Origin of the sequence: Streptomyces sp. NPDC005566 (assembly GCF_040605575.1) — a bacterium.
Lineage (GTDB): Bacteria > Actinomycetota > Actinomycetes > Streptomycetales > Streptomycetaceae > Streptomyces.
Window position 1 is genome coordinate 1 of sequence record NZ_JBEXDB010000007.1, and the last position, 110,980, is coordinate 110,980.

Consider the following 110,980-nt stretch of genomic DNA (forward strand, 5'->3'; position numbering starts at 1 on the left):
GGGCCGGCCAGGCGAAGAACAAGAAGGTCTGCAAGGGCGGCAGCGCCAAGTCGACCGACGAGAAGGCCAAGGCCGACGCGTCCAGCCCGCGGGTGCAACGGCCCTTCGGCGTACGTCAGAAGCCCGGGCTCACGGTGCCCCGGCGTACCGAGTACGCGACGAATCCCGCTCCGGCACACAGGAAGGCCGTACCGCCGATCAGGTACGGGGTGGTGTCGACCCCGGCCCCGGTGTCGGCGAGCGTCTCCTGCGTGGTGATCTCTCCCGCACCGGACGCCTGTTGGCCGGGAGCGGAGGAGCCGGCGGAACCGCTCCGCGGGCCTGCCCCGTCCGTCGCGTTGGCGGAGGGGACGAACCAGAGAGCGCAGAGCAGGGTGCCTGCCGCGGTGGTGGTCAGCAGCGTGCGACGAGCGATGGACACAGAATCGATCCCCTTGCGACAACCATCAGTTAGCCCCGTGGACCGATGCTAAGCAAAGCAGCGGGTCGGAGGAAAGTCGCGGGCCCCAGGAGCCTTACGCTCCGGCGTATGAGCACTTCAGAGACAACCGCATTTGTTCGGCTTCGCGTGGAGATGGTGCTGGAGATCACCGACGCGGACGCGCTGACCGGCACCGCACTCGAGAGCATCGCCGCCGACTACGCGGCGTCCGGCGCCGCCGCCGAGGACTCCGGCGAAGAACGTATGCATGCGGAGGCGACGGTCAGGGAAGACGATGCTGAGGCGCTCGCGTCACTCATCGACCCGTTCGACCTGGTCAGCCAGGTACCCGGGGTCGAGCTCGCGCAGGCCTCGTGGAGCAGCGAGACCATCGACTACGACCCCGGCGCCGACGACTGGACCGCCGGCGGGGACGACGAGGACGAGGGCCACTACGGGATCGAGGACAATGAGACGGACGACGAAGAGGGTGGCGGGACGGAACGCTGACTCCGCTCGGCACGCCGGCCGGGCAGCGGGAACCGCCGTTGCCCCCGGTGCGTCGATGAGTGGTGTTCCCCACATCTTCGGCTGATGAGGAACGGAAGACCCGGTCAGGGTGTTCTTGGAGCATTGACGGGTGTGCGCCCTCAGGCGGCCCCGTCGGGGATTTTGGGGAATCGGCAACGATGGAGAAGCGTGTGATGACGGACAGCAAGCGGCGCAGGGGCCTCATGGCCGCGTCCGCACTGCTCGGCGGCGTGCTGGTGCTTTCGGCCTGTAGCGACGACGGCGGTGGCAAGGGCGGCAGCGCCGAGAGCTCGAAGACGTCGCAGGCCGAGGTGGACGAGGCGGCGGCCAAGGACGCCTCCGAGGCGCAGATAACGATCGCGCCGAAGAACGGTGCCACCAACGCGAGCATCAACAGTGCCGCCCTGGTCACCGTCGCCAAGGGCAAGCTCACCGAAGTCACCATGACCACGTCCGCCGGAGAGGCCGTCGAGGGCACGCTCGCCTCCGACGGCTCCAGCTGGAAGCCGACGGGTCAGCTCGAACGCTCGACCACGTACAAGATCAGCGCGACGGCCACCGACTCCAAGGACCGCGAGGCGCACGCCAACAGCTCCTTCACCACCGTTTCACCCGAGAACAGCTTCATCGGGAACTTCACCCCCGAGGACGGCTCCACCGTCGGCGTCGGCATGCCCGTCTCGATCAACTTCAACAAGGCGATCACGAACAAGAAGGCCGTCCAGGACGGCATCACCGTGACGTCGAGCAGCGGCCAGGAAGTCGTCGGCCACTGGTTCAACGAGAAGCGTCTGGACCTGCGCCCCGAGAACTACTGGCAGGGCAACTCCACCGTCACACTGAAGCTGGCGCTCGACGGCGTCGAGGGTGCCGACGGCGTCGTGGGTGTGCAGCAGAAGACGGTCACCTTCAAGGTCGGCCGCAACCAGGTCTCCACCGTGGACGCCAAGGCGCACACCATGACCGTCACCCGGGACGGCCAGACGGTCAAGACCATCCCGATCTCCGCCGGTTCCTCGGAGAACCCGACGTACAACGGCCAGATGGTGATCTCCGAGAAGTTCAAGGAGACCCGCATGGACGGTTCGACGGTCGGCTTCACCGACGACGACGGCAAGGGCGAGTACGACATCAAGGACGTGCCGCACGCCATGCGGCTGTCCACGTCGGGCACCTTCATCCACGGCAACTACTGGGGCGCCAAGTCGATCTTCGGCAGCGTCAACACCAGCCACGGCTGCGTCGGCCTGTCCGACACGAAGGGCGCTGGCGACCCCAACGTGCCGGCCGCCTGGTTCTACGACAACTCCATGATCGGTGACGTGGTCGTCGTCAAGAACTCCCCGGACAAGACCATCGCCCCCGACAACGGGCTCAACGGCTGGAACATGAGCTGGGCGGAGTGGACGGCGGCCCCCGCCGCCTGATCCTCCCACCGCGCTCCTCCCCCGTACGAAGGCGGCGGCACCCCGGATTCCCCGGGTGCCGCCGCCTTCGGCGTGTGCGGCCCGCAGGCGTTCTCATCCGGCTCTCATCGCAGCCTTAACTCCTCATCACACCCGCTCCGTAGCTTCGCGCCATGTTCTTCACCTACCTCCGGCGCGAGCTGCGCCGTCGCAGAAAGGCGGCGCTCGTCGTCGCCTCGGGGCTCGCCCTCGGCATTGCGCTGGTCATCATCGTCAGCTCGGTCTCCTCGGGCATGAGCAAGGCCCAGGACAAGGTCCTCCAATCGCTGTACGGCCTCGGTACGGACATGACGGTGACCAAAGCCGCCGCCGCTCCGGGTTCCGGCACCGAACGGCCCCGGTTCGAGTTCGACGCCAAGGACGACGACGACGCGACCCAGAGCACCGACCGCGTCATGGTCCAGGGCTTCCAGACACTGGCCTCCACCACCGTCGACAAGGTCGGCGAGCAGAACGGCGTCGCGGACGCCGTCGGCGGGCTGAGCCTGACCGTCATGAAGGTCGACGGCCAGTTCAAGCGCGGTGAGTTCAAGCAGTCCACCGAGGGCGACGGAGCGACCCAGGGCGGCCCCCGCGCCGGCGGCAGCGGTCAGCCGCAGGGTGAGGTCCAGGGCGGCGGCGCCTCCTTCGACGTCAACTCCTTCACCGTGTACGGCACCGACGTCACCCAGCAGGACCTCGGCCCGCTGACCTCCTCCAAGATCACCAAGGGTCGTACGTTCAAGGCCACCGAGACCGACGCGAAGGTCGCGGTCGTCGACGCCGCGTACGCCAAGGAGAAGGAGCTCACGGTCGACAAGACCGTCACGATCTCCGGCACGAAGTACACGATCGTCGGAGTCTCGACGGCGGACAGCGGCGACGCGGCCGCCAACGTCTACGTCCCGCTGAAGCAGGCGCAGACGCTCGCCGACTCCAAGGACAAGGTCACCACGGTCTACGTCAAGGCCGCCGACTCGCAGGCGATCGACACCGTCAAGGCCGCCATCCAGAAGAACATCTCCGGTACGACGGTCACCACGTCCGCCGACCTCGCCGACACGGTCTCCGGTTCCCTCTCCACCGCCTCCGACCTCGCCTCCAGCGTCGGCAAGTGGCTCTCCATCGCCGTCCTGGCCGCCGCCTTCCTCGTCGCCGGCCTGCTCACGTCCTCGGCGGTCAGCCGCCGCGTACGGGAGTTCGGCACCCTCAAGGCGCTCGGCTGGAAGAGCGGACGCGTCACCCGCCAGGTCGTCGGCGAGGCCCTCGTCAACGGCCTCATGGGCGGTGTCCTCGGCATCGCCGTCGGGCTCGCCGGCGCGTACGCCGTGACCGCCATCAGCCCCACCCTCACCGCCCAGCTCGGCTCCTCGGGCGGCGGAGGCGGCATGGGAGGCGGCGGCCCGATGGGGGGCGGCGGTCCCGGCCGCCAGACCGCGGCCAAGACCCTCGACATCGCGCTGACCGCCCCCGTCTCCCTCACGACGATCCTGACCGCCGTCGCGCTGGCGGTGGCGGGAGGCCTCATCGCGGGTGCCTTCGGCGGCTGGCGGGCCTCCAGGCTGCGCCCGGCCGACGCCCTGCGCCGCGTCGCGTAACGCCGCCCCGCCCCTCCCCTCCGTACGTACAGCAGGAGTCCACACGTGTACCAGCTCAAGGGCGTCACCAAGCGCTACATGCGCGGCAAGAACCCCGTCGACGCGCTCGCGGGCGTCGACCTGACCATCGAGGACGGCGGCAGGCTCGTCATCCAGGGTCCGACCGGCGGAGGCAAGTCCACGCTCCTCCAGATGCTCGGCGGGCTGGACAGACCCACAGCCGGCTCCATCGAACTCGACGGCGTCGACCTGGCGAAGCTGCCCGAGTCCCGGCTCACCAAGGTCCGGGCCGAGTCCATCGGCTTCGTCTTCCAGAGCTTCAACCTGATTCCGACGCTCACCGCCCAGGAGAACGTCGAAACCGCGCTCGTCCCGCTCGGCCTCGGCGCGAGGACCCGTCGGGAACGGGCCGCGGAGGCCCTCGACTCCGTCGGCCTCGGCGACCGTCCCACCCATCTGCCGGGCGAGATGTCCGGCGGCCAGCAGCAGCGCGTCGCGATCGCCAGGGCGCTCGTGAAGCGGCCCAAGGTGCTGCTCGCCGACGAACCCACGGGCAACCTCGACGAGTCCATGCGCGACGAGATCATGGAACTGCTCGACGGGTTGTGGAAGGAGCACGGGCTGACCTTCGTGATGGTCACCCACGACAGTTCCCTCGCCCGCAAGGCGCCGCGGGTGGCGACCATCCGCAAGGGCAGGGTGACGGTCACGGAGAATGCGGCGGCCTGAAGCCGGCGGGTGCGCGGCGCTCCCCGGCCGACGGGCGGGAGGCGCCGCGTCACACCGATGCGTACGCGGCGACGGACCTGCGGTAGGTCCGCAGGTCCCCGCGCCTCACCTGGCGCAGCCCCGTCAGTTCGTCGTCGGCCATGCTGCCCGGCGGTGAGCCCTCGGGCTGCGGGACCCGTGACTGTGCGATCCCGGGCTGCCCGCCCGCGGGCCGTGGGGCGCCGGGCCGTCGGACGCCGGTCCGGGCGGGGCGCGGGCGCAGCCGGTACCGGAGCTGCAGCGGAAGCCGGACCAGCCCGTACAGCCAGCGCCTGACCAGCTGTCCCAGCCCCGGCCGGCCGGCGTCGGGCAGTCCGATCACCCGTACCCCCATGATCAGTTTGCCCGCGCTGGCCCGGAGGGCCGCCGTCAGCAGCACCTGGTTGACGAAGGAGAGCGCGAGGGCGGGCAGGGCGGTCAGGACCACGGCCCGGCCCGTCTCGGCCGCGTGCACGTACGGCCGGGTCAGTAACCCGGCCGCCAGCAGGCAGAGATAGCAGTCGAGGGCGATCGCGAGGTATCGCCGCATGCCGTCGGCGCCGGACGGAAGGGAGGGCGGCGGCCGGAGCAGTCCGTACGGGGGAGGGGGCACCGCCCCGTCGCGCGAGCGGGGCACGTGCCCCAACACCCCTGGTCTATAAGGAAGTTGCCTTCCGGTAGCGTTCCGGGGCCCCCGTGTCGATGTCATGACGGCATCATGACCGATCGTCAGCCGGCGGGAGCTTCTCGTGCACCCCCGACTTACCGCGGATGTCCGTCGCGCGTGTGCGGGAGCACGGTCAGCAGCCGCCACCGGGCCACCGGTAGCCGGAATCCAGCCGGTACACGCCGGCCCGGGGCACCGTCAGCCGCGTCCAGGCGCCGTCCCGTCCCACGCACGCCCCGCCGTTCGCCCGCAGCCAGGGCGAGTACGCGATCCGTACCCGCACCGACCCCGCCGACGGCATCCGCACCACCAGCGACGCCGCGTCCCCGCGCACCACCTCGCCCGGCGCCGACACCGGCCCTGCCGCCCCGCGGACCCGGTAGACCCGCCACCACGTGTCCTGCCACACCGGTTCCAGCCAGTCCGCGCCGCGCCGGACGAGGGCAGCCTCCGCCTCGGCCGGACCGTCCGGCGTGCCACTGTGCAGCACCACCAGGCCGACGGCCCACCGGTCGAGCCAGCCGCGGTACGCCGCCGGTGCCGGCGTCCTCCCGTAGAACAGCCGGCCGCGCTCCACGTCCAGTTGGCGGTTCCAGCCGCGCGCCATCGCGACGTGCCCGGCGAGCAGGGCCGCCTCCCGGTGGTTGCGGGCCGGGACGACCTCCACCCGGGTGCGGTTGGCGCCGAGTGCGTGCAGCGCGGCGACGACACCGTCGGTGTGCACGGCCCAGGCAGGCACCGTGGTGGAGACCTCCAGATCGTCGTCGGTCTTGTTCACCACCCAGCCGGTGTTGACCACGAGGACCCCCGCGAGCACCGCGGTCCCCACCCGCCGTACCGCCCCTGCCCGGCCCCGGGCGCCCGCGAGCAGCGCCGCGAGGAGCACGGGCGGCCCGGCGAGCCCCACCAGCCGCTCCACGTTCGTGCCGACCGGCGAGGCGACACAGAAGGTCAGGACGACCCCGGTCGCGTACACCGCGGCTCCGAACCTGACCACCCGCCAGCCGGCCGTGCGCGGCGCGGCGAGCACCACGGCCGCGCACGTTCCGAGCGGCATCCACAACACATCCGCGCGCATGGGCTGCTCGCCCGTGAACGGAAACAGCACCGTCGTCGCCGTGACCACCGTGACCGGCGCGGCCAGCAGCGCGAGCGCCCTGCGCACCTGCCCGTCCAGTCCGTACGCCGCACCCGCCACCACGAGGAACAGCCCCGCCACCGGACTTGCCGCCGTCGCCAGGGCGGCGCACCCCGCGGCGGCGGCGGGGCGCCCCGTCACGCACACCAGCGCGGCCAGCCCGATCGCCGCGCCCAGCGCGAACGTCGTACGCCCGGATGCGACGTTGCACCAGATCCCGAACGACCCCAGCACCGCGACCGCCACCGGCCACCGCATCCCGCTGCGCGCGCACAGCCGTCCCAGCGCCCACGACCCGCCCAGTCCTGCTGCCACGGAGACCGTCCGCACGCCGAGCACGGCCATCAGGTGCGGGGTGAGCACGCTGTAGCTGGCGGTGTGCATCCCGCCGTACCAGGAGAGGTTGTACGCCGACCAGGGGTGCCGCCCCGCGAAGTCCGCCCACGCCAGCTGCGCCGCGAGGTCCCCGCCACCGGTGGACAGGACCGCGGCCCACACCACGTACAACGGCACGACCGCCAGCGTCGCCACGAGCGGCACCCGCCACGCCGGACGCCGGTCGACCGCCATGCCCGGGCTCGAACTGCTGCGCGGCCGCGGGATCTTCGCGGACGGACGGCCGGGAGCTTGCGTATGCGTACGAACACGTTCAGTGATCCCCACTCCGCACACCCTACGGCGGGGCGGGGCGCCCCCAGGACCCTCACGCTCCTGCCCGGGAGGCTGTGAGGTTCGCCACCGTACGGGTCGTCATACGGACGATCGTGGTCAGTATGGAGGCGGCTCCGGGCTTCTCCGGGGCCACGCTGGGACAATCGCCCGGTGCGACGGTCCTCCCCCGACCGGTGGCGCTTCCAGGGACAGGAAGCGCCGTTGTGCACGAGCCCACCCATGGAAGGTCTTGATCAGATGCCCGCCACCTCCGGCTCCGTAAGCCCGCACACCGCCGCCACCCGCGTCATCGAACCGCTCTACGCGGAGGTCCTGCGACGCAACCAGGGTGAGAAGGAGTTCCACCAGGCGGTACGCGAGGTCCTCGAAACCCTGGGTCCGGTGCTGGCGCGGCGGCCGGAGCTGGTCGACGCCCGGATCATCGAGCGGATCTGCGAGCCCGAGCGCCAGCTCATCTTCCGGGTGCCGTGGTCGGACGACTCAGGCGACATCCACGTCAACCGCGGTTTCCGCGTGGAGTTCTCCAGTTCCCTCGGCCCGTACAAGGGCGGACTGCGCTTCCACCCCTCGGTCAACCTGGGCATCGTGAAGTTCCTCGGCTTCGAGCAGATCTTCAAGAACGCCCTCACCGGCATGCCGATCGGTGGCGGCAAGGGCGGTGCGGACTTCGACCCCAAGGGCCGCTCCGACGCCGAGATCATGCGGTTCTGCCAGTCCTTCATGACGGAACTCCACCGCCACCTCGGCGAGTACACCGACGTACCCGCCGGAGACATCGGCGTGGGCGGCCGCGAGATCGGCTACCTCTTCGGCCAGTACAAGCGGATCACCAACCGCTACGAGTCCGGTGTGCTCACCGGAAAGGGCCTCGGCTGGGGCGGCGCCCAGGCCCGCACCGAGGCGACCGGCTACGGCTGTGTCCTGTTCACCGCCGAAATGCTCCGCAGTCGCGGCGAATCCCTCGACGGCCAGCGCATCGCCGTCTCGGGTTCGGGGAACGTGGCCATCTACGCGATCGAGAAGGCCCAGCAGTTCGGCGCGACCGTCGTGACCTGCTCCGACTCGGGCGGCTACGTGGTGGACGAGAAGGGCATCGACCTCGACCTCCTCAAGGAGGTCAAGGAAGCAGGGCGCGGCAGGGTCTCCGACTACGCGGAGCGCCGCGGCGAGCATGCGCGCTACGTGCCGGGTACGGGTGTCTGGAACGTCCCCGTGGACGTCGCCCTGCCCTGCGCCACCCAGAACGAACTCGACGAGACCGACGCGCTCGCCCTCGTACGCCACGGCGTGAAGGCGGTCGCGGAGGGCGCCAACATGCCCACCACGCCCGAGGCCGTCCGCATCCTCCAGGACGCGGGTGTCGCCTTCGCCCCCGGCAAGGCGGCCAACGCGGGCGGCGTGGCCACCAGCGCGCTGGAGATGCAGCAGAACGCCTCCCGCGACTCCTGGACCTTCGCCCACACGGAGGAGCGCCTCGCCGAGATCATGCGCCACATCCACGACGCCTGCTACACGACAGCCGAGCGCTACGGCAGCCCCGGCAACTACGTGGTGGGCGCGAACATCGCGGGCTTCGAGCTCGTGGCCGACGCGATGCTGGCACAGGGCCTTATCTGACGCGCCCGGCTCGGGACGGAACACGTCCCGAGCCCGAGTGCGGGTTTCGTGATCATCCTGTGCTCGCGCATACGTACCCGCTCCGAGAAGAATGCCTGGTCGGAGCAGGTACAAGGGGTGGGGAACGTGGAGACTGCAAGACGCTGGAGGGCCGTGCTCGCGCTGACTTCGGCGCTCGTCGGCACAGCCGCATGCGGCGCAAGTGACGACGCGGAACCAGGGGAGTCCGTCTACGGCCGGCCCCTGGCCGAGCAGTTCCACGCGGCGACGGAAGCGACGCGGAAGGCCGGCACGGCCACCTTCGTCTCGACCCTCACGTACGGGACGACGACCGGCGACGCCGAACAGCGCACCGAGGGAAGCCTGGACTACACCAGAGGGACCTCGCTCGCCACCGTCGGCCTCACCGTGGACCGGCGCTTCCACCGGACCGCCGCCCAGTTCGTCGGGGAGCCGGGGACGACCGTCGAACAGACCCTGGCCACCGACGGCGACGACGTCTACGTCCGGCGCGGCACCTCCGCCTGGCTGCGCTACACCCCCGAGGCGATCACGGGACTGGGCGAGTCGACCCGGGCGGTGGCCGCTCACGCCGCGGGCGACGTGGCACCGTACAGCGGCACCCTCGCCGACCTCGTCCCCCGTACGATCCCCCGCCAGGAACCCGAGCGGCAGAAGGACGGCAGCCGCGTCTACCGGGTGACCGTACTCGCCGAGATCGCGTCGGACATACTGCCCCCGGAACTCCGGACCGCCGGGGGCGACCAGGTGGAACTGACGGTGCGGCTCGATTCCGAGGGCAGGCTCACCAAGGTGACCGCCGACCTCGGGCCCGTACTCGTCGGCCTGCACGAGGAGAACGCTCCCACCGGAAGCATCCGGACCCTGCGGGCGACCTACGAACTGAGCGAGTTCGGCAAGCCGGTCCGGCACGAGAAGCCGGGCAAGGGCGTCGAGGACGCACTGAAGGCGCTGGCACCCGTGGGCGGACTGAAGGCGGGCCAGTGCGCCGCCACGGACACGGGACTCGGCAGCAACGGGGTCGTCCGTCCGGTTGACTGCGCGGCGAGCCACGACATGCGTGTAATCGCCCAGACCGAGGTGGACCGGACCTTCCCCGGGGAACGTGCGGAGAAGAGCGGGGACGAGTACGCGGATCAGCAGTGCAGACGCGCGTACGAGACGGCCCCGGCCGCATGGCGGCGCGACGCCGTTCACAAGGGCGGATTCTCGTACATCGGCTCCTCCGACACCACGGTCTCGGTGGGCGGGGGAGGGACCGAGACGACGGTGGACGGCGCCTACACCTGTTACGTCGTCACGTCCTGACCGGCGCCGCGCCGGAAGTACTCCGCGCAGCCCGTGTTCACCGCCATCACCACCGCGAGGACCACGGCCGCCACCGGATGCCCCGTCCCGAACACCGCTGCCGCCGCACCGCCGAGCACCAGCGTCTTCACCGCGAGGACGCCCGGGAGCGGCAGCCGGATCCGGGCGCGGGGTGCCGCGAAGAGCCCCCACAGGGCAACGGCCGCCGCAGGGGTGCCCAGCCCCAGCAGCAGCGTTGTCGCCCAGCCGTCCACGGCGGTGAAGCCCCACCGGGCCAGAGCGCCGATCGCCACCAGTTCGAGGACGAAGGCGAGCACCTCGTTCGCGGCGAACCACGGGCGGCCGTGCATCGCGGCACGAGGGTCTCGGCCGTCGTTCACCGTCATGTGTCCCGCCCGCCCCTTCGGTCGTCGATCTTCCGTGCGGAAGCGTAGCGAGACCTGTCCGGTGTACGCCGGGAAACCACCCTCAGCCCGCCGCGACCATGCGCGCCCGGGTACCTGCCCGTCAGGGGCGAGGAACACGGTCCGGGGCAGCGCGGCGTCGGTGGTGCGGGGCGACTCTGCGGTGGACGGGTCGGTCGTGGTGAACACCGCAGCCGGACACGCCGCACGACACCCGGCTTAGCCAACAGCAGATTCGCCCGGCGCGGAACGCTTCCACCTCCCGCGCCGGGCGCAGCGCTCCTAGGCTGGGGCGATGAGCAGCCACACGCAGAACCGAGCCCGCGTCATCCCCCTGCGTCCCGTCCCCGCGAGGCCGGGTCCCGCCCCCGCCGCCAGAGAGCCGCTCTGGCGGGACGTCGTCGGGGATGTCCTGCGCCGCGAGCGGCTCGCCCAGGGCCGGACGCTCAAGGACGTGGCCGAGGACGCCCGGATCTCGATGCCGTACCTCTCCGAGATCGAGCGCGGCCGCAAGGAGGCCTCGTCGGAGGTCCTCGGGGCGGCGGCCCGTTCGCTCGGACTCGGACTGGCCGATGTGCTGTCCCTGGCCCAGGGAGAGCTCGCGCGCCGGAGCACGGCCTCCAGGATGTCCCCGGCCCGCGCCTCCATGGGCGAGGTGCGACTGGCCGCCTGATGCCGCCTCAGGCGGAGGCCAGGAGCCGGCGGCTGAGGACCTCGTCCGCGAGGCCGTAGGCCACCGCCTCCTGCGCGGTGAAGATCCTGTCCCTGTCGGTGTCGGCCCGCAGGGTCGCGAGGTCGTGGGGGGTGTGGCGGGCCAGGACCTCCTCGACCTGTGAGCGGATCCGCAGCATCTCCTCGGCGTGCAGCCGCAGGTCGGAGACCGTCCCCTGCTGCCCACCGCTGGCCGGCTGCCCCAGCAGCACCCGGGAGTGCTCCAGGACGAACCGGCGGCCCGGGTCGCCGCCGGCCAGGAGCACGGCCGCGGTCGAGGCGGCCTGGCCCACGCAGAACGTCGCGATGGGGGCCGAGACGAAGCTCATCGTGTCGTAGATCGCCATGAGCGAAGTGAAGGAGCCACCCGGCGAGTTGAGGTAGATCGCGATCTCGGTCCCGGGGCTCGACGACTCCAGGTGGAGCAGCTGGGCGATGACGACGTTGGCGACCCCGTCGTCGATCTCCGTACCGATGAAGATGATCCGCTCGGACAGGAGCCTGCTGAAGACGTCGTAGGACCGTTCCCCCTGCGGGGTGCGCTCGACGACGTTCGGAATCGTGTACTGGCTCATGATCAGAGTCCCATCCGTCGCCGCGAACCGGACGGGCGTACGTCGTCGAGCGACTCGACGACGTGATCGACCATCCCGTACGCCTTCGCCTGCCCGGCCGTGAACCACCGGTCCCGGTCGCCGTCCCGGGAGATCGTCTCCGCGGACTGCCCGGTGTGCGCCGCCGTGATCCGCTCGACGGCCTGCTTCGTGAATTCTAGGTTCTCGGCCTGGATCGCGATGTCGGAGGCCGTGCCGCCGATGCCGGCCGACGGCTGGTGCATCATGATCCGCGCGTTCGGCAGGGCGAACCGCTTGCCCTCGGTCCCGACGGTGAGCAGGAACTGCCCCATCGATGCCGCGAAGCCCATGGCGAGGGTGGAGACGTCGTTCGGGATGAGCTGCATCGTGTCGTAGATGGCCAGCCCGGCCGTCACGGACCCGCCGGGACTGTTGATGTAGAGGCTGATGTCGGTGCGCGGGTCCTCGGCGGACAGGAGCAGCAGCTGCGCGCAGACCCGGTTGGCGGAGACCTCGTCCACCTGGGTCCCCAGGAAGACGATCCGCTGGGCGAGGAGCTGCGCCGCGAGGTGGTCGTCGAACCGCGTCGGCGGTGTGTCCTCGTCGGCGGCGCGTGGACGGGCAGCGAAGTGGAGTGACATCGGACCTCCCGGTGGTGGGGGCGGCCGGAACGGCCGCGCTCCCTCCACTCTTGGCCCGGAGGGGCGTCCACATCACGGATCTCGGCCCTCGGCAGATTCGCCGCGGGCAGATCCGCCGCTACGGTGACCGCACGATCCGCCGCTACGGTGACCGCATGGAAAGCAGCGGAGTCTGGATCGGCCTCGAACTGCTCGACCCGGACAGCGAGTCGAGCACGCGGTGCACCTGGCACGGGGACAGGACCAACCCCTGCCGGAAGGAGCCGGTGACGGGCGTGCTCGACCGGCGGGGCTACCGCTGGTCGGCGTGCGCCGAGGCCGCTGCGGCCGTGGCCGCCGACAGAGGGGTTCCCCTGCCGCCCGGCCCGGCCTGAGCCTGCCCGCTACGTCACTCGCCGGTGGTGGGAGCGGGGGCGATACCCGTCGGGCAGGCGCGGCCCCAGTTCGTCTCGGAGGGGGATTCCAGCGTGGCGCCCGTACCGCCGATACCGCAGTAGCCGTCAGGGTTCTTGTCCAGGTACTGCTGGTGGTACGGCTCCGCCGGCCACAGCGTGCGGCCCTCGGCGGGCAGGATCTCCGTGGTGATCTCGCCGAAGCCCGCACCGGTGAGGACCCGCTGGTACGCCTCGCGGGACGCTGCCGCGCCCTCCGCCTGCTCCGCGGTGTGGGTGTAGACCGCCGAGCGGTACTGCGTACCCACGTCGTTGCCCTGGCGGAAGCCCTGGGTCGGGTTGTGGGACTCCCAGAAGAGCTTCAGCAGCTCCGCGTAGCCCACGACGGTCGGGTCGAAGACCACACGGACCGCTTCCGTGTGGCCCGTCAGGCCCGAGCAGACCTCTTCGTACGCCGGGTTCTCCGTAGAGCCGCCCTGGTAGCCGACCAGGGTCGTCCACACGCCCTCGGTCTGCCAGAACTTGCGCTCGGCACCCCAGAAACAGCCCAGCGCGAAGTCCGCGACCTCCAGACCCTCCGGGTACGGGCCGGTCAGCGGGTTGCCGAGGACCGTGTGGCGGGACGGGACCGCGAATTCGGGGACGGGGCGGCCGCGCAGGGCCTCCTCGGGGGTGGGGAGCTGCGGGGTGCGGTGGTTCAGGAACATGCGGGGGCTCCTCCGGGGTCGGTGTTCAGTGCGTACAACGCCACGGGGGCGCCGTGGATTCCGCCGCCCCCTGCCCGTCGCCGGCTACTGCGGCAGCGTCGCCGGGCTGCCGCCGTTCGCCTCGTACCCGGCGACGGCCAGCGCCCGGTACACCGTGTACTCGGCGGCCGGATCGGAGTCCTGGATCCAGGGCAGCGCGCCCACGTGGCCGTCGATGTGGACGAGCTGGTGCATCGCCTCCGACCAGCGCTCCATGCGGACGAGGAAGAAGACCAGCAGGTGCCGGACATGGGCGAGTACCGGATCATCGGCTCGCGCGGCGTGCACCGCGAACATCGCGCCCCCGACCGCCTTCGTCGCGACGGCACCCCGGTAGAAGCCCTGCACGAGATTGACCTCCGGCAGGTTCTCGTACAGCGCGAACAGCGGCAACGCGGCCAGCAGTGAGCCCTGCGGGGCGCGGGCGGCGGCGGCCGTGGCGAAGCGGTCGACGAGCTCGGCCGAACCGTGCCACTTCTCGCACCAGAAGTGCAGGGCGGCGATGTGCGCACCCATGTGGGCGGGGGCACGGTCGATGACCTTCGCCCACAGCTGGTCGAACTGCTCGTGGGAGTAGCCCAGTCCGCGGGCGACGGCCAGTTCCACGATGTACGGGACGGGGTCGCCCGGTGCCAGCAGGGCCGCCTCGCCGCAGACCGTACGGGCCTCCTCCAGGATGATCCGGAAGTCGTCGGAGCCCACCGCGGCGGTGCGCCACGCCTGCTGCACCAGGAATTCGGCGTGCACCGCCGCGCCGCCCGCGTCCTTCGGGGCCTCGGCCCGCCACTTCCGCAGCCACGCCCCGCCCTCACCGGGCCGCTGCGCCAGCTCCAGCGAGGCCGCACCGGCGAAGGCCTGCACCCGCTGCCAGCGGATCTCGCTCTCCTTGGGCGTGCCCGCGAGCAGCTGGGAGGCGGCCCGCCACTCCTGGGTGCCCTGCACGACGGCCAGGACGTCGAGAAGGTCCTGGTCGGGGCCCGGCATCCGGATGTCCAGTTCCTCCTGCCGCACGAACCCGTAGTTCTCCGGGTCGGCAGCGTCCGGGGAACCGGGCGCGACCTGCCGGATACCGCCACGGCGGCGCAGCATGATCGGGCCGACGACCACGGCGAGCATGCACAGGGCGAGCAGGAACCACAGAATCTCCATGGCTCCATTGTCCCTTGACGGCGCAGCGGCCGGTAAGTGCCCTCTTGACGAACTACGCTCGGTCCTCATGAGCGACCAGCACAGCTTCGAGACCCTTGCGATCCACGCCGGCAACACGGCGGATCCCCTCACCGGCGCCGTGGTCCCGCCGATCTACCAGGTGTCCACGTACAAGCAGGACGGCGTCGGCGGGCTGCGCGGCGGCTACGAGTACAGCCGCAGCGCCAACCCCACCCGTACCGCCCTGGAGGAGAACCTGGCGGCCCTGGAGGGAGGCAGGCGCGGGCTCGCCTTCGCCTCGGGCCTCGCCGCGGAGGACTGCCTCCTGCGCACGCTGCTCACGCCCGGCGACCACGTGATCATCCCGAACGACGCCTACGGCGGCACGTTCCGGCTGTTCGCGAAGGTGGCCTCGCGCTGGGGCGTGGAGTTCTCGGTGGCCGACACCTCCGACGTGTCGGCGGTCCGGGCGGCCATCACCGCCCGCACCAAGGCGATCTGGGTGGAGACCCCGTCCAACCCGCTGCTCGGCATCACGGACATCGCGGCCGTCGCCGGTGTGGCCCGGCAGGCGGGCGTGCGGCTGGTCGTCGACAACACCTTCGCCAGCCCCTATCTCCAGCAGCCGCTCGCGCTCGGCGCGGACGTCGTCGTGCACTCGACGACCAAGTACATGGGTGGGCACTCGGACGTCGTCGGTGGTGCGCTCGTCGTCGGCGACCCCGAACTGGCCGAGGAGCTCGCGTACCACCAGAACGCGATGGGCGCCGTGGCCGGGCCGTTCGACGCCTGGCTGGTGCTCCGCGGCATCAAGACCCTCGCGGTCCGCATGGACCGCCACGACGAGAACGCCACCAAGGTCGCCGACCTGCTGACCCGCCACCCCAAGGTGACCGAGGTCCTGTACCCGGGGCTGCCGGAGCACCCGGGGCACGAGATCGCCGCCAAGCAGATGAAGGCGTTCGGCGGGATGGTGTCCTTCCGCGTCGCGGGCGGCGAGGAAGCGGCGGTCGAGGTCTGCAACCGCGCCAAGCTGTTCACGCTCGGTGAGTCGCTCGGTGGTGTCGAGTCGCTGCTGGAGCACCCGGGCCGTATGACGCACGCGTCGGCCGCGGGGTCCCCGCTGGAGGTGCCCGCCGACCTGGTGCGGCTGTCCGTCGGCATCGAGAACGCCGACGACCTGCTGGCCGACCTCACGCAGGCGCTCGGCTAGGACCTCTCGTCCGGATCAGGCCGGGTTCGTGGCCTGATCCGCAGAGAGGACCCCGAAAAACGTGTCCGCCCGGCGGCCGTGACGTACACGGCCGCCGGACGGATCCGCTGTCAGACAGCGACCTTCTCGTCCTCCAACGAGGCCCGGATCTCCTCGCGCAGCTCGGGGCTGTCCGTGTGCTCGTGGACCGAGACGGCGTGTTCGGCGGCTGCCCGCACGACTTCGTCCTCCTCGCCGGTGATGGCGAGTGAGCAGTTCGACACGCTCGGGTACTTACGGCAGTCGGCGATCTTCCGTGTCATGAGAGCCTCCTCGGCTCGTACCTGGCGACTCCTCCAGGATAGATCCGGGCGAAAGGGATGCCCAGCGGCCGTCACCGGCCGTCCTGCGGGTGTCGTCGGCCCGGGAAGCGCGGGAACCGGTGCGCCGCCGGTCAGTTGTCCTGTACCGGGTGGTGCGCGGCCTGCCGCGCGGCCAGTGAGGCGTTGAACCGGGTCAGCAGGGCGCAGAAGGTGTCGCGTTCCTCCTCGCTCCAGTCGCCGGTCACCTGGGACATCAGCTCGCGTCGCGAGGCCCGGACCTCGTCGAGCCGCGCCTGGCCGCGCGGTGACAGCTGCAGCACGACCGCCCGGCCGTCCTCCGGGTGCGAGGTGCGCTTGACCAGCCCGGTGTCGACGAGCGGGGCCACCTGCCGGGTCACGGTCGAGGAGTCGATCCCCATGCCCGCGGCCAGCGCCTTGACGCCCATCGGGCCTTCCCGGTCGAGCCTGTTGAGCAGCAGGTAGGCGGCGCGGTCCATGGAGTTGCGGACCTGGCCGACACCGCCGAGGCGGGTCTGTTCGGCACGGCGGGCGAAGACGGCCACCTGGTGCTGGAGAGCATCGAGGAGGGGGTCGGTGCCCGGGTGGTTGGGGGCGGCGCCCCCGGAAGGAGACGCAGCAGTCGTCATGTCCTGAGGGGGCATGGCCGGGGGCTCTCTTCGTGCGGTGTCGGATGGAGTGGGGGACAGAGTACGCGGCCACGGGGCAACGTGTACCAGCGCTGCACAAACCTGTGGACACCACCGCAGGCCACCATGAGATGCGAGGGCCGCGACCGCTCCGAGCTGCAAGACTTGCTGTCATGACCTACCGGACGCCAGGCCCCTTTCCTCCGCTGATCCTCGACGACGTCCGCGGGGCGCAGAAGATGCTGTCCGGGGTGGCCAGAACCACCGGGATGGAGGGCAGCCGCCATCTGACGGCACTGGTCGGCGCGCCTGTCCACCTCAAGTGCGAGAACCTGCAGCGCACCGGCTCGTTCAAACTGCGCGGCGCATACGTACGGATCGCGGGCCTCAGCCCGGTGGAACGGGCGGCCGGAGTCGTGGCCGCGAGTGCCGGAAACCATGCGCAGGGTGTCGCACTGGCATCCTCGCTGCTCGGCGTACGGTCGACGGTCTTCATGCCGCTCGGCGCTCCCCTGCCGAAGGTGGCGGCAACACGCGAGTACGGGGCGGAGGTTCACCTCCACGGACATGTCGTCGACGAGACGCTCGCCGCCGCCGAGGAGTACGCGGAACGGACCGGGGCCGTCTTCATCCACCCCTTCGACCACCCGGACATCATCGCGGGCCAGGGCACCGTCGGCCTGGAGATCCTCGAGCAGTGCCCCGAGGTCCGCACGATCGTCGTCGGCATCGGCGGCGGCGGTCTCGCCGCGGGCATCGCCGTCGCCGTGAAGGCGCTCCGCCCCGACGTCAGGATCGTGGGCGTGCAGGCCGCGGGCGCGGCCGGCTACCCGCCGTCGCTGGCTGCCGGGCACCCGGTGGCGCTCGACTCGGTGCAGACCATGGCCGACGGCATCAAGGTGGGCCGCCCCGGCGACATCCCGTTCGGTCTCGTCCAGGAACTGGTCGACGAGGTCCGTACGGTCTCCGAGGACGAGCTCTCCAGCGCCCTGCTGCTGTGCCTCGAACGGGCCAAGATGGTCGTCGAGCCCGCCGGGGCGAGCCCGGTGGCCGCGCTGCTGAGCGACCCGAAGGCGTTCCGCGGGCCGGTGGTCGCCGTTCTGTCGGGCGGCAACGTCGACCCGCTGCTGATGCAGCGCATCCTGACGCACGGCATGGCGGCGGCAGGCCGCTATCTCAGCCTCCGGCTGCGGCTGACGGACCGGCCGGGGGCGCTGGCCGCGTTGCTCGGCACGCTGTCCGTGGCCGACGCCAACGTGCTCGACGTCAGCCACGTGCGGACCGATCCGAGACTGGGGCTCACCGAGGCGGAAGTGGAACTGCACCTGGAGACGAAGGGCCGGGAGCACTGCGAGGAGGTCGCGGCCGCCCTTCGGGAGGCCGGCTATCTCGTGATGGGCTGAGCGCCGGGCAGGGTGCCGGGCCCGACGACGGGCGAAAACCTGTTGTGACTCACGATGTATCGCGATAACGTGCGGCGCCGAACAGTCCGTGGCCCGGACACCGGGCCACCGACAAATCTAGGATCTGTTTCAGGAAGTCACCGAAGCAACTGGGGGAGTCCCACATGCCAGGCGCCATTTACGCCGAAGGCCTGGTGAAGACCTTCGGCGAAGTACGAGCACTGGACGGCGTCGACCTCGACGTACCGGAAGGCACCGTCCTGGGGCTCCTGGGTCCCAACGGCGCCGGCAAGACCACCGCCGTACGCGTACTGACCACCCTGCTCCAGCCCGACAGCGGCAAGGCTGTCGTGGCGGGCATCGACGTACTGAAGAATCCCAACGAGGTACGCCACTCGATCGGGCTGTCCGGCCAGTTCGCCGCAGTCGACGAGTACCTCACCGGGCGCGAGAACCTGCAGATGGTCGGACAGCTCTACCAGATGAGCTCACGCGACGCGAAGAAGCGGGCGGTGCAGCTCCTGGAGAAGTTCAACCTCTCCGACGCTGCCGACCGCCCCGCGAAGACGTACTCCGGAGGCATGCGCCGCCGGCTCGACCTGGCGGCCGCGCTCGTCGTCTCCCCGCCCGTGATGTTCATGGACGAGCCCACCACCGGCCTCGACCCCCGCAACCGGCAGCAGCTCTGGGAGGTCATCCAGGAGCTCGTCGCAGGCGGTACGACGCTGCTGCTGACCACGCAGTACCTGGAGGAGGCCGATCACCTCGCCCATGACATCTGCGTCATCGACCACGGCAAGGTCATCGCCCGTGGAACCTCCGACCAGCTGAAGGCCCGCACCGGCGGGGAGCGCGTCGAGGTCATCGTGCATCAGCGGGACCAGATCGAGCGTGCCCGCTCGGTGCTCGCCACCTACGGCAAGGGCGAGATCGCCTTCGCCGAACACACCCGCAAGCTGACCGTCCCGGTCACCGGCGGAGCCAAACTGCTCGCCGAAGTCATCCGCGACCTCGACGCCAACGGCGTGGAGATCGACGACATCGGCTTGCGCCGGCCCACCCTCGACGACGTCTTCATCTCGCTCACCGGCCACGCCGCCGAGCTGGAGAAGAACGAGGAGAGCGGATCGACACGCGCCGCGAAGAGCGGCAAGGAGGACGGGCAGTGACTGCCACCACGGACACCCCCGAACTTGCGCCGATCAACCCGCGCGGCGGCATCAGCCAGTCGGTCGCCGACTCCCTCGTCGTCGCCAAACGCAACCTCATCCGCATGGCCCGCATCCCGGAGATGGTCATCTTCGGGCTGATCCAGCCGATCATGTTCGTGGTGCTGTTCACCTACGTGTTCGGCGGCTCCATCAAGGTCGGCAGCACCATCTCGTCGACGGACTACAAAGAGTTCCTGATGGCCGGGATCTTCGCCCAGACCGTCACCTTCGCCACCGCCGGGGCCGGCGCGGGCATCGCGGACGACATGCACAAAGGGCTGATCGACCGCTTCAGGTCGCTGCCGATGGCCCGGGGAGCCGTCCTCACCGGACGTACCCTCGCCGACCTCGTGCAGACCGCGCTCACCCTCGTCGTGCTCGCCGGTGTCGCACTGATCATCGGCTGGCGGACCCACGAGAACCTCGGCAAGGTGCTGCTCGGCTTCCTGCTGCTGCTCCTGCTCGGGTACGCGTTCTCCTGGATCGGCGCGCTGATCGGCCTCGTCGTCCGCACGCCGGAGGCCGCCACGTCCGGCGGACTGATCTGGCTGTTCCCGCTGACGTTCATCTCGAACGCCTTCGTGGACGCCAACCAGATGCCGACCGTCCTGCGACACATCGCGGAGTGGAACCCCTTCAGCGCCACGGTGCAGGCCTGCCGCGAGCTGTTCGGCAACCTGCCGCCGGGCTTCGTCACCCCGGACGCCTGGCCGATGCAGCACCCGATCCTCGCCTCGGTGCTCTGGTCGGTCCTGATCGTCGCGGTCTTCCGCACCCTGGCGGTCCGCAGGTACCGCTCGGCGACTGCCTGACCCGCACCACCACGGAGCCCCGGCCGCACATGCGGCCGGGGCTCCGTCATGACGGCTGCGGATCAGCCCGTGTACGGCTTCGCTGCGATGATCTTCACCGAGGCCCTCTTGCCGTTCGGCAGCTCGTAGTCCGCGTCGTCGCCGATCCTCTTGCCGTTCACCCCTGTGCCGAGCGGCGACTGGGGGGAGTACGTCTCGATGTCCGCGCTCGCGTACTCACGCGAGGCGAGCAGGAAGGTGACGGTGTCGTCGGGGTCGCCGTCGAAGGCGATCGTCACGACCATGCCGGGCTCGACCACACCGTCGTCGGCAGGTGCCTCGCCGACCTTCGCGTGCTCGAGGAGCTGGGTGAGCTGGCGCACCCGGAGCTCCATCTTGCCCTGCTCCTCCTTGGCGGCGTGGTATCCGCCGTTCTCCTTGAGGTCACCCTCCTCACGTGCTGCCGCGATCTTGACGGCGATCTCCGCGCGCGCGGGACCAGTGAGGCGCGCCAGCTCGGCCTTCAGCTGGTTGTGCGCCTCCTGCGTGAGCCAGGTGACGTTATCGCTGGTCTGGGTCATCACAGGGTGCTCCTCGTCGGTACTGGGAATACAAAGCATCGCCCTACCCCAAGCATGTGCTGCCACGGGTGGGCGAAACCACGAGCCTAACAATTCCCCGCGAAAAGGGGGAGAAGGTAAACGGTCACACGCGTATCCGTGCAGGTGAGCGCCGGGGCGTGCGGATCAGGCGCGCCGCGCGCCCGGTACTGCGATCAGCTGCCGGCGGTGCACGCCACCAGTTCCACCGCGGTCGCCCTGGACGTCGTCCGCAGCGAGACGACCTCGTCGATCCGCTCGGAGCGCTCGTCGAAACGGAAGTCCTTGCGGGCCACCTCGCCGCTGTCCTCGTTCAGCGCGCGGACCGTGCAGTACCCGTCGGTGTCCCGGTCCTTGCGCACCTCGAGGTGCGCCTCCGCCCGGTCGTCCGAGACGATGTCGGACTTGATGAGCTCCGCGCTGATGTCCTGGCCCGCGACGTAGTCGTAGCCGAACCAGCCGATCATGCCGAGGAAGGCCACACCGAGCACAGCGCCGACGATCTTGAGCTTGCGGTCCGCACGCTGATCCTCGGACCGGCCGTAGCGACCGTCGGGCAAGCCCTCGCGCACCGCTGCCATGATCGTTCCTCCCGTACAGGGGATCGCGGAATTTTCCGCCTCCCCGGTCAGTCACTATAGAAGCCGACCATCGCGACCAATCACTGAGGACCGAGTCTTGACCGAGCAGCTGAGACTGATGGCCGTTCACGCCCACCCCGACGACGAGTCGAGCAAGGGCGCGGCCACCATGGCCAAGTACGTGTCCGAGGGGGTGGACGTCCTGGTCGTCACCTGCACAGGGGGCGAGCGGGGATCCATTCTCAACCCGAAGCTCCAGGGGGATGCGTACATCGAGGCGAACATCCACGAGGTGCGCCAGAAGGAGATGGACGAGGCCCGCGAGATCCTGGGCATCGACCAGCAGTGGCTCGGCTTCGTCGACTCGGGCCTGCCCGAGGGCGACCCGCTGCCGCCTCTGCCGGAGGGCTGCTTCGCACTGGAGGACGACGAGACGGCCGCGGGCCGCCTGGTCGCGAAGATCCGTGCGTTCCGGCCGCAGGTCATCACCACGTACGACGAGAACGGCGGGTACCCGCACCCCGACCACATCAAGACCCACACCATCTCGATGATCGCCTTCGAGGGTGCCGCGGACGCCGAGAGGTTCCCCGAGGCGGAGTTCGGGCCCGTCTGGAAGCCGCTGAAGCTTTATTACAACCAGGGCTTCAACCGGCCGCGCACGGTCGCCCTCCACGAGGCGCTGCTCGCGCGCGGGCTGGAGTCCCCGTACGGCGACTGGCTGGAGCGCTGGAAGGAGTTCCAGCGCGAGGAGCGCACGCTGACCACGCACGTTCCGTGCGACGAGTTCTTCGAGATCCGCGACAAGGCGCTGATCGCGCACGCGACGCAGATCGACCCGGACGGCGGCTGGTTCCGGGTCCCGATGGACATCCAGCGGGAGGTCTGGCCGACGGAGGAGTACGAGCTGGCCAAGTCTCTCGTCGATACCTCCCTCCCCGAGAGCGACCTCTTCGCGGGCATCCGCGACAATGCCTGATATGTACGCGACCCAGGCACTGAACCAGCTCGTCCCTCTGGCCAAGGAGGTCGACGACAACAAGGTGACGCCCGGCGTCCTCGGCTTCCTCGTCTTCGCGGCACTCGCCGTGGGCGTGTGGCTGCTGATGAAGTCGATGAACCGCCACATGGGCAAGATCGACTTCGAGGAGGCGCCGGACCCGGCCGTATCCGAGAAGGCGCCGACGCCGGCGGCGGCCCCCGCCAAGAAGTAGGCGCGCCCCCCGGCCCGGGGCGCGGGTCCGTCCTCGATCGCCGGACGGTCCCGAGGCGGCCCGGTCCGTGGGGTACGCCCTGCGCCGTGTGGTGGCTCGGGGACTCTCCCGCACGGCCTCGGACCGGCCGTCCCGCGCGCCTGCGACCACCGGGTGGCAGGCGCTTGTGAGACATGGGTGGGGCCGTGCAGGAGGGTCCCCGCAGGGACTGGCGTAGGACCGGGGCCGACACCGCGTACCCGGGTGACACGCCAGTCCTGAGGAGACACTCCGGAGGGCTCCGCCCGCCACCCAGGCACGGAGCGCACCCCCGCTCGCCGGGCCCGCACGAACAAGCCCGCCCGGCGATTGAGGGCAAAGCCCCCGGCCACCTACGGCCGCACCCCCGCGGACCGGGCCCACGATGAAGCCCGCCCGGCGATTGAGGGCAGAAGCCCGAGCCACTTACGGCCGCACCCCCACCGGCACCCCCATGACCTCCCGCGCATGCCGGGACGGGGTCAGCCCGAGGCGCCACGCCTGCCAGCCGTCGTCCAGGTCCACGCCACGGTTCAGGACGACCCTGAACGCCTCCGCGCAGTCCTCCAGCTTGCCGTCCCGCAGTGGATGGGCGGCCCCGAGGAGGTCCGCGAGCTCCTGCTGGGCCACCGCGGTACCCACCTCGCTGCCCCCCGGCGACGCGTACGGCAGCAGCGTGCACCGCAGGAACGCGGCCCAGTCGCCACCCCTGATGTCTCCGTACGAGGCGAACAGGCCGATTGCCTCGTCGCACAGCTCCAGGGCCTGCGCCGTTCGGTTGTTGCCGCCGTCGATCAGGGCCAGTTCCAGGCACGTCCAGGCCTCACCGTGGGCCACCCCGATCCGCCGGAAGTCGGCCCGCGCGTCCACGAGGAGCTGCCGGGCGAAACCGGAGTTGCGCAGGTTGCCCGTCTGCGCGGCCCGCTGGTCGCGGGTGACGCGCCCCGAGTGGTGCCGGGCGCACGCCAGGCCGTAGACGTCCCGCATCCGGGAGAACATCGTGCGGGACCGCTCCAGCTCCCGTACCGCCTGATCGGTGTCCCCGTCCTCCTCCAGGGCCTGACCCAGGTAGTACCGCGTCCACGCCTCGCCCCGCGCGTCCTCGTTGTCCCGGTGACGGGCCAGGGCGCCGCGCAGCTGCTCCACCGCGGGGGCTGTGCTGCTGACGTCCCCATCCATCAGCCGGGCGCGGGCCAGCTGGGTCAGGGCCCAGGCCTCCCCGCGCTCGTCCCGGGTGCGGCCGTACAGGTCCAGTGCGGTGGTCAGCTCCTCCTCGGCCCGCGCCACCTCGCCCATGCGCAGGCAGACCTGGCCGAGCTGGAAGTGCGACCAGGCCTCACCGTGCAGCGACTCGCCCTCCCGGTGCAGGGCGAGCGCGGTGTCGAGCAGGGTCAGGGCCTCCGCCAGATTGGCCCGGTCGCGCTCGACGGCCGCCAGGGCGTGCAGGGACCAGGCCCGGTCCTCGGCCTGCTCCGGGGGCGCCTGCAGTGCGAGCGCCTCCCGCAGCCGCGCCGACGCCTCCGTCAGGTTGCCCTGGTGGTGCAGGGTGATGCCGAGCGAGCAGAGTGCCAGCGCCGCACCCGCGTCGTTCTGCGCCTCGCGGTACAGGCCGACGACGGAGGACAGCGTGGTGCGGGCCTTGTCGAGCTCGCCGAGCTGGCGGGCCGCGATGCCCGTACGCCACTGGACCGACCGCTCCAGCAGCCCTTGGTCGACGGCCTGCGTCAGTTCGCTGATCTCGCCGAGCCGGTAGAGGTCGCCGCGCAGCAGGCAGTAGTCGCACAGGGCGCCCAGCAGATGGAGCACGGCCCCCTGGTCGACTCCCTCGGTGTGCCGCAGCGCCGAGGTGATGAAGCTCGACTCGTCGTCCAGCCAGCGCAGGGCGGCGTCCAGCGAGCTGAAGCCGTGCGAGCCGAACTGCCCGGCGCGGGTGGACATCTTGCCGTCCACCATGCGGATCACCGCGTCGGCCAGCTCCGCGTAGTTCTGGATGAGACGTTCCTGCGCGGCGGTACGGTCCGCCGCCTCCTCCTCGTCGAGCAGCCGGGCCAGGGCGAAGTCCCGTACGAGGTCGTGCAGCCGGTAGCGCGAGCCGCGTACATGGGTGAGGAGTCCGGCCCGGCACAGGGTCTCCAGCAGCCGTGCGGCCTCCTGCTCCTCGGCGGAGAGCAGGGACGCGGCAGCCGCCGCGCCGAGGCTGGCGCGCCCCGCGAGGGCGAGGCGCCGCAAAAGCCGTCTGGCCTGCTCGGGCTGGTCGGTGTAGCGCAGCCACAGGGCCCGTTCGACGGGTGCGACCGGACCGTACGCGCCGAGGTCGGCCGCGAGGGCACCGCGGGTCCGCGCGCCGAGCGAGGAGCCCGCGACCCGCAGGGCGAGCGGCAGCCCGCCGCACAGTTCGACGACGGCGTCGGTGGACGGGTAGTCGTACGGCCCGTCCTCCTCGTCCTCGGCCGACTCCCGCAGCAGTTCCTCGGCGCCCGCCGCGTCCAGACCGCCGACGGGCAGCTGGTGCACCCAGGCCGGGATGCCGGCGGGCAGTTCGAGCGGTTCGCGTGCGGTGACGAGCACGAGGCTGTCGGAGCGCTCCGGCAGCAGCGTGCGGACCTGGGCGGCGTCGGTGGCGTCGTCGAGGACGATCGTGACGGGAGTGCCGGTGAGGTGCTGGTGGTAGAGCTCGCTCAGGCGTCGCACGTGCTGCTCGGCGGAGGACCTCTCCCGGAAGAGGAGCTGTTCGCGCGGTGCGCCGAGCCGGTTGAGCAGGTGCAGCAGGGCGTCCCTGGTCGGCAGCGGGGCCTCCCCGGACACATCGCCGCGGAGATCGACCACGCACGCCCCCCGGAACTGGTCCTTGAGCGCGTGAGCGGCCCGCACGGCGAGGGTGGTGCGCCCCGAACCGGGGGTGCCGTGCAGGACGACGACGGTCGGCCTGGTCTCCGTGGAGGCGCGGGCGGCGTGCACCCACTGGGCGATCTGCGCCAGTTCGCCGCGTCGGCCCGCGAACGGGCCGTCGGCTGCGGGCAGATGACCGAAGGACTGTTCGAGAAGTGACCGGGTGCGGGCGGCTGCGCTGCGGTCCCCGCCGCGCAGCTGCGGCACCACGGAGGCAGCCGCCTTCTTCGGAGTGCGGGAGGAGGCGGTCAGCATGCGCTGCTGGTCGAGGAACGGGCGGATGCCCCGTACCTCCAGCGCCGTGAGCCACTGCAGGCGCAGCTGTTCGGGGCCGCCGGGCTGACTCAGCGCGCCCGCCCTGCGATGCGCGGCCGGCCAGTGCGACGTGGTGACCCGGGCGACGGTCGCGGTCGCCCCCGCGACGGCGACGACGGCGCCCGCCCCGAGGGCGAGACCGGCCGGGGTGCCGAGCGCGAGGTCCGCGCCGAAGGCGGCGACGGAGGCAACCCCCGCCACCACCAGGGGTGTTCCCAGCGCGGCTCTGCTGAACCGCTCCGACAGCGGCTTCTGCCCGGCCTCCGCGGCGTCGAGCGCGAGTGTGTAGGCGGCGTACTCCTCGGCCGCGCCGGCGGCCATCGTGTCGAGCGCGCCCCGCGCACGCGCCATGAGCGCGCCCGAGTCCGTGCGTCCTCCGGTCCGCCGCGCTTCGTCCTCCACGGCGCGTACCAACAGGCGTTCTGCTTCCGCCCGATGGCTGTCCCGCATGCGTCCCCCTAGGTTCCAGCGACTGCCCGTCAACCAGCTGTCATGGTCACCCAGTGTCCTGCGTACGGCGCGTCAGCGCGAGAGAGCGAGGCGATCAACCGGCAGGGGAGCCGGGTACGCAAGGATTGGGTCATGGCCAACCGACTTGCGCAGACAACCTCCCCGTACCTCCTCCAGCACGCCGACCATCCCGTCGACCGGTGGCCGTGGTCGCCCGCGGCTTTCGAGGAGGCCCGCAGGCGAGGTGTTCCGGTGCTGCTCAGCGTCGGTGACGCCGCCTGCCGCTGGTGCCAGTGAACTCGCGAACCCAGTAGTCCGCGGTCCTCGCGTCTGTCTGAGGCGCGGGCGACACACTCAGGAGGCGCCGGCTACCTGGAGGCGGTAAGGCTGAGCCCGAGCGGACTGCACGTTGACGGGTGTGGCAAGGCATCCGACACCAGCCACATCAAGGGGGCGGAGCTGGTGCTGGCCGCAGGGGATGTCGACCGTGCCCTTTCCAAGAGGCCCAAAGGTTGGGCCAGGCCGCGGCCTGGTGAAGGCTGATCGGCCGGCTGCCCTTCCTGGAGCTCGGGCCCACAGCCGCGCGGAGCACCTCAGACGCCCACGGGGAGGATGGTTGTGTGGACGCTGACTGCCTCGCCAGATGGCTGGAACTCCGAGGCAGACGTCGGGCATCTTCGCAGGTCGACGCCTACTCCCCGGAGAAGCGTGCGTATCTTGTCGACGGCCAGGAGGCCGCAGTCAAATTTCGCGGGCTGCTGCCTGATCCGGCCGACCGGCCGGACTCCGTCGGCGGTGTCAGCGGCGTCACTGGGCTCATTCGGGAAGGCCTGGACGAGACGCCGCGGACGAGGTCTACCGCGAAGCACCGTGAGGCAGGCGCGGACGCTCAAGCGTCGATAGCGGGGCGGCTTCTCGGCATCTTACAAGAGCCCGAGATCGACCGTGATGGAGAAAGGTGCGGTGGCCTTTACCGTGCCGGTGAACATCTCGCCGTCCCGGTAGGCCTTGGTCGCGGGGTCGAGGACGTAGGTGTAGACGATCGGAACCCCGGTGGCGGCCTGCTCGACCCGCCAGTAGAACGGGATGCCTGCCCTGGCGTACTGGTCCACCTTCACGATCCGGTCCGTGGTTTCCGAGCCGGGCGCCACGACCTCGACGACCAAGAGCACGTGCTCGGGTCGAGTAGGCGTGAGGTCGATGGTTTCTGCCCGGTAGACGATGACGTCAGGACGGCGGTTGGTGAGGGGAACATCCTGCAGGCGGACGTCGAAGTCCGTGTCGGCGTTCCAGTCCGGGCCCGCGGCGGCGTCCAGGGCATTGGCCAGGATGCGGGCCAGCCGGTTGTGGCGCTTGGAAGCGCTCGGGCTCACGACGACCATCCCGTCCACGATCTCGATGCCGGCGCACTGCTCCTCGGACCAGGAGTTGTACTGTTCCGCGCTGATCTGCGTATGCATCCACGCGGGCGCCACCATCTCGGCGGTCATGGTGTACCTCCTTCGAGGAGCCTCAGCAGTTCCGGTGCTGCTGGAGCCAGCCTACTGTCCGTCCTTGCCGGGCCGCCCGGTATTCGCAGTGCCCACCCGCCCCACCTGCCCCTTCCCACCCCGCCCCGTGGCGCAGCCGCGTCGTGGGGGCGGGTACGCAAGGATTGGGTCATGGCCAACCGACTTGCGCAGACAACCTCCCCGTACCTCCTCCAGCACGCCGACAATCCCGTCGACTGGTGGCCGTGGTCGCCCGCGGCTTTCGAGGAGGCCCGCAGGCGAGGTGTTCCGGTGCTGCTCAGCGTCGGTTACGCCGCCTGCCACTGGTGCCACGTGATGGCGCACGAGTCCTTCGAGGACGCTGCGGTGGCGGAATACCTGAACGCCCACTTCGTGCCGGTGAAGGTCGACCGCGAGGAACGCCCCGACGTGGACGCCGTGTACATGGAGGCGGTGCAGGCCGCGACCGGCCAGGGCGGCTGGCCCATGACCGTGTTCCTGACCGACGACGCCGAACCCTTCTACTTCGGCACGTACTTCCCGCCGGAGCCCCGCCACGGCAGCCCGTCCTTCCAGCAGGTGCTCGAAGGTGTCGTGGCCGCGTGGACCGACCGCCGCGAGGAGGTCGCGGAGGTCGCCGGGCGCATCGTCCGGGACCTCGCCGGCCGCTCGCTGTCGCACGGCGGGGAGGGCGTGCCCGGTGAGCCGGAGCTGGCCCAGGCCCTGCTCGGGCTCACCCGGGACTACGACGGGAAGCATGCGGGCTTCGGCGGCGCGCCCAAGTTCCCGCCGTCCATGGCCGTCGAGTTCCTGCTGCGCCATCACGCCCGTACCGGGGCCGAGGGCGCCCTGCAGATGGCCGAGGACACCTGCGTGGCCATGGCGCGCGGCGGGATCTACGACCAGCTCGGCGGCGGCTTCGCCCGCTACTCGGTGGACCGGGAGTGGGTCGTTCCGCACTTCGAGAAGATGCTGTACGACAACGCGCTGCTGTGCCGTGTGTACGCCCACCTGTGGCGCGTCACAGGGTCGGAGCTGGCCCGCCGGGTGGCCCTGGAGACCGCCGACTTCATGGTGCGCGAGCTGCGGACCGCCCAGGGCGGTTTCGCCTCGGCGCTGGACGCCGACAGCGAGGACGCGCACGGGCGGCATGTCGAGGGCGCGTTCTACGTCTGGACGCCCGCGCAACTGCGCGAGGTGCTGGGCGAACAGGACGCCGCTTTCGCCGCCGAGCACTTCGGGGTGACCGAGAAGGGCACCTTCGAGGAGGGGGCCTCCGTCCTGCAGCTGCCCGCGACCGTGGCACCGGAGGACGGCGCGCGGGTCGCCGATGTACGGGCCCGGCTGCTGGCGGCGCGGGAACTGCGGGTGCGGCCGGAACGGGACGACAAGATCGTCGCCGCCTGGAACGGCCTGGCGATCGCGGCGCTCGCCGAGACCGGCGCGTACTTCGGCCGGCCGGATCTGATCGAACGCGCCACGGAGGCCGCCGACCTGCTCGTACGGGTCCACATGGGCCCCGTGGCCCGCCTCTGCCGTACGTCGAAGGACGGTCGCGCGGGCGACAACGCAGGGGTCCTGGAGGACTACGGCGATGTCGCGGAGGGCTTCCTGGCGCTCGCCTCCGTCACGGGCGAAGGCGTCTGGCTGGAGTTCGCGGGCTTCCTGCTGGACATCGTCCTGGAGCGGTTCAAGGGCGAGGGCGGGCAGCTGTACGACACCGCGGACGACGCCGAGCAGCTGATCCGCCGCCCGCAGGACCCCACCGACAGTGCGACCCCGGCCGGCTGGACAGCGGCCGCGGGAGCGCTGCTCTCGTACGCGGCGCACACCGGTTCCGAGGCGCACCGCACGGCGGCCGAGGGCGCGCTCGGGGTGGTGAGGGCGCTCGGACCCAAGGCCCCCCGGTTCATCGGCTGGGGGCTCGCCGTCGCCGAGGCGTGGCTGGACGGGCCCCGCGAGGTGGCGGTCGCCGGGCCGGTCGGCGGGGAGCTCCACCGGACCGCGCTGCTGGGCAGGGCGCCGGGCGCGGTGGTCGCGGCGGGCGAGGTCGCCGACGCCGGTACGGAGTTCCCGCTGCTGGTGGACCGGCCGCTGGTGGGCGGGGTGCCGACCGCGTACGTGTGCCGGCACTTCGTCTGCGACGCGCCGACGACGGACGCGGCGGAGCTGGCCGGGAAGCTGGGCGGCTGACCGGCGGGACCGCTCAGCCGTGCTGGTAGGCGACGAGGGAGATACCGACGTAGTGGACGATGAAAGCGGCCAGCGTCAGTGAGTGGAACACCTCGTGGAAGCCGAACCAGCGCGGGGAGGGGTTCGGGCGCTTGATGCCGTAGATGACGCCGCCCGCGCTGTAGAGCAGCCCGCCGACGACGACGAGGACGAGGACCGCGATGCCACCGGTGCGCATGAAGTCGGGCAGGAAGAACACCGCGGCCCAGCCCATGGCGATGTAGCAGGGGGTGTAGAGCCAGCGCGGCGCGCCGACCCAGAACACCCGGAAGGCGATGCCGGCCGCCGCGGCCCCCCACACCGCCCACAGGAGCGGCCGCCCGGTGGACTCGGGCAGCAGGAGCAGGGTCAGCGGGGTGTAGGTGCCCGCGATGATCAGGAAGATGTTGGCGTGGTCGAGCCTGCGCAGCACGGCTTCGCCGACCGGGCCCCAGGTGCCGCGGTGGTAGACCGCGCTCACGCCGAACAGCAGGCAGGCGCTCGCGATGTAGATCGCGCAGGCGACCCGGGCGCGTGTGCTGTCGGCCAGGGCGACCAGGGTGATCCCTGCGATGACCACCGCGGGAAACATTCCGGCGTGCAGCCAGCCGCGCATCCGCGGCTTCTCGGGAACGGGGTCATCGAGGACGACGGGTCCGGACGCGGCGGCGGCAGAAGTCATGACCGCATGCTACCTACGCAACCGTAGGTAACGAATTCGAGTGGCGATGCTCACGTGGGCGGCCCTCTGGACATATGGGCGCGATGGTCGGATGATCAAATGAGTGCGGTCGGCACCGGATGAGCGCCAGGGGAAAACGAAGGGGTCAGCATCCGGGTCGCAGCCCCCACGGGGCACCTACAACAGACACCCTCGACAAGGAGCGATCGTGGCGCGCGACATCGCGGCTCCCCTCACTGTTCCCACCCAGCACCAGGAGCTCGTCTCCTGGGTAGACGAGATCGCAGCCCTCACCGAACCGGACCGTGTGGTCTGGTGCGACGGCTCCGAGAGCGAGTACGAGCGCCTGTGCGAGGAGCTCGTCGCCAAGGGCACCTTCACGAAACTCGACCCGGTCAAGCGTCCGAACTCGTACTACGCCGCGTCCGACCCGAGCGATGTCGCCCGCGTCGAGACCCGGACGTTCATCTGCTCCGAGAAGGAGAAGGACGCCGGTCCGACGAACCACTGGAAGGACCCCGCCGAGATGCGGGAGATCTTCGTGGGGGAGAAGGGTGTCTTCCGCGGCTCCATGCGCGGCCGCACGATGTACGTCGTCCCGTTCTGCATGGGCCCCGTCGGCTCGCCGCTCTCCGCGATCGGCGTCGAGATCACCGACTCCGCCTACGTCGCCGTCTCCATGCGCACCATGACGCGCATGGGCAAGGCCGTCCTCGACGAGCTCGGCACCGACGGCTTCTTCGTCAAGGCCGTCCACACGCTGGGCGCTCCGCTGGAGGAGGGCCAGGAGGACGTTCCGTGGCCGTGCAACTCCACCAAGTACATCTCGCACTTCCCCGAGGACCGCGAGATCTGGTCCTACGGCTCCGGCTACGGCGGCAACGCCCTGCTGGGCAAGAAGTGCTACGCGCTGCGCATCGCGTCCGTCATGGCACGTGACGAGGGCTGGCTCGCCGAGCACATGCTGATCCTGAAACTCACGCCGCCGCAGGGTGAGTCGAAGTACGTCGCCGCCGCGTTCCCGAGCGCCTGCGGCAAGACCAACCTCGCCATGCTGGAGCCCACGATCTCCGGCTGGACCGTCGAGACCATCGGCGACGACATCGCCTGGATGCGGTTCGGCGAGGACGGCCAGCTGTACGCGATCAACCCCGAAGCCGGTTTCTTCGGTGTCGCGCCCGGCACCGGCGAGCACACCAACGCCAACGCCATGAAGACCATGTGGGGCAACTCCGTCTTCACCAACGTCGCGCTCACCGACGACGGCGACGTGTGGTGGGAGGGCATGACCGAGGACCTTCCCGCGCACCTCACGGACTGGAAGGGCAACGACTGGACCCCCGAGTCCGGTACGCCCGCCGCGCACCCCAACGCCCGCTTCACGGTGCCGGCCGGGCAGTGCCCGATCATCGCGCCCGAGTGGGAGGACCCGAAGGGCGTGCCGATCTCGGCCATCCTCTTCGGCGGCCGCCGCGCCTCCGCCGTCCCGCTGGTCACCGAGTCCTTCAACTGGCAGCACGGTGTCTTCCTCGGAGCCAACGTGGCCTCCGAGAAGACCGCCGCCGCCGAGGGCAAGGTCGGCGAACTGCGCCGCGACCCGTTCGCCATGCTGCCGTTCTGCGGCTACAACATGGGCGACTACATGAAGCACTGGGTCGAGGTGGGCGCCGACCAGGCGGACCAGTCGAAGCTCCCGAAGATCTACTACGTGAACTGGTTCCGCAAGAACGAGGCGGGCAAGTTCGTGTGGCCCGGCTTCGGTGAGAACAGCCGCGTCCTGAAGTGGATCGTCGAGCGCCTGGAGGGCAAGGCCGAGGGCGTCGAGACCCCGATCGGCATCCTGCCGGCCAAGGGCTCCCTGGACACCGACGGGCTGGACCTCTCCGAGTCCGACCTGGACTTCCTGCTCGACGTCGACAAGGAGGTCTGGCGCGAGGAGGCCGCGCTGATCCCCGAGCACCTCAACACCTTCGGCGACCACACGCCGACGGAACTGTGGGACGAGTACCGGGCGCTGGTGCAGCGCCTGGGCTGACGCCCCTTCGATCTCCGTGGCCGGGCATCCCGACATCCGCCCTGACCTGTGGGGGTCAACTGCCCGCCGCGGTAGGGACGTGCACGAACACGCCCCTGGCCCCCGGAGCCCCTCACGGCTTCGGGGGCTGTCCCTTTTCAGCAGGAGCGCCTGTGTCACACCGACAACTTGCGCAGGCGGCTGGAGCTCGACGGGCCCGCCCCGGACGAGCCGGTGAAGGTCTCGGCCGTGCGCCACGACGCAAACGGTGACCGCAGGCCCGCGGCCGTGGAGGTGGGCGCGGACGGCTCGTTCACGGCCTGGACGTCCCCTCACCGGTCGGGCGACGCCACGTACACGCCATCGTCGACGGGAGAACCACCCCGGCCGAGGACGTCACTCCTGCCGTCGCGGTGGACAGGGCGCCGACGGCGATCGTGCTCACCGCCCCGGCGGAGGGGACGAGGAACCGGAGCCTGGAGAGCGCGGGCACCCTCACGGGACAGGGCCGGGCGCGGGATCCTGCGGGGGGCTCACGGTTGTGGCACCCGGTCCACGGGTCTTCGCGACCCGTGGACCGGGGCCGTCAGAGGGCGCCGACCAGCTCGGGCGGCGCGGTGGAGTCCGGTGCGGTGGCCGCGGGCATCGCGGCCGTGTGCGCGTCCATGCGCTCGGCCGAGAGGATCGCCACAGCCGTGTCGGCGCGGGACGCCGCCACCACCAGGGCCCGGCCCGCGAGGGCGTGGGCGCGGCGGTGGAGAGCGGCCGCGGGTGCGTCGCTCGGGCCGGCGTGCCGGGTGGGCGGTGTTCCGCGGAGCCGGGCCACCTGCTCGGCGATGCGGTCGCCCGCGGTGCCGAGTCCCAGTTCGTCGGTGACCGCGAGGAGGGCGGCCAGATGGCCGGCGAGCTGGATGTCCAGCTCCTCCTCACGGGTGCGGTGCGGGAAATCGGCGTCGTCGGCCGGTGTGTGGACCGATTTGGTGCGGATCGGCTCGTACATGGATGGCCTCCTGGTGTTGCTGTAAGGCCATCCTAGCTTGGATTCAGTCTAAAGTTACGGTCGATCCGGGGGATGGGCGGTCCGGAGGGCGGCCGATCCGGGTCAAGGGCGGACCGTCGGAGCCGGAATCCCTGCCTCAGGGTTGGCTGTATCCGTCCAGGAAGTTCCCGATCCGGGTCATGGCGTCGGTCAGATCCTTGGTGGACGGCAGGGTGACGACCCGGAAGTGGTCGGGTTCCGGCCAGTTGAAGCCCGTGCCCTGCACCACCATGATCTTCTCGGCCCGCAGCAGGTCGAGCACCATCTGCCGGTCGTCCTTGATCTTGAAGACCTTGGGGTCGAGCTTCGGGAAGAGGTACAGGGCCCCCTTCGGCTTCACGCACGTCACGCCGGGAATCTGCGTCAGCAGGTCGTACGCCGTGTCCCGCTGCTCCAGGATCCGCCCGCCCGGGAGCACCAGATCGTTGATCGACTGCCGTCCGCCGAGCGCGGTGGCCACGGCGTGCTGGGCCGGCATGTTGGCGCACAGCCGCATATTGGCCAGGATCGTGAGCCCTTCGATGTACGAGGTGGCGTGCGCCTTCGGGCCGCAGACCGCCATCCAGCCGGAGCGGTATCCGGCGATCCGGTAGTTCTTCGAGAGCCCGTTGAAGGTGAGCACCATCAGATCGGGGGCGATGGCGGCGGTCGGGGTGTGGGTCGCGCCGTCGTACAGGATCCGGTCGTAGATCTCGTCGGAGCAGACGACGAGGTTGTGGCGCCGGGCGATCTCGGTCAGCCCGCGCAGCATCTCGTCGCCGTAGACCGCACCCGTCGGATTGTTCGGGTTGATGATCACCATGGCCTTGGTGCGGTCGGTGATCTTCCGCTCGATGTCGGCGAGGTCGGGCATCCAGTCGGCCTGCTCGTCGCACCGGTAGTGCACGGCCGTGCCGCCGGCCAGGGAGACCGAGGCCGTCCACAGCGGGTAGTCGGGAGCGGGGACGAGCACCTCGTCGCCGTCGTCCAGCAGGGCCTGCATCGACATCTGGATCAGCTCGGACACGCCGTTGCCCAGGTAGACGTCCTCGACGTCGAGGTCGATCCCCTTGGTCTGGTAGTGCTGCATCACCGCGCGGCGCGCGGACAGCAGGCCCTTCGCGTCGCCGTAGCCGTGCGCCCCCGCGAGGTTGCGCAGTATGTCCTCGAGGATCTCCGGCGGGCACTCGAAGCCGAACGCGGCAGGGTTGCCGGTGTTGAGCTTGAGGATGCGGTGACCTGCTGCTTCGAGCCGCATGGCCTCTTCGAGCACGGGGCCGCGGATCTCGTAACAGACGCCTGAGAGCTTCGTGGACTGGATGACCTGCATGTCTGTGAGCCTACGACCGTGTTTCGCCCGGTGCGCGGAGTGCGGCCCCGCGTTGCTCCCTCAGGGGCCTTGTGCCGGTCCGTCCCGTCTTCCATCGGCATGCCGCCCACGGCCGCCCACCGTGGGATGGGCCGGTCGGGGCGGCGGTGGGGCTTGGAATGCGGGCGTGACGCACGGAGCCGGGTGAGATGCGCCACACGACCGGTCTCACCCGGGCAGGACGGTCCCCCCGGGGAGCCGTACACCGAAGTCGTCGGCCAGGACGCGCAGCACCTCGGCCGCGTCGCCCAGCTCCCGTTCCGCGACGGTGCCGTCGTCGGCGGTCTCGACGAGGGTGCGGCCGGACAGTGCCCGGTGGAGGCCGGGCAGGGTGCGCTGGGCGTACACCGCCTGCTGGAAGGGTGAGCGCGGATTGGTCGCGACGTGCCAGTTGATGACTTCGAAGTCAGGAGCCTCGAACGGTTCCAGGGTGAACTCGTACTGCGGCTCCCAGACCCCGCCCTTGTCCGCCTGCAGTTCCCACAGCTCCAGCGGCCCGTCGTGCGGGGCGTGCACGAGCCGGTGGTGGCGCGGGGTGTCGTGCAGTTCGGTGTCGACGATCAGCGGGATGGGCTCCAGCAGGGCGCCGTTCGAGCCGAAGCCGGCGTCGGCCAGGAAGACGGTGGGGGCTGTGGGGTCGGCGGGGTCGTTCTCCGTCTCCACCTTCACCAGCATGTGTGTACGGGGCCTGATGTCGCCGGGGGCGGCGCCCAGCACCACCCGGGCGGCCAGCAGCGTCACCCGGAAGCCGAGCTGCGTCAGGGCCGCGGCGAGGAGGGTGTTGTGCTCGTAGCAGTACCCGCCGCGTTCGCTGCGGACGAGTTTCGCCTCCACGTCGGGAAGCGCCAGGGAGGGCGCACTGCCGAGGACGGGTTCCAGATTCTCGAACGGGATGCCCAGCATGTGGGCGCGGTGCACGGACCGCAGCACCTCCCGTGTGGGGCGGCGCTCCCCGGACCAGCCGATGCGGGCGAAGTAGGCGTCGAGGTCGAGTGTCATGCACCGACCCTACAAAGCCGCCCTCGGGGCGCTCCCGGTCCTGCGTGCGTCGCAGTGGGCGGGGCGGGGCGGGTCCTCCCGGGGTATCAGGTGCCGGACGGCGGCTCGATGCGTGCCAGCCAGGCGGTGAGGAGCGTTTCGAGCTGTGCGGCTTCCTCGGGGGACAGGGTGTCCAGCAGCCCGCGTTCGTTGCGCATGTGCGCGCCGAACGCCTGGTCGATGACGTTCCGCCCCGCCGGGGTGAGCGCGACGACGCGGCCCCGGCCGTCGGCCGCCGAGCGGCGGCGGCTGACGAGGCCGTCGCGTTCCAGGCGGTCGATCCGCTTGGTCATGGCGCCGGTCGTGACCATGGTGTGCGCCGCCAGCTCCCCGGGGGCGCGCTCGAAGGGCTCACCGGCACGCCGGAGAGCGGCGAGCACGTCGAACTCGCCCTCGCTCAGGCCGTGGTGCCGGTAGACGGTGCAGAGCTGCTCGGTGAGCAGCGCGCCCAGCCGGTGCAGCCGTCCGATCACGGCCTGTGGCCGCACGTCGAGGTCGGGGCGTTCGCGGGCCCACTCGGCCTGGATGCGGGCTACGTGGTCGAGCGGCGCTTCGGAGTCTTCCTGCATGACTTCACTATAGCTTCCATGGAAGGCATAATAGTTTCCATGGAAGCCAGTGTGCGATGGACGCTGGTCACGGCGATCGCTCCCGTGGCCTGGGGTACGACGTACTTCGTCACCCACCAGTACCTGCCTGCCGGTGATCCGCTGTACGGCGCCGCGATCAGGGCACTGCCCGCGGGGCTGCTGCTCCTCGCCGTGCGCAGGGAACTGCCGCGTGGGTCGTGGTGGTGGCGCAGCGCCGTTCTGGGGTTCCTCAACACGGGCGTCTTCTTCGCCCTGGTGTACGTCGCCGCCCAGGTGCTCCCGACCAGCCTGGCCTCGACGATCATGGCGACATCGCCGATGGTCATGATGATGATCGCCTGGGGGCTGGTCGCGGAACGCCCGCACGCACGGCACCTGGCCGGTGCGGGTGTCGGCGCCGGGGGAGTGGCGCTCATGCTCCTGACGGGTGCGGCCTCGGTCGCGCCGCTGGGTGTGATCGCTTCCGTCGCGGCCATGCTCCTGTCGTCCCTGGGGTACATCCTCGCCAAGCGGTGGGGCGGCGAGGTGGATGTCCTCGCCTCCACGTCCTGGCAGTTGATCGCCGGCGGGCTCCTGCTGCTGCCGTTCGCGGTCGTCGTCGAGGGTGCGCCGCCGGACCTGGACGGGCCCGCCCTGCTCGGTTTCGGCTATGTCTCCGTGGTGGCGACGGCGGTGGCCTTCGCCGCCTGGTTCGCCGGCCTGCGTCATCTGCCCGCCGCGACGGTGGGCCTGGTCGGCCTGCTCAATCCCGTGACCGGCGTCCTGCTGGGCACGGTGATCGCCGGTGAGGCGCTCTCGGTGCGACAGCTCTGCGGACTGGTCCTGGTGCTGGCCGGAGTCCTCCTCGGCAGGCCCGTCGTCAGGAAGGTGAGGGCGGTGCGGGCGGTGAGCTCCGTGCGCTGATCCGCTCAGCGGCTTGAATTCGCCCCTTGTGGGGTCCGTCTCCGTACGCAAACATGCGCATGTCAAAAACCGGAAGAACTCCGGTCACAGGCATATACGGAGGGGACCCCCACATGAACAAGCCTCTCATCGGCGCACTTTTTGCTGTCCTGTTCCTCGGCGCGGGCATCGCACCCGCAACCGCGGCCACCGGCCCCGACGCCACCGAAGTCCGGGTGAAGGCGGTCGACCTCGCCGGGACGGTCGCGCTCAGCAACTGTTCCGGCTCGGTCGTCCGGGCACCGTCCTCGCAGCCCGGCGACCCGGCCCTCGTGATGTCCAACGGGCACTGCTTGGAAAGCGGCTTCCCCGGCCCGGGCGAGGTCGTGCTCAACAAGGCCTCGACCCGCAGCTTCACGCTGCTGAACGGGACGGGCAGAGGACTCGGCACCCTGCGCGCGAGCAAGGTCGCCTACGGGACGATGACCGACACGGACGTCTCGCTCTACCAGCTCACCAGCACGTACGCCCAGATAAAGACCAAGTACGGCATCGAGGCCCTGGAACTCGACGCCGCGCGCCCGGTCCAGGGCTCCGCCATCACGGTGGCCTCGGGCTACTGGAAGCGCACCTACAGCTGCAACGTCGACGGGTTCGCCTACCGCCTGAAGGAAGGCGCCTGGACCTGGAAGGACTCGATCCGCTACACCTCCGCCTGCCAGACCATCGGCGGCACGTCCGGCTCCCCGGTGATCGACGACGCGACCCGCAAGGTCGTCGCCGTCAACAACACCGGTAACGAGGACGGGCAGCAGTGCACGGACAACAACCCGTGCGAGGTCGACGAGAACGGCACCGTCACCGTCCGCGAGGGCATCAACTACGCCCAGCAGACCTACGGCATCGTGCCGTGCATCGGAAGCGGCAACCAGATCGACCTCAACCGTGCGGGCTGCGCGCTGCCCAAGCCGTAGGGGAAGCGGTCGTCGCGGCCGGGGTCGCCACCCCGGCCGCGACGACCCCTTCCGCCGGAGGTTCACCTGCGGGCGTGCAGGATCCTGCCCCGAGGTTGGCAGGAGGCTGCCCCGCAGGGCCGTCCTGCGCGGGTGTCCCGGCTGCCAGACTGACGGCTGTTCAACCGTGACGCCCCAGCTGAACGGGGACTGGGGTGCCGGGCGGGGGGCGGGGAATCAGATGCGCACAATCTTCGGCGGTACTCGTGGAGCGATTGCGGGAGCGGCTCTCGTGGCCCTCACGCTGACCGGGGCGACCTGGGTGGTGTCCGGGCCGGGTGGGCAGGCGGGCGGCGCGGAGAGGGAGGTACGGCACCTGGCCGTCGATCCTCCTCTGAGCGATCCGTGCCGTGACCCGATCAACGGCTGGCAGGGAAAGCCGCCCGCCATCTGCGCGCACGGCTGAGGGCGAACCGGCGCCGAGGCCGGAGGTCGTGGCCCCCCGGCACGCCCGGGGGAGCCGCGGCCGTCCTCAGATCCAGCTGCGCTCGCGGGCGAGCAGCGCCGCGTGGGCGCGGTTCTCCGCTCCCAGGAGCTGCATCAGATCCGAGATGTGGCGACGGTAGGTGCGCAGGGCGATGCCCGCCTCGCGTGCGCCGATCTCGTCCTTGCCGACCGTGCACATCAGGTGCAGCACCTTCGTCTGGATCTCGGTGAGTTCCGGGCCGCGCAGGCTTTCACCACGTTGTTCCACCAGGGCCGTGAAGTCGTCCGCCCCTGCCCAGAGCCGCTCGAAGTTGTTGACGACGGTCGTCACGATGCCCTCCTCCTGCGAACACAGAGCCCCCTTGGCCGTGTTGCTGGGGTCGAGCGGCACCAGAGCGGTGTGACGGTCGTAGACGAGCATCAGTTCGTCCAGCTCGTCCAGGACCCTGATCCGCGCACCCGCGGCGGTGAGTTCCTGGAGGTAGGCGCGGGTGGGTCCGTCCTCCAGCGCTGTCCGGCGGATCAGGCTGCGGCAGCTGACGCCGCGGCGCAGGCAGCGCATGTCCAGGGGCCGGGAACTCTCGATGTTCTCGGGGGTGAGCGCGTCGTATGGCTCGGCGGCGAGCACCTCGTCACGGGCAAAGAACGCCAGCTCGTCCAGACGTGTGCGGATCGCTTCCAGGCCGGTGATCCGCTCGACGGTTCTCAGGTCCTCGCCCAGCTCCGGCTCCGGGACCTCGCGGCCCAGCGAGTCCACGAGGGGGCGCAGATGGGTGAGCGAACGGATGCCGTCGTAGAGCTCCTCGAGCCGCTGTTCGGCGAGGCGTGCCACCACGAGTTCGGGCTCGCAGGCCCGGGCCAGGCCGTCGACCTCCTGGATGATCTTCAACTCCCGCAGCCTCTGTACGGACCGGCGGGTCGGCTCGGCCTCGTGGCGGAGCAGGACATGGATGTCCTCGACCTCGATCCCCGGGTTGCGGAGCAGATGCCGGTAGACGTCTTCCTCGATGTTCGACAGCCCGAGTACGAGCATTTCGTGCTCAGCCAATGGGGACACTCCGTGGTCAACCGGTCGGCTCGGCGCGCGACCGAGTGACCTGCAGCGTTTCGACGGAGTGTAGGAGTGGCGCGACTGCCCGGTAAAGCTTCCGCGGGGAGCGGTGGGAGGACAGGTACCGGATGCGAACAGATCGCGGACATAAGCGAGTTGATGCGGTGTGGCGCACTTCGGCCCGCCGGGGAACGAGCCGGCGGGCCGAAGCGGGTCAGGTGCGCGCGAGGGGCGGTGCCTTCACGGGCAAGGGAGCGGTCAGACCGCCCACTTGCTGCAGCTGGAGGCGGCGGACCAGGCGTGGCTGCTGATGGAGTTGTTCGCCGAGACGCCGGTGGTGTAGGTGTCGTCGGAGAGGGTGGAGGCCCAGCCCTCGGACCGGCTGAGGCAGATGTGCCCGCCGCTGCCGCCGGTGCCGTTGTAGAACGCGACCTCGGAGTTGTTGCCGTTGTTCAGGATCGACGACGCCTTGTTCGTGTCGCCGCCCTGGAAGCTCAGCGCGGAGTCCCCCCAGTTCGAGTCGTTGCCTGACGCGTGACCGAGGTGGCCGTTGCAGTTGGTGCTGTCGTACGCGTACATGTAGCCGGAGAGGGCGCCGGCCATGGCGTCGGAGCAGTTCGCCGCCTGGGCGGAGGTGGCGGGGACGAGGGCGCCGAGGGAGGCCACGGCGACGGTCGTCAGGACTGCGAAAGTCTTGCGCATGAGGTAGTGCTCCTTCATGTGTCGGTCTTCGGATCCATCCGCGGCTGCTGTGCCGCGGAAATCTGATGGGGTGCCCAGAGTTCCGGTGACAGGGTTCACCGGATTTCGAGATCCCGGGCCCGGGAGAGCGCGGTCAGTCTCATACGCTGGTAGGCGGTGTTCTCCTTGCCGTATTTCTTCAGCATCACGGACAGGTATTCACGCTCAAGGTCGCGCGAGATCTTCCCGAGCGACGTCTTCGTGGCACATGTGGCCTCGTTCACCGCCAATTCGACCTCGAATTCCTGAGCATCTCGGGAACTCATCTGTGCGGTCAGCGTGATCCGCTTCTCGCGGAGGTCATCCGGAGAGGAGAAAGCCCGGTCGGCCTCTCCCATGCACTGGGACCAGGCTGTGATCGCCTTTTTCAGCCGCTCGTCCGCGAGAATGTCCGGCACATAGAGCGGTGTCAGGCTCGTGACGGTCTTCTTGGCCTTGAACCAGTCCTCGAGGTCGCCGTAGAGCCGGGTCCGTGCCCCGGCCCAGCAACCCTCCCGAGGGGTCTCGATCGTGCCGCCGGCGGGCAGGTCCACGCGCAGTACGTTGTCGTAGTCGCCGTTGAGAGCCGTGTTGTAGCGGATGCGGTCCTTCCGCGGGAGGGCGTTGGGGAACCGGACGTTGGGATGCTCACGGCGGTCCTTCTCGGCCGCTTCGTCGAAGGGCCGGCCGTAGCCGTACTTCCTCGCCCACGCGATGTCGTCGTTCACGTAGCGGCCCGCTTTTCGGGCGTCGGCGCTCGCCACCGGCCCCGCCCAGTATTCGAATCCCTTGTTCTCCATGCACTCCTTGACAAGCGCGTACTCGGCGTACTCGATTTCCATCTCCTCGGGGACGGTCAGGTCCCGGAGTTCGCTGTTCGAAATCACGACCGAGCCGCTCTTCGGCTGCTCGGCCGGGGCTGTCGATTCCCTTGCCCCGGCCCCGCATCCGGCCACGGTGCAGGCAGCCGTCGCGACGGCAACGGTGATGGACAACTTCCGCCTCATGTGCGCCCGCTCCCTACGGCGATGCGGCGTCCGAGCCGCGTTCAATTGCCCTGGAAGTATCTCGGCCGCGAGTATGCGGACACAGAGTTTTTCGTTCTGCTTAAAAACCGCAGGAAAACCGGGGGACGCGAATGCTGCGCATACATTTCACCGACGCGGATCTGGTCAGGGTCCGGGTGGCGGCATCACCCGACCCGCTGTGGGAGGTCTGCCTGAGCCTCCACCGGCTGCGGGCCCGTCAGGGCCGCCGGGCCTACGCGCCCTGGTACCGCGCGGCCCGGGCCCGGCTGCACGAGGGCGGCCTCGCAGGATCCGTGCGCAGCCTGCTGCTGCCGTTGGTCCCGCAGGCCGGGTACTTCCCCGACTTCCTCACCCCCGCCGAGTCCGCCGAAGGCCTCGGTGCCGGGCTGAAGGAGATCCTGGCGACGGAGCCCGACCGGGTGCGGGCCGAGTTGGGAGTGCCGGCCCGCACCGGCGTCGGTCTTTCGTGGGGCGCACACCTGGCCGAGAAGGACGGACGGACCCGTCTGACCCGGACGATCCGCGCCTACCACGACGCGGTCATCGCCCCGCACGGCAACGAGATCCAGGGCCGGTTCGAGGCCGAACGGTCCGCCCGGGCCAGGACGTTGCTCGACCACGGGATCGACGGGCTGCTGCGGAGCACGGGCACAGGCACGGAGTGGAGACCGCCGGTGCTGCACGTCGGTTATCCGGTCGACCGCGATCTGTATCTGGAGGGGCGAGGGCTCCGGCTGATCCCCTCGTACTTCTGCTGGGGCAATCCGGTGGCCCTCGTCGACCCTGGTCTCGAGCCCGTCCTGGTGTACCCGCTGGTGCACGAACCGCCTCGGCAGCCTCTGCCCGAAGGACTGGGACCCGGCGAGCCCCTCGCGGCCCTGCTGGGCCGCACGCGCGCCGCCGTCCTGCGCGCCGCAGCTTCCGGGACCGGCGCCACAACGGGCGAACTCGCCCGTGTGACAGGGGCCTCCGCCTCCTCCGCCAGCCAGCACGCCACGGCCCTGCGCAACGCGGGTCTGCTGGTCAGCCACCGCCACGCCGCCCTGGTCCTGCACACGTTGACCCCGCTGGGCGTCTCGCTGCTGGCGGCGGACCGGCCCCCGGGCCGCGTCCCGGGCCGGATGGGAGCGACGACGGGTTAGGAGGCGGCGAGGATGCCGGGAGACACCAGGAGGCGCCCCGGCATCAGGCCACGCTGTCCGCCTCCGAGGCGACGTACTCCCCGAAGCGCGCCCACCCCTCCGCACAGGCTCGTGCGACCAGCCGCAGCGACTCCCGCGTGTGCCCCGCCGTCGATCCGGCGATCGTCTCGGCCTGCTCGGTGAACGCCAGCGTCGCGGACGCGAGCCGCAGCAGCGCCCGCCCCTGGCTGCTGTACTTCAGCGACGGGTCCCGCACCAGGTGTGCCAGCTGCTCCCCGGCCGTCTCCGGGCGGGCGGGCCCAGGGAGAGCCGGAGGAACGGCCACCGGCGCGGGGGCCGCCACCCGGACCGGCTCGGGCACCGCCGTGCCGTCCTCCTCGGCGAGGCGCCGCCGCACGTCCAGTGCCGTCCCCACCGAGATGCCGGCCTGCTGGGCGACCGCCCGCAGACTGGACTGCGGGTGACGCCGCATGATTTCCGCCGCGATCCGGCGTCCGGCCTCCGCCGAGAGGGGACGGCGTCGTCCGTCACGGCCGGTCCTCATCTCGGACCGCACGTCCGACCGCTGCCGGTCACCGGTTGGACGACGGCGCAACGCGGCCACCGTGCGCGGAGCGACCCCGCACACCGACGCTATCCAGCGGTCCGACCAGTCGGGATGCGAGACCAGAATGCGTGCGGCGGCCGTCGCGCGCTCGCGCCCGGCCAAGGGCAGTCCCTGACCGGTGTTGAGGCGCACGGCCGTCACGAAGGCGTCCGCGTCGGAGCCCTCGAACCAGCGCACCGGGAGCAGTTCCGCCCCGTTCAGCCTGGCGGCCGCGAGGCGGTGCGTGCCGTCCACGATCCGCATCGTCGACCGCTGGACCAGGAGGGGCGGGAGGTCGTCGAAGTTCTCGGCGAGCAACTGGACATGCGCGAGGTCCAGCCCCCGCAGCCGTGGCGAGTCCCCTGCACCGAGGGCCGTGACCGCAACCATGACGGCCCCGTCTGTCTGTGCCATCGTGGGCTCCTCCGAACCGTGCGCGGGTGCGTGAGTCGGACGACACGACGATTCCACCCCGCGAGACGCACGGACCGCTGCCGCCCTGGCATCTTCCGGTCCGGCCCTGGCAGGATCCGGCCTCCCTCAGCCCCGCGCCCGCCCCGTTCCCCGTACCGCACGTCCGGCCAGGGTGGTGGTCCGCCTGCCGTCCTCGATGACGAAGCGGCCGTCGATCAGGACGTGCGGGATGCCCACCGGCAGGGTGCGCGGCTCCTCGAAGGTGGAGCCCGCCGCCACCGTGGCCGGGTCGAAGAGGACCAGGTCGGCGCGGTAACCCTCGCGGACGAGGCCGCGGTCCGGCAGGCGCAGGCGGGCGGCCGGGCGGGAGGTGAGGTGGGCGACGCACTCCTCCAGGGTCAGGATGCCCAACTCCCTTACGTACCGGCCGAGGTACTGGGGAAAGGTGCCGTAGGCGCGCGGGTGGGGCTTGTCGCCCTGGAGGATGCCGTCGCTGCCTCCGGTGTGCACCCGGTGGCGCATGATCTGCTGGACGTTCTCCTCGTGGCCGACGTGCTGGAGGATCGTCGTGCCGAGCCGGTCCTCGGTGAGCAGCCGGCGGGCGGTCACCCAGGGGGCCTCGCCGCGCAGCCGGGCGGATTCGGCCACCGTTCGGCCGACGTATCCGGACAGGTCCGGTGCGCCGACGCCCGAGATCTCGATCGTGTCCCACTCGATCGGGACACCGTGGCAGCCGTCCGAGCCGACGACCTCCAGGTGATGGCGTATGCGCTCCGCCGTCGCATCGTCCGCGAGCCGGGTCAGGACCGACTCGGGACCGCCCTCGCCCGCCCAGCTCGGCAGCATCGCGACGAGCGTCGTGCAGCCCGGGGTGTACGGGTAGGTGTCCAGGGAGATGTCCGCGCCGGACGCGAGGGCGTCGTCCAGGAGTGAGAGAAGGTCCGGTGCCTTCCCCTTGTTGACGCCGAAGTTCATGGTGGCGTGGGCGAGATGGAGGGCGCAGCCGGCGCTACGGGTGAGCTGCACCATCTCCTCGTACGCGGCGAGCGCCCCGGCACCGTACGAGCGGTGGTGCGGACAGTAGTAGCCGCCGTGCTCGGCCACCACCCGGCACAGTTCGGTGAGTTCGGCGTCGTTCGCGTACATGCCCGGGGTGTACGTCAGGCCGGAGGACATGCCGACCGCGCCCTCGGCCATGCCCTGCGCGACGAGTTCCTTCATCCGTATCAGTTCGGCGCCGGTGGCCGGCCGGTCCTCCCAGCCGACCGCGAGCATCCGTACGGTGCCCTGCGGGATCAGGTAGGCGGCGTTGACGGCGATGCCCCGGCCGTCGAAGTTGCGGTCGAGGCGGTCCAGGTACTCGCCGACGGTGCGCCAGTCGAAGTCGATGTCCGAGCCGTCGCCGTTCCAGCCGGTGATGGAGCGGCGTACCTCGGCGAGCGTGCGGTCGTCGGCGGGGGCGTAGGACAGCCCGTCCTGGCCGAGGACTTCGAGGGTGACGCCCTGGGCGGCCTTCGCACTGTGGTCGGGGTCGCGCAGCAGGGCCAGGTCGCTGTGGGCGTGCATGTCGACGAAGCCCGGGGAGAGCGCGAGGCCGTCGGCGTCCAGGGTGCGGGCGGCGGTGGGGCGCGGGCCGTCGCCCTCGCCCCGGATCTCGACGATCCGGCCGTCGTCGATGCCGACGTCGGCTCGGTGGGCGGGGGCGCCGGAGCCGTCGATGACGGTCGCGTCGCGGATGACCAGGTCCATGGTGTGGCTCGCCTTTCAGGGGCGTCTGCCTCCCGGCCCGGCCCGGGGGCGGACCCCCGGGGCACGGGAAGGGGCGGGCGGGGAGGCGCGTCCCGCAGGGGTCAGAAGAAGGTGCGGATGTAGTCCGTGACCGTGCCGTCCGCCTGCACCAGCGGGATCAGCTGCCACTTGTCGAAGCTCGTGCACGGGTGGGACAGCCCCATCCCGACCCAGTCGCCCACCTCCAGCTCGGCGCCCTCCTCCGTACCGACCCAGGTGTGCTGGTCGGACAGTCCGGTGACCGTGATGCCGGTGGCGGCCCGCACCGAGCCGTCGCGCCCGGACCGTACGACCTGCGCCTGCGGGAGATCGAGGTCGTACGCCGCGTCCCGCTTGCCCGCGTTGAGGAACGCCTGCTCGCCGGAGGGGCGCGAGACCACCTGGGCCCAGAGGCGGAAGGCGGGCTGCAGGGCGCCCTCCTCCGGGACCCGGTTGAACGGGGTGATGCGCAGGTAGTGGCCGTCGTCGTGCGAGACGTACGCCCCGGAGCGCAGCAGCTTGCAGACGGGACGGGAGAGTTCGGGAATCCCCGCGAAGACGTCGGCGACCGCGTCGAACCAGGCGCTGCCACCCGCGCTGATCAGGATCTCGTCGGCCGGGGCGAGCTTCGCGAAGCGGCCTGCCGCGTCGAAACCGGCGGCCAGTGCGACGAGGCGGCGCAGCCACTCCCGTACGCGCTCGGGGGAGGCGTCCGGGACCTCGCCCTCGTACCCGGCGACGCCCACCAGGCGCAGCGTGGCCGTGGCGGCCACCGCGTCGGCGACGGCCGCGCAGTCGGCCTCCGTACGGGCGCCGGTGCGTGCGCCGTGCCCCGCGCCCAGCTCCACGACGACGTCGACGGGGCGGACGGCGCCCGCGGCGCGCAGGGCCTCGTCCATCAGCTCGACGCCGCGTACGGAGTCGACGTAGCTGGCGAACGTGAACTCCGGGTCGCCGTCGAGCTCGGCGGCGAGCCAGCGCAGTGCCACCGCGTCGACGACCTCGTTGGCCAGGAAGATCCGCCGGATGCCGTGCGCCCGGTAGACGCGTGCCTGGTGGGGGACGGCGGCCGTGATGCCCCAGGCGCCGTACTCCAGCTGGCGGGCGAAGAGCTGCGGGGACATCGACGTCTTGCCGTGCGGAGCGAAGGCCAGGCCGTGCCGCTCGGCGTACGTCTCGAGCAGCGCGAGGTTCGCCTCGACCGACTCCGCGGACAGAGCCAGCACCGGTGTGGTGAACCCGCCGGTGAAGAGGTTCCGGCGTTCGGCGGCCAGGGCGCCGACGCTCAGCCCTTCCGCGTCCGGCGGGAGCGCCTTGAAGCGGTGGTCGACCCGTTCGTCGTTGAGTGCCGTGACGGACTGCTCGGCAGCCAAGGGAGCCTCCTCGAAAGTGATCGTTGCATCATGTGCAACAGCCATTGCGCATATCGCTTGACGGTGTCTAACATCCGAGCCGATGCCGGGTCAATGGTGAGCACCGGCGCCGACAGCCGACCACGAGGAGCCCAGAGTGTCCGGATCCGCAGCCGGGACAAGCACCGCAGACGCGGACGTCGTCTGTCTCGGTGAGTCCATGGTGACGTTCCTGCCCTCGCGGCCCGGCCGTCTCGCCGACGTACCCACCTTCGGCCGCGGCATCGGCGGCGCCGAGTCCAACGTCGCCTGCGCGCTCGCCGCCGCCGGCCACCGGACCAGGTGGGTCAGCCGGGTCGGCGCCGACGGCTTCGGCGACCACCTCGTCGCCGCCGTCGCCGGATACGGCGTGGACACCTCCGCCGTGCGACGCGACCCGGACCGCCCCACCGGCATCTACTTCCGCACGGCGACCGACCGGGCCACCGACACCCACGAGGTCGCCTACTACCGGGCGGGATCCGCCGCCTCCGCGATGTCCCCGCACAACGTGCCGTACGAGGACCTCCTGGCCGGCCGCATCCTGCACCTGTCCGGCATCACGGCCGCACTCTCCGCGGACTGCCTGGCGCTGCTCCACGACCTGACCGCCCCGCGGGACGGCCGCCCGCTGGTCTCCTTCGACGTCAACCACCGCCCCGGCCTGTGGCGGAACGGCGCCGCGGGACCGGACGTACTGCTCGACCTCGCCCGCCGCTGCGACCTCGTCTTCGTCGGCGAGGACGAGGCCGAGGAGGCGTGGGGGGTACGCGGGACAGCCGAGATCCGCGAAGCACTGCCGGAGCCCGCCGTCCTGGTCGTCAAGCGGGGGAGCGACGGCGCGACGGTGTTCTCGCGCGGCGCCGGAAGCACCGACACCGCCACCACCGTCCCCGCCCTCCACGTCGACGTCGTCGCCCCCGTGGGCGCCGGCGACGCCTTCGCCGCCGGATTCCTCTCCGCCACCCTGCGCGAACTGCCCGTACGGCACCGGATCCGGCACGGCCACCTCATGGCCGCCGCCGTCCTCACCGTCCCCGGCGACCTCACCGCCCCCCCGGCCCGCGCGCACGCGGACCGTCTCGCGGACCTCGACGACGACGCCTGGGGGAGACTTCGTCTCGGCCCCGGGCGGACGGGGGACGATCCGGAGGTACGTACGCCGTGAACGAGCGCAGCGAGAGCACAGACAAGAGGGGCGTCCCGGGCGAGGACCGGGCCGAAGGCAGCGAGGCACGCGGATGAGCCAGACCGTCGACCGCGCGCTGAGCATCCTGCCGCTGCTCGCCCAGGGCCCCGCCGACCTCGGCCAGGTCGCCGAGCGGCTCGGCGTCCACAAGTCCACGGCGCTGCGCCTGCTGCGTACGCTCCACGAGCACGGGCTCGTCTACCGCCAGCAGGACCAGCGCTACCGCCTCGGCGCCCGGCTCTTCGCCCTCGCGCAGGAAGCCGTCGAGAACCTGGACGTGCGTGAGATCGCGCACACCCACCTCGTCGAGCTCAACGAGCAGTGCGGGCACACCGTCCATCTCGCCGTGTACGAGGAGAACGAGGTCCTCTACATCGACAAGGTCGAGAGCCGCTACCCGGTGCGGATGTACTCGCGGATCGGCAAACCCGTCGCGATCACCGTCGCCGCCGTCGCCAAGCTGCTCCTGGCCGACCTGACCGAGCCGGAGCGGCGCGCGATCGCCGAACGGCTCGACTACCCCATGTACACGTCCCGTTCGATCCCGAACGCCGGCGCGTTCCTCAAGGAACTCGCCGCCGTGCGCGAACAGGGCTGGGCCACCGACCTCGGCGGCCACGAGGAGTCCATCAACTGCATCGGCGCCCCCATCCGGGGCGCGGACGGGCGGGTCGTCGCCGCGATGTCGGTGTCCGCACCGAACGTGGTCGTCACGGCCGAGGAACTCCTCACCCTGCTCCCCCTGGTGCGCCGCACCGCCGACACCATCAGCCGGGAGTACTCCGGCGCCACCCCCACCAAGAAAGCCTGAACCGTCATGACCGAGAAGACCGCGCTCACCCCCAGCACCCACACCGCCCCGCCCGCGAAGTTCTCGCACGGCGTGAAGAAGGGGAACATCCTCCAGGTCGCCGGACAGGTCGGCTTCCTGCCCGCCGTCGAGGGCCAGGCACCGACCCCGGCCGGCCCGACGCTGCGCGAGCAGACCCTGCAGACCTTCGCCAACGTCAAGGCCATCCTTGAGGAGGGCGGCGCGAGCTGGGACGACGTGATGATGATGCGCGTCTACCTCACGGACGTCGACCACTTCGCCGAGATGAACGCCATCTACAACGCGTACTTCGAGGAGCAAGGGCTAAAGGCCCCCGCCTCCGCCCGTACGACGGTCTACGTCGGCCTCCCCGCGGGACTCCTCATCGAGATCGACGCCCTCGCCGTCCTCGGCTGACCCGCTTCCCCCACCGCCCCACCCGCATCACGGCCCGGCGCCCCGTCCCCTTCCGCGGAGCGCCGTGCCGCGCTCCCCCCTGCCCCGAAGGACCCCCCTGCACCCCCGGAGTTGACCGAACATGCTGCTCGCTGCCCCACCGGCGCCGGCCGAGATACCACCGCACACCGGTGGACTGCTGCTCCTGATCGACGGCACCGCCGGACTCCTGACCGTCGCCGCCCTCGGAATCGCGCTCCTGCTCCTCCTGATCATCAAGGTCAGGCTGCAGCCGTTCGTCGCGCTGCTCGCGGTCTCCATAGCCGTCGGCCTGGGTGCCGGTCTCTCCGTCACCGAACTCTTCGGCACTGTCCAGAAGTCCGCGGCCGTCTCCGTCATCGAAGCCGGTATGGGCGGCATCCTCGGCCATGTCGCGATCATCATCGGCCTCGGCACGATGCTCGGCGCGATCCTCGAGGTCTCCGGTGGCGCCGAGGTCCTGAGCACCCGGCTGCTCAACCTCTTCGGCGAGAAGCGCGCCCCGCTCGCCATGGGCCTGACCGGGCTGATCTTCGGAATCCCGGTCTTCTTCGACGTCGGCATCTTCGTCCTGGCGCCGATCGTCTACGCCGCGGCCAAGCGCTCCGGCAAATCGATTCTGCTGTACGCGATGCCGCTGCTGGCCGGCCTCTCCATGACCCACGCGTTCCTGCCGCCGCACCCCGGACCGGTCGCCGCGGCCGGACTCTTCGACGTCTCCCTCGGCTGGGTCATCCTCATGGGCGCCGTCGTCGGCATCCCGTCCGTCCTCGCCGCCTGGGTCTACGCCGCCTGGATCGGCAAGCGCATCTTCGTCGAGGTCCCGCAGGACATGGTGGAGGCCGCCGAGGAGGCCAAGGCCGCCGTCGCCGCCGAACAGCGCGCCGACGGGGTGACCCCCCGCGAGAAGCCCGTGGCGCTCGGCACCGTACTCGCGATCATCGGCGCCCCGCTGGTGCTGATCCTCGCCGCGACGTTCTCCTCCATCGCGCTGGACCCCTCCACCCTGCGCTCCGTCATCGAGTTCTTCGGCAGCCCGTTCGTCGCGCTGACCATCGCGCTGTTCCTCGCGTACTACCTGCTGGGCATCCGGCGCGGCTGGTCCCGCAAGTCCCTCGAATCGGTCTCCACGTCCTCGCTGAAGCCGGTCGGCAACATCCTGCTGGTCGTCGGCGCGGGCGGGATCTTCGGCGCCGTGCTCAAGGCCAGCGGTATCGCGGACGCGCTCGCCGACACCTTCAACGACGTCGGCCTCCCGGTCATCCTGCTCGCCTGGCTGATCTCCGTCGTGCTGCGGGTCGCCCAGGGCTCCGCCACGGTCGCGATCGTCACCACTGCGGGCATCGTCGTCCCGCTGGTCGAGGGCCAGGACATGTCGCAGGCGCACCTCGCGCTGATCATCATGGCGATCTCCGCAGGTTCCATCTTCGCCTCGCACGTCAACGACGGCGGGTTCTGGATGGTCTCGAAGTACTTCGGCATCTCGGAGCGCGACACCCTGAAGTCCTGGACGGTCCTGGAGACGGTCCTGTCGGTCGCGGGCTTCGTGGTCGCGGCGCTGCTCAGCCTGGTGATCTAGGGCCTCTCGTCCGGATCGTGCCGGACCCCGCGCCCTGATCCGGCCTGATCCAGACGATGACCCCAGATCCCTCGACGTCGGATCGCCCGGCGGGCGTACGGAGCCATTGAGCGGCCGCGCGCACCCGCCGGGCCGTTCAGACGGTCATGACCGGGACGTCGTACTGCGGGATCCACTTGTCGCGGGTCACGACGGTCATCCCTTCGATCTGCGCCTGGGCGACCAGTATCCGGTCGAAGGGGTCACGGTGCAGGGGAGGCAGCTTGCCCGCCCGCACGCCGTGTCCCGCCGTGATCGGCAGCGCGGTGAACTGGCTGTCGCGCACACGCTCCGCCAGGTCGTCCGGCCCGTCCAGCTTCCCCAGGGACTGCTTGATCGAGATCTCCCATGCGGAGACCGCGCTGAGGTGGACGGAGGGTTCCGTGTCGAGGAGGTCCTTGACCTGGTCGGAGAGCTCGTCGGAATCCCCGAGCCACCAGAGGATCACATGGGTGTCGAGCAGCAGGCGCATCAGCGCATCCCGAAGGCGTCGGCGATGTCGTCGGGCAACTCGTCGAAGTCGTCAGCGATGCGGATGCGCCCCGCCAGCGACCCACGCCCGGTCCTCCTGACCTTCGGACGCAGAGGCACCACCTTGGCGACCGGCTCGCCGGCCTTGCTGATGACGACCTCCTCGCCGGTGGCGACCTGCTCCAGGATCCGGGAGAAGTGCGTCTTGGCCTCGTGCACGTTGTATTGACGGGCTGCTTCCACTGCTGCCTCACCAGAGGAGAAAGGGTGGACTAAGTGATGGACTAAGCCTACCTCAGGCTACCTGGGGCTACCTCACGGTGATCCTCCCGCTCACCGATTCCGTGCACGCCCCCTTGTGCCGCCCCGCCGATTGCGCTTCCTTGATCGGCATGGCGGAGACAAGTGCAACCACAGGGACAGGGGAGCCGGCCTCCCACCTACGTAAATCCAGTTGGAAGTACATCGGACCCGGCATCGTCGTCGCGGCCACCGGCGTCGGCGCCGGGGACCTCGTCGCGACGCTCATCGCGGGGAGCAAGTTCGGCTACACCCTCATGTGGGCGGCCGTCATCGGCTGCCTCGTCAAGATCTCCCTGGCCGAGGCGGTGGGCCGCTGGCATCTCGCGACGGGCCGCACCCTCTTCGACGGCTGGCGCAGCATAGGCGGATGGACCACGGTCTACTTCTCGATCTACGTCGTCGTCTGGGGCTTCGTGTACGGCGCGACGGCCATGTCCTCCAGCGCCCTGCCCATCGTGGCGCTGTTCCCCGACGGGCCGGGGCTGAAGACCTGGGCGATCATCACCGGACTGGTCGGCCTGGTCTTCGTCTGGTTCAACCAGTACGCCGTCTTCGAGAAGGTCATGACGGTCCTGATCGGCGTCATGTTCGTCGTCGTGGTCTACGTCGCGATCCGGGTGGTGCCGGACGTGGGCGCCTCCTTCGCGGGACTCCTGCCCGTGCTCCCCGACGGCTCGCTGATCTACACGCTCGGACTGATCGGCGGGGTCGGCGGCACCATCACCATGGCGGCGTACGGCTACTGGGTGAACGCCAAGGGCTGGAGCAACTCCTCCTGGATGAAGGTGATGCGGCTCGACAACCGAGCCGCCTACCTCACCACCGGCGTCTTCGTCGTCGCCATGCTGATCGTCGGCGCCGAACTGCTGCACTCCTCGCAGATCGCCCTGACGAAGGGCGACCGGGGGCTGATCGACCTCGGCCGGATCCTGGAGGACCGCTTCGGGGCGACCACCGCGAAGCTGTTCCTCGTCGGCTTCTTCGCCACCTCGTTCTCGTCGCTCATCGGCGTCTGGCACGGCGTGAGCCTGATGTTCGCCGACTTCGTCGAGAGGATGCGGGCCGGTCGCCGCGGCGGGGAAGCGGAGAGGGCGGGCAGCGAGACGATCGGCCGCCAGGAGCGGTCCGTGCCCTTCCGCGTGTACCTGCTATGGCTGACCTTCCCGCCGATGTCCCTGCTCTGGCTGGACGAGCCGTTCGGCCTGGTCATCGGTTACGGAGTGCTCGGCGCCTTCTTCATGCCGTTCCTGGCCCTGACCCTGCTGATGCTGCTCAACTCCTCCCGTACGCCCAGGGAATGGCGCAACGGCCGGCTCAGCAACGGGATGCTGGCCGCGGCCGGGCTGCTGTTCGTCGTGCTGTGCGTCCAGCAGGTGCGCGACCTGCCCTGGTGACAGCGCGGGTCACGTGTCCGCGGGAACGCAGCAGCGCCGCCGGGGGAGCGGCGGCGCTGCTGGCTCGGAGGTCCGATCCGGTTACGGAAGCCCGTGGACGTGCGGGCCGACCGCGTTCGACCAGGCGTTGCCCGCCGTGGCGTCCCAGTTCGTGGACCAGGTCATCGCACCGCGCAGGTCCGGGTAGGTCCTGGACGGCTTGAACGAACCGCAGTTCGTTCCCTTGGCGAGGCAGTCCAGGGCCGCGTTCACGATGGACGGGGCGACGTAGCCGCTGCCCGCACCGCGGGTGGACGCCGGGACGCCGAGGCCGACCTGCGACGGGGCGAGGCCGCCCTCCAGCTGGATGCAGGCGAGCGCGGTGAGGAAGTCCACCGAGCCCTGCGAGTACACCTTGCCGTCGCAGCCCAGCATCGAACCGCTGTTGTAGTACTGCATGTTGACGACGGTCAGGATGTCCTTGATGTTGAGCGCCGTCTTGAAGTACTCACCGGACGTCGACTGCATGTCGATGGTCTGCGGCGCCATCGTGATGACGAGACCGGAGCCCGCCTTCGACGACAGGGAGCGCAGCGCCTTCGTCATGTACGTCGAGTTGAGGCCGTTCTCGAGGTCGATGTCGACCCCGTTGAAGCCGTACTCCTGGATGAGCGCGTACACCGAGTCGGCGAACGCGGTGGCGGAGGCGTCGCTGTTGACCGCGATCGTCCCCTTCTCACCGCCGATGGAGATGATGACGTTCTTGCCCGCGGCCTGCTTGGCCTTGATGTCGGCCTTGAACTGGGCGACGGTGTAGCCGTTCAGGCCCGCCGAGTCCAGGTTGAAGGTGACGGCACCGGGTGTGGCCGTGGCGTCCGCGAAGGAGACGGCGATGATGTCGTAGTTCGCGGGTACGTCGCTGAGCTTCTGGACGGTCGCGCCGTTGTTGAAGTTCTGCCAGTAGCCGGTCACCGCGTGCTTGGGCACGGAGGTCACGGGGCCGGGGCCGGGGTCGTCGGCCTTGGCCGTACGGCCGCTGACCGCCGCCGACTTGACCGACTCACCGGCGGAGTTGGTGGCACTCACGGAGAACTGGTACGCGGTGTCCGCGGCCAGCCCGGTCACGGTCGCCGAGGTGCCGGTGGAGGTGGTCGCCTTCGTGCCGCCCCGGTAGACGGTGTACCCGGTGGCGCCGGACACCGCGTTCCAGGACAGGGACACGGAGGAGGACGTCGTCGTACCGACGGTCAGGCCGGCGGGGGTGCCGGGGATCGCCGGTTCGGGGTCCGTACCGCCGCCGCCGTCGGGACCGGTCACCGCGACGTCGTCCACGATGTAGGGCGTCTGGCCGTACCAGCCGTGGGTGTAGACGGTCACCGACGTGGTGGAGGCGCCGGTCGTGAAGCTGGTCCTGAGCTGCGTCCAGGAACTCGACCCGGGGGACCAGGTGGAGACGTCCGTCGTCCCGGTACCGCTCGCGCCGATGTAGGCGTATCCGCCCTGCGTCCAGGAGCTGAGCGCGTACGTGGAGTTGGGCTTCACCGCCACGGTCTGGGTGCACTTGGCGTGGTCCTGACCGGCCGGGGTGCCCTTGAGGGCGGACGCACCGCCGTGGACGGGCGAGGAGACGGTGCTCCCGCTCCCGGCGGAACAGGTCCAGTTGGAGAGCCCGGACTCGAATCCGGCGTTCTTGGCGACGTTGACGTCGGCCGCCTGCGCGCTGCTGACGAGCCCGGTGACGGTCAGGGCGCCGGCCGCGAGGACGGCGACCGCCCCGCCGAGGAGGGCCCGGGAACGGCCTCTTCTGTGTCTGCTGCCTGCGGAGCGTTCCACTTGCTGCCTCCGGTGGGGGAGTTGGGGGTGCTGGCGCGAAACGGTGGCCACCGCTGGCCATAAACTGGTCCAGACCAATCAAGTTGTCAAGACCTCTGGCGGCAGCTCGTCCCAACCCGCACAATGAACGGAGGCGTTCAGGCGTCGTCCTGCAGCCGTGCCACCATGTATCCGCTCACGCACCCCACAGCCAGGACGGCGTTCGACATGAACAGCCCCTCCGCGGCCATCTCCTCCCACTGCACCGCCATGTTCAGCAGCTGCGCCACGATGGGCACGGCGATCGCCGCGGTCACGTGCTGCGGCAGCGAGTCGCGGAAGGGCTCGCGGTGCACCCGGGCCGCCGCCCATGCGGCCAGGGCGAGACAGATCGCGTTGGGTATGTGGATCAGCAGGAGACGGCCGCCGAAGGTCTCCATCCGTTCCGGGGTGGCCACGTGCTCGTACACGACCGTGGCCTGCACGTACTCGGTGACGACGAGCACGACGATGCCGGCAGCCCAGGCGCGGGCCAGCGCGAAGACGGCTGCCCCGCGTCCGTCGTCCCGGTGGGTGGGGGTCCCGGGGTAGCTGTAGCGAGTCATGCGGGTGTGCCTCCGTCTCGGCCGGTGAACAGCATCGATCGACCTACTTCACCGTGATGCTCTCGATGATCCGGTCCAGGTCGGATGCGGCCAGCGTGCCCTTGGCGGCATCGATACGGACCGCGTACGTCTTCTTCTCCGAGTCCAGGCCCGTGATGATCACGCCCTTGACGCGGGTGCCCTTCGCGGGGGTCCCGTCCTCGCCGCCGGAGGTGAACTCGAACTCGACGCGCTTGGCCTCCCGCACCTCCTCCGGGCCCTTGACGGAGACGTCCGACTGCTTCTTGAGCGTCGCCCCGAGCGCGATACCGGCCTCGGCGCCGATCGCCGCCTCCTCCACCGAATCGGCATTGGTGAAGTCCAACTGCACGGTGATCGTGCCGACCGTCCTGCCTTCCTGTGTCAGCCGGGCCCCGGCGGCGTTGAACTTGCTGCGCTCGGCATCGCTCTGCGCCTTGAAGTCGGCCGGGTGCGCCACCGAGACGGCAGGGGTGGTGAGCTTGCCCCACCCCTGCGGTGTCCTGCCGGTGGCGGCGTCGTCGCCGCATCCGACGGCGAACACGCCCAGGGCGAGGACCAGACCCCCGGCGACCAGTCCGCGCCCGGTACGTCCGCCGCGAGGTGCCCTGTCCTGCTTGATTCCGCTGCTGTTCATGGCTGGCTGCTCCTGTCGGCCGTGATCAGTTCGCACAGTAGCTGTACGGCACATAGCTCCGGCTGCCTCCGTTGGGTGCCCCGAGGAACTCGGCATCGTTGAGCATCTCCTCCTTCTTCTCGGTGGACACCGAGAAGCCGACACTGAGGCCGAGGTTCAGCTCGAAGCCGTACTCCGCGGCCTCCGTCTGGCCGGTGTACGTCGTCCGGCTCGAGAGCCCGTTGTCGAAGAGCAACTGCCCGAACGGGTCGTCGGCGCCCGGTCGCGACGTCGGCGCGTGGTCGCTGAACATGTAGCTGAAGGGCATGCCGTACTTGCCGTTCCCGTCCAGCCAGTTCTGCGCGATCGCCCGGTCGGCGTCACCCTCCGGGCCCGGCTTCAGCACCACCGAGTTGGTGACCACCTCGATGCCGGTCTCGGAGTCACCGCCCTTGACGCTTCCGCTCCCGCCGCGCTTGTCGTCGCCGGACTTCCCGTTGTCGCCGCCGACCTTGACGCCGTCCTTGACACTGCCCTTCTCCACCGTGCGGGTCATGTCGATGCGCAGGAGCTCACCGGTCTCCTTGTCATGGGTGACGGTGATGGAACCGGTCTGCGTGGTGGAGGCGCCGGCTTCCCCGCTGATCGGCCCGGCCTCGTACGAGGCCTTGGTGCCGTACTCGATCGCCGCGGAGTACGTGTACGCCTTGGTGCCCTTGAAGTTGTTGTCCGTCCAGGTCACCTCGGGCGAGAACTTGAAGTTGCCGCCCAGCGCCGCGCTCAGCTTCTTGTCGTCGCCCGCACCGATCTTGATACCCGCGGCGGCGCTGGCTTCGAAGCCGACCTTGCCGTAGCTGATGTGGCGGTCGCCCAGCTTCTCGTCGATGCTGTTGCGGAGCTTCTCCTCCTCGGCCATGGGGCCCTTGCCGAAGAGGTAGAGGATGCCGTTGCCGAGCCCCGCCCCCTGGGAGTTGGCGTGCCGGTTGGTCAGCTCGTACGTTTTGAGCAGCTCGATGTCGTCGCGGAAGGACTTGGCCTCCTCCTCGCTCTTGAAGACCCAGGTGTCACCGTTGGTGACCTTGAGGCCGGCCCCGAGCTCCACCTTGTCCGAACCGAATTTGCCGACCTTTGCACCCGGCTTCCAGTCCTTCTTGGCGGCGATGGAAGCGGCGTCGGTGAAGGTCATGGTGACCTGCTGGTCGTTCTCGTCGACCTTGCCGTCACCGTTCATGTCGGTCTTCGACTGGAAGGTCTGCTGCTGGAAGCCGTACTCCTCGCCCCATTCGATGAACAGGACCTTGGCCTTGGCCCCGGCCTTGTCGGAGATGGACGAGAGCTGGCAGAGCGGAGGCTCGTAGTCGGCGTCGGTCTTGGGGGCCGCCTCGTTCTCACCGCCGCTGCCGCATTCCCCGAAGGTGACGGCGCACTTGAACCGCTCGGCGATGCGTCCGCCGACCTGGGTCGCGGTGAGCGCGCCGATGATCGAGGTCACGACCACGACCATGCCCACGTACTCCGTCGCGGTGGCGCCGCGGTCGTCGAGCGGCAGGCCGTACCAGCTCCTGTTGCCCCGCCGCCCGGAAAGCGACGGTATTCGCCCGATCTGATCCATTCGAGGAGCTCCCTTCGCACCCGGCAGCCACCGCCGGCAGGAACCGGAGACTACGGAGGGAAGCTGGTGAGGGGCGTGGGTCCTGGGGCCCCAATCCGGGCCCATAGTCCGAGCTGGGCCCGGATTCCGCGTCCCGTGACGGAACGGTCGGCGCTCTCACCATTGCTGACGTGCCACAACAGCGAGTGGATCACGCCTCATCGTGAAGTACGCGATTAAACCTTCTGCTGGTACGGAATTTAACGACCGGTCACATCTCCCGATTTGGGTACGAGGGCCCTGTGTGGAACTCCTGTGGAGTGACTTACTGGGTGCTGAAAGGTGTTCTCTGCATCCGGGTACGTGGATAAAGTGCTGGATCAGGAGCACGGAGCAGGGAGCGATTGCGGCCGGCGGTACGCGGCGGCCGGAGCCGAACGGGGAACAGCGTGCCGACCGCAATAGCAGTGACCAGTGCCGACCTGGTCCTACCGCCCACCGACCAGCAGACGCCGCCCGCGGCGCTCCTGCAGGCGCCCGGTGACCAGGCGTTGGACCAGGCGCTGGTGGACATGCAGGTGCTGCTCGATCAGCACGGCTACGTCATCGCCGTCTATCCGGCCAACATCGCGACCGCCCACGAGCGGCGGCTGCACACCATCCGCAACATGCTCGAGAGCGACCGGATCGCCCTGCTCAAGGTGGATCTTCCGCCCCTCGGACTCGCCGTCCTGGTGCGGCAGCTGCGGCAGTTGTCCATCTGCGACTTCAGCGCCGGAGTGGTGGCATCCGCCGCCAGGCTGCTCGCCCACTACATCCACGCGGGCGCCCTCCTCAACTCGGTCACCAAGCTCGACCGGGTCCCCGTCAGCCTGAAGGCCCACGCCAAGTCCTGGGTGCCCGGATCGCAGTTCGGGGTGCTCGCCAACCCGAACCCCCAGCTGATCAAGATCGGTACGGGAGAGCTGGCCGGCCCCGAGTTCGGGACGCACCTGCTGGTCGCCAAGGGGCAGCTGCAGTCGGACTGGGTGACTGGCACGATCGCGCCGGCCTGGCAGGTCCAGGCCGTGCACGAAGTCGCGCTGCCCTCGGATTCGCCGGGCTGGTGGGGCACGTCGAAGATGATCGAATTCGCTGCTTTCCTGCCTGATATCTCGGTCATCTACCAGCTGGTTTCTTCGGTCCGCAGGGAGGTCTGCACCTGGTGCGGAAATGAACTCATCGGCGACCGCTGTGGGTTGTGCTCGGCGCCACTGAAGCCGCAGGAGAACCAAACGCGCGCTTCCGGTGTCCTGAACCAAGGAACACCCATGCGCCAAGGGTCGTAGAACACCGCACGCACCGTGCGTCCCCGCCGTGCTTGTCGTCAACCGGACAGGTCAACCCGACGGGACAGCCGGACGGGACAGCCGGACCGAGAGGCTCCGGAGTCCCCGCGCCCGTCCGGAACGACCCCGCTCCTCCCCGCTCCGCCTCATGATCCGAAACGGCACGAAACCGCTCCGCCCCTCTGCCCGCTCATCGGCCCACGTCTCCCAACGAGGTTGCTCCGCTCATGAACTCACGGCAACGCCGCGGCGTCATCCTTCTGCTCCTGTCGGTCCTCTGTGCCTTCGGCGCCTTCGCCGGTGTGCTCTCGGTGATCAGCGACGTCAACTCGAAGGTCGGTCCGGAGGTGACTGCCTACCAGGTGAAAACGGACGTGGCCCCGTACACGGCACTTGAACCGGGGCAGTTCGAGAAGGTCGAGATGCCCAAGCGCTGGCTGTCCGAGAACGCGGTCACCGACCTCGCGATCATCAACGGCAAGATCGCCGTCACCCAGCTGCGCAAGGGCTCCCTCCTCCAGGACGACATGCTCGTCAAGCGCCCCCGGGTGGAGAACGGCGAGCAGGAGATAGCCATCATGATCGACGCCGCGACCGGTGTCGCAGGCAAGATCCGCCCCGGCAACCTCGTCAACATCTTCGCGACCTTCGCCGCCGAGAACGAGGGCGACAAGGCCACCTCGCGCGTCATCGTGCCCAACGCCAAGGTCATCGACGTGGGCGAGCTGACCGCCCTGGACCCGAAGCGGGACGACCGCAACAGCGGCCCGTCCGAGGCGGTGCCGATCACCTTCGCCCTCAACACCACGGACGCCCAGCGCGTCGCCTACGCCGAGTCCTTCGCCGAGCACGTACGTCTCGCACTTCTCCCGGAGAACAGTCCGACCACGCTCCGTCCGGGCGAGGGCAGCTACAACCTCGACGAAGACAAGAACAAGTGAGGGCCGGATGAGCACAAGAATCCTCCCGGCCGTCGGTGATGCCGACGCCGCCCGATCCATCACCACACTGCTCAGCCAGCTCCCCGACGCGGAGCCGGCCGGGCCTCTGGGTGACTCGACCTCGTTGCTCGACACCCTGGCACGGCTGGCCGGCGAGTCCCTCGACGAGCTGCCCGAGGTCGTGCTGGTACATGAGCGGATCGGTCCGGTTCCAGCCCTCGAGCTGATCCGGGAGGTGGCCCTCCGCTTCCCGGCGGTCGGGGTCGTGCTGGTCACCACCGACGCGAGCCCGGGGCTCTACTCGGCCGCCATGGACTCCGGTGCACGAGGCCTGGTCGGCCTGCCGATCTCGTACGAGGAACTGGCCCAGCGAGTACAGGCCGCCGCGGCCTGGTCCGTGGGCGTCCGCCGGCACCTGGGCCAGGGAGCGGACGTCTTCACCGGCCCGGGCGGCACGGTCGTCACCGTCAGCGGAGCCAAGGGCGGCGTCGGTACGACGGTCACCGCCGTCCAGCTCGCCCTCGCGGCCAAGGCATCCGGGCACACCGTCGCACTCGCCGACCTGGACCTGCAGTCCGGCGACGTCGCCTCGTACCTCGACGTCCAGTTCCGCAGGTCGATCGTCGACCTCTCCACCATCCAGGACATCTCGCCCCGCGTGCTCCAGGATGCCCTGTTCAACCACGACACCGGAATCGGGCTCCTGCTCGCTCCGGGAGACGGCGAGCGGGGCGAGGACGTCAGCGACCGGGTCGTACGCCAGACCATCAGCGCACTGAGGCACCGCTTCGAAATCGTGATCATCGACTGCGGTACGCACATGAACACCGCCAACGCCGCCGCGATCGAGATGGCGGACCGGACCCTGCTCGTCACCACACCGGACGTGGTGACGGTCCGCGCCGCAAAGCGCATGGTCCGGCTCTGGGACCGGCTGCAGATCCGCAAGGCGGAGGAGACGATCACGGTCGTCAACCGCTACACCCGCAACACGGAGATCCAGCCGCCCCTGATCGAGAAGATCACGGCCACGAAGGTGGCCCGGATCGTCATCCCCGCGAACTTCAAGGAACTGCAGGCGGTCGTGGACGCGGGCCGAATGCAGGATTTGGAGGCCAAGTCCACGGTGAAACAGGCACTGTGGGGACTCGCGGGAGATCTGGGACTGGTCAAGAACGCCGAAAACCCGGACAAGCAAGGCAAGTTCAAGGGTGACCGAGGTGCCATCGGTGGCCGGCGCGGACGTGTGAAGTGACGAGCGAAACGATGCGACCGAGGGGGACAGTTGAACCATGAGACTTCCAGGAACGGGACCTGTCACGGGCCCAGGAGGCGCGGCCGAACACCTCATACCCGGCGCACTCGAGCCGCCGGATGACGGGGTCCTGCGCGCCGCGCCGGGCCGCCGGGGCGGACTCCGGGGTGACCGGGGCCAGGCGGCCATCGAGTTCACCGGCACCCTCCCACTGATTCTGATCACGCTGGCTCTGCTCTGGCAGGCGGCCGTGGTCGGATACACCTTCATGCTCGCGGGCAACGCGGCCGACAAGGCGGTCACCGCGGCCACGACGGCCAACGGCAGCGTGCTGCTGGCGTGCAGGCAGGCCGGGCGGGAAGACCTGCCCAGCGCTTGGGACGCGAACATCAACTGCCACCCCTCGGGTGACCTGATGACGTCCCGGGTGGACGTCAAGGTGCCGCTGCTCTTCCCCGGAGGGTTCAACACACCGATGACGCTGACGGGCGAGGCTTCGGCAAACCTGGAGAGGGGCTGGGGATGGTGACCCGCGCACCGCACATCCCAATGCGCGGCCGCCGGACGCGTAGCGCTTCCGAGAAGGGCCAGGCCGCCATCGAGTACGTAGGCGTCCTCACCCTCCTCCTGGTCGTCGCCATGGCGGTGGTCCAGCTCGGCATCGCGGTGTACGCGGCCCAGCAGGCAGGCACGGCCTCCCGGTCGGGTGCCCGAGTCGGCTCGTACGACCGCGCCTCCATGCCTGCGCAGCAGGCAGCGCTCGCCTCCATGAGCGGTTGGCTGACCGACGACGCCGACGTCGACGTACGGCACGGCTTCGACGAGGTGACCGTGACCGTGGAGATCGACATCCCCGCCGTGATCCCGATGTTCGACTTCGGGTCCGTCACCAAGAGCGCCACCATGCCGCGCGGTTGATCTCCGTGCCACAGCACCATCAGAGGGAGTTGAGAGCATGAGTCTGCGGGCGCGCATCACCAGTCCCGAGCCGACGAACGGGCTGAGCGAGGAGAGCCAGCTGGTCGGGGTCTACCGCGCCAAGCTTCTGGAGGAGATCGACCTCGCCGAGATGTCCGCCCTCGCGGCGGCCGAGCGCAGGGCGCGCCTGGAGCGCGTACTGGGCCACATCATCAGCCGTGAGGGACCCGTCCTCTCCTCCACGGAGCGCTCGCAGCTCATCCGCCGGGTCGTCGACGAAGCTCTCGGCCTCGGCATCCTGGAGCCGTTGCTGGAGGACGCGTCCATCAGCGAGATCATGGTCAACGGGCCGGAGCAGGTGTACGTGGAGCGAGGCGGCCGACTCGAACTCCTCCCCATGCGCTTCTCGTCCAACGACCAGTTGATGCAGACCATCGAGCGCATCGTCTCCACGGTCAACCGCCGTGTGGACGAGGCGAACCCCATGGTGGACGCCCGGCTGCCCTCCGGTGAGCGTGTCAACGTGATCATCCCGCCGCTCTCCCTCAAGGGCCCGATCCTCACCATCCGCCGGTTCCCCCGGGCGTTCACGCTTCAGGAGATGATCGGCCTCGGCTCGCTCGACGAGCACATGCTCGTCCTGCTCGCCGGACTCGTCCGCGCGAAGTTCAACGTGATCGTCTCCGGAGCCACCGGTACCGGAAAGACCACCCTGCTCAACGCACTCTCCGGCTTGATCCCGAACGGCGAGCGCATCGTCACCATCGAGGACTCCGCCGAACTCCAGCTCCAGCAGTCCCACGTGATCACGCTGGAGAGCCGCCCCTCGAACGTGGAGGGCAAGGGCCAGATCACGATCCGCGACCTGGTACGGAACTCCCTGCGTATGCGCCCCGACCGCATCATCGTCGGTGAGGTCCGTGGCGGGGAGACCCTCGACATGCTCCAGGCCATGTCCACCGGTCACGACGGCTCGCTCGCCACCGTCCACGCGAACAACGCCGAGGACGCGCTGATGCGTCTGCAGACCCTGAGCTCCATGTCCGAGGTCGAGATCCCGTTCGTGGCGATCCACGACCAGATCAACAGTGCCGTCGACGTGATCGTGCAGCTGACCCGTCACGCCGACGGTTCCCGCCGCATCACCGAGATCGCCGTCGTCGACTCCCACGGCCGCGAGGACTACCGCATCGTCTCGGTCTGCCGCTTCGCCGCCCAGCCGATCGGCGCCGACGGACGCGTCGTCGGCAAGTTCGAGTACTACCCGCTGCCGCGGCGGGTCGCCGAGCGCTTCTACATGACCAGCGAGGCCGTCCCGGCCGCGTTCGGTGTCGCCCAGACGGAGGAGCAGCTCGTCGTACGCCGATCCACCGCCTGACCCGGTCCCGCCGTCCCCGCCCCTGCCCGCCGCTCACTGAGAAGGTCCCCGCCCGACATGGATAATCTTCCGCTCCTGACGATCGGAGTCACACTGCTTGCCGGCCTGTTCGCCGTCCTGGGCGTGCACGGCTACTCGGCGGGCAAGGCGCAGCGGCAGGTCCTGTTCGACCGCATGTCCCAGACCGGACAGGTCACGATCGGCGGACGCGTCCGGCGCTTCCGCGGGATCGACCGGCGCCTCCGGACGACGAGCCTCGGTAAGCGCATCGAGCGCAAGATCTCGGCGACCGGCCTCGATCTGACGCCGGGCGAATACGCCGTCTACGTCGTGGCCGCGTTGCTCGGCCTCTACTTCGTCATCGGGTCGATCTTCGCCCCGTTCTTCGGCCTTCTCGCCGCTCTGATCGGCCTGTGGGGCGGCAACGCCTTCCTCAACTGGCAGCGGACCAAGCGCACCGAGGCGTTCATCAACCAGCTGCCCGAGCTCACCCGCGTCCTGGCCAACGCGACCCAGGCCGGCCTGGCCCTCCGTACCGCGATCGGGATGGCCGTCGAGGAGCTCGACGACCCGGCACGGGAGGAGCTGCGGCGGGTGGCCGACCGGCTCGCCGTGGGCCACTCCCTCGACGACGCGCTCAACGAACTCGTCGAACGGCTGCCCTCCCGCGAGCTGACCGTCCTGGTCTCCACCCTGATCCTCTCCAACCGGGCCGGCGGCACGATCGTCTCGTCGCTGCGCAACCTCACGGAGACGCTGGAGGAGCGCAAGGAGACCCGGCGAGAAGTGACCACGCTCCTGTCGCAGGTGAAGGTGACAGCGGTGGCGGTCCCCATCCTCGGGATGGGCTTCCTGCTGATCATCAATGGCATGCGGGACGGGGCCCTGGACGACATGACTGCCGCGACAACGGGCCGGATCGCCGTACTGGCGGCGGCAGGCCTGTACGGCCTGGGCTTCTTCCTCATCAACCGGCTCACTCGCGTCCGTATCTGAATCCGACGGCCCCGAAGAATTAGGAGAGAGGACACACCATGGATCTTCTGATCGCGGCCGTCTTCGGACTCGCCGTCTACGGAGCCTTTCACGGCATCCGCATGTACCGAGCCGACGCCAAGCTGCCCGGGGACCTGGCCGTCGCGCTGGAAGTAGGTGCCACCCGCACGACAGCGACCGGCTCCGCGATCGACCGCCTCGGCATGCGATACGCGCCCAGGGTGCTGCGCATGATGGGGCCCAAGCGGGTCGACAAGGTGCGCCGCAAGTTGGACATGGCGGGAAACCCCGGCGGCATGACCGTCGACCGCTACGCGGCTCGCCGTGCTGTCTACGGGGGCCTCGGCGCCATCGCGGCGCTGGCCATGCTGATGAACGGGCAGCCGATTCTGGCCGTCCTGCTGGCCGTGTACGGCTTCTTCTGGACCGACGTGATCATCAGGGCCGCCATCGGTCGCCGCAAGGACGACATCGACCGGACCCTTCCGGACTTTCTCGACGTCCTCGCGGTCGTGGTCTCCGCCGGCCTCGGCTTCCGGCAGGCGCTGGAGCGGGTATCCGAGAAGTACTCGGGCCCCTGGGCGGACGAACTCCGCATCACACTGCGCCAGATGGACATGGGTGTCAGCCGACGCGACGCTTTCGACCAGCTGCGCAAGCGCAACGAGTCGGAGCAGGTCTCGATGTTCGTCTCCGCTCTCCAGCAGGGCGAGGAACTCGGCGCACCCATCGTGGACACCCTGATCCAGATTGCCAACGACATGCGCCGCACGGACGCCCAGAACGCCCGCCGCAAGGCCTCCAAGGCCGTGCCGAAGGCCACGCTGATCGTCACCAGTTTCATGCTGCCCGGGACGATGATCCTCATTGCCGTGGGCTTCTACTACGCGGCCGACGTCAACATCGGAGATGTCTTCGGAGGCTGAGCGTGCAAAGGGACGACTACAGAAGGAGGAGGTGAACCAACCATGGGACCACGAACGGCGCAACTCGCTCTGACTGGAGGCCCGGACGCGTCCACGGTGGCAGGTACGCCCGGCCATGTGCCGGCCCTGCCGATTCAGGTGAACGCGCTCCAGGCGCTGTGTCGTCAGCTGTTCGGCTTCCGGCTCGCGATGACGGCGCTCGCCGCGCCGTTCGCGCTCAGCGGGGTCGACGACGAGCTCGGCAGCTGGCTCGTGGGCGCCGCCGTTCTCGTCACCGTCATGGTGTCGTACGTGCTGATGCGCGACTGGGAGCGCTTCGGCCCGATCCTCCTGCGCCACCCCACGCTGCTCGCCGCGGACATGCTCTTCGGCGCGCTCCTGCTCTTCGCGGCTTCTCCGGACTCCACGTTGTCCTACGTCACGGTCTGCACCCCGCTCCTTGCCGGCCTGGTCTACGGCTGGCGTGGCGGTGCGATCTTCGCCGCACTCCAGTCGCTGCTGCTGGCTGCTGCGTACGGAGTGAGTGAGAAGGTCGAAGCCGACGCCTCGGCGCTCCTGGTAGTAGGGCTCTGCATCATGGCCGGGGCCGTCGGCAGCACCCTGCGGGGTCTGCTGCTCCGGTTCGGTGCGGCCTCCCAGGCGCTGACGGACACACGGGCCCGTCTCGCGGTCAGCGGCGCGGTGGAGGAGGAGCGGGCCCGTCTCGCCCGCGAGATGCACGACTCCGTTGCCAAAACCCTCCACGGTCTCGCTCTCGCGGCTGAAGGACTGGCCAGCACGGCGGACCGTATGGACCCGCTCACGGTCAAGCACCAGGCCGAGCTCGTCGCCCGATCCGCCCGCCGGGCCGCAGCAGAGTCCCGGGAGCTGCTCTCCGACCTCCGTAGGGAGTCCGGTCTGGACGGCGGCGTGGACGTTCTCGACGAACTGGCGGCACGCACACGTGACTTCGAGCGCCGTCACGGGGTCAAAGCCGTCTTCCGCAAACTGAGTGAGGGTCCCGTCCCTCTCATTCCGCATGCCGTGGCGCGGCACGCACTCACCATCGCGACCGAGGCCATGGAGAACGCCCAGCGCCACGCGCACCCCAGTTATGTGGACGTCTCCGCGGGCCTGGTCCGTGACGTGGTGCGCATCAGCGTGTATGACGACGGCGAGGGCCTGCCCTCGGGCACCTCGCTGGCCGACCTGCGCAAGGCGGGCCACTTCGGCCTGGTCGGCATGGTCGAGCGAGCCGCGTCCATCGGTGCGCGCATCCGCATCGGCCGAGGCCGCGCGGCACGGGGGACCGAGGTGCGCCTCGACCTCTCGCTCGCCGCGATGGATCTGGCACCTCCCGCACTCCCCAGCACCCCGGAGTACCGGCCCCCGCTCGGGCAGGAACCCCCGCAACACGTATGAACCCGCAACTGAAGTTCACAGAAGACCATTTACGCCACAGTCCCCACCCTTGAGAGAGGAGGCCGCACCATGCCGGACGAGATCTCCCGCAGCTCCGGAGAGCAGTGGACACAGCACCCGCATGTTTCGCAGCACACGTCCTCGCACCCCAGCCCGCTCAGCTCCAACCACACCTCCGGTGCCCAGATCTCCGCGGCATCCGGAGAGCTCCCTGCCTTCCCCGGCCCCGCGGCCATGCCCCCACCGATGCCCCTCAGAGTCGTCGTGGCCGACGACAATCCGGTCGTACGGGCAGGCCTGACGGTTCTGCTGCAGGGCCGCGACGACGTCGACGTGGTCGCGGAGGCGGGTGATGGCCGTCAGGCATACGAAATGACGGTGCAGCACCGCCCGGACGTCGTCCTGTTGGACGTACGGATGCCGGGAGTCGACGGAATCTCCGCGCTGCCCCACCTTGTACGCCTGGCACCGGTCCTGATGATGACCTACAGCCGCGAGAGCGAGATCGTCCACGAGGCGCTGCGTCTCGGCGCCGGCGGGTACCTCGTGCACGGCGAGTTCACCGCCGACCAGCTCGTGGCCGCCGTCCGCGACACGAAGGAGGGGCGGGCCCACTTCTCGTATTCGGCGTCCAGCGCTCTGCTGGAGTCGGTGCGAGAGGGCGGTATCCCGCCGGGGCAGGGCGGTCAGCCCCTCCCTGAAGGGCTCGGGACAGCCTTCACCGGACAGGGGTACCGACCAGCGTCTCCACCGGGACATCAATCTGCACCCGCACACAACACGCGGGAACGGGCAATCCCCGCATCGGGATCAAATGCCCAGGTCAGCCCAGGGAACAGCGAGTTGGGGCAATCTCAATTCGTTCAAAAGGCTTCGCTTGCGCAACCTTCTGTGGCACATTCAACTTCAGAGGGCTCCTCGATGGCGCCTCAGGGAATCGTCGAAGAGCTGAGTGAACGGGAGGTGGAAGTGATGGGTCTGATCGCGTCGGGCATGACGAATCAGCAGATCGCGGCCACCTGCTTCATCAGCCAGAAGACCGTCAAGAACCACATCAATCGCATCTTCGCCAAGTTGAACGCCGGCAGCAGGGGCGAGGCCATCGCCTACTGGCACCGCGTGTCATCAGGGGGGTCGACGCATCGTGGTTGAGCGCGCCGTGGGCCCGAAGGCCCAACTGGACCAATGGGCCCGGAGTTGGGCCCGCAGGCCCATGTGGACGGGTGTTGCCCCGACGTACGTTTCTCATGTCGAAAGCGAGACCGGCCAGGAGGAAGCCGGAAGCGCGGACGACACGAAGACTTACGCAGCAGTGTCGGCCGGCTCGCGGTCGGCCGAACTCGGAGGGGAACACCATGATGAAGGACACCGCACTCAAGGCCGCCGTCAGCACCCAGGTCTACGTGAACACCTGGGCGAACACCACCGTCGAGCACATGAAGCGTCGCCGGGACAAGGGGCAGGGTGCGATCGAGTACGTCGGCATCACGATTCTTGTGGTGGCCATCGTGGTGGCACTGCTGAACACCAAGATGGGCGACACCATGGGCACCAAGTTCAAGGAGAAGATCAACGAGGTTCTCAACAAGTGAGTTCGCCAACTCACCGCGAGTCAGGGCAGGCCGCACCGCTGTACATCACAGCGGTGGCGGGCCTGCTCTTCCTTGCGTTGGTCTTCTTTACGTTCGGTGAGGCGGATGTCCGACGCAACGGTGCCCAGAGTGCAGCTGATGCCTCGGCGCTGGCGGCAGCCCAGGAGTCCCGTGGCCAACTCAAGTTGGACCTGAAGGCCCACATCACGGATGCCGCCTACTTCACCTATGTGTTCAACGGTCCCTTTCCCGGTAGCTTCAACGGCTGCTGGAGGGCTTCCAGGTTCGCTGCTCAGAACGACGCCGGCGATGTCAACTGTGGATGGCTGTTCGACGGGCGCTGGGGATTTCGCGTGGCCGTCAAGTCGAACAAGGGAATGAGCGCGAATCTGGTTCCGGGCACCGAGGGGAAGAAGGCGGAGGCAGAGGCTGTGGCCGTCGTTGAATCGCGTTGCAAGTTCATCCCGAACCCGGACACGACGGGGACGTCCATAGGCACGGTCGTCTGTGACGGCACGACGTGGGTGGTCACCCCCAAGGACCTGGCCCTCATGCCTGACATGGCCGATCTCTTCCGCGTACGACTGGCCGAAGACTGATCAACGAATGAACGCAAAGGATCTCGCATGAAATTCCGGCACGTGAGGAATGTGCGCCGGGCTGGGGCTGCCGCCCTCCTGGCTTCGACACTGGTGTTCTCCGTGGCCGCATGTGGCGGCGACAAGGAGGGGTCGGACAAGGCGCCTGCTGCCTCCTCTGAATCAGGCAAGGACAAGGGGGAGAAGGCTCCTGAGGGCGAATCGTTGCCCGACAGGAGCAAGACCCTTGCCACCCTCAAGAACGACAAGGGTGTCGAGATGGTCGTGTACTCGGCCAAGCGTGACAGCGGTGGGTTCCTCACCATCAGCGGTGACTTCAAGAACCCGAGCTCCGAGGACTACACCACCCCGGTGGTGTGGAGCGGGCAGGAAGAGGCGATCAAGGGTGCGGGCCCATCACTGGCGGCCATGACACTTGTTGACTCAGTGGGCAAGAAGCGTTACTACGTGCTGCGCGACACGGACAACAGGCCGCTCACCACGAGCAACTACACCTCGAGCATCGAGAGCGGAAAGAGCCTCAACTTCTTCGCTCAGTTCCCCGCTCCGCCGAACTCGACGACCAAGATTGACCTTCAGTTCCCGGAGTTCCCGAACGCGACGATTGAGATCTCCTAATGAGTGCCGCCATCACCACCACCCGGCGTGTCAAAGCCAGTGTGGCGATGACCGCTCTGGCCGGTGCGCTCGTGATCGCGACCGTGGGTGTTCCGGAGGCGGTCGCCGATGACAGCCCGTACCCGTCCGCTTCGGTGGAGCCACCCGTAAAGGTCGATCCCAACGACACCGACCTGAAGCTCCCCGACGGCGCCACGCTTGCCGCGCCCAAAGTCCTCGACATCAAGTCCGTCATCGAGGACCTGGGCGGGGAAGAGCGTCGCGAGGACACCAACACCGACATCAAGTTCGCACTCCAGGCCGAGGTCCTCTTCGGCAAGGACAGCGCGAAGCTGAGTTCCGCGGCCAACGGTCGCATCAGCGCGATCGCTGCCGAGATCAAGAAGCAGGACGCGAAGAAGGTCCGTGTCTTCGGCTTCACCGACAACCTGGGTTCCTCCGCGCACGGAGACGTTCTCTCCAAGCAGCGTGCGGAGGCTGTGCACAACGTCCTGGAGTCGTCGCTGTCCGGTTCCGGCATCACCTTCGAGATCCGTGGCTACGGCGAGCAGTACCCGATCGCTGACAACGGCACGGAAGACGGCCGTAAGAAGAACCGCCGGGTGGAGGTCTCCTTCCTCCGCGCCGAAGGATCGGAGTCCTGACCTGCTGGGTCAGGAACGCAGGGCCTGAAAAGTCGCTTTGCGATCACGGCGAGAACTGCACGGCGGCGGCACTTGTGCCGCCGCCGTGACTCGTATGTCGGGTAGCCCGTGAGCGGTATGGGAGCGAGCGGACCCGAGAGGAGCCGACTGAGGCCTCCGCTTCAGCAGGACCCGTTGTCGTACCCGGCTGGCAGAGTCCCGGCCATGGACACCTCGGAATTCTGGAACGTCGTCGCGACCGCTCGTTCTGCCGTCTCAGCGGACAAGCCCTTCGCCGAAGCCTTGGTCGATGAGCTGGCCACCCGTACCAGGGACGACATCCTCCGCTACCGGGAACACTTCGACGAGGCGCGGGAAGCCGTGTACCGATGGGACGTATGGGCAGCTGCCTACCTCATCGGCGGCGGTTGCTCCGACGACAGCTTCATGGACTTCCGCGCCGGCCTGATCGCGATGGGACGCGAGTGGTACGAGAGGGCAGCGGCTTGCCCGGACAGTCTTGCGGAGCACCCGGCAGTGACAGCGGCCGCGGAGGTGCACCGTGACGAGGCTCTCTTCTACGAGGAGGTCAACTACGCCGCCAGCGAGGCGTTCGAGCGCATCTCCGGTGGCGGAGAGGACTTCTACGAGGCATGGGCCGAGTACAGAGCCTCACGGGACAGTGCCGAACCAGACGCCGAAGGCATGGGCGAGGACTTCGACTTCGATGACCCCGATGAGATGCGTCGTCGACTCCCGCGGCTCGCCGCCCTCCACCTCGGTGACGCCCCTTGACAGACCTCGCCGGGCAGCGACTCCGCATGGCGATGTCCGCCCTCGGCGGCGCTATTCCTTACTCCGGCGACTACTTCGGGGCCTCCGTCGCCATAGGACTCGCATCCAGTAGGCGATCCCACGGCCTCGGACGGCCTCCCGGCTCGAAGAGCTGTCACCCGGCCCCGTCACCCGGCCACACGCCACGACGTCGGCCTCGACTCCTCACTGGCTAGCCCTATCGCCCGACAGCGGTCGGTGGCGGTTCTCTGCTCGCCGGCCGGGCGGCCTTCTGCGATCAGTGCATGTTGGGTGCGATCTGGTTCAGCGGCCCGGTGATCGGGTCTGTTGGTGAGGCAGTCGGCGGGGGCGGCCAGGAGCCGCCCCTGCACCGACCAGTGGTCCGCGTAATCGTGGAAGATGGAACTCATGACAGGGGACGCGGGCGAGATCGTTCTGAGCAAGCAAGACCTTCGTGAGGTTGCCGCGTTCGCAGCGGCATGCGCGGAGACAGCGCTTGAAATATTCGAGGCCGATCACCCGGACGACTCGCGGCCGCGAGACGCTATCGGTGCCGCGTGGGAGTTCGCACGAGGCGGCGAACGCGGGAAATCTCTGCGCGACACGGCATCAGCGGCCCTCAAAGCGGCCAAGGACGCGGACACTGCGGCTGCCCGAGAGGCTGCGTGGGCGGCGATGTCTGCGGCAGGCGCGGCCTACCTGCACCCGCTGGCCAAGGCGACCCAGGTCAAGCACATCCTCGGAGCGGGCGCCTACGCCGCCAGGGCGGCCGAGCTCGTCGCCGGCGATGATCGGAGCGTTGGTGTCGAACATCTTGGGCAGACGGTGCACCGTGCGACACCAGTTGTCGTTGACGTGCTGAAACGCTTCCCGGCGGCGCCGAGTGGCGGTGGACGGGTTGGTGCGTTGATCCGCATCCTGGACGCTGACCTTCGTTCGCTCACCATCGCTTGACTCGCCGGAGTGAGAAACCGGGGATGACGACGCTCAGTGAGCGTATTCAGCTTGCCCTGTCCATGGGGGGACGGCCTAGGCGACTGACGTCATGCGGTGAGGGCTGATGGCGGCTCCCGGCATCGACGCTTCGAACGGTAACCCCCGCAGTGGCGCGGTCGTATGGGCTATCCGTGCAGAGAGGACAGAGTGGAATGAGCGTGGTGGAGAGCTGGTCCCGCGTGATGAATCTTCTTGAGCAGCACGCCCCGGCCGAACACGCGGATCTGCCTGGGCCCGCTACGGAACCGATGCTCGCGGCCGCCGAGGAACGGATGGGTATCCCCCTCCCTCAGGATCTGCGGGCGTGGCTGCTGCAGAACAGTCTGGATCTTCCTGAGGAGGATGTGGACGACGATGTGGCATGCTGCGGCTTTGCCGGGTTCCCGGATGAGGGCAGCTTCTTTCTGGGCATCCGGGCGATGGAGAACCTCTATGCGAACCGCTCCAGGCCCGGTGGATTCGACCCTCCGGACCAGCCGGATCATCTGTTCTGGCGTAATGAGTGGATTCCGTTCCTGTCGGACCAGGACGGCTGGATGGGAAAGTTCATCGACACGCGGGACGGGCGTATCGGCAGGTGGTTCGTGGGCGAGGTCACGAGCACGGGCGAGTACGAATCACTGGCGCACTACTTCGACTCCGTGGCGGAGATGCTGACGAAGATCGCCGATGGAAACCATCCGGTCTGCGAGGTCGACGAAGGGCGACTCGTCTGGTCGTGACACAGAAGTGCTCCGGTTGTTCCGCGGGCACTTTCCCTTGAGCATTCGCAGGGTGGCCACCGATGGGGGCGCCGTAGGCGGCGTGAGAGCAGGGGCCGCAACGGACAGGGGTCAGGGTGCTGTCGAGGGAGGCGTTGGACGTCTCAACTCAATGGCAAAGAAGCCCTGTTGGTGCCCTGTCCCCACCGCCACCGCCCATGCCTATGTCACGGCTGTCACCAGCATGACCGTCGACCGGGCCCCGGGCCTGCAGGTCTGTCCGCCGGTGGGGCGACTCGGCCCGAGGATCCCGCGAGCCGCGATGAGTCCTGCGGTGTTCGGCGGTCATACTGTCGAACCCGTTTCCCAGGAGGACTTCTGATGCGCAGAGTGACCTATGCAATGAGCATCTCACTCGACGGTTACATCGTCGGGCCGGACGGCGGCTTCGACTGGACGGCGCCCGACGACGATGTCTTCCGCTTCTGGATCGACGAGATTCGGGAGGTCGGCGTCCACCTGCTGGGCCGACGGTTGTACGAGACGATGCTGTACTGGGAGACAGCCGACCAGGACCGATCGCTCGACGTTGCGGATCGCGAGTGGACCGATCTGTGGAAGCCGCTCCCCAAGGTGGTGTTCTCCACGACGCTGTCGGCTGTGCAGGGCAATGCCCGCCTGGTTTCCGGCGGTCTGGCTGAGGAGATCGAGCGGTTGCGGGCCGAGCCGGGGGAGGGCGACATCGCGATCGGCGGCGCGACCCTCGCCGCCGAGGCGGCCGCGTCGGGTCTGATCGACGAGTACCGGGCCATGGTCTACCCCGTGCTGGTCGGCGGTGGCATTCCGTTCTTCCCTCAGAGCGAGCGCCGGGTGGATCTCGAACTTGTGGAGACCCGCACCTTCGGTGAGGGAGTCGTCTACCTCCGCCACCGCGTGGCGCGCTAGCCGGCTCGTCCGCGGCGCCCGGACCGGCGGCGGGCGGGCATCCCGCACGGCAGCCGGGCACTTGGACCGTTCAACGGCGCCTCCTGTGGCGCAACCTCGCCTGGTGCTCTGTTTGCGCGTTCTCCGTTTCTCTCGCCACCGGGTGTACCGGCGTCTCCAGTGGGTCGACAGCGCCGAGCTCGTCGGCGAGCAGTCCGGGACAACGGCTGCCGAACCCCTCCGTAGCGTCCGCCCGTGCTGAGGAGAGACTCGGTGAGCAGCTCGAGGAGGCTCTCGGTCCGGACGGGTTGGGTGGGAGCGATCCCCTGTTTGTCGAGGCGGGTCTTGAACGCGTCAGCGACGGCTTCCACACCGAGCCGGGACTCGTGCGAGGGCGCTCTTACGCGTTGGCGGTCGTCTGCGCCGGAAAGGGTGCGATGTCCCTCTCCACAGCCCCGGCCGACCCCGTCCGCCGGACCGTGAACTGCGACGGTGTCCCACTTCGTCTGCGCGTCACAGCGTCAGCGGCCGAGGCCGGGATCGATGCCGAGGCGATGCCGGGAGCCACGGGAATGGTTGCCTGGCGCCTGGACAAGGCCGACGGGTAGGTCAGGGGCTCACGCAGAACGCGGCACACCTCCTCGCCCCGCATCGATGGAGCGGACTCGCGGGACCGGCGGTTCCGGATTGGGCCGGGAGGTGGGTCCCTGGGCCTACGCGCCGGGCCGGGGCGGCTGAATATTCTCGCTGGTGAGCCGGTTGGCCGGCATCGAAGCGAAGTGTGCACGCTGTGATGGGGTGAGGCGTTCCATGGGTGCCGGGTTCTTCCACTCGTACCACTTGGGCTGGACCCGGGTGGATGCCGGAACGCTGCTCGGCGATCTCGAAGCAGCGGGGCTCCGGCCGGCTCATCCGGTCACCGGGCGCATCGTGCTCGACGGCCAGGACCTCGCATCGCCGGTGTCCGGCGGGACCCGGTCGCCGGTCTCCAGGGAGCAGCTGCTCTCCATCGCAGGACTGGAGCGACTGGACGGGATCGGTGTGCGGCTGTGGGTGAGCCATGACCTGGACGTCCTGATGCGCATCCGCCGGGCGGGTCCGGGTGTGGCCGTGGCCGAGTTCGGCCTCGGAGGGCTGCCTCCGGAGGAGGTGGAGAGGACCGTGCGGGCGATCAGGCTGACGGTCGGGCGGGCGTCCGTGTTGTGCATCGGATTCGTCGTCGACCGCGAGGGTGCGACGGCGGGGACGGACTGGGACGGTGTGGTCGTCGACGGTACGGCCGGTCTCGACGGGTGGCCCGACGCCCTTGCCGTACGGGAGGACATCGCGTCCCGGCACCCGCAACTGACGGACCTGGAGTCGGTGGAGCAGTCGCCGTGGCGGGTGTTCGGGAGCGCCGCCCTCAGCGTCTGACGCGCCCCCCGGCGGCGACGCGGGCGAATGAAAGTCGTCATTCGGTGAGGGGGAGCCAGGCGCGAGCGCGCGCCGCCCCGCGCCGGTGCTTGGCCGGTTCGACCGCGCCGCGCCGGGGTGCGTGGACCGGTTCGATGTCCAGGCTGCCGACGGCCACTTCCGACCGGCCGCCCCGCCCCTTCCCCCCCCGGTGGGCGGAGTTGGGTCCGTGGGCCCAAGACGCCTGATGTGTCCGGTGGTTAGCGTCGTATGCATGCCAGTTCTGGGGGTTGTGCGTCGTCGGTTGCGCCGTTGGTCGCGGAGGTCTGTGCCGCGTACGGATGTGCGTCTTGCGGGTCTGCGTCGTTCGCAGCGGGGTCAGGGTGCGATCGAGTACGTCGGCCTGGTCGTCGTGGTCGTGGCCATCGTGGGCGCGTTGCTTGCGACGGGGATGGGTCCTCAGCTGGCGGAGCGGTTCGGCACGGCTGTCTGTCAGGTGACCGGTGGCAGCAACTGTGGTGGCGGTGACGGTACCGAGGCCCAGGACGGCGATTCGGGCGGGCCGGGTGACGGGGTGCCGGCGTCGGACGACGGTTCTCCGAAGTCGCAGTCACAGATCGACTACGACGCTGCGCTGAAGGAGTTGCAGGACGCTCAGAAGGAGGAGAAGACCAACTCCGACAAGGCTGTTGAGGCGGCCAAGGAGCTGGCGAAGATCCTTGCCGACGAGTTGGGGATCACGGATGCGCTGGACTGCGTCACCAAGGGTGATATGGGTGCGTGTACCGAGACGTTGATCAACGTGCTGTTGAGTCTGGTGGGTGGTGCGGTCGGGAAGCTCGCGGCGAAGTACGGGGCGCCGTGGAAGTGGAAGAAGGCCGTCGAGCTGATCAAGAAGCTCAAGAAGCACGGTGGGGATCTGTATGACGGGCTGACGGGTCTGATCAAGAACCGCAAGAAGGTTCAGGACGCGGAGAAGAAGCTCGCCGACGCGAAGAAGAAGCTCGACACCGAGAAGAAGGACCCCCCGAAGAAGGACGAGAAGCCCGAGGACAAGCCGGACGACAAGCCGACCACGTGCCCGGCCGCCCACAGCTTCCCTCCGGGAACGCCGGTCCTGCTCGCGGACGGGCGCCGCACCGGGATCGAGAAGGTCACCGTCGGCTCCATGGTGTACGCGACGGACCCGGACACCGGACTGTCCGGACCCCGCCGGGTCGAGCGGCTGATCACCACCCACGACGACAAGCACTTCACCCGGCTCACGTTCCGTACGCCCACGGGGCCCGCGGTGGTCACGGCCACCGACACCCACCCGTTCTGGCACCTCGACCGGCGGCGCTGGCTCGATGCCGGAGACGTCCGGCCCGGGGCGCGGCTGCGTACGGCGGACGGTACGGCGCTTGCGGTGGCTTCCGTCTCCCGCTACACGGAGCTGCGGACCACGCACGACCTCACGGTCTCAGGCATCCACACGTACTACGTGGTGGCCGGGTCCGAGGCGGTCCTGGTCCACAACACCGATTGCGGCGTCCCGATCTCGAAGGGGCGATGGGACCATATCTGGGACCGTCACGTGAATCGGTCGAAGTACCCGAACAAGAGCAAGTTCACCACCACGAGCAAGCCGAAGATCGAGAAGATGATCAAGCGGGCGCTCAACGGTGAGACACGCGACGGAACCTACTACCACAAGTTCCCCTCAGCGATCGGGAAGACTGCCGCGGGCGACCCCCAGTACTACATCCGGGTGGTCGTGCGCGATGGGAAACTCATCACCGCGTTCCCGTCCGCGGCGCCGTAGCCGGCGTCGTGGCGGTGTCCCGGCAGCGGGACAGCAGCGATACAGCAGCGAGACGAAAGAGACGAGGGCCGCCCCCATGGGTGTCGACGCAGTGCTGAAACGGGTGGACCAGCCCGGCACGAGTCCCAGACGGCGCCGGCTGACCCAGGTCGACGTGTTCGTGGACGACGCGGACACCTTCGCCAGGCTCTGCGACGGGAGCGCCCTGCCGATGCTGTCCAGGGTCGACCTCTACGGAACGCTCGTTCTGACCGCCGCCGAGATGGAGCAGCTGCTCACCGAGATCGACGGAACCCGCTCCGGCACCACCGGGGCGGCGCAGCGGGCTGCCCTGGACGAGGTCGGCCGCCTCGCCAGGATCTGCCGGGACGACCCGGCGACGGAACTCCATCTGGAGGGCGACTGACCGCCCAGTACACCTTCCTGACCGTCCACCGGCCCACGCCCGACGCCATGGCGGCGGCACTGGCCGACGTGGTCGGGGTGACGGCTGCGGAGGTGGACGTCGCCGATGAGGAGGCCGCGACGGCGGAGCGCGACTGGGGTGCCCTGGTGCTGTGCGGCTTCCGGGGCCTCACCGGTGACCTGGCGCTGTACTGGGACGTGTACGTGTCACCGGACGCGGGGTCCGTGCCGCCGGCCGAGCCCGAGGCCGCATCGCGCCTGGCGGCCCGCCTGGGGACCGTCGTGCTCCATCCGGCGCAAGGGGTCCGCCCGTCGGCCTACTGGGCCGTCGCGCCCGACGGATCGCGTACCCGTGCCCGGGTGCTGGAGGAGGGCACGGGCGACGAGGAGTGGCCTCCTCTCACCGTGGACGCCGTCGAGGAACGGATCGGCCCACTTCCTGGGGCGCGGGTGGGACCGATCACGGAGGACGGCCCGTCCGGCTGAGTGTGCCGAGTTGGGCCCGTGGGCCCAAGACGGGCGGCCGTCCAGAAAATAGCGTCGTCGCGGCAGGTGATCGACGCCCGTCCCGGCGTACCCCCACGGCGCCGGGGCGGGCCGCAACCGGAAGGTGACGACGGAGATGCCCACGGCTGAGCAACTGACCCTGACCGAAGAGGAGTCCCGGCTCCTCCAGCAGGGCCTGATCGAATGGAGCGGCCCCGCACGCTGCACGGAGGAGTTCGCCGTGGCCATGGGCTTCGACGGTACGGAGGACCTGAACCGCCGGGGCATGTGGATACGAAGAGCCCTCGCCGAGAGGGAGGCCCTGGAGCCGATGGACTGGGCGCGGGCCCTGCTCGCGACGGAGCTGGCCTTCGCCAGTGATGTGGTCGGCTCGGGCTACGAGTGGTCGACCACGACCGGCTGGCCCGACGACACCACGGTACGCGTCCTGCGCTCGACCCAGCTGAAGCTGATCCGCACCGTCGCCCCGCTCGTCGGCCGGGGTCTCGGCACCCGCGGCGAGGCCGAGCGGTAGTGGCCCACCTGCCGGCGCGCGTGAGCGCGCTGAACCGGATGGTCGGGGCGGCCGGGGCGGCCGACCGCCCGGGACCGGTCGACGAGGACCGGTGGACGGACGGTCATGCACGGTGGGAGCTCTATTGCAGGGCCGCCGGGCAGCCGGAGGCGGCGGAGCTGTTGCTGGCGGCCGTGCGGGCGGAGACCGACCTGCCGCTGTCCTCCTCGGTCGTGGTGATGATGCTCGAGAAGGTCCCCGCCGAAGGGCGCCGGCGCTGGGTCGACGCGCTGCGTCCGGAGAACCGTGGCTTCGCCGAACGGCGCTCGGACGAACTGGCAGTCCTCGATTCCCTGGACCGGGAGGACCGCTCGTTCGACGCCGGCGATGTCGAGGCATGGTCGGACTGGCTGCAGCTCCGTGCGGCGCAGGGGGAAACGGGCGGGGACGGCCACGTCCTGGACCTGCTTGCCGAGCACGGCAGGACGAAGAGGATCCGCAGGCACGCGGCTGAGTCCGCAGCCGGCCGCCGTGCGCGTGAACGATGAGCCCTGCGACGACCCGGCCCCGGGCCGGGCTGCCCCGGGACCGCTGAGGACCCGGGCGACGCGAGCCCGGAGGCAGCGGCGGCGCCCGCGATTGGGAACGGAGCGGGCGCCCTGCCCATAATCGGCCGCATGCACGACAACCTGACCGGCGCCCGGCCGCCGGTGCCGCCTCCGTACCGGCACGCCGTCCGCCGCCGTGCCGCAGCGGCGTTCGAGGCCGCAGCCCCTGCCCTCGGGGCCTACGCGGCCGTACGGGTCATCGGGCTCCTCGTCTTCTGGGTCGCCGCCTCCCTCGCGGGCAAGGACGCGCTGAAGCTGCTCGGCGGTCGCTGGGACTCCGTCTGGTACCAGCGGATCGCCGAGCACGGTTACCGCTACACCGTCACCCTTCCCGACGGCAGCATCCACTCCGACCTGGCCTTCTTTCCGCTCCTGCCGGCACTGGAACGCGCCATCGCCGAGGTGACCCCGCTCACCGTCCGGGGAGCGGGGATCACGGTCGCCTGGACCGCGGGGCTGCTGGCCGCCTGGGGGATCTTCGCCGTCGGGGCACGCCTGCACGGGCGGCGGACCGGGGTGGTGCTCGCGGCGCTGTGGGGCGCGTATCCCACCGCGTTCGTGCAGTCGATGGCGTACACCGAGACGCTCTTCACCGCGCTCGCCGCCTGGGCGCTGTACGTCGTGCTCAGGGACCGCTGGATCGTGGCGGGCGGACTGTGCGTCCTGGCGGGGCTGACCCGGCCCTCGGCGGCCGCGCTCGTGGCCGCGCTGGGGATCACGGCCCTGGCCGTCCTCGTACAGGAGTACCGGGCGGGTGACCGGGCGGGCCTCCTGCGCAGGCATGCGCGGATGCTGGCGGGCGTCTGCCTGGCGCCGCTGGGCTGGCTCGCGTACGTAGTGTTCGTCGCCGTGCGGGAGGACAGCCCGTTCGCGTACTTCGAGGTCCAGGCGGCCTGGGGCAACAGCATCGACGGAGGCCGGGCGCTGGCCTCCTTCGTCGTCGGCCTCCCGCTGCCCGCCGCGCTCGGGCTGTGCGCGGCACTCGCACTACTGGGATGGCTGGTCGCCCTGTGCGTACGGCAGCGGCAGCCGCTTCCCGTCCTCGTGTACGGGATCGCCGTCGTCGTCATCTCGCTGATCGGCTCCGGGTACTTCGGGTCCCGGCCGCGCCTGATGATGCCGGCGTTCCCGCTGCTCCTGCCGCCCGCCGTCGCGCTGCTGAGGCTGCGCACGACGGCCCGTACGGCCGCGGCCGTCGGCGTCCTCGCCCTGGCCTCGGCCGCCTACGGGGCGTGGACGCTGCTCGGCTCGGGACCGCCCTGAGCACGGCGGGGTCCGTTTCCCGCCCGCCGTTTGGGCCCACGGGCCCACGCGCCCGCGGCCTCCCGGTTGTTAGCGTGCAGACTCCGGGTGCACTGTCGGTCAGGAGCGTTGAACGATGAAGGTACGTACGACTGTCATGGCGGCCACCGCGACCGTCCTCTGTCTCACGGCTGTCGCGTGCGGGCCGGACGACAGCGCGGGCAAGGGCAACGGCAAGGACAGCGGCAAGGCCACCGGTAAGGCGAGCGCCTCACAGACTCCGGGCGCCGACGCCGGATCCGCTCCCGGTCCCGCGCCCACCAGCAACGGCAAGACGCTCACCGAGGCCGAGCTCACCAAGGTGGCCCTGGCCAACGGCGAGCTGCCGGACTACGACTTCGCCACGATGCCGGGCGGCGACGAACGCGGCACCGAGCAGTCCGAGAACGCGGCCTGCCGGCCGATCGCCTCGATCATCAACGGATCGCCCGAACCCGCCCCGGCCGCCACCGTCTTCCGTACGGCCATGGACGTCTCGGAAGAGGGCCAGGACGACCAGACGGTCGTCACCGAGATCCTCACCTCGCACGCCCCCGGCGAGGCGGAGCGGCTGCTGAGCACGGTCCGCGACGCGGTGAAGGCATGCGCGGGCGGCTTCCGGACGACGAGTGACGACGGACCGTCCACGTACACCGAGGTCAAGGCGCTGCCCGCGCCCGAGGCGGGGCAGGAGGCGCTCGCCTACCAGGTGACGGGCAGCATCGAAGGGGAAGGCGTGCCGCTGGTCTTCCAGCTCGTACGGACGGGGTCGACGGTCGTCACCTTCTACGCCGCCAACTTCACTTCGGCCAGGACACCCGAGGTACCGGCCGCACTCGTCACCGCACAGGCGGCCAAACTCCCCTGAGGCCGGCAGGCGAAGGGCCCTGATCAGCGCAGCACCGTCACCCCCAGCGCCGCGAACAGGGCCACCAGGACCAGTGAAACGGCGGCGATCGCGGCGACGTTGCGGACGCGTTCCTTGGTCGGGCGGGACGTGACCTCGATTCCCGTGTGAGAGGGGAAGGCGTAGTAGTCGCGGTGCGGGTCGGCGTGGACGCGGACATGGGCCAGCGGGAGGCGGCGGAGGGTGGCGCGGCGGGCGACCTCGTTCTTCCGCAGGGCCAGGAGCGGGGCGATCAGGGTCCGGTCGGACTCGTCGAGGTCGTCCGGGAGTTCGTCGGCTGCGCCGCGCAGCACGGTCTCGTGCCACCGGCCCGCGTTACCGGTCGTGCGTCTCAGGTCCAGTCTGCCGAGCCGCCGCTCCTTCTCCCGGTGGGGGCTCTGGTTGATGAAGCCCTCGGTCCACACCGTGAAGCGGCCGGTGCCCGCGCACACCTGGTGGACGACGCGCTTGGAGCCCTCGCAGGTACCGCACTGCACGGAACCCGTCTTCTTGCAGTCGGGGCAGTCCAGTTGGCGTCGGCCGCCGCACTTGGGGCAGGCCACCTTCGAGGTCCGGCAGCGTGTGCAGAGGACCCGGTGGGCCGCGGGGGCCGCAGCGCGCGGGTGCGGAGGCCTCCCGACGCGACGGCGTCCTGTGCCCTCGCACTCCCAGCAGGCGTCCGGGCCGCCCTCGCAGACGGGGCAGTCGACGAACCGGGGGCAGTCGCGGACGCCGCGCCCGCCGCACGGCTTGCAGACGTTCGTCCCGCCCCTGCACTTCTCGCACCGCTCCTCGTCGAGCGAGTCCCTGCGCACCAGCAGCCAAGCGTCGGACCGCTCCGGATCGTCCGGCGGGGCGACCCGGTAGGACTCGATGTCGGTGTACGTCGGCCGGCCGGCCAGCTTCTCGCGGCGGCTGCCGGGCTCCCGCATCGGGCGCTCGCCGCGCTCCTCGATGGACCGGACGATGCGGAGGTCCAGCAGGAACTGCCAGGTGAGGACGGCGGCGCCGGGATCGGCCAGGCGTGCGGAGACTCCACGGCGGCCGGCGTACGCCTCCACCGCCTCGAGTATCTCCGCGTCGGACGGTACTCGGGCCACGGCCGCTCCCCCCTGTCGACGACCAGACGCTCAGGGTAGGAGCGGCCCGCAGGTCCGGCAAGGTCGTCGCAACGGCGTGCGGCAGCCGGTCCGCGGAACGCCCACGAGCCGTGCTGCGGTACGCAGTTCGTGCCCGACTACGGTGTCGTGGCGGTCACCTGGACCCGCGCACCCGGCCGCAGCCCCCACTTCTCCATCGCGCCCGCCTCCGACTCCACCACATGGCGGGCACGCGGCCGGGGCAGGCCGAGGCGGCCCGGCTTCATCGTGCGGACCGCCAGGACGTTGAACTTCCCGTCCAGATACGCCACATCGATGGCGAACCGCATCCGGAAGGTGTGCACACTCCCGCACGGCGTGATCAGGAGTGCCCCGTCGACGCCCTCCACACCCAGCAGCCCCCGCATCCGCGCCCGGTAGGACGCCGCGATCCGCAGCGGCACCTCCTGCGTCCGCGCATCCGAACCGACCGTCAGCGTTCCGCCGCCATTGCGCCATTTCCCCATGGGCACCGACCGTAGCCGCCGGAGCCCCGATCTGGGTCCGGATCGGTCACCGGTGGGCCCCAGGGCCCAAGACCCCAGCCGTGCCGCCGGATTAGGGTCGGCGTCGTGGACGCCACACTGATTGCGATCGCCGCGCTCTGGGGCGCCGCCACCGGACCGCTGCTCCCGCGCGCCGCCTACCGGTTCTCCGTCGAGCCGGAGGAGCCCTGGCGGGCCGCGTGCCCGGCCGGGCACGCACTCACCGGACCGGGCCGCGGCTGGCTCGGCTCGACCCGGTGCGCGACCTGCGCCGTGGCCGTTCCCTCGCTCCCGGCAGGCGCGGCCCCGCCGGCCGCCCCGCCGGCCGCCCCGCCGGCCGCCCCGCCGGCCGCCCCGCCGGCCGGACGGCACCGTTACGCCCCAGCGGTCCTCGCCCCCCTCATCACCGTCCTCGCGTGCGTCGCCCTCGCCGCCGCCACCGGCGCCCGGCCCGAGCTCGCCGTGTGGCTGCTGCTGGCCCCCGTCACGGTGCTCCTCGCCGTCATCGACCGCAGGGTCCACCGGCTGCCCGACCGGCTGACGCTGCCGTTGGCCGGCGCCGCCGCCCTGCTCCTCGGGGCGGTGGCCCTGCTGCCCGAGCACGCCGGGTCGTGGACCTCCGCCCTGCTCGGCGGAGCGGCGCTCGGCGGCTTCTACTTCCTGCTGTTCCTGATCAACCCGAACGGCATGGGCTTCGGCGATGTGAAGCTGGCCCTGGCCCTGGGCGTCGCGCTCGGCTGGTACGGGTGGGCGGTGCTGTTCGCGGGAGGCTTCGCCGGGTTCCTGCTCGGGGCGCTGTACGGCGTCGGCCTGATGCTGCTGCGACGGGCCGGGCGCAAGACGGGCATCCCGTTCGGCCCGTTCATGATCGCGGGCGCGCTGCTGGGGCTGCTGTTCGGCGGACTGGCCGCCTGACGGGGCCCGGCCCCACCGAATCTCGGTCGCGTGCGCCGCACCCGGCTGACACGATTCCCGCATGAGTGAACAGTCCCCGGCTGCCGGGTCCCAGGCTTCCGACGCGCGTTTCGATGCCCTGGTGGCCGAGGCCGCCGCCGTGTCCGTCGACGGCTGGGACTTCTCCTGGCTCGACAACAGGGCCACCGAGGAACGCCCCTCGTGGGGGTACGCGCGGACCATGGCGGACCGGCTGGGGCGGGCGCGGGCCGCGCTCGACATCCAGACCGGGGGCGGGGAGGTCCTCGCCTCCGCACCCGTACTGCCGCCGCTCACCGTGGCCACCGAGTCCTGGCCCCCCAACATCGCCTGTGCCACAGCCCTGTTGCACCCGCGCGGAGCCGTCGTCGTCGCGGACGCCGACGAGCCGCCGCTGCCCTTCGGGGACCACGCCTTCGATCTGGTGGTCAGCAGGCACCCGGTGACCACATGGTGGGACGAGATCGCCCGGGTGCTGACACCCGGCGGCTCGTACTTCTCGCAACAGGTGGGTCCCGCAAGCGTCTTCGAGCTCGTCGAGTACTTCCTCGGCCCGCAGCCCCCCGAGGTCCGCAACGGCCGTGACCCCGAGCGGGCGCGGGCCGACGCCGTGGCCGCGGGGCTCGACGTGGTCGACCTGCGTGTGGAGCGGCTGCGTACCGAGTTCTTCGACATCGGCGCCGTCGTCTACTTCCTGCGGAAAGTGATCTGGATGGTGCCGGGATTCACCGTGGAGGCGTATCTGCCCCAACTGCGCTCCCTGCACCGGCTCATCGAGGCCGAGGGGACTTTCGTCGCGTACAGCGCCCGGTTCCTGATCGAGGCGCATAAGCCCCGGTAGGGCCAACGGGCCTGTGCTGTAGCCGGTTTCACTGCCACCGGACGCAACGGCAGCACCCGCTCCTCCGTCCTACCCATGGGTGGTGCGACCCTGGTGGTCGAGCGCACAGCGAAGGAGCAGGTCATGACGGTGGGAAGGGACACGCCCGGCGAAGAGATCCGCCGGCCCGCCGGCCGGCCGCGCCACGGCAACGCCGACTGGCTCACGGGCGCGCGGATCACCGCGGTCCACGGCCTGTTCTACCGCCCCGAAGGGCGCGCCGGAGAGCCGGAAGCCGTCGGCTTCCTCCTCGACGGCGGCCAGTCGGTCCTCATGACCTGTGTCTCCGACTGGACGCTGCGCATCACTTCGGGCAGCTGGCCCGGACTTCCCGACTGGTGTGTGCCCGCAGGGCAGTGGCAGTTCGCGCCGCTGAGCCAGCTGCCCCCGCCGCCGTACGGAGGAGCCTGGACGGTCCTGGGAACCCAGGAGCGCCGGGACGAGCACGGCGAGGTGCACGAGGCCGTCATCCGGTGCGAGAACGGCGACTTCGTGGTCGTCGGCGGGGACACGGTCGCGATCCGTTTCGTCCAGCGCTGAGCTGCCGCGGCGCGGGGCCGTCTACGCGTGCGCGCCCACCGCCACCTTCCCCACGGTCAGCTCCGCCGTGCCCTCCAGCACGGCGCCCACCCGCTCCACCTGCTCCTCCAGTGCCCGCAGGTGTGCGGCGCCGAGGACGGACAGCGGCTCCACCGTCACGGCGATCCGCTTCCCCGAGCGGCGCTGGTGCCAGACACCGGCGACCGTGCCGTCCACCAGCAGCACCGGGAAGTTGCCCGCCTGCCCGCCCGCGAGCGCGCGCTCGTACGCCGCGCCGGGGAAGAGCCGCTCACGGGGGAAGGAGGCGATCGTGAACGCGTCGAAGTAGGGGAGCAGGCGTACACCGTGCGCGGGGGCGGTCGGGAAATGGGTGTCGCCCGCCGCCACCCAGGCGGTTCCTGTGTCCTCGAAAGCCACCTCTTCGATGGTGCCGTCCCCGGCCAGGGTGTCGAAGAGCTGTCCGGCCCAGCTGCGCGGCGCGGCGAGCCACCGGGCGAAGTGGGCGGGGGTCGCGGGACCGTACGCGTACAGGTAGCGCTGTACGAGCACGGCCAGCGCTTCGGGTCCTGGCAGCGGCACGTGGCCGGGGTTGGTGTACGTGGCCTTGCGGCCCCGGTTCGGGGCGTAGCACAGGGCGCCCCGGTGACCGGCCAGGAACAGCACCTGACGCCAGCGCGGCCACATGTCCTGGAAGCCGGGCATCACCAGGTCCCCGGCCCAGGGCCCGGTGCGGGCCACGACCTCCTCGGAGAGCTCGTCGATCGTCAGCTCGGCACCGGTCAGCGCGTCGGACACCGCCGCCACGACGGCCTCGACCTGGTCCGGCGTCATCCGCGAGTTCTTCGGGAACGGACTCGTCCCGGTCGGTACGGCGGACAGGGCCCCGGTCCAGAGCGGGAGGTCGCCGGCGGGCAGCAGGTGCACCGTGCCGCGCGGGCCGAACGTCTTGACGAGGGTCCGGTCGGTCCACAGCGCGGTGCGCACATCGGCCCGGGTCAACCCCGCGGTACGCAGGCCCACCGAGAGTTCGGCGGCGGACAGCACCTGGGCGTGCGCGCCGAGCATGGCGGCGACGGCCTCCGCGGGGGAGGAGGAAGGCGCGGGTAGGAAGGAGGCGGGATCCGGGGAGCGGCCTGAGTCCTCGGTCAGGGACTGCCGGGCCAGCCGCCGGGCATTGGCCTCGGGCCAGGTCACGGTCGCGGTGCGGGCGCGTGTCGTCATGGGCCGAACCTAGGACGTCAACAGGACAGTCCTGGTCCTGTATGGCTGGGGCGCGGAGCTTTCGGGTGGCCGGAACCCATGTCCACAGCGAAGTCCGGCGAACTCGGAGAGTAATTATGGAGCGGCGTGGCACGCAGCATCACTTACGAAGGGTTATGGTGGAAACCCCCCCTCGGGCCGGTCCGTAACCCCCCCCACGGACCGGCCCGTTTTTTTGTGCCCGGGCTGTGTGGCCCCTGTGGCTCCTGTGCAGAAGCGGTACCGGCGCCGTGTTCCGGACCGGCTTCTCAGCCCCGGTTGGCCCAGATGTTGGTGCTCGCGGTGTCCACCGCGAAGGTGTCGATCTCCTTCAGTTCGGCCGCGGAGAGCGCCGGTGCGCCGAGCGCGGCCACGTTCTCCTCCAGCTGCTTCACACTCGACGCGCCGATGAGGGCCGACGTCATGCGGCTGTCCCGCAGTACCCAGTTCAGCGCCAGCTGGGCGAGGGACTGGCCGCGGCGTACGGCGATGTCGTTCAGCCCGCGCAGGCGGCGCACCATCTCGTCGGAGAGAAGGTCCGGGTCCAGGGACTTGCCCTGCGAGGCGCGCGACCCCTCCGGGATGCCCTTGAGGTACTTGCCGGTGAGCAGCCCCTGGGCGAGCGGCGCGAAGGAGATGCAGCCCATGCCGGCCGTCTCCAGCGTGTCGAGCAGCCCGTCGGACTCCACCCAGCGGTTCACCATCGAGTACGACGGCTGGTGGATCAGGGCGGGCACGCCCATCTCCCGCAGCAGCCGGGCCGCCTCGGCGGTCTGTACGGCGTTGTACGAGGAGACGCCCGCGTACAGCGCCTTGCCCTGGCGTACGGCGGAGGCGAGCGCCCCCATCGTCTCCTCGAGCGGCGTGTCGGGGTCGAAGCGGTGGGAGTAGAAGATGTCGACGTAGTCGAGCCGCATCCGCCTCAGCGAGGCGTCGAGCGAGGACAGCAGGTACTTGCGGGACCCCCACTCCCCGTACGGGCCCGGGTGCATCTCGTAACCGGCCTTGGTGGAGATGATCAGCTCGTCCCGGTACGGGGCGAAGTCCTGCCGGAAGAGCTTGCCGAAGTTGAGCTCGGCGGAGCCGGGCGGCGGACCGTAGTTGTTGGCCAGATCGAAGTGGGTCACGCCGAGGTCGAAGGCGCGGCGGAGGATGGCCCGCTGGGAGCCGAGGCTGCGGTCGTCGCCGAAGTTGTGCCAGAGGCCGAGCGAGACGGCGGGGAGCTTCAGCCCGCTGCGGCCCGTGCGGCGGTACTCCATGGAGTCGTAGCGCGACTCGGCGGCGATATGGGGGAGGGAATCAGTCACGTTTCTCTCCCTATCACGGACTTGTGACAGACCGGGTTGGGCCCTTACCACTCCTGCGCAGTAATGTGGCGGCTTCGGGAAATGCCGATGCGCGGCGCGAGAGTGTGATGTGCGGACTGCGCGGGATTCCCCCCGGGGACCGCCCCGGACCCCCGGCAACGGGGAGGACGGGCCTGCGGCCCGTACGGAACCGAGAGGGTGAACTCAGTGAACTTGCGCGACCTGGTGTACGGGCTCTACGCACGCCGGGTGGAAGGCCGCCTGGATCACGCGCAGGTGCCCAAGCACATCGGAGTCATCCTCGACGGCAACCGGCGCTGGGCGAAGGCCTCGGGCGGTTCGGCCGTGCAGGGACACCAGGCGGGCGCGGACAAGATCTCCGAGCTGCTCGGCTGGTGCAGTGAGACCGAGGTCGAGGTCGTCACCCTCTGGCTGCTCTCCACGGACAACTTCGACCGGCCCGAGGCGGAGCTCATCCCGCTGCTCGGCATCATCGAGAACACCGTGCGCAACCTGGCGGCCGACGGGCGGTGGCGTGTCCACCACGTCGGCACGCTCGACCTGCTGCCGGCGCGGACCCAGACCGTCCTCAAGGAGGCGGAGGAGGCCACGGCGGGTATCGACGGGATAATCGTCAATGTCGCGGTCGGCTACGGCGGGCGCCAGGAGATCGCGGACGCGGTGCGCTCCCTGCTGCTGGACCACTCCGCCAAGGGCACGACCTTCGAGGAGCTCGCGGAGGTCGTCTCCACGGACCTCATCTCCGAGCACCTCTACACCCGCGGACAGCCCGACCCGGACCTGGTGATCCGGACCAGTGGCGAGCAGCGCCTGTCCGGCTTCATGCTGTGGCAGAGCGCCCATTCGGAGTACTACTTCTGCGAGGTGTTCTGGCCGGCCTTCCGCAAGGTCGACTTCCTCCGCGCCCTGCGCGACTACGCGGCCCGCCACCGCCGCTACGGCACCTGACACGTCCTGAATCACGGGCGCGGTGCGGGCACATCGGGCCCGTTGGACGCCTCTCGGACGGAGTCCGGGGGAGATTGAGGACAAAAGCGACTCGGGGCTCCCGTTGAACTGGGGCCGTGCCTGGTCCACCCCACGCGCATGGCTTCGCGTGTTCGAGGGAATACCCCTGTCAGGTCGATATCCAGTCACAGCCATCCGGATGTCGCAGCCAAGTGAGCGGAGCCCAGTCCGCTCGCCCGGGAGGCCCTTTGCACACGAAGGACCGCACATCGTGCGGCCGACGCGGAGGGCCGGTGTTCGGCCCGCGCAAGGGGTCCGAACCCGGTCCGTCCTCTCCCTTCGGGAAGTTCCGCGACGTCCGTCGCACTCCCCGACCTCGTCCGAGGGGGTACGTCCTTCCGTGGTGACCAGTACTAAGCGCCGCATGCCCGACAGGCGCACCTATGTTCTCGACACCAGCGTCCTGCTGGCCGACCCCAACGCCATGTCCCGGTTCGACGAGCACGAAGTGGTGCTGCCGATCGTCGTGGTCACGGAGCTGGAGGCCAAACGGCACCACCCCGAACTCGGGTACTTCGCCCGGCAGGCCCTGCGCCTGCTGGACGACTTCCGCGTCCGGTACGGCCGGCTGGATGCCCCGATCCCCCTCGGGGATCTGGGCGGGACGCTCCGCGTCGAACTCAACCATTCCGACCCCGGTGTACTGCCCGCCGGCTACCGGTTGGGGGACAACGACTCACGGATTCTCGCGGTAGCGCGCAACCTGCAGGCCGAGGGGTACGACGTCACCGTCGTCTCCAAGGACCTGCCGCTCAGGATCAAGGCGTCGTCGGTCGGCCTCCTGGCCGAGGAGTACCGCGCCGAACTCGCCATCACCGACTCCGGCTGGACAGGGATGTCCGAGCTGTCGCTCTCCGCCGAACAGGTCGATCTGCTGTTCACGGAGGAGACGCTGTACGTCCCCGAGGCGGCCGACTTCCCCGTACATACAGGGCTCGTCCTGCAGTCCGAGCGCGGCAAGGCCCTCGGCAGGGTCACCGCCGAGGGCAATGTGCGCCTCGTGCGCGGCGACCGGGAGGCCTTCGGGATCCACGGCCGCAGCGCCGAGCAGCGGATCGCGCTCGATCTGCTCCTCGACCCGGACGTCGGCATCGTCTCGATGGGAGGCAGGGCGGGCACCGGCAAGTCGGCACTGGCACTCTGCGCGGGCCTGGAGGCCGTACTGGAGCGTCAGCAGCACCAGAAGGTGATGGTCTTCCGGCCGTTGTACGCGGTCGGCGGGCAGGAGCTCGGTTATCTCCCCGGCAGTGAGTCCGAGAAGATGAGCCCCTGGGCGCAGGCCGTCTTCGACACACTGTCGGCGGTCGCCGGGCGCGAGGTCATCGAAGAGGTCCTGGGGCGCGGGATGCTGGAGATCCTGCCGCTCACCCACATCCGGGGGCGTTCGCTCCACGACGCGTTCGTGATCGTGGACGAGGCGCAGTCACTCGAACGGAATGTCCTGCTGACCGTGTTGTCCCGTATCGGGACGAATTCCCGCGTGGTGCTCACTCATGACGTGGCCCAGCGGGACAACCTCAGGGTCGGCCGGTACGACGGAGTCGTCGCCGTGGTCGAGAAGCTGAAGGGGCATCCGCTCTTCGCGCATGTCACGCTCACCCGCTCCGAGCGGTCGCAGATCGCCGCACTGGTGACCGAAATGCTGGAGGAAGGCCGGATCTGACACCGGAAGTCCCAAAGATGCCGCCCGGCGAGCCAAGGAGCTTAGCCGGGCGGCTTCGTGTTGCGCCGTCATTTCCGTAAAACACTTGCTCCAAACGGGGTGTGACCTTTAACACGCAACACAGAATTGCAACGCCCCGTGTCCGTCCGGCAGAGTCTTGCTTCCGTCAGGCCCCGCATACGGCACTTGGGCACCTCCAGAGGCGCCACGCACCACACAACTCAACACTTGCCGTCCGTATGCCGCCCGCGAGCACCACGCGGCACTTCCGCAAGGAAGTTGCCCACCGGGCCCGTGCCTCCCGTGACCCAAGCAGTAGGGAGGCCAGCGTCAAGGGCACGATTGCGCCCGCGAGGTCACCTAAGCGGGCGATGCTGGAAGGACACCATGTGAGCCGGATCTCGGTCCGGGGGTTCGCCGTGGCATCTGCCACCGCGGTTACCACCGTAGGCGCCGTCGTCGGCGTTGCGTCGGGCAGCACTCCCGCTGCTGACGACAACTTCGAGGCTGCCGCAGCCGACACCACGCTGCTCGCAGACATTCCCGCGGGCCAGCAGGCCCAGGTTCAGACCGCTTCCTTGACGCAGCAGGCCGACGCACAGGCCTCCGCTGCCGACGCTGCGGCGAAGAAGTCTGCTGAAGAAACGGCCCGCATCCAGGCCGCCAAGGACGCCAAGTCGAAGAAGCAGGCGGCCGAGGACAAGCTGGAGGAGGAGCGCGAGGCGAAGGCGGAAGCCGACCGCGCGAGCCGCTCCGACGTCCGCGACGCCTCGTCGTTCTCCGCGCAGGGCTCCTACAGCGTGGCCGAAGTCCAGGCGATGGCCCGCCAGATGATGCCCGCCGACCAGTTCCAGTGCTTCAGCAACATCGTGGACCGCGAGTCGGGCTGGAACTACAAGGCGACCAACCCGTCATCGGGTGCCTACGGCATCATGCAGGCGCTGCCCGGTTCCAAGATGGCGTCCGCGGGCGCCGACTGGCAGACCAACCCGGCCACCCAGATCAAGTGGGGCCTCAGCTACATGAACAGCGACCGCTACGGCAGCCCGTGCGCGGCCTGGTCGTTCTGGCAGGCCAACCACTGGTACTAGGAACCTCCGCGAGGTTCCGCTCTCAACCTCGTGAAGCCCCGCACCGTCATACGGTGCGGGGCTTCACGCGTGTACGGTCGATCCGAACAGCTCCGGGGGAGTGATGGGGGCAAGCGGGGGAAAGGGAAAGTTCATGTCAAAACTTCCGGGGTGGCTCGGCCGTCTGGGCGCCGAACTGACGCAGATCGGGGCGCGCCTGGAAGAACGGCGCGCCGAGGACGAACGCCGCGACGACGCCGATTCCGTGTCCTCCTCCACCCTCTCCACCGTTGCCGCCTCCACCGCGGCCGCCGCCGAGCAGGTGCCGCGCCCGCCCGCGTACGCCCCCTCCGTGGCCGCCAGGCCCGATCCGGTGGCCGCGATCCCCTGGGGGATGCGCGTCGCTGCTGAGGCCGGCTGGCGGCTGCTGGTCCTCGCGGGCACGCTCTGGGTGCTGATGCGCATCGTCAGCGCCGTGCAGCTGGTGGTCCTCGCCTTCGTCGCCGCACTGCTCGTCACCGCCATGCTCCAGCCGACCGTCGTGCGGCTGAGGCGGCTCGGACTGCCGCGCGGTCTCGCCACCGCCGTCACCGCCGTACTCGGCTTCGTTGTCATGGGCCTGGTCGGCTGGTTCGTCGTATGGCAGGTGATGGACAACCTCGACACGCTGTCCGACAGGGTCCGCGACGGCATCGACGAGCTGAAGCGCTGGCTCCTGGACAGCCCGTTCCATGTGACCGAGTCGCAGATCAACGACATCGCGAAGAACCTCAGCGACACCGTCGGCACCAACACCGAGGAGATCACCTCCGCCGGACTGCAGGGCGTCACCGTGATGGTGGAGGTCCTCACCGGGATACTGCTGGCGATGTTCTCGACGCTCTTCCTGCTGTACGACGGGAAGCGCATCTGGCAGTGGGTGCTCAAGCTGGTACCCGCCCAGGCCCGGCCGGGCGTCGCGGGCGCCGGACCGCGCGCCTGGCGGACGCTGACCGCCTATGTGCGGGGGACGGTGATCGTCGCACTGATCGACGCGATCTTCATCGGTCTCGGGATCTACTTCCTCGACGTGCCGATGGCGGTGCCGCTCGCCGTCTTCATCTTCCTCTTCGCCTTCATCCCACTGGTCGGCGCGGTGATCTCCGGGGCGCTCGCCGTGGTCGTCGCGCTCGTCACCCAGGGCGTGTTCACGGCCTTGATGGCGCTGATCGTGGTGCTCGCGGTGCAGCAGATCGAGGGCCACATCCTGCAGCCGTTCATCCTCGGCCGCGCCGTGCGCGTCCACCCGCTGGCCGTCGTCCTGTCGGTCGCCGCTGGCGGCATGATCGCCGGCATCGGCGGTGCGGTCGTCGCCGTACCGCTGGTCGCCGTGACCAATACCGTGGTCGGCTATCTGCGGGCGTACGGGCGGGAGGCCGCCCTGCGCCACTCGCCGCAGCCACACGGCGCGACGGCGATCGGGGTGGCGCCGACGGAGGCCCCCGGGGCGCGGCAGGCCAGGGACGTGCCCGCCGAGGACGACGGGACGGGCACGCAGGACGAAGCCGGGAAGCCGTAGCGCGCACCGGCGCATAAGAAGGGCCCCGGGGACGGTCGGTCGTCCTCGGGGCCCTTCTCGTATCCGGGTACTGCGGGTGTTACTCGGCGAGCACGGCCTCGGCATCGAGGGTCACGCCGACAGCCTGGATCACCGAAGCGATCTTTACGGCTTCCTGAATGGTCTCACGGTCCACACCGGCCTTGCGCAGCACCTGCTCGTGGGAGTCCAGGCACTGGCCGCAGCCGTTGATCGCGGAGACGGCGAGCGACCACAGTTCGAAGTCGACCTTCTCCACGCCCGGGTTGCCGATGACGTTCATCCGCAGGCCCGCACGGAGGTTCCCGTACTCGGGGTCCGACAGCAGGTGCCGGGTGCGGTAGAAGACGTTGTTCATCGCCATGACGGCGGCAGCCGACTTCGCCGCGGTGTACGCCTCGGCGGAGAGGTTGGCCTTGGCCTCGGGCTCGAGCTCACGCAGCACCTTCGGCGAGCGCGAGGCGATCGCGCAGGCCAGGACGGTGCCCCAGAGCTGCTGCTGGGGGAGTTCGCTGTTCCCGATGACCGAGCCGAGGTTCAGCTTCAGGTCCTTGGCGAAGTCCGGAATCGCCGACTTCAGTTCGTCGAGTGCCATGTCGGTATCAGCTCACTCGCCCGAGAGGAGCGCGACCGGGTCAAGGGTGTTCTCGCCCTTGGTCCAGTTGCAGGGGCAGAGCTCGTCGGTCTGCAGGGCGTCGAGGACCCGCAGGACCTCCTTGGGGTTACGGCCCACGGAACCGGCGGTCACCATCGTGAACTGGATCTCGTTGTTCTGGTCGACGATGAAGACGGCGCGCTGGGCGAAGCCGTCCTCGCCCTCGATGCCGAGGTCACGCATGAGCTCGTGCTTCGAGTCGGCGAGCATCGGGAAAGGCAGGTCGGTCAGGTCCGGGTGGTCCTTGCGCCAGGCGTGGTGCACGAACTCGGAGTCACCGGAGAAGCCGAGGATCTGGGCGTCGCGGTCGGCGAACTCCTCGTTCAGCTTGCCGAAGGCGGCGATCTCGGTGGGACACACGAAGGTGAAGTCCTTCGGCCACGCGAAGACGATCTTCCACTGACCCTCGTAGGTCTTGTGGTTGATCTGCTCGAACTCCTTGCCGGTCTCCAACGACACGCAAGCGGTCAGGTCGAACTGGGGGAACTTGTCACCGACAGTGAGCACGCGCACTCCTTGAAGCAAAGGAATTCCCTTTTTGGGGGTGTTCCTGGGGGTTGGACGATCTCCACCATGGCACAGGGTGCATTGATCACGGAAATAGCTACACTCGGTCGTGATGATCGGAGGTACCTATCAGTGGCGTACACACATCAGGGCATGAGGGCCAAACAGCCCAGCCTCTCGCAGCTGCGCGCCTTCGCGGCCGTCGCGGAGCATCTGCACTTCCGGGACGCGGCGGCAGCAATCGGGATGAGTCAGCCCGCACTCTCCGGAGCCGTATCCGCGCTGGAGGTGGCACTGGGTGTCCAGCTCATCGAGCGTACGACGCGCAAGGTGCTGCTCTCACCCGCCGGGGAGCGGCTCGCGGTGCGGACCGCTGCGGTGCTGGAGTCCGTGGCCGAGCTGATGGAGGAGGCGGAGGCGGTGCGGGCGCCGTTCACCGGGGTGCTCAGGCTCGGTGTGATCCCGACCGTCGCGCCGTACCTGCTGCCCGCGGTGCTGCGGCTCGTCCATGAGCGCTACCCCGAGCTGGACCTCCAGGTGCACGAGGAGCAGACCTCCTCGCTGCTGGAGGGACTGGCGGCGGGGCGGCTGGACCTGCTGCTGCTCGCCGTACCCCTCGGGGTGCCCGGCGTCACCGAACTGCCCCTGTTCGACGAGGACTTCGTCCTCGTCATGGAGCAGGAGCACCGGCTGGGCGGGCGCACCGACATCCCGCGGGAGGCGTTGCGCGATCTGCCGCTGCTGCTGCTCGACGAGGGGCACTGCCTGCGTGATCAGGCTCTGGACATCTGCCGCGAGGCGGGCCGCACCGACGGGGCACCCGTGACGACGACCGCCGCGGGGCTCTCCACACTGGTGCAGCTCGTCGCGGGCGGCCTCGGGGTGACGCTGCTGCCGCGTACGGCGGTGACGGTGGAGACCGGGCGCAACGAGGCGCTGGCCACCGGGTACTTCGCGGATCCCGCCCCCTCGCGGCGGGTCGCCCTGGCCATCCGGACGGGGACGGCGCGGCACGAGGAGTTCGAGGAGTTCGCGGCGGCGCTGCGCGGGGCGATGGGCACGCTGCCGGTACGGGTGCACACGCAGGGGTGAGCGCCGACGCGCCCACCCCTTGCGCGGTCCTCACTCCGTCCGCAGACCGTCCGGGCGCATCAAGCGCCACAGCAGGGGCAGCGAGAGCAGGGTCACGGCCACGACGAGGGCCCCGCCCGCGCCCGCCAGCGGCAGGAACACCCACCACCGCGTGACCGTCTTCGCCAGCATCCAGGTCATGACGGCCCCGAGCGCGATACCGCCCGCGGTCGCGGCCAGGAGCCCGATGACCACCGGGACGGCGGTCTGCCACAGCACCGACCAGCCGAGCGTGACGCGCCTGGTGCCGAAGGCGACCAGGACGGACAGCAGCCGCCTGCGCTCCCGCAGCTGCTCCAGCTGGGAGACCAGCATGGACGCGGCGATCAGCAGCAGTGTCACCAGCGCGCCGAACCGCAGACCCGTCTGCACACTGGCGTACTGGCGGTCGCGCGTCATCGACGTCAGGGCGGCGACCCGCATGCCCGGGTCGATCCTGGCGGCGGTGTTCCGCACGTACTCGTCGACGTCCTCGACGTCGTCGGCGACCTTGATCTGCGCGACGGTCTGGGCGTTCGGCAGTGTGCGTGGGTCGATGGCTCCGACCGTCGCCATGATGCCCCAGTGCTCCTCGCCGAGCGGGTCGGGTGCGGCGGTGACGGTCCTGGCTTCCGCGGGCAGGGTCCAGAGCTTCCTCTTCTCGCCCGGCGCCAGTCGGACACCGGAGTCGAGTTCGATCTCCTGGCCCTTGCGTGCCGTCCTGTCGACCCAGTCGCTCATCTCCTTGTCGCCCCTGGGATGGACGACGAAGACGTCGCCGTCCGCGCAGGAGCCGATCTCGGCCAGCTCCCTCAGGGTCGCGCAGTCGCCGATGCTGAGCGAGGTGGTCGGAGTGACCTCGTCCTCCTTGTACGTCCCGGGCTTCGTCACATACGTCTCGACCGTGCCGATGACGGCCTCGACGCCCTTCGTGGACCGGAACTCCTCGATGGTCCGGTTGGCGGCGTCCCCGCTGACCTGCTCCGAGAACGTGTGGAACTGGGCGCGCGCCGGGTCCTGTCCCGTGATGTGCGTGAACTCGTCGCCCACCGCCGCGAACAGCATCTGCAGGGCCACGGCGCCCGCCACCGCGACGGCGATCCCGCTGACCGCGCGGGAGGCCGCCCCACTGTTCAGCTGGAGCCGGCGGACGGCGAGCTGCCACGACAGCGGGCCGCGGCGCAGGGGGCGTACGCACGCTTCGACCAGCCAGGGGAGCAGCAGGGCGAGCCCGAAGAGTACGAGGACGGCACCGGCCGCGATCGGGTACGGGTCGACGAACTCGCCCTCGCCCACCCTGCCGGTCACTCCGAGGACGGCCAGTCCCAGGGCCGGTACCACCAGACGCCACCAGAGGCGGCGCCTGCGGCGGCCCGTGTCGCGTACGACGCCCAGCGGTTCGACGATCACCGCGCGCATGGCGACCAGCGTGACCAGTACGGCGCAGAGCGGCACCGCGACGGCGATCAGTGCCGCCATCCACGGCGTGGGCGTCAGGTCGGACGGGAAGACGCTGTAGTCCCACACCTCGACGTAGCCGCTGAACCTGCGGCCCACGAGGAAGAAGACCACGCCCGCGAGCAGCCCGAGCAGCGAGCCGAACAGGGCTTCGCCCGCCGCGATCCTGCGGGTCGACCGGATGTCCGTACCGACCAGGCGGAGGGCTGCGAGTCGGCGGTCGCGGCGGTCGCCGCCGAACCGTACGGCCGTGGCGATGAAGATGGCGACCGGCGCCAGCAGGACGACGCAGATCATGATGACCAGGACGACGAGAGCGGGCGGGAGCGGTTCGTCCCTGACCTTGTCCCCGTACCCGTCGACCCGATGGCCGCCGGAGGCGGCGGTCAGGGTGTCGCTGCCGACGTAGAAGTACAGCTCCCCGGGGGCGAGCAGGCCCGCGTCGCCGATCGTCGCGGTGATCCGGTACGGGAGACGCTCCCGCAGGAGGCTGCCCTCGGGCGAGGCCAGCAGCTTCTTCAGCGCGGGGGAGGCCACCATCTCTCCGGGTCCGGGCAGTGCCCCGACTCCGGGCGGGGTCACCGGGTGCGCGCCCTCAGGGCGCACCAGGAAGCCGCCGACGGCCTGGCCCCTGTACTCGGTCGCCGCGCTGATCCGCAGCACGGTGGTGTCGGACCGCGCGGCCTGCTCCTCGTGGGAGGCCGCGCTCTCCTGGCGGGCGAGGTCGCGATGGGCGCGTTCCGCCAGGAGATGGGGAACGGAGGAGGCGATCAGCAGGAGCGCCACGCCGAGGCCCACGCCGACGGCGGTGAGCGCGGTCCGTGCCCAGCCCTCGCGCCCGCCCGCGGAGGCGAAGCGTATGCCGAGGCCGAGATCGCGCAGCCAGGTCATACGGCGTACTCCACGTCGCGGGAGCGGCCGTCACGGACGACGATGTCGCGGTCCGAGTACGCGGCGACCCGCGCCTCGTGCGTCACGAGGACGACGGCCGTGTCGGCGGACCGGGCGCACTCGGTGAGCAGTTCCATGACGCGCTCGCCGTTGAGGGAGTCCAGCGCCCCGGTCGGCTCGTCCGCGAAGACCACCTTGGGCGACGCGACGAGGGCACGGGCCACGGCGACGCGCTGCCCCTGGCCGCCGGAGACCTCGCCGGGACGGTTGTCGGCCAGGTCGTCGACCTCCAGGCGCTCCATCCACTGCAGGGCGATGCGCTCGGCCTCCTTGCGCCGGGTGCCGTTCAGCCGGAGCGGCAGGGCGACGTTCTCCACGCAGGTCAGCTCGGGGACGAGCTGGCCGAACTGGAACACGAAGCCGAAATCGCTGCGGCGCAGGGCACTTCGTTGCGCGTCCGACATCTCCGAGAGCTCACGGCCCGCGTAGGTGACGGTGCCGGAGTCGGGGGTGACGATCCCCGCGAGGCAGTGCAGGAGGGTCGACTTGCCGGAGCCGGAGGGGCCCATGACGGCGACGACCTCGCCGGGGTGGACGGAGAACGAGACGCCGTCGAGCGCGGCCGTCGAACCGTAGGTCTTGCGCAGGTCGTGCGCGACGAGCAGGGAGCCGGCCGGGGTCATGCCGCCACCACCGCGGCGAGCTGGTCCAGGCGGGCCGCGGTCAGCTCCAGCCAGCGCAGGTCCGCTTCGAGGTGGAAGAGGGCGTGGTCGCAGATCAGCTGGTCGGCGAGGTCGCCCTTGCGCTTGCGGTCGGTGAGGATGCGCATCAGGCGTAGGTGCTCCGAGCGCTGGGCGTCGAGCAGATCGGCGGCACTGCGGCCGGTGAGCAGGGCCAGGACGACCTTCGTGTAGAGGGTCGACTGGAGGTACGGCTCCGGCTTCTCCGGCTGGGCCAGCCAGGTGGTGACGTCGGTGATGCCGGCGTCGGTGATGGCGTAGCGCTTGCGCTCGGGCCCGCCGTCGGACTCGACGCCGTCGACCTCGACGAGCCCGTTCTTCAGCAGCCGGGACATGGTCGCGTAGACCTGGCCGTAGTGGAGGGGCCGGTCGTGGCCGAACTTGTCGTCGAAGGCGCGCTTGAGGTCGTAGCCGTGGCGGGGACCGGCTTCGAGGAGCCCGAGGAGGGTGTGGCCGATTGACATGAGCGGCACTCTACATGGGGTGTATACCTCGCGCGTATAGGGGTCCGGAGCGCGAGATCACCCCGGGAACTCCGCCCCGGACCCCCGCGCCTCAATTGTCGGCGGGGCTTGATCCGGCGTGCGAGGGTGCGAAATTCAAGCCCGTCCGGCGATTGAGGACCGGAGGTCCGGGGGCGGAGCCCCCGAGGAGCGGGGTCACGAATCGGCGTCCGGCTCCGGGGGTGGATTCGGCGGGCGCCCCCGGCGGGGGATCGGCGCCGCGCCGCCCGGCAGCCGCCCCGCCTCCGCCAGCGCCCGCCGCAGCAGGAACTCGATCTGCGCGTTCGCGCTGCGCAGCTCGTCCGAGGCCCAGCGGGCCAGCGCGTCGTGCACCGCCGGATCCAGCCGCAGCAGCATCTGCTTGCGCTGCGGCCGCCGGGCGGCGGGGGTGGAGGCGTCGTCCGTCACTGGTAGAGCGTGCCCGTGTTCAGGACCGGCTGTGCCGCACGGTCACCGCAGAGCACCACCATCAGGTTGCTGACCATCGCCGCCTTGCGCTCGGAGTCGAGCTCGACGATGTCCTGTTCGGCGATGCGGGTCAGGGCCATCTCGACCATGCCCACCGCTCCCTCGACGATCATCTGGCGGGCCGCGACGACCGCCCCCGCCTGCTGCCTCTGGAGCATCGCCGAGGCGATCTCGGGGGCGTACGCGAGATGGCTGAAACGCGACTCGATGATCAGCACGCCCGCCGCCTGCACCCGCGCGGTGAGCTCGACGGCGAGCTTCTCGGTGATCTCCTCGGCGTTGCCGCGGAGCGAGAGGCCGCCCTCGTCGTGGGCGTCGTACGGGTACTCGATCGCGATGTGCCGCACGGCAGCCTCGGTCTGCGTGGCGACGAACTCCAGGAAGTCGTCCACCTCGAACAGTGCCTGTGCGGTGTCCTCGACCTTCCAGACGACGATCGCGGCGAGCTCGATCGGGTTGCCGTACGCGTCGTTGACCTTCAGGACGGCCGTCTCGTGGTTGCGGACCCGGGTGGAGATCTTGCGGCTGGAGGTCAGCGGGTTGATCCAGCGCAGACCGTCCGCGCGGATCGTGCCGACGTACCGGCCGAAGAGCTGGATGACCCGGGCCTCGCCCGGAGCGACCATTTTCACACCGCTCATGCAGAAGAACGAGGCGATGACGAGCAGCACACCCAGGACGAAGAGCGGGATGCCGATGCCGTTGTGCCCGTTGGCGCCCAGTACGCCGCCGCCGATGGCCAGGCCGACGCCGACGAACACCCCGAGGACGGTCAGGAGCAGGCCGAGGCCGCCGGGGATGGAGTGCGCCGTGGTCTCCCTGACCTGGGGAGCGGGCATCTCGGGCGCGTCCGGCGTCAGGTCGGCGGCGGGGCCGGTGGAGTCGGGACGGTCGTGCGGTGCGGACATGGGTCCCCCGATTCGTACGGCATAGCGCCGCGCTAGCAATGTGATGACACATTATCTGACGTCGCAACCTTGTGCACCCCTCGCGAGTCGGTTCCTTTGTGACAGGTGCTGATTGTCACGTCCGGAAAAGACAGGATCGCTTGCCATTTGTCCGTGCTTTCGGTGTTAGCTGATTGGTCTGACCGGAGCAGAACGAGCACAGGAACAGGAGCACCACAGCAATGGGTCGAGCGGATGCGCGACGAGCTCAGGGGCGGGGAGCGCGCCGGGCTGGGAAGAGCGGCGGCATACGCGGACTCTTCACCTGGCGGAAGATGCTGGGCACGTTCTTCGGACTCTGCCTGCTGGTGATGGGCGCCTTCGTGGCGCTCTACATGTACGTGGACGTACCGGCGGCCAACGCCCAGGCCGAGAAGCAGAGCAACGTCTACAAGTACAGCGACGGCACGCTCCTGGCCCGTACCGGCACCGGTGTCAACCGGGAGATCGTCGACCTCGCCGTCGTGCCCAAGGAGGTCCAGCACGCCTTCGTCGCCGCCGAGAACAAGTCCTTCTACCGGGACCAGGGCGTCGACCTCAAGGGCACCACGCGCGGCCTGCTCAACACACTCTCCGGCAAGGGCAAGCAGGGTGGCTCGACGATCACCCAGCAGTACGTGAAGAACTACTACCTCACGCAGGACCAGACGGTCACCCGCAAGCTCAAGGAGCTGGTGATCTCGCTCAAGGTCGACCAGCGCATGAAGAAGAACGACATCCTCGCCGGATACCTCAACACCGTGTACTACGGACGCGGCGCGAGCGGCATCCAGGCGGCGGCGCAGGCGTACTACGGCGTCGACGCCAAGGACCTCGACGTCTCCCAGGGCGCCTACCTCGCGGCTCTTCTCCAGGCACCCAGCCAGTACGACTGGGCGGTCGCCTCACCGACCGGCAAGAAGCTCGTCAAGGAGCGCTGGGGCTACACCCTCGACAACATGGTCGGCGAGGGCTGGCTCGACAAGGCGGACCGCGACAAGCTGACGTTCCCCGTCCCGAAGTCCCCCAAGGCCGCCCCCGGACTGGAGGGCCAGACCGGTTACCTCGTCGAGGCGGCCAACCAGGAGATGGCGCGGCAGGGCATCACCGAGGAGATGCGGGAGGCCGGCGGCTGGACGGTCACCCTCAACGTCGACAAGAAGAAGCAGAAGCAGCTCGAGAAGTCGGTCGACCGCCAGCTTGAGGACCAGCTCGACCGGAAGGCCAACAAGGTCGACGCGACCGTCCAGGCGGGCGCCACCTCCGTGGACCCGAAGACGGGCAAGGTCGTCGCGCTCTACGGCGGTGTCGGCGCCACCGAGCACTGGCTGTCCAACGCCACCCGGCAGGACTACCAGCCCGCATCCACCTTCAAGCCGCTGGTGCTCGCCTCCGCGCTGGAGAACGGGTCGAAGACCCAGGACGGCGACGTGATCGGTCTCGACACGGTCTACGACGGCACCAGCAGGCGCCCCGTCAAGGGCAGCGACATCCCGTTCAGCCCGCAGAACGAGGACGACCGCAGCTACGACAGCCCCACCGTCCAGACGGCGATGGACAAGTCGATCAACTCCGTCTTCGCGCAGATGGTCGTCGACGTCACCCCGAGGGCGGTGAAGAAGACCGCGCTGGCCATGGGCGTACCGGACAAGAACTTCCCCGTGGCCCCCGCGATCACCCTGGGCACCATGAACGCCTCGACGTGGGACATGGCCGGGGTGTACGCCACTCTCGACAACCACGGCAAGAAGGTCACGCCGACCATCGTCAAGTCCGCGAAGCACCGTGACCGCACGATGGAGCCGGTCGACGGCACCGGCGAGCAGGTGATCAGCCGGGCGTCCGCCGACACCGTGACCAAGGCGCTCACCGAGGTCGTCGACATCGGTTCCGGCCGCGAGGCCAACACCTCGGCCTACGACGCGGCGGGCAAGACGGGTACGTCGGAGAACAACAAGGCGGCCTGGTTCGCCGCCTACACCCCGGAGCTCTCGACGGTCGTGGCCCTGTTCGGCGAGTCCACCAAGGAAGGCGGCGGACAGGTCACCCTGACCGGTACGGCCAACTCCGGCCGCGCCAACGGTGGCGGATTCCCCGCGAAGATCTGGGCGGACTACACGCTCGGGGCACTGGGCGGCGGCTCGGACGCCACCTTCGACCTGGAGGGTGTGGAGCGCGGTGAGACGGCCGTGACCGAGCGCCCCTCGGCCACTCCGTCGGAGACGGAGACCCCGGAGGAGACCCCCTCCGAGGAGACCGAGGAGCCCACCGAGACGCCGAGCGGGACACCGAGCGAGGAGACGACGCCGAGCGGGCCGCCGAGCGAGTCGCCCTCGGGGACGCCGAGCGACGATCCCAGCGCGACCAAGGACCCCGATGACGGGGACCAGCCGCCGGGCGAGCGGCCGGGGAACGGTCTGCTGGGACAGTGAGCATGCGGAAGGGGCGGTGTCACCGGACACCGCCCCTTCCGCATGCCGTACGTCAGCAGCCGTTCACCTCTTGGCGATCCGGTCGCCGACGGCCTTGCCGATGGTGCGCAGCGTGTACGCGACGACGAACTACGAACCCGGAACGGCCATCTCGAACCAGACCACTTTGCCCGTGGAGAGCCGGGTGGCCCCCCATCTCCTGGCCAGCCGGTTGACCAGGAACAGACCGCGTCCGCCCTCGTCCGTGTCGCGGGCGCGGCGCTGCCGGGGCAGCTGCGGGGAGTCGTCGCCGACCTCGCAGCGCAGGATGTCGGTCCGCAGCAGCCGGAGGGTCACCGGGCGCTCCGCGTACCGCACCGCATTGGTCACCACCTCGCTGACCAGCAGCTCCACCTCGTCCGAGAGGGCGTCCAGCCCCCACCGGCTGAGCGCCCTGCGGGCCAGCCTGCGGGCCCGGCCCGGAGCTGCGTCCTCCGGTTCCAGGAACCAGTAGGCCACGTCGCTCGGCGCGATCCCGTCGAAACGGGCGGCCAGCAGGGCGATGTCGTCGTCCCGGTCGCCGGGGCCCAGCATGTCGAGCACGTCGTCGCAGAGCGCCTCCAGCGGCGGCGAATGGTCCGGCCCGGTCAGCTGCGCCGTCGCGGCGAGCCGCTCCCGCAGCTGCTCGATCCCGGTCCACACGTCCCGCAGCCGCGACTCCACCAGACCGTCCGTGTACAACAGCAGCGTGGCACCGGCCGGCGCGTCCAGCTCGACGGCTTCGAAGTCGACCCCGCCGACACCGATCGGGGCACCCGGGGGCACCCGCAGCACCTCGGCCCGGCCGCCCAGGTGCAGGAGCACGGGCGGCGGGTGGCCGGCGTTGGCGATGGTGATCCGGTGCGCGACCGGGTCGTACACCGCGTACAGGCAGGTCGCCATCCGGTCGCTGCCGAGGCGCTGCGCTTGCTCGTCCAGGTGGTGCAGGACCTCCTGCGGCGGCAGGTCGAGGCCGGCCAGCGTCTGCGCGGTGGTGCGCAGCTGGCCCATGATCGCCGCGGACGTCATGGAGTGGCCCATCACGTCGCCGACGACCAGGGCGACCCGGCTGCCCGGCAGCGGGATCGCGTCGTACCAGTCACCGCCGACCCGGGCCGTCTCGGCGGCCGGAAGGTAGCGGGAGGCCAGGCGTACGCCGGTGGGCTGCGGCAGCGAGTCGGGCAGCATCGTGCGCTGCAACTCGTCGGCGATGTACGCCTCGCGGCCGTACAGCACGGCCTTGTCGATGCCGAGCGCGGTGTGCGTGGCCAGCTGGGCCGCGACCAGCAGGTCGTTGGCCTCGAAGGGCGGGCGGTCCGTGCCGCGCAGGAAGACGGCGGCGCCGATGACCCGGCGCCGGCCGCGCAGCGGTGCCAGGATCGCGCGGTGTCCGGTGGGTACCGTCCGGCCCGCCCCGAGCAGCTCGGGCAGGGCGACGCGGGCCGCGGCGGAGTCCCCGAAGACGGGACGCACCCCGCGCAGCACCTCGGCGAGCGCACCGCCCGCCAGGACCTCGCACAGGTCGGCGGCGGGCAGCAGGCCGGCCTGCGGGTCGGTGACGGGCAGCCGCAGCCGCTCGCCCTCCGGGCCGTTCTCGTTGTCCTCGTCGGTCAGCCGCAGCCTGTCGGTGCGGCGCAGCCGCAGCACGAACGGGTTGACCGGACGTTCGTCGCCCACCGGGAGCGGGTCGCGCAGATAGACGAGTATGGCGTCGGAGAACGTCGGCACGCTGGCCCGGCACAGGCCGAGCACGATCTCGTCGAGGTCTATGCCCCGGGCGATCCGGCGGGTCGCCGCACCGACGAAACGCAGCCGGTCGCCTTCGCGGCGGGTGACCGCCTGGGTGTCGACGCCGGGAGCGGCGGACTCCGGGGCGGTACCGGGTCCCGGATTCGGCACCGCGGAGGGGCCGGGGATCGCGGCGGTGGCAGCGGCGCCCGGTCCGGATTCCTGCTGCCGGGGCCGGGCGCGTTCCTGCGACCGGGCAGAGAGGCGCCGGCCTTCGTGGGAGGTGGGATGCTCCGTCACGCGTGGGATTCCGTCCGTCCGGGCCGGTTGTATGAGGCAATCACCTCGTGGGGCGCCACTGTGCCCCGGCAAGAGCGGTGAGAACAACGGCTGTCACCGGATGCCCTCAGAAGCGGGGCCGAAACCGCACGGCCGCGCGGTGGGCCGATATCGGTCATTCCGGCGACGGGGCAGCGGACAGTGAGCACGTCTCCACCCCCTCGTAGCGGTTCAGGCGACCGCACGACCCGCCCGGCTCCGTGGCCCGTGCGGTTCATGCGACGTGTGCGATGACTTGTGGTCAGGTCCCGTGCCGCGTCCGCCGGTTGTGGCGACGCGGACCGTGGAAGGCGATCCTACGTTTGCCCCCCTGGGGTGCATCAAGGGTCTCACGACCGCGTGGGGGCAGGGGTGCGGTCCCAGTCATCCGGCAGCGGCGGGACCCGCCACTGCGGATCGGGGCGCCAGTGCTCCCAGCCGTCCCGGAACGGAGTCCCCCAGGCACGGATCACGTCGACCGCGGCCGAACCCGCCTCCCGCACGCCCCGGGCGGTGGCGGCATCCATCAGCCCGACCCGCTGGGCCTGGGCGAACTCGTCCTCGTCGAGCCACTCCCAGCTGCGGTCGGGATGCACGGAGATGTCGAGGAAGTGGTCCTCGGAATCGACGCCCCCGGCCCAGCGGGCGCGGGGTTCCTCGAGGTTGACGTACCAGTTGCGGAAGAGCCAGCCGCGGTCCCAGAACAGCCAGACCGACCACGGATCGCCCGGCCGGGCGAGCTTCAGCACACCCGCGCCGAACCAGCGCGAACGCACCGTGGTGCGCGGGCGCGTGTAGCGGGTGGCCAGCGGCTCGGCGTGCACCTGGGTGCCGTCGGCGAGTACGGGCTTCACGATTTCCGTGCCGGGCGCCATCCACACGGCGAGCAGCTCGTCGGTGTCCTGGACGACGGTGACCGGCCGGCAGATGTGCACGGGGCCCCCGCCGCCGTTGCCGCGGTAGCGCCAGAGGATCTGGTCCCCCGGCGCCCAGTGCGTGCCGTTTCCCGCACCGGCACCGGTGCCTGTTCCCGTACCCGCTTCCGTGGCTGTCATGAAGAGATCTTACGGACGCGGGCGCCCGCACGCTGGGATACGCGTCAGGGCCTCGTCATACGCAACACGTCCAGGGCCTCGTCGAGCTGCTCCACACTCAGGTCGCCGCGCTCGACGTACCCTCCTGCCAGCACGGTCTCCCGGATCGTGGTGCCCTCGGCCAGGGACTTCTTGGCGACCTTCGCCGCTTCCTCGTAGCCGATGTACTTGTTCAGCGGGGTCACCACCGACGGCGAGGACTCCGCGTACTGCCGGGCCCGCTCCACGTTGGCGGTGATGCCGTCGACCGTGCGGTCGGCGAGCAGCCGGGAGGCGTTCGCGAGCAGGCGCACCGACTCCAGCAGGTTCCTGGCGATCACCGGAAGCATCACGTTCAGCTCGAAGTTGCCGGCCGCTCCGGCGGCCGCGACCGTGGCGTCGTTACCCGTGACCTGGGCCGCGACCATCAGCACGGCCTCCGGGACGACCGGATTGACCTTGCCCGGCATGATCGACGAACCGGGCTGGAGGTCGGGCAGGCTGATCTCCGCCAGCCCGGTGCGGGGACCCGACGCCATCCAGCGCAGATCGTTGGAGATCTTGGTGAGCGAGACGGCGACGGTACGGAGCTGGCCGGACATCTCAACGAGCCCGTCCCGGGCCCCCTGTGCCTCGAAGTGGTTGCGCGCCTCCGTGAGCGGCAGTCCGGTGGTCCTGGCGACCTCCGCGATCACGGCGGCCGAGAAGCCGGGCGGAGTGTTGATCCCGGTGCCCACCGCCGTACCGCCCAGCGGGAGCTCGGCGAGGCGGGGGAGCGAGGCCCGGAGCCGCTCGACGCCGTAGCGGATCTGCGCCGCGTAGCCGCCGAACTCCTGGCCCAGGGTGACGGGTGTGGCGTCCATCAGATGCGTGCGGCCCGACTTCACGACCTCCGCAAATTCGGCTGATTTCCGCTCCAGGGAAACCGCCAGATGCTCCAGCGCAGGAATCAGGTCCGCGGTCACCGCGGCGGTCGCGGCGATGTGGATGGACGAGGGGAACACGTCGTTCGACGACTGCGAGGCGTTGACGTGGTCGTTGGGGTGGACCTCACGGCCCAGCCGCTCGGTGGCGAGCGTCGCCACGACCTCGTTGGTGTTCATGTTGGACGAGGTGCCGGAACCTGTCTGGAACACATCGATGGGGAAGTGCTCGTCCCACTGACCCGTGACGACCTCGGCGGAAGCCTCCTGAATCGCCTGCGCGATCTCGGGATCCAGTACCTTCAGCTCGGCGTTGACCTTGGCCGCGGCGGCCTTGATCCGTGCCAGCGCCTCGATGTGGGCCCGTTCGAGCCGCTGACCCGAGATGGGGAAGTTCTCGACGGCGCGCTGCGTCTGGGCCCGCCACTTGGCGTGCGCGGGGACCCTCACCTCTCCCATCGAGTCGCGCTCGATGCGGTACTGCGGGTCCTCGGTCGATCCGTCCATGTGTTCCAACCTCCTGATGGAGATGAGCGCGTGCCGCGTTCCAGGTATTCCGGCGGCGTCATCCGTCAGTAAATACCTGGAGCGACTCGATGAACCGGCAGGGCGCGGGCGGCGCCCCCGCTCCCGTGCGCGGGAGTCAGCCCAGGGGTGTCCCGGCACCGTCCCGGTCGCCACGACGCGGCTGCCGTACCCGGTGGCGTACCCCTTGCACTCCGTCCTGCTGCGCGGACACCCGCAGCAGGAACGCCAGGGCGACCACGATGGCGGCCCCGTGGGACCAGGCGACCACGGTCAGAGGGCTGCAGCCGTCCAGAGCGGCCGCCACGATGATCATGCCCACGCCGAAGCCGAGGTTCTCGAGGGTCGCGGACAGCCCGAACGCGTGGCCTCGCAGCCGGGCGGAGAGCGTCTGCAGATGCGAGGTGTACGAGACCTCCGTCAGCCCGTCCGCCGCCCCGGCGACCAGGGCGACGACAGCTGTCGCGGCGAGCGGCAGTCCGGCGAACGCGAGGATGAACGCCGCGGACATCACCACCGTCCCGTAGCCGAAGCCGAGCGCACCCACCGCGCGGCCCGTGCGTCGCGCGAAGCGCTGGATCACCTGCTGCGCGCCGATGTTCCCGAGCGCCCACAGGCACCAGAACGTACTGACGAACACCGCGGGGTGCGAGACGTCCAGGGCGCTGGAGTGGACGGGCAGCGCGGCGTTGTGGGACGAGGAGCCGAAGGCGTCCACCCCGCGCAGCGCCACCATCAGCCCGAGGCCCGGCGCGGCTGCCAGCGCGGCGAGGGCGACGGGCATCCCGCCGCGCCCCGCCGGCTCCGTCCTCGCGTCCACGGCCGGCTCCGTCCTCGCGTCCCGGGCCGGCTCCGCCTCGGCCCCCGTGCCCGCCGCGCCGCCCGCGACCGGCAGCAGAGCCACCGTCACCGCACACACCACGAAGGTCGCCGTATCGATGACGAAGGCCGCCGTGTACCCCACCAGCGACACCACCACGCCGGCGGACGCGAACCCGGCCACCATCGCCACCGAACGCGCCGTGATGGAGAGCGAGTTCGCCCAGGTGAGGCGTTCCGGTGCCACCATCTCCGGGACGGAACTGCGCAACGCCACCATGAACAGCGTCCCGCAGGCGCCGACGACCACGGAGACCGCGATCAGCGACCCCGTCCGCAGCCCTTCGGGCGCGAGGACCAGCGACAGCATCACCGCGGCCTGCGCGGCGTTCGTCCACAGCATGACGCTCTTCGCCGTGAAACGTGCGAGCAGCCCGCCGGCCGCCAGTCCCGCCGCGAATCCCGACGCCAGCCGAACGGCCATGAACAGCCCCATGGCGAGCGCCCTGCCCGTCGTCGCATAGACGAAGAGATTGAGCGCCACGGTATTCAGGAAAGTGCCGTACGAGGAGACGGCGTAACCCGCGACAAGAAATCGATAACGGCGTTCCGGGCGGGCCGTGTCGTCCATGGTGCTGATACCGGGCATCATCCGCTCATACTTGCCCGGCCGCCCCGCCCGCAGCACCCGTACCGCCCGCACATAGGCAATCTCCACACGTGTGAAGAGCGGTCATTCACGCCCACCGCCAGATGATTGCCGCACACCGCCGTCCAGGAGCACGTCCCGGGCGAGCGGGAATGCCCGAGGGGCGCCCCGTCGGTAACGGGAACGCCCCTGGACGCGCCGGCCGGTCAGCCGAGGCCGGGGCCGCGCACCGGAATGCTGGTGAACGTCGGCGCCGGGGCGGGCTCGGTGAAGAAGTCGTTGCCCTTGTCGTCGACCACGACGAACGCGGGGAAGTCCTCCACCTCGATGCGCCAGACCGCCTCCATGCCGAGCTCCTCGTACTCGACGACCTCGACCTTCTTGATGCAGTCCTGCGCGAGACGCGCCGCCGGGCCGCCGATCGAGCCGAGGTAGAAGCCGCCGTGGGCGTCGCACGCGTCGGTGACCTGCCTGGACCGGTTGCCCTTGGCGAGCATCACCTTGGAGCCGCCCGCCGCCTGGAACTGCGCGACGTAGCTGTCCATGCGGCCGGCCGTCGTGGGGCCGAAGGAACCGGACGCGTAACCCTCGGGTGTCTTCGCCGGGCCCGCGTAGTACACCGGGTGGTCCTTGAGGTACTGCGGCATCTCCTCGCCCGCGTCGAGCCGCTCCTTGATCTTGGCGTGCGCGATGTCGCGCGCCACGACCAGCGGGCCGGTCAGCGAGAGCCGGGTCTTGACCGGGTACTTGGTCAGCTCGGCGAGGATGTCGTCCATCGGCCGGTTGAGGTCGATGCGTACGACGTCACCCGCCTCGTCGAGGTGCTCGTCGGTGGTGTCCGGGAGGAAGCGCGCCGGATCCTTCTCCAGCTGCTCCAGGAAGACACCCTCGGCGGTGATCTTCGCGGTGGCCTGGCGGTCGGCCGAGCAGGACACGGCGATGGCGACGGGCAGCGAGGCGCCGTGGCGGGGGAGGCGCACCACGCGCACGTCGTGGCAGAAGTACTTTCCGCCGAACTGCGCGCCGATGCCGATCTTCTGCGTCAGCTCGAAGACCTTCTCCTCCAGCTCCTTGTCCCGGAAGCCGTGGCCGGTCGGGGAGCCCTCGGCGGGCAGTTCGTCCAGGTAGTGCGCGGAGGCGTACTTCGCGGTCTTGAGCGCGAACTCCGCCGACGTTCCGCCGACGACGATCGCCAGGTGGTACGGCGGGCAGGCGGCCGTCCCCAGGGAGCGGATCTTCTCCTCGAGGAACTTCATCATGGAGGTCTCGTTGAGGACCGCCTTGGTCTCCTGGAAGAGGAACGACTTGTTGGCCGAGCCGCCGCCCTTGGCCATGAAGAGGAACTTGTACGCGCCGCCGTCGGTCGCGTACAGCTCGATCTGGGCCGGGAGGTTCGAGCCGGTGTTCTTCTCGTCCCACATGTTCAGCGGGGCCATCTGCGAGTAGCGCAGGTTGAGCTTCGTGTACGCGTCGAAGATGCCGTGCGACAGGGCCTCCTCGTCACCGCCCTCGGTGAGGACGTTCTGCCCGCGCTTGCCCATGACGATCGCCGTACCGGTGTCCTGGCACATGGGCAGGACACCCGCGGCGGCAATGTTCGCGTTCTTCAGGAGGTCGAGCGCGACGAACTTGTCGTTCGACGACGCCTCGGGGTCGTCCACGATGCGCCGCAGCTGCGCCAGGTGGGCGGGGCGCAGGTAGTGCGAGATGTCGTGCATGGCCTCGGCGGCGAGGGTGCGCAGGGCCTCCGGAGCCACCTTGAGGAACGTACGGCCGTCGGCCTCGAAGGTCGAGACGCCCTCGGCGGTCACCAGCCGGTACGGCGTGGTGTCCTCTCCCAGTGGGAGCAGATCGGAGTACGCAAACTCTGGCATTACGGCCATTCCTCACTCGGCGACAGCGCCGTCCTCCCTTGGACA

At 70.0% G+C, this 110,980-nt stretch carries 109 protein-coding genes; 62 read left to right on the forward strand and 47 right to left on the reverse strand.

All coding sequences use genetic code 11. The features are described 5' to 3' along the window. Positions 1 to 115 precede the first annotated feature (115 nt). Positions 116 to 421 carry a hypothetical protein gene (locus tag ABZS61_RS12565; RefSeq protein WP_356418487.1) on the reverse strand — a complete coding sequence of 102 codons (306 nt, stop codon included), beginning with the start codon at positions 419 to 421 and terminating at the stop codon, positions 116 to 118. 108 nt (positions 422 to 529) lie between these two features. Between ABZS61_RS12565 and ABZS61_RS12570 the strand changes: the two genes are divergently transcribed. From ABZS61_RS12570 to ABZS61_RS12585, 4 genes are all read left to right on the forward strand, one after another. After that, the gene (locus tag ABZS61_RS12570) at positions 530 to 931 is read left to right on the forward strand and encodes a hypothetical protein (protein WP_356418490.1); all 402 of its coding nucleotides are present in this window, start codon (positions 530 to 532) and stop codon (positions 929 to 931) included. 179 nt (positions 932 to 1,110) lie between these two features. Beyond that, positions 1,111 to 2,379, forward strand: a complete 1,269-nt coding sequence (locus ABZS61_RS12575; protein WP_356418493.1) for an Ig-like domain-containing protein — start codon at positions 1,111 to 1,113, stop codon at positions 2,377 to 2,379. 152 nt (positions 2,380 to 2,531) lie between these two features. Then, positions 2,532 to 3,995, forward strand: coding sequence for an ABC transporter permease (locus ABZS61_RS12580; RefSeq protein ID WP_356418496.1), 1,464 nt, complete (start codon positions 2,532 to 2,534; stop codon positions 3,993 to 3,995). Positions 3,996 to 4,040: 45 nt separating this feature from the next. Continuing rightward, a complete protein-coding gene (locus tag ABZS61_RS12585) occupies positions 4,041 to 4,724 on the forward strand; it encodes an ABC transporter ATP-binding protein (RefSeq protein ID WP_356418499.1) in 684 nt (227 codons plus the stop codon). Positions 4,725 to 4,773: 49 nt separating this feature from the next. On the opposite strand, the gene ABZS61_RS12590 is transcribed toward ABZS61_RS12585, so the two are convergent. Both ABZS61_RS12590 and ABZS61_RS12595 read right to left on the reverse strand, forming a co-directional pair. Continuing rightward, positions 4,774 to 5,292: an RDD family protein gene (locus tag ABZS61_RS12590; protein ID WP_356419375.1), complete on the reverse strand. Its 519-nt coding sequence runs from the start codon at positions 5,290 to 5,292 to the stop codon at positions 4,774 to 4,776. 250 nt (positions 5,293 to 5,542) lie between these two features. Continuing rightward, positions 5,543 to 7,117 carry a hypothetical protein gene (locus tag ABZS61_RS12595; protein ID WP_356418502.1) on the reverse strand — a complete coding sequence of 525 codons (1,575 nt, stop codon included), beginning with the start codon at positions 7,115 to 7,117 and terminating at the stop codon, positions 5,543 to 5,545. 339 nt (positions 7,118 to 7,456) lie between these two features. Between ABZS61_RS12595 and gdhA the strand changes: the two genes are divergently transcribed. Beyond that, on the forward strand, positions 7,457 to 8,836 hold the full coding sequence (gene gdhA, locus ABZS61_RS12600) for an NADP-specific glutamate dehydrogenase (RefSeq protein WP_356418505.1): 1,380 nt from the start codon (positions 7,457 to 7,459) through the stop codon (positions 8,834 to 8,836). A 126-nt stretch (positions 8,837 to 8,962) separates the two neighbouring features. After that, entirely contained in the window at positions 8,963 to 10,165 is a 1,203-nt protein-coding gene (locus ABZS61_RS12605) for a septum formation family protein (protein WP_356418508.1), read from the forward strand. Here the strand turns inward: ABZS61_RS12605 and ABZS61_RS12610 are convergent. Then, the gene (locus tag ABZS61_RS12610; protein WP_356418511.1) at positions 10,147 to 10,551 is read right to left on the reverse strand and encodes a YrdB family protein; all 405 of its coding nucleotides are present in this window, start codon (positions 10,549 to 10,551) and stop codon (positions 10,147 to 10,149) included. The two genes, ABZS61_RS12605 and ABZS61_RS12610, sit on opposite strands and share 19 nt — an antisense overlap. Before the next feature lie 313 nt (positions 10,552 to 10,864). Between ABZS61_RS12610 and ABZS61_RS12615 the strand changes: the two genes are divergently transcribed. After that, on the forward strand, positions 10,865 to 11,242 hold the full coding sequence (locus tag ABZS61_RS12615; protein WP_356418514.1) for a helix-turn-helix transcriptional regulator: 378 nt from the start codon (positions 10,865 to 10,867) through the stop codon (positions 11,240 to 11,242). A gap of 7 nt (positions 11,243 to 11,249) precedes the next feature. Here ABZS61_RS12615 and ABZS61_RS12620 read toward each other — a convergent pair whose 3' ends face one another. Further along, a complete protein-coding gene (locus ABZS61_RS12620) occupies positions 11,250 to 11,855 on the reverse strand; it encodes an ATP-dependent Clp protease proteolytic subunit (protein WP_356418517.1) in 606 nt (201 codons plus the stop codon). 2 nt (positions 11,856 to 11,857) lie between these two features. Further along, entirely contained in the window at positions 11,858 to 12,496 is a 639-nt protein-coding gene (locus ABZS61_RS12625; RefSeq protein ID WP_356418520.1) for an ATP-dependent Clp protease proteolytic subunit, read from the reverse strand. Positions 12,497 to 12,651: 155 nt separating this feature from the next. Here ABZS61_RS12625 and ABZS61_RS12630 point away from each other — a divergent pair, with 155 nt between their 5' ends. After that, positions 12,652 to 12,870, forward strand: coding sequence for a hypothetical protein (locus tag ABZS61_RS12630; RefSeq protein WP_356418523.1), 219 nt, complete (start codon positions 12,652 to 12,654; stop codon positions 12,868 to 12,870). Between the two features lie 14 nt (positions 12,871 to 12,884). Here the strand turns inward: ABZS61_RS12630 and msrA are convergent, their stop codons facing one another. Further along, positions 12,885 to 13,595, reverse strand: coding sequence for a peptide-methionine (S)-S-oxide reductase MsrA (gene msrA / locus ABZS61_RS12635; RefSeq protein WP_356418527.1), 711 nt, complete (start codon positions 13,593 to 13,595; stop codon positions 12,885 to 12,887). A gap of 84 nt (positions 13,596 to 13,679) precedes the next feature. After that, the gene (locus tag ABZS61_RS12640) at positions 13,680 to 14,783 is read right to left on the reverse strand and encodes a hypothetical protein (protein ID WP_356418530.1); all 1,104 of its coding nucleotides are present in this window, start codon (positions 14,781 to 14,783) and stop codon (positions 13,680 to 13,682) included. Between the two features lie 67 nt (positions 14,784 to 14,850). Between ABZS61_RS12640 and ABZS61_RS12645 the strand changes: the two genes are divergently transcribed. Next, complete coding sequence (locus ABZS61_RS12645) at positions 14,851 to 15,996, forward strand: cystathionine gamma-synthase (protein ID WP_356418533.1); 1,146 nt, start codon at positions 14,851 to 14,853, stop codon at positions 15,994 to 15,996. A 110-nt stretch (positions 15,997 to 16,106) separates the two neighbouring features. Here ABZS61_RS12645 and ABZS61_RS12650 read toward each other — a convergent pair whose 3' ends face one another. Both ABZS61_RS12650 and ABZS61_RS12655 read right to left on the reverse strand, forming a co-directional pair. Continuing rightward, positions 16,107 to 16,298, reverse strand: coding sequence for a DUF1059 domain-containing protein (locus tag ABZS61_RS12650; RefSeq protein ID WP_356418536.1), 192 nt, complete (start codon positions 16,296 to 16,298; stop codon positions 16,107 to 16,109). A gap of 131 nt (positions 16,299 to 16,429) precedes the next feature. Then, positions 16,430 to 16,960: a MarR family transcriptional regulator gene (locus ABZS61_RS12655; protein ID WP_356418539.1), complete on the reverse strand. Its 531-nt coding sequence runs from the start codon at positions 16,958 to 16,960 to the stop codon at positions 16,430 to 16,432. A 158-nt stretch (positions 16,961 to 17,118) separates the two neighbouring features. On the opposite strand from ABZS61_RS12655, the gene ilvA reads away from it, so the two are divergent. From ilvA to ABZS61_RS12670, 3 genes are all read left to right on the forward strand, one after another. Next, positions 17,119 to 18,348 (forward strand): threonine ammonia-lyase, encoded by a 1,230-nt coding sequence (ilvA, locus tag ABZS61_RS12660; RefSeq protein WP_356418542.1) that lies wholly within the window; start codon positions 17,119 to 17,121, stop codon positions 18,346 to 18,348. 164 nt (positions 18,349 to 18,512) lie between these two features. Further along, positions 18,513 to 19,517: an ATP-binding cassette domain-containing protein gene (locus tag ABZS61_RS12665; RefSeq protein WP_356418545.1), complete on the forward strand. Its 1,005-nt coding sequence runs from the start codon at positions 18,513 to 18,515 to the stop codon at positions 19,515 to 19,517. Beyond that, complete coding sequence (locus tag ABZS61_RS12670; protein WP_356418548.1) at positions 19,514 to 20,371, forward strand: ABC transporter permease; 858 nt, start codon at positions 19,514 to 19,516, stop codon at positions 20,369 to 20,371. The genes ABZS61_RS12665 and ABZS61_RS12670 overlap by 4 nt, the downstream gene beginning before the upstream one ends. A gap of 62 nt (positions 20,372 to 20,433) precedes the next feature. Here the strand turns inward: ABZS61_RS12670 and greA are convergent, their stop codons facing one another. Further along, complete coding sequence (gene greA / locus ABZS61_RS12675) at positions 20,434 to 20,931, reverse strand: transcription elongation factor GreA (protein WP_356418551.1); 498 nt, start codon at positions 20,929 to 20,931, stop codon at positions 20,434 to 20,436. Positions 20,932 to 21,125: 194 nt separating this feature from the next. Further along, positions 21,126 to 21,530 (reverse strand): DUF4307 domain-containing protein, encoded by a 405-nt coding sequence (locus ABZS61_RS12680; RefSeq protein ID WP_356418554.1) that lies wholly within the window; start codon positions 21,528 to 21,530, stop codon positions 21,126 to 21,128. A 97-nt stretch (positions 21,531 to 21,627) separates the two neighbouring features. Here ABZS61_RS12680 and mca point away from each other — a divergent pair, with 97 nt between their 5' ends. Both mca and ABZS61_RS12690 read left to right on the forward strand, forming a co-directional pair. Further along, positions 21,628 to 22,509, forward strand: coding sequence for a mycothiol conjugate amidase Mca (mca, locus tag ABZS61_RS12685; protein WP_356418557.1), 882 nt, complete (start codon positions 21,628 to 21,630; stop codon positions 22,507 to 22,509). Between the two features lies 1 nt (position 22,510). Continuing rightward, complete coding sequence (locus ABZS61_RS12690) at positions 22,511 to 22,744, forward strand: hypothetical protein (protein ID WP_356418560.1); 234 nt, start codon at positions 22,511 to 22,513, stop codon at positions 22,742 to 22,744. Positions 22,745 to 23,188: 444 nt separating this feature from the next. Here the strand turns inward: ABZS61_RS12690 and ABZS61_RS12695 are convergent, their stop codons facing one another. Continuing rightward, complete coding sequence (locus ABZS61_RS12695) at positions 23,189 to 26,416, reverse strand: tetratricopeptide repeat protein (RefSeq protein ID WP_356418563.1); 3,228 nt, start codon at positions 26,414 to 26,416, stop codon at positions 23,189 to 23,191. Positions 26,417 to 26,548: 132 nt separating this feature from the next. On the opposite strand from ABZS61_RS12695, the gene ABZS61_RS12700 reads away from it, so the two are divergent. Further along, positions 26,549 to 26,713, forward strand: a complete 165-nt coding sequence (locus ABZS61_RS12700; RefSeq protein WP_356418566.1) for a DUF255 domain-containing protein — start codon at positions 26,549 to 26,551, stop codon at positions 26,711 to 26,713. A gap of 626 nt (positions 26,714 to 27,339) precedes the next feature. On the opposite strand, the gene ABZS61_RS12705 is transcribed toward ABZS61_RS12700, so the two are convergent. Continuing rightward, complete coding sequence (locus tag ABZS61_RS12705; protein WP_356418569.1) at positions 27,340 to 27,906, reverse strand: Uma2 family endonuclease; 567 nt, start codon at positions 27,904 to 27,906, stop codon at positions 27,340 to 27,342. Between the two features lie 171 nt (positions 27,907 to 28,077). On the opposite strand from ABZS61_RS12705, the gene ABZS61_RS12710 reads away from it, so the two are divergent. Next, positions 28,078 to 30,099 carry a thioredoxin domain-containing protein gene (locus ABZS61_RS12710; RefSeq protein ID WP_356418572.1) on the forward strand — a complete coding sequence of 674 codons (2,022 nt, stop codon included), beginning with the start codon at positions 28,078 to 28,080 and terminating at the stop codon, positions 30,097 to 30,099. A gap of 13 nt (positions 30,100 to 30,112) precedes the next feature. On the opposite strand, the gene ABZS61_RS12715 is transcribed toward ABZS61_RS12710, so the two are convergent. After that, positions 30,113 to 30,799 carry a hemolysin III family protein gene (locus ABZS61_RS12715; RefSeq protein ID WP_356418575.1) on the reverse strand — a complete coding sequence of 229 codons (687 nt, stop codon included), beginning with the start codon at positions 30,797 to 30,799 and terminating at the stop codon, positions 30,113 to 30,115. A gap of 208 nt (positions 30,800 to 31,007) precedes the next feature. Between ABZS61_RS12715 and ABZS61_RS12720 the strand changes: the two genes are divergently transcribed. After that, entirely contained in the window at positions 31,008 to 32,834 is a 1,827-nt protein-coding gene (locus ABZS61_RS12720) for a phosphoenolpyruvate carboxykinase (GTP) (protein WP_356418578.1), read from the forward strand. A gap of 565 nt (positions 32,835 to 33,399) precedes the next feature. Here the strand turns inward: ABZS61_RS12720 and ABZS61_RS12725 are convergent. The 4 genes from ABZS61_RS12725 to ABZS61_RS12740 form a co-directional block, all read right to left on the reverse strand. Next, entirely contained in the window at positions 33,400 to 33,813 is a 414-nt protein-coding gene (locus ABZS61_RS12725; RefSeq protein ID WP_356418581.1) for a hypothetical protein, read from the reverse strand. Positions 33,814 to 33,949: 136 nt separating this feature from the next. Further along, positions 33,950 to 35,161, reverse strand: coding sequence for a pyridoxal phosphate-dependent aminotransferase (locus ABZS61_RS12730; RefSeq protein WP_356418584.1), 1,212 nt, complete (start codon positions 35,159 to 35,161; stop codon positions 33,950 to 33,952). 207 nt (positions 35,162 to 35,368) lie between these two features. Further along, positions 35,369 to 36,199, reverse strand: a complete 831-nt coding sequence (locus ABZS61_RS12735; RefSeq protein ID WP_356418587.1) for an arylamine N-acetyltransferase — start codon at positions 36,197 to 36,199, stop codon at positions 35,369 to 35,371. An 86-nt stretch (positions 36,200 to 36,285) separates the two neighbouring features. Beyond that, the gene (locus tag ABZS61_RS12740; RefSeq protein WP_356418591.1) at positions 36,286 to 36,807 is read right to left on the reverse strand and encodes a MarR family transcriptional regulator; all 522 of its coding nucleotides are present in this window, start codon (positions 36,805 to 36,807) and stop codon (positions 36,286 to 36,288) included. Between the two features lie 39 nt (positions 36,808 to 36,846). Here ABZS61_RS12740 and ABZS61_RS12745 point away from each other — a divergent pair, with 39 nt between their 5' ends. The 3 genes from ABZS61_RS12745 (at position 36,847) to ABZS61_RS12755 (ending at position 39,129) form a co-directional block, all read left to right on the forward strand. Then, positions 36,847 to 37,731, forward strand: coding sequence for an EamA family transporter (locus tag ABZS61_RS12745; RefSeq protein ID WP_356418594.1), 885 nt, complete (start codon positions 36,847 to 36,849; stop codon positions 37,729 to 37,731). A gap of 113 nt (positions 37,732 to 37,844) precedes the next feature. Continuing rightward, on the forward strand, positions 37,845 to 38,684 hold the full coding sequence (locus tag ABZS61_RS12750; RefSeq protein WP_356418597.1) for a serine protease: 840 nt from the start codon (positions 37,845 to 37,847) through the stop codon (positions 38,682 to 38,684). Between the two features lie 271 nt (positions 38,685 to 38,955). Beyond that, a complete protein-coding gene (locus ABZS61_RS12755) occupies positions 38,956 to 39,129 on the forward strand; it encodes a hypothetical protein (protein ID WP_356418599.1) in 174 nt (57 codons plus the stop codon). 66 nt (positions 39,130 to 39,195) lie between these two features. Here the strand turns inward: ABZS61_RS12755 and ABZS61_RS12760 are convergent, their stop codons facing one another. The 3 genes from ABZS61_RS12760 to ABZS61_RS12770 form a co-directional block, all read right to left on the reverse strand. Beyond that, positions 39,196 to 40,206, reverse strand: coding sequence for a helix-turn-helix transcriptional regulator (locus ABZS61_RS12760; RefSeq protein WP_356418602.1), 1,011 nt, complete (start codon positions 40,204 to 40,206; stop codon positions 39,196 to 39,198). Between the two features lie 252 nt (positions 40,207 to 40,458). Then, on the reverse strand, positions 40,459 to 40,902 hold the full coding sequence (locus tag ABZS61_RS12765; RefSeq protein ID WP_356418605.1) for a hypothetical protein: 444 nt from the start codon (positions 40,900 to 40,902) through the stop codon (positions 40,459 to 40,461). A gap of 95 nt (positions 40,903 to 40,997) precedes the next feature. Further along, positions 40,998 to 41,915, reverse strand: coding sequence for a hypothetical protein (locus tag ABZS61_RS12770; RefSeq protein WP_356418607.1), 918 nt, complete (start codon positions 41,913 to 41,915; stop codon positions 40,998 to 41,000). A 143-nt stretch (positions 41,916 to 42,058) separates the two neighbouring features. Between ABZS61_RS12770 and ABZS61_RS12775 the strand changes: the two genes are divergently transcribed. Next, the gene (locus tag ABZS61_RS12775) at positions 42,059 to 43,090 is read left to right on the forward strand and encodes a helix-turn-helix domain-containing protein (RefSeq protein WP_356418610.1); all 1,032 of its coding nucleotides are present in this window, start codon (positions 42,059 to 42,061) and stop codon (positions 43,088 to 43,090) included. Positions 43,091 to 43,133: 43 nt separating this feature from the next. Here the strand turns inward: ABZS61_RS12775 and ABZS61_RS12780 are convergent, their stop codons facing one another. The 3 genes from ABZS61_RS12780 to ABZS61_RS12790 all read right to left on the reverse strand — a co-directional run bounded on the left by ABZS61_RS12780 (position 43,134) and on the right by ABZS61_RS12790 (position 47,275). Continuing rightward, positions 43,134 to 44,090: a ParB N-terminal domain-containing protein gene (locus ABZS61_RS12780; RefSeq protein WP_356418612.1), complete on the reverse strand. Its 957-nt coding sequence runs from the start codon at positions 44,088 to 44,090 to the stop codon at positions 43,134 to 43,136. Between the two features lie 126 nt (positions 44,091 to 44,216). Then, positions 44,217 to 45,839, reverse strand: coding sequence for a D-aminoacylase (locus ABZS61_RS12785; protein WP_356418615.1), 1,623 nt, complete (start codon positions 45,837 to 45,839; stop codon positions 44,217 to 44,219). Positions 45,840 to 45,940: 101 nt separating this feature from the next. Beyond that, on the reverse strand, positions 45,941 to 47,275 hold the full coding sequence (locus tag ABZS61_RS12790) for an alanine racemase (RefSeq protein WP_356418618.1): 1,335 nt from the start codon (positions 47,273 to 47,275) through the stop codon (positions 45,941 to 45,943). Between the two features lie 91 nt (positions 47,276 to 47,366). On the opposite strand from ABZS61_RS12790, the gene ABZS61_RS12795 reads away from it, so the two are divergent. The 4 genes from ABZS61_RS12795 to ABZS61_RS12810 all read left to right on the forward strand — a co-directional run bounded on the left by ABZS61_RS12795 (position 47,367) and on the right by ABZS61_RS12810 (position 51,262). Continuing rightward, on the forward strand, positions 47,367 to 48,416 hold the full coding sequence (locus ABZS61_RS12795) for a sugar kinase (RefSeq protein WP_356418620.1): 1,050 nt from the start codon (positions 47,367 to 47,369) through the stop codon (positions 48,414 to 48,416). 73 nt (positions 48,417 to 48,489) lie between these two features. Then, positions 48,490 to 49,248, forward strand: coding sequence for an IclR family transcriptional regulator (locus ABZS61_RS12800; protein WP_356418623.1), 759 nt, complete (start codon positions 48,490 to 48,492; stop codon positions 49,246 to 49,248). A 6-nt stretch (positions 49,249 to 49,254) separates the two neighbouring features. Beyond that, the gene (locus ABZS61_RS12805; protein ID WP_356418626.1) at positions 49,255 to 49,665 is read left to right on the forward strand and encodes a RidA family protein; all 411 of its coding nucleotides are present in this window, start codon (positions 49,255 to 49,257) and stop codon (positions 49,663 to 49,665) included. A gap of 121 nt (positions 49,666 to 49,786) precedes the next feature. Continuing rightward, positions 49,787 to 51,262, forward strand: coding sequence for a gluconate:H+ symporter (locus ABZS61_RS12810; RefSeq protein ID WP_356418628.1), 1,476 nt, complete (start codon positions 49,787 to 49,789; stop codon positions 51,260 to 51,262). Between the two features lie 136 nt (positions 51,263 to 51,398). On the opposite strand, the gene ABZS61_RS12815 is transcribed toward ABZS61_RS12810, so the two are convergent. Together ABZS61_RS12815 and ABZS61_RS12820 are read right to left on the reverse strand one after the other, a co-directional pair. Further along, entirely contained in the window at positions 51,399 to 51,773 is a 375-nt protein-coding gene (locus tag ABZS61_RS12815) for a type II toxin-antitoxin system VapC family toxin (RefSeq protein WP_356418631.1), read from the reverse strand. Beyond that, complete coding sequence (locus ABZS61_RS12820) at positions 51,773 to 52,015, reverse strand: type II toxin-antitoxin system prevent-host-death family antitoxin (RefSeq protein ID WP_356418633.1); 243 nt, start codon at positions 52,013 to 52,015, stop codon at positions 51,773 to 51,775. The genes ABZS61_RS12815 and ABZS61_RS12820 overlap by 1 nt, the downstream gene beginning before the upstream one ends. 149 nt (positions 52,016 to 52,164) lie before the next feature. On the opposite strand from ABZS61_RS12820, the gene ABZS61_RS12825 reads away from it, so the two are divergent. After that, positions 52,165 to 53,469, forward strand: a complete 1,305-nt coding sequence (locus ABZS61_RS12825; protein ID WP_356418637.1) for an Nramp family divalent metal transporter — start codon at positions 52,165 to 52,167, stop codon at positions 53,467 to 53,469. A gap of 81 nt (positions 53,470 to 53,550) precedes the next feature. Here the strand turns inward: ABZS61_RS12825 and ABZS61_RS12830 are convergent, their stop codons facing one another. The 4 genes from ABZS61_RS12830 to ABZS61_RS12845 form a co-directional block, all read right to left on the reverse strand. Beyond that, positions 53,551 to 55,281, reverse strand: coding sequence for a glycoside hydrolase family 18 protein (locus ABZS61_RS12830; protein ID WP_356418640.1), 1,731 nt, complete (start codon positions 55,279 to 55,281; stop codon positions 53,551 to 53,553). Between the two features lie 137 nt (positions 55,282 to 55,418). Beyond that, positions 55,419 to 55,865, reverse strand: coding sequence for a hypothetical protein (locus ABZS61_RS12835; protein WP_356418642.1), 447 nt, complete (start codon positions 55,863 to 55,865; stop codon positions 55,419 to 55,421). Between the two features lie 43 nt (positions 55,866 to 55,908). Further along, positions 55,909 to 56,520 carry a hypothetical protein gene (locus tag ABZS61_RS12840; protein WP_356418644.1) on the reverse strand — a complete coding sequence of 204 codons (612 nt, stop codon included), beginning with the start codon at positions 56,518 to 56,520 and terminating at the stop codon, positions 55,909 to 55,911. Between the two features lie 25 nt (positions 56,521 to 56,545). Then, on the reverse strand, positions 56,546 to 58,111 hold the full coding sequence (locus ABZS61_RS12845; protein ID WP_356418647.1) for a hypothetical protein: 1,566 nt from the start codon (positions 58,109 to 58,111) through the stop codon (positions 56,546 to 56,548). 446 nt (positions 58,112 to 58,557) lie between these two features. Here ABZS61_RS12845 and ABZS61_RS12850 point away from each other — a divergent pair, with 446 nt between their 5' ends. The 27 genes from ABZS61_RS12850 to ABZS61_RS12980 all read left to right on the forward strand — a co-directional run bounded on the left by ABZS61_RS12850 (position 58,558) and on the right by ABZS61_RS12980 (position 81,439). Further along, the gene (locus tag ABZS61_RS12850) at positions 58,558 to 59,418 is read left to right on the forward strand and encodes a hypothetical protein (protein WP_356419378.1); all 861 of its coding nucleotides are present in this window, start codon (positions 58,558 to 58,560) and stop codon (positions 59,416 to 59,418) included. Between the two features lie 227 nt (positions 59,419 to 59,645). After that, positions 59,646 to 60,359, forward strand: a complete 714-nt coding sequence (gene cpaB, locus ABZS61_RS12855) for a Flp pilus assembly protein CpaB (RefSeq protein ID WP_356418650.1) — start codon at positions 59,646 to 59,648, stop codon at positions 60,357 to 60,359. A 7-nt stretch (positions 60,360 to 60,366) separates the two neighbouring features. Next, entirely contained in the window at positions 60,367 to 61,614 is a 1,248-nt protein-coding gene (locus ABZS61_RS12860) for an AAA family ATPase (protein WP_356418652.1), read from the forward strand. A 37-nt stretch (positions 61,615 to 61,651) separates the two neighbouring features. Further along, positions 61,652 to 62,143, forward strand: coding sequence for a TadE/TadG family type IV pilus assembly protein (locus ABZS61_RS12865; protein ID WP_356418655.1), 492 nt, complete (start codon positions 61,652 to 61,654; stop codon positions 62,141 to 62,143). Further along, on the forward strand, positions 62,137 to 62,532 hold the full coding sequence (locus ABZS61_RS12870; protein WP_356418659.1) for a TadE/TadG family type IV pilus assembly protein: 396 nt from the start codon (positions 62,137 to 62,139) through the stop codon (positions 62,530 to 62,532). The genes ABZS61_RS12865 and ABZS61_RS12870 overlap by 7 nt, the downstream gene beginning before the upstream one ends. Before the next feature lie 37 nt (positions 62,533 to 62,569). Further along, positions 62,570 to 63,910 (forward strand): CpaF family protein, encoded by a 1,341-nt coding sequence (locus ABZS61_RS12875; protein WP_356418662.1) that lies wholly within the window; start codon positions 62,570 to 62,572, stop codon positions 63,908 to 63,910. A gap of 57 nt (positions 63,911 to 63,967) precedes the next feature. Next, positions 63,968 to 64,906 (forward strand): type II secretion system F family protein, encoded by a 939-nt coding sequence (locus ABZS61_RS12880; protein ID WP_356418664.1) that lies wholly within the window; start codon positions 63,968 to 63,970, stop codon positions 64,904 to 64,906. A gap of 38 nt (positions 64,907 to 64,944) precedes the next feature. Next, complete coding sequence (locus ABZS61_RS12885; RefSeq protein ID WP_356418668.1) at positions 64,945 to 65,832, forward strand: DUF5936 domain-containing protein; 888 nt, start codon at positions 64,945 to 64,947, stop codon at positions 65,830 to 65,832. Positions 65,833 to 65,874: 42 nt separating this feature from the next. Continuing rightward, positions 65,875 to 67,233 carry a histidine kinase gene (locus ABZS61_RS12890; RefSeq protein ID WP_356418671.1) on the forward strand — a complete coding sequence of 453 codons (1,359 nt, stop codon included), beginning with the start codon at positions 65,875 to 65,877 and terminating at the stop codon, positions 67,231 to 67,233. A gap of 69 nt (positions 67,234 to 67,302) precedes the next feature. Further along, positions 67,303 to 68,385, forward strand: a complete 1,083-nt coding sequence (locus ABZS61_RS12895) for a response regulator transcription factor (RefSeq protein WP_356418674.1) — start codon at positions 67,303 to 67,305, stop codon at positions 68,383 to 68,385. Between the two features lie 206 nt (positions 68,386 to 68,591). Further along, positions 68,592 to 68,825 (forward strand): hypothetical protein, encoded by a 234-nt coding sequence (locus ABZS61_RS12900; RefSeq protein ID WP_356419381.1) that lies wholly within the window; start codon positions 68,592 to 68,594, stop codon positions 68,823 to 68,825. Further along, on the forward strand, positions 68,822 to 69,424 hold the full coding sequence (locus ABZS61_RS12905) for a pilus assembly protein TadG-related protein (protein WP_356418677.1): 603 nt from the start codon (positions 68,822 to 68,824) through the stop codon (positions 69,422 to 69,424). The genes ABZS61_RS12900 and ABZS61_RS12905 overlap by 4 nt, the downstream gene beginning before the upstream one ends. Before the next feature lie 27 nt (positions 69,425 to 69,451). Then, complete coding sequence (locus ABZS61_RS12910; protein WP_356418680.1) at positions 69,452 to 70,042, forward strand: hypothetical protein; 591 nt, start codon at positions 69,452 to 69,454, stop codon at positions 70,040 to 70,042. Then, the gene (locus ABZS61_RS12915; protein ID WP_356418683.1) at positions 70,042 to 70,686 is read left to right on the forward strand and encodes an OmpA family protein; all 645 of its coding nucleotides are present in this window, start codon (positions 70,042 to 70,044) and stop codon (positions 70,684 to 70,686) included. The genes ABZS61_RS12910 and ABZS61_RS12915 overlap by 1 nt, the downstream gene beginning before the upstream one ends. Positions 70,687 to 70,890: 204 nt before the next feature. Then, on the forward strand, positions 70,891 to 71,460 hold the full coding sequence (locus tag ABZS61_RS12920; RefSeq protein ID WP_356418686.1) for a DUF4240 domain-containing protein: 570 nt from the start codon (positions 70,891 to 70,893) through the stop codon (positions 71,458 to 71,460). A gap of 408 nt (positions 71,461 to 71,868) precedes the next feature. After that, on the forward strand, positions 71,869 to 72,414 hold the full coding sequence (locus tag ABZS61_RS12925; RefSeq protein ID WP_356419384.1) for a putative immunity protein: 546 nt from the start codon (positions 71,869 to 71,871) through the stop codon (positions 72,412 to 72,414). 194 nt (positions 72,415 to 72,608) lie between these two features. Then, on the forward strand, positions 72,609 to 73,178 hold the full coding sequence (locus ABZS61_RS12930) for an SMI1/KNR4 family protein (RefSeq protein WP_356418689.1): 570 nt from the start codon (positions 72,609 to 72,611) through the stop codon (positions 73,176 to 73,178). A 360-nt stretch (positions 73,179 to 73,538) separates the two neighbouring features. After that, positions 73,539 to 74,102 carry a dihydrofolate reductase family protein gene (locus ABZS61_RS12935; protein WP_356418692.1) on the forward strand — a complete coding sequence of 188 codons (564 nt, stop codon included), beginning with the start codon at positions 73,539 to 73,541 and terminating at the stop codon, positions 74,100 to 74,102. A 416-nt stretch (positions 74,103 to 74,518) separates the two neighbouring features. After that, positions 74,519 to 74,689 (forward strand): hypothetical protein, encoded by a 171-nt coding sequence (locus tag ABZS61_RS12940; RefSeq protein WP_356418694.1) that lies wholly within the window; start codon positions 74,519 to 74,521, stop codon positions 74,687 to 74,689. Between the two features lie 202 nt (positions 74,690 to 74,891). After that, positions 74,892 to 75,494, forward strand: a complete 603-nt coding sequence (locus ABZS61_RS12945; RefSeq protein ID WP_356419387.1) for a hypothetical protein — start codon at positions 74,892 to 74,894, stop codon at positions 75,492 to 75,494. A gap of 307 nt (positions 75,495 to 75,801) precedes the next feature. Next, positions 75,802 to 77,277, forward strand: coding sequence for a Hint domain-containing protein (locus ABZS61_RS12950; protein WP_356418697.1), 1,476 nt, complete (start codon positions 75,802 to 75,804; stop codon positions 77,275 to 77,277). A 76-nt stretch (positions 77,278 to 77,353) separates the two neighbouring features. Continuing rightward, positions 77,354 to 77,683 (forward strand): hypothetical protein, encoded by a 330-nt coding sequence (locus ABZS61_RS12955; protein ID WP_356418700.1) that lies wholly within the window; start codon positions 77,354 to 77,356, stop codon positions 77,681 to 77,683. A 47-nt stretch (positions 77,684 to 77,730) separates the two neighbouring features. Further along, positions 77,731 to 78,168 (forward strand): hypothetical protein, encoded by a 438-nt coding sequence (locus ABZS61_RS12960; RefSeq protein ID WP_356418703.1) that lies wholly within the window; start codon positions 77,731 to 77,733, stop codon positions 78,166 to 78,168. A 136-nt stretch (positions 78,169 to 78,304) separates the two neighbouring features. Further along, the gene (locus tag ABZS61_RS12965; protein WP_356418706.1) at positions 78,305 to 78,703 is read left to right on the forward strand and encodes a hypothetical protein; all 399 of its coding nucleotides are present in this window, start codon (positions 78,305 to 78,307) and stop codon (positions 78,701 to 78,703) included. A gap of 20 nt (positions 78,704 to 78,723) precedes the next feature. Continuing rightward, positions 78,724 to 79,230, forward strand: a complete 507-nt coding sequence (locus ABZS61_RS12970) for a hypothetical protein (protein WP_356418709.1) — start codon at positions 78,724 to 78,726, stop codon at positions 79,228 to 79,230. A gap of 129 nt (positions 79,231 to 79,359) precedes the next feature. Continuing rightward, positions 79,360 to 80,553 carry a hypothetical protein gene (locus tag ABZS61_RS12975; protein ID WP_356418712.1) on the forward strand — a complete coding sequence of 398 codons (1,194 nt, stop codon included), beginning with the start codon at positions 79,360 to 79,362 and terminating at the stop codon, positions 80,551 to 80,553. 115 nt (positions 80,554 to 80,668) lie between these two features. Further along, on the forward strand, positions 80,669 to 81,439 hold the full coding sequence (locus ABZS61_RS12980) for a hypothetical protein (RefSeq protein WP_356418714.1): 771 nt from the start codon (positions 80,669 to 80,671) through the stop codon (positions 81,437 to 81,439). A 23-nt stretch (positions 81,440 to 81,462) separates the two neighbouring features. Here the strand turns inward: ABZS61_RS12980 and ABZS61_RS12985 are convergent, their stop codons facing one another. Both ABZS61_RS12985 and ABZS61_RS12990 read right to left on the reverse strand, forming a co-directional pair. Then, complete coding sequence (locus ABZS61_RS12985) at positions 81,463 to 82,557, reverse strand: hypothetical protein (RefSeq protein ID WP_356418717.1); 1,095 nt, start codon at positions 82,555 to 82,557, stop codon at positions 81,463 to 81,465. A gap of 137 nt (positions 82,558 to 82,694) precedes the next feature. Continuing rightward, entirely contained in the window at positions 82,695 to 83,063 is a 369-nt protein-coding gene (locus ABZS61_RS12990) for a DUF192 domain-containing protein (RefSeq protein ID WP_356418719.1), read from the reverse strand. 105 nt (positions 83,064 to 83,168) lie between these two features. On the opposite strand from ABZS61_RS12990, the gene ABZS61_RS12995 reads away from it, so the two are divergent. The 3 genes from ABZS61_RS12995 (at position 83,169) to ABZS61_RS13005 (ending at position 85,434) form a co-directional block, all read left to right on the forward strand. Further along, a complete protein-coding gene (locus tag ABZS61_RS12995) occupies positions 83,169 to 83,996 on the forward strand; it encodes an A24 family peptidase (protein WP_356418722.1) in 828 nt (275 codons plus the stop codon). A 61-nt stretch (positions 83,997 to 84,057) separates the two neighbouring features. Continuing rightward, positions 84,058 to 84,855: a class I SAM-dependent methyltransferase gene (locus ABZS61_RS13000; protein ID WP_356418724.1), complete on the forward strand. Its 798-nt coding sequence runs from the start codon at positions 84,058 to 84,060 to the stop codon at positions 84,853 to 84,855. 123 nt (positions 84,856 to 84,978) lie between these two features. Next, positions 84,979 to 85,434: a hypothetical protein gene (locus ABZS61_RS13005; protein WP_356418727.1), complete on the forward strand. Its 456-nt coding sequence runs from the start codon at positions 84,979 to 84,981 to the stop codon at positions 85,432 to 85,434. A 21-nt stretch (positions 85,435 to 85,455) separates the two neighbouring features. Here ABZS61_RS13005 and ABZS61_RS13010 read toward each other — a convergent pair whose 3' ends face one another. After that, complete coding sequence (locus ABZS61_RS13010; RefSeq protein ID WP_356418729.1) at positions 85,456 to 86,655, reverse strand: winged helix DNA-binding domain-containing protein; 1,200 nt, start codon at positions 86,653 to 86,655, stop codon at positions 85,456 to 85,458. A 287-nt stretch (positions 86,656 to 86,942) separates the two neighbouring features. After that, positions 86,943 to 87,980: an L-glyceraldehyde 3-phosphate reductase gene (gene mgrA, locus ABZS61_RS13015; RefSeq protein ID WP_356418731.1), complete on the reverse strand. Its 1,038-nt coding sequence runs from the start codon at positions 87,978 to 87,980 to the stop codon at positions 86,943 to 86,945. Positions 87,981 to 88,187: 207 nt separating this feature from the next. Between mgrA and ABZS61_RS13020 the strand changes: the two genes are divergently transcribed. The 4 genes from ABZS61_RS13020 to ABZS61_RS13035 all read left to right on the forward strand — a co-directional run bounded on the left by ABZS61_RS13020 (position 88,188) and on the right by ABZS61_RS13035 (position 93,300). After that, on the forward strand, positions 88,188 to 88,949 hold the full coding sequence (locus ABZS61_RS13020) for an isoprenyl transferase (RefSeq protein ID WP_351167499.1): 762 nt from the start codon (positions 88,188 to 88,190) through the stop codon (positions 88,947 to 88,949). 400 nt (positions 88,950 to 89,349) lie between these two features. Then, complete coding sequence (locus tag ABZS61_RS13025) at positions 89,350 to 90,672, forward strand: PhoH family protein (RefSeq protein ID WP_356418735.1); 1,323 nt, start codon at positions 89,350 to 89,352, stop codon at positions 90,670 to 90,672. 389 nt (positions 90,673 to 91,061) lie between these two features. Next, the gene (locus ABZS61_RS13030) at positions 91,062 to 91,763 is read left to right on the forward strand and encodes a transglycosylase SLT domain-containing protein (RefSeq protein ID WP_356418738.1); all 702 of its coding nucleotides are present in this window, start codon (positions 91,062 to 91,064) and stop codon (positions 91,761 to 91,763) included. A 133-nt stretch (positions 91,764 to 91,896) separates the two neighbouring features. After that, entirely contained in the window at positions 91,897 to 93,300 is a 1,404-nt protein-coding gene (locus ABZS61_RS13035) for an AI-2E family transporter (RefSeq protein ID WP_356418741.1), read from the forward strand. Between the two features lie 79 nt (positions 93,301 to 93,379). Here the strand turns inward: ABZS61_RS13035 and ABZS61_RS13040 are convergent, their stop codons facing one another. Both ABZS61_RS13040 and ABZS61_RS13045 read right to left on the reverse strand, forming a co-directional pair. After that, entirely contained in the window at positions 93,380 to 93,913 is a 534-nt protein-coding gene (locus ABZS61_RS13040) for an alkyl hydroperoxide reductase (protein WP_356418744.1), read from the reverse strand. Positions 93,914 to 93,925: 12 nt separating this feature from the next. Beyond that, positions 93,926 to 94,480 (reverse strand): peroxiredoxin, encoded by a 555-nt coding sequence (locus tag ABZS61_RS13045; RefSeq protein WP_329207840.1) that lies wholly within the window; start codon positions 94,478 to 94,480, stop codon positions 93,926 to 93,928. 153 nt (positions 94,481 to 94,633) lie between these two features. On the opposite strand from ABZS61_RS13045, the gene ABZS61_RS13050 reads away from it, so the two are divergent. Continuing rightward, the gene (locus tag ABZS61_RS13050; protein ID WP_356418748.1) at positions 94,634 to 95,572 is read left to right on the forward strand and encodes a hydrogen peroxide-inducible genes activator; all 939 of its coding nucleotides are present in this window, start codon (positions 94,634 to 94,636) and stop codon (positions 95,570 to 95,572) included. Between the two features lie 30 nt (positions 95,573 to 95,602). On the opposite strand, the gene ABZS61_RS13055 is transcribed toward ABZS61_RS13050, so the two are convergent. From ABZS61_RS13055 to ABZS61_RS13075, 5 genes are all read right to left on the reverse strand, one after another. Beyond that, positions 95,603 to 97,939, reverse strand: a complete 2,337-nt coding sequence (locus ABZS61_RS13055) for an FtsX-like permease family protein (protein WP_356418751.1) — start codon at positions 97,937 to 97,939, stop codon at positions 95,603 to 95,605. Further along, positions 97,936 to 98,622 (reverse strand): ABC transporter ATP-binding protein, encoded by a 687-nt coding sequence (locus ABZS61_RS13060; RefSeq protein ID WP_356418754.1) that lies wholly within the window; start codon positions 98,620 to 98,622, stop codon positions 97,936 to 97,938. The genes ABZS61_RS13055 and ABZS61_RS13060 overlap by 4 nt, the downstream gene beginning before the upstream one ends. Then, positions 98,619 to 99,143 (reverse strand): PadR family transcriptional regulator, encoded by a 525-nt coding sequence (locus tag ABZS61_RS13065; protein WP_356418757.1) that lies wholly within the window; start codon positions 99,141 to 99,143, stop codon positions 98,619 to 98,621. Before ABZS61_RS13065 ends, ABZS61_RS13060 begins: the two co-directional genes overlap by 4 nt. Before the next feature lie 195 nt (positions 99,144 to 99,338). After that, positions 99,339 to 99,590, reverse strand: coding sequence for a hypothetical protein (locus ABZS61_RS13070; RefSeq protein ID WP_356418760.1), 252 nt, complete (start codon positions 99,588 to 99,590; stop codon positions 99,339 to 99,341). Continuing rightward, positions 99,587 to 100,558, reverse strand: coding sequence for an SPFH domain-containing protein (locus ABZS61_RS13075; RefSeq protein ID WP_356418763.1), 972 nt, complete (start codon positions 100,556 to 100,558; stop codon positions 99,587 to 99,589). The genes ABZS61_RS13070 and ABZS61_RS13075 overlap by 4 nt, the downstream gene beginning before the upstream one ends. A 221-nt stretch (positions 100,559 to 100,779) precedes the next feature. Here ABZS61_RS13075 and ABZS61_RS13080 point away from each other — a divergent pair, with 221 nt between their 5' ends. Then, positions 100,780 to 103,008, forward strand: coding sequence for a transglycosylase domain-containing protein (locus ABZS61_RS13080; protein WP_356418766.1), 2,229 nt, complete (start codon positions 100,780 to 100,782; stop codon positions 103,006 to 103,008). A gap of 129 nt (positions 103,009 to 103,137) precedes the next feature. On the opposite strand, the gene ABZS61_RS13085 is transcribed toward ABZS61_RS13080, so the two are convergent. From ABZS61_RS13085 to ABZS61_RS13105, 5 genes are all read right to left on the reverse strand, one after another. Then, entirely contained in the window at positions 103,138 to 105,054 is a 1,917-nt protein-coding gene (locus ABZS61_RS13085) for a SpoIIE family protein phosphatase (RefSeq protein WP_356418769.1), read from the reverse strand. A gap of 368 nt (positions 105,055 to 105,422) precedes the next feature. Next, positions 105,423 to 106,127, reverse strand: a complete 705-nt coding sequence (locus ABZS61_RS13090; protein WP_356418771.1) for a DUF402 domain-containing protein — start codon at positions 106,125 to 106,127, stop codon at positions 105,423 to 105,425. 44 nt (positions 106,128 to 106,171) lie between these two features. Next, positions 106,172 to 107,575 carry a class II fumarate hydratase gene (locus ABZS61_RS13095; RefSeq protein WP_356418773.1) on the reverse strand — a complete coding sequence of 468 codons (1,404 nt, stop codon included), beginning with the start codon at positions 107,573 to 107,575 and terminating at the stop codon, positions 106,172 to 106,174. Positions 107,576 to 107,711: 136 nt separating this feature from the next. Then, positions 107,712 to 109,043 carry an MFS transporter gene (locus tag ABZS61_RS13100; RefSeq protein WP_356419389.1) on the reverse strand — a complete coding sequence of 444 codons (1,332 nt, stop codon included), beginning with the start codon at positions 109,041 to 109,043 and terminating at the stop codon, positions 107,712 to 107,714. Between the two features lie 224 nt (positions 109,044 to 109,267). Continuing rightward, positions 109,268 to 110,935, reverse strand: a complete 1,668-nt coding sequence (locus ABZS61_RS13105; protein WP_329207816.1) for a fumarate hydratase — start codon at positions 110,933 to 110,935, stop codon at positions 109,268 to 109,270. Between the last annotated feature and the right edge of the window lie 45 nt (positions 110,936 to 110,980).

What these genes read in the sequence shown, in the direction of transcription:
- ABZS61_RS12945 (WP_356419387.1), top strand. Translation starts at nt 74,892, where the DNA reads ATGGGTGCCGGGTTCTTCCACTCGTACCACTTGGGCTGGACCCGGGTG.
- ABZS61_RS12840 (WP_356418644.1), bottom strand. Translation starts at nt 56,520, where the DNA reads ATGAACAGCAGCGGAATCAAGCAGGACAGGGCACCTCGCGGCGGACGT.
- ABZS61_RS13090 (WP_356418771.1), bottom strand. Translation starts at nt 106,127, where the DNA reads ATGACAGCCACGGAAGCGGGTACGGGAACAGGCACCGGTGCCGGTGCG.
- ABZS61_RS12885 (WP_356418668.1), top strand. Translation starts at nt 64,945, where the DNA reads ATGGATCTTCTGATCGCGGCCGTCTTCGGACTCGCCGTCTACGGAGCC.
- ABZS61_RS12910 (WP_356418680.1), top strand. Translation starts at nt 69,452, where the DNA reads ATGAAATTCCGGCACGTGAGGAATGTGCGCCGGGCTGGGGCTGCCGCC.
- ABZS61_RS12955 (WP_356418700.1), top strand. Translation starts at nt 77,354, where the DNA reads ATGGGTGTCGACGCAGTGCTGAAACGGGTGGACCAGCCCGGCACGAGT.
- ABZS61_RS13050 (WP_356418748.1), top strand. Translation starts at nt 94,634, where the DNA reads ATGAGGGCCAAACAGCCCAGCCTCTCGCAGCTGCGCGCCTTCGCGGCC.
- ABZS61_RS12805 (WP_356418626.1), top strand. Translation starts at nt 49,255, where the DNA reads ATGACCGAGAAGACCGCGCTCACCCCCAGCACCCACACCGCCCCGCCC.
- ABZS61_RS12705 (WP_356418569.1), bottom strand. Translation starts at nt 27,906, where the DNA reads ATGACCGCCGAGATGGTGGCGCCCGCGTGGATGCATACGCAGATCAGC.
- ABZS61_RS12775 (WP_356418610.1), top strand. Translation starts at nt 42,059, where the DNA reads ATGCTGCGCATACATTTCACCGACGCGGATCTGGTCAGGGTCCGGGTG.
- ABZS61_RS12645 (WP_356418533.1), top strand. Translation starts at nt 14,851, where the DNA reads ATGAGCGACCAGCACAGCTTCGAGACCCTTGCGATCCACGCCGGCAAC.
- ABZS61_RS13040 (WP_356418744.1), bottom strand. Translation starts at nt 93,913, where the DNA reads ATGGCACTCGACGAACTGAAGTCGGCGATTCCGGACTTCGCCAAGGAC.
- msrA (WP_356418527.1), bottom strand. Translation starts at nt 13,595, where the DNA reads ATGTTCCTGAACCACCGCACCCCGCAGCTCCCCACCCCCGAGGAGGCC.
- ABZS61_RS12700 (WP_356418566.1), top strand. Translation starts at nt 26,549, where the DNA reads ATGGCCAACCGACTTGCGCAGACAACCTCCCCGTACCTCCTCCAGCAC.
- ABZS61_RS12630 (WP_356418523.1), top strand. Translation starts at nt 12,652, where the DNA reads ATGGAAAGCAGCGGAGTCTGGATCGGCCTCGAACTGCTCGACCCGGAC.
- ABZS61_RS12975 (WP_356418712.1), top strand. Translation starts at nt 79,360, where the DNA reads ATGCACGACAACCTGACCGGCGCCCGGCCGCCGGTGCCGCCTCCGTAC.
- ABZS61_RS12765 (WP_356418605.1), bottom strand. Translation starts at nt 40,902, where the DNA reads ATGCGCAAGACTTTCGCAGTCCTGACGACCGTCGCCGTGGCCTCCCTC.
- ABZS61_RS12610 (WP_356418511.1), bottom strand. Translation starts at nt 10,551, where the DNA reads ATGACGGTGAACGACGGCCGAGACCCTCGTGCCGCGATGCACGGCCGC.
- ABZS61_RS12595 (WP_356418502.1), bottom strand. Translation starts at nt 7,117, where the DNA reads ATGGCGGTCGACCGGCGTCCGGCGTGGCGGGTGCCGCTCGTGGCGACG.
- ABZS61_RS12800 (WP_356418623.1), top strand. Translation starts at nt 48,490, where the DNA reads ATGAGCCAGACCGTCGACCGCGCGCTGAGCATCCTGCCGCTGCTCGCC.
- ABZS61_RS12725 (WP_356418581.1), bottom strand. Translation starts at nt 33,813, where the DNA reads ATGTACGAGCCGATCCGCACCAAATCGGTCCACACACCGGCCGACGAC.
- ABZS61_RS12825 (WP_356418637.1), top strand. Translation starts at nt 52,165, where the DNA reads ATGGCGGAGACAAGTGCAACCACAGGGACAGGGGAGCCGGCCTCCCAC.
- ABZS61_RS12780 (WP_356418612.1), bottom strand. Translation starts at nt 44,090, where the DNA reads ATGGCACAGACAGACGGGGCCGTCATGGTTGCGGTCACGGCCCTCGGT.
- ABZS61_RS12900 (WP_356419381.1), top strand. Translation starts at nt 68,592, where the DNA reads ATGAAGGACACCGCACTCAAGGCCGCCGTCAGCACCCAGGTCTACGTG.
- ABZS61_RS12870 (WP_356418659.1), top strand. Translation starts at nt 62,137, where the DNA reads ATGGTGACCCGCGCACCGCACATCCCAATGCGCGGCCGCCGGACGCGT.
- ABZS61_RS12575 (WP_356418493.1), top strand. Translation starts at nt 1,111, where the DNA reads ATGGAGAAGCGTGTGATGACGGACAGCAAGCGGCGCAGGGGCCTCATG.
- ABZS61_RS12735 (WP_356418587.1), bottom strand. Translation starts at nt 36,199, where the DNA reads ATGACACTCGACCTCGACGCCTACTTCGCCCGCATCGGCTGGTCCGGG.
- ABZS61_RS12865 (WP_356418655.1), top strand. Translation starts at nt 61,652, where the DNA reads ATGAGACTTCCAGGAACGGGACCTGTCACGGGCCCAGGAGGCGCGGCC.
- ABZS61_RS13105 (WP_329207816.1), bottom strand. Translation starts at nt 110,935, where the DNA reads ATGCCAGAGTTTGCGTACTCCGATCTGCTCCCACTGGGAGAGGACACC.
- ABZS61_RS12990 (WP_356418719.1), bottom strand. Translation starts at nt 83,063, where the DNA reads ATGGGGAAATGGCGCAATGGCGGCGGAACGCTGACGGTCGGTTCGGAT.
- greA (WP_356418551.1), bottom strand. Translation starts at nt 20,931, where the DNA reads ATGACCCAGACCAGCGATAACGTCACCTGGCTCACGCAGGAGGCGCAC.
- ABZS61_RS12815 (WP_356418631.1), bottom strand. Translation starts at nt 51,773, where the DNA reads ATGCGCCTGCTGCTCGACACCCATGTGATCCTCTGGTGGCTCGGGGAT.
- ABZS61_RS12695 (WP_356418563.1), bottom strand. Translation starts at nt 26,416, where the DNA reads ATGCGGGACAGCCATCGGGCGGAAGCAGAACGCCTGTTGGTACGCGCC.
- ABZS61_RS12785 (WP_356418615.1), bottom strand. Translation starts at nt 45,839, where the DNA reads ATGGACCTGGTCATCCGCGACGCGACCGTCATCGACGGCTCCGGCGCC.
- ABZS61_RS13065 (WP_356418757.1), bottom strand. Translation starts at nt 99,143, where the DNA reads ATGTCAATCGGCCACACCCTCCTCGGGCTCCTCGAAGCCGGTCCCCGC.
- ABZS61_RS12620 (WP_356418517.1), bottom strand. Translation starts at nt 11,855, where the DNA reads ATGAGCCAGTACACGATTCCGAACGTCGTCGAGCGCACCCCGCAGGGG.
- ABZS61_RS12940 (WP_356418694.1), top strand. Translation starts at nt 74,519, where the DNA reads ATGTCCCTCTCCACAGCCCCGGCCGACCCCGTCCGCCGGACCGTGAAC.
- ABZS61_RS12745 (WP_356418594.1), top strand. Translation starts at nt 36,847, where the DNA reads ATGGAAGCCAGTGTGCGATGGACGCTGGTCACGGCGATCGCTCCCGTG.
- cpaB (WP_356418650.1), top strand. Translation starts at nt 59,646, where the DNA reads ATGAACTCACGGCAACGCCGCGGCGTCATCCTTCTGCTCCTGTCGGTC.
- ABZS61_RS12935 (WP_356418692.1), top strand. Translation starts at nt 73,539, where the DNA reads ATGCGCAGAGTGACCTATGCAATGAGCATCTCACTCGACGGTTACATC.
- ABZS61_RS12880 (WP_356418664.1), top strand. Translation starts at nt 63,968, where the DNA reads ATGGATAATCTTCCGCTCCTGACGATCGGAGTCACACTGCTTGCCGGC.
- ABZS61_RS12835 (WP_356418642.1), bottom strand. Translation starts at nt 55,865, where the DNA reads ATGACTCGCTACAGCTACCCCGGGACCCCCACCCACCGGGACGACGGA.
- ABZS61_RS12890 (WP_356418671.1), top strand. Translation starts at nt 65,875, where the DNA reads ATGGGACCACGAACGGCGCAACTCGCTCTGACTGGAGGCCCGGACGCG.
- ABZS61_RS12640 (WP_356418530.1), bottom strand. Translation starts at nt 14,783, where the DNA reads ATGGAGATTCTGTGGTTCCTGCTCGCCCTGTGCATGCTCGCCGTGGTC.
- ABZS61_RS12690 (WP_356418560.1), top strand. Translation starts at nt 22,511, where the DNA reads ATGTACGCGACCCAGGCACTGAACCAGCTCGTCCCTCTGGCCAAGGAG.
- ABZS61_RS12655 (WP_356418539.1), bottom strand. Translation starts at nt 16,960, where the DNA reads ATGCCCCCTCAGGACATGACGACTGCTGCGTCTCCTTCCGGGGGCGCC.
- ABZS61_RS13060 (WP_356418754.1), bottom strand. Translation starts at nt 98,622, where the DNA reads ATGACCCCGGCCGGCTCCCTGCTCGTCGCGCACGACCTGCGCAAGACC.
- ABZS61_RS12750 (WP_356418597.1), top strand. Translation starts at nt 37,845, where the DNA reads ATGAACAAGCCTCTCATCGGCGCACTTTTTGCTGTCCTGTTCCTCGGC.
- ABZS61_RS12925 (WP_356419384.1), top strand. Translation starts at nt 71,869, where the DNA reads ATGACAGGGGACGCGGGCGAGATCGTTCTGAGCAAGCAAGACCTTCGT.
- ABZS61_RS12715 (WP_356418575.1), bottom strand. Translation starts at nt 30,799, where the DNA reads ATGACTTCTGCCGCCGCCGCGTCCGGACCCGTCGTCCTCGATGACCCC.
- ABZS61_RS13005 (WP_356418727.1), top strand. Translation starts at nt 84,979, where the DNA reads ATGACGGTGGGAAGGGACACGCCCGGCGAAGAGATCCGCCGGCCCGCC.
- ABZS61_RS12920 (WP_356418686.1), top strand. Translation starts at nt 70,891, where the DNA reads ATGGACACCTCGGAATTCTGGAACGTCGTCGCGACCGCTCGTTCTGCC.
- ABZS61_RS12790 (WP_356418618.1), bottom strand. Translation starts at nt 47,275, where the DNA reads ATGGCTGTTGCACATGATGCAACGATCACTTTCGAGGAGGCTCCCTTG.
- ABZS61_RS12895 (WP_356418674.1), top strand. Translation starts at nt 67,303, where the DNA reads ATGCCGGACGAGATCTCCCGCAGCTCCGGAGAGCAGTGGACACAGCAC.
- ABZS61_RS12810 (WP_356418628.1), top strand. Translation starts at nt 49,787, where the DNA reads ATGCTGCTCGCTGCCCCACCGGCGCCGGCCGAGATACCACCGCACACC.
- ABZS61_RS12580 (WP_356418496.1), top strand. Translation starts at nt 2,532, where the DNA reads ATGTTCTTCACCTACCTCCGGCGCGAGCTGCGCCGTCGCAGAAAGGCG.
- ABZS61_RS13075 (WP_356418763.1), bottom strand. Translation starts at nt 100,558, where the DNA reads ATGTCCGCACCGCACGACCGTCCCGACTCCACCGGCCCCGCCGCCGAC.
- ABZS61_RS12570 (WP_356418490.1), top strand. Translation starts at nt 530, where the DNA reads ATGAGCACTTCAGAGACAACCGCATTTGTTCGGCTTCGCGTGGAGATG.
- ABZS61_RS12680 (WP_356418554.1), bottom strand. Translation starts at nt 21,530, where the DNA reads ATGGCAGCGGTGCGCGAGGGCTTGCCCGACGGTCGCTACGGCCGGTCC.
- ABZS61_RS12650 (WP_356418536.1), bottom strand. Translation starts at nt 16,298, where the DNA reads ATGACACGGAAGATCGCCGACTGCCGTAAGTACCCGAGCGTGTCGAAC.
- ABZS61_RS12930 (WP_356418689.1), top strand. Translation starts at nt 72,609, where the DNA reads ATGAGCGTGGTGGAGAGCTGGTCCCGCGTGATGAATCTTCTTGAGCAG.
- ABZS61_RS12875 (WP_356418662.1), top strand. Translation starts at nt 62,570, where the DNA reads ATGAGTCTGCGGGCGCGCATCACCAGTCCCGAGCCGACGAACGGGCTG.
- ABZS61_RS13000 (WP_356418724.1), top strand. Translation starts at nt 84,058, where the DNA reads ATGAGTGAACAGTCCCCGGCTGCCGGGTCCCAGGCTTCCGACGCGCGT.
- ABZS61_RS12615 (WP_356418514.1), top strand. Translation starts at nt 10,865, where the DNA reads ATGAGCAGCCACACGCAGAACCGAGCCCGCGTCATCCCCCTGCGTCCC.
- ABZS61_RS13055 (WP_356418751.1), bottom strand. Translation starts at nt 97,939, where the DNA reads ATGACCTGGCTGCGCGATCTCGGCCTCGGCATACGCTTCGCCTCCGCG.
- gdhA (WP_356418505.1), top strand. Translation starts at nt 7,457, where the DNA reads ATGCCCGCCACCTCCGGCTCCGTAAGCCCGCACACCGCCGCCACCCGC.
- ABZS61_RS13080 (WP_356418766.1), top strand. Translation starts at nt 100,780, where the DNA reads ATGGGTCGAGCGGATGCGCGACGAGCTCAGGGGCGGGGAGCGCGCCGG.
- ABZS61_RS12740 (WP_356418591.1), bottom strand. Translation starts at nt 36,807, where the DNA reads ATGCAGGAAGACTCCGAAGCGCCGCTCGACCACGTAGCCCGCATCCAG.
- ABZS61_RS13010 (WP_356418729.1), bottom strand. Translation starts at nt 86,655, where the DNA reads ATGACGACACGCGCCCGCACCGCGACCGTGACCTGGCCCGAGGCCAAT.
- ABZS61_RS12845 (WP_356418647.1), bottom strand. Translation starts at nt 58,111, where the DNA reads ATGGATCAGATCGGGCGAATACCGTCGCTTTCCGGGCGGCGGGGCAAC.
- ABZS61_RS12965 (WP_356418706.1), top strand. Translation starts at nt 78,305, where the DNA reads ATGCCCACGGCTGAGCAACTGACCCTGACCGAAGAGGAGTCCCGGCTC.
- ABZS61_RS13095 (WP_356418773.1), bottom strand. Translation starts at nt 107,575, where the DNA reads ATGGACGGATCGACCGAGGACCCGCAGTACCGCATCGAGCGCGACTCG.
- ABZS61_RS12710 (WP_356418572.1), top strand. Translation starts at nt 28,078, where the DNA reads ATGGCCAACCGACTTGCGCAGACAACCTCCCCGTACCTCCTCCAGCAC.
- ABZS61_RS13100 (WP_356419389.1), bottom strand. Translation starts at nt 109,043, where the DNA reads ATGGACGACACGGCCCGCCCGGAACGCCGTTATCGATTTCTTGTCGCG.
- ABZS61_RS12980 (WP_356418714.1), top strand. Translation starts at nt 80,669, where the DNA reads ATGAAGGTACGTACGACTGTCATGGCGGCCACCGCGACCGTCCTCTGT.
- ABZS61_RS12625 (WP_356418520.1), bottom strand. Translation starts at nt 12,496, where the DNA reads ATGTCACTCCACTTCGCTGCCCGTCCACGCGCCGCCGACGAGGACACA.
- ilvA (WP_356418542.1), top strand. Translation starts at nt 17,119, where the DNA reads ATGACCTACCGGACGCCAGGCCCCTTTCCTCCGCTGATCCTCGACGAC.
- ABZS61_RS12860 (WP_356418652.1), top strand. Translation starts at nt 60,367, where the DNA reads ATGAGCACAAGAATCCTCCCGGCCGTCGGTGATGCCGACGCCGCCCGA.
- ABZS61_RS12960 (WP_356418703.1), top strand. Translation starts at nt 77,731, where the DNA reads ATGGCGGCGGCACTGGCCGACGTGGTCGGGGTGACGGCTGCGGAGGTG.
- ABZS61_RS12665 (WP_356418545.1), top strand. Translation starts at nt 18,513, where the DNA reads ATGCCAGGCGCCATTTACGCCGAAGGCCTGGTGAAGACCTTCGGCGAA.
- ABZS61_RS12590 (WP_356419375.1), bottom strand. Translation starts at nt 5,292, where the DNA reads ATGCGGCGATACCTCGCGATCGCCCTCGACTGCTATCTCTGCCTGCTG.
- ABZS61_RS13035 (WP_356418741.1), top strand. Translation starts at nt 91,897, where the DNA reads ATGTCAAAACTTCCGGGGTGGCTCGGCCGTCTGGGCGCCGAACTGACG.
- ABZS61_RS12915 (WP_356418683.1), top strand. Translation starts at nt 70,042, where the DNA reads ATGAGTGCCGCCATCACCACCACCCGGCGTGTCAAAGCCAGTGTGGCG.
- ABZS61_RS12730 (WP_356418584.1), bottom strand. Translation starts at nt 35,161, where the DNA reads ATGCAGGTCATCCAGTCCACGAAGCTCTCAGGCGTCTGTTACGAGATC.